Source organism: Clostridium sp. CAG:265 (genome assembly GCF_000436575.1).
Taxonomy (GTDB): Bacteria; Bacillota; Clostridia; order Clostridiales; family Clostridiaceae; genus Clostridium; species Clostridium lentum.
The window spans coordinates 1-81244 of sequence record NZ_FR886578.1; the positions used below are offsets into that span (position 1 = coordinate 1).

74 protein-coding genes, 1 pseudogene and 1 riboswitch are annotated in these 81244 nt (G+C 28.8%); of the genes and pseudogenes, 51 read left to right on the plus strand and 24 right to left on the minus strand.

Annotated elements, in window-relative coordinates; translation table 11 throughout:
• Positions 1-84: 84 nt before the first annotated feature.
• A complete protein-coding gene (locus Q5O29_RS00430) occupies positions 85-885 on the minus strand; it encodes a YgcG family protein (RefSeq protein WP_022211055.1) in 801 nt (266 codons plus the stop codon).
• Between the two features lie 6 nt (positions 886-891).
• A complete protein-coding gene (locus Q5O29_RS00435; RefSeq protein WP_022211056.1) occupies positions 892-1461 on the minus strand; it encodes a LemA family protein in 570 nt (189 codons plus the stop codon).
• Positions 1462-1547: 86 nt separating this feature from the next.
• Between Q5O29_RS00435 and aat the strand changes: the two genes are divergently transcribed.
• A complete protein-coding gene (gene aat, locus Q5O29_RS00440; protein WP_022167235.1) occupies positions 1548-2201 on the plus strand; it encodes a leucyl/phenylalanyl-tRNA--protein transferase in 654 nt (217 codons plus the stop codon).
• Positions 2202-2237: 36 nt separating this feature from the next.
• On the opposite strand, the gene Q5O29_RS00445 is transcribed toward aat, so the two are convergent.
• Positions 2238-2702, minus strand: coding sequence for a peroxiredoxin (locus Q5O29_RS00445; protein ID WP_022211057.1), 465 nt, complete (start codon positions 2700-2702; stop codon positions 2238-2240).
• Between the two features lie 204 nt (positions 2703-2906).
• Here Q5O29_RS00445 and Q5O29_RS00450 point away from each other — a divergent pair, with 204 nt between their 5' ends.
• Positions 2907-3686 (plus strand): PHP-associated domain-containing protein, encoded by a 780-nt coding sequence (locus tag Q5O29_RS00450; RefSeq protein WP_022211058.1) that lies wholly within the window; start codon positions 2907-2909, stop codon positions 3684-3686.
• A 46-nt stretch (positions 3687-3732) separates the two neighbouring features.
• Here the strand turns inward: Q5O29_RS00450 and Q5O29_RS00455 are convergent, their stop codons facing one another.
• Positions 3733-4455, minus strand: coding sequence for a polysaccharide deacetylase family protein (locus Q5O29_RS00455; RefSeq protein WP_022211059.1), 723 nt, complete (start codon positions 4453-4455; stop codon positions 3733-3735).
• A 326-nt stretch (positions 4456-4781) separates the two neighbouring features.
• Between Q5O29_RS00455 and Q5O29_RS00460 the strand changes: the two genes are divergently transcribed.
• The 5 genes from Q5O29_RS00460 to Q5O29_RS00480 all read left to right on the plus strand — a co-directional run bounded on the left by Q5O29_RS00460 (position 4782) and on the right by Q5O29_RS00480 (position 12700).
• Positions 4782-5795, plus strand: coding sequence for a LacI family DNA-binding transcriptional regulator (locus Q5O29_RS00460; RefSeq protein WP_022211060.1), 1014 nt, complete (start codon positions 4782-4784; stop codon positions 5793-5795).
• A 128-nt stretch (positions 5796-5923) separates the two neighbouring features.
• Complete coding sequence (locus Q5O29_RS00465; protein ID WP_022211061.1) at positions 5924-6898, plus strand: alpha/beta fold hydrolase; 975 nt, start codon at positions 5924-5926, stop codon at positions 6896-6898.
• A gap of 87 nt (positions 6899-6985) precedes the next feature.
• The gene (locus Q5O29_RS00470) at positions 6986-9052 is read left to right on the plus strand and encodes an alpha-galactosidase (protein WP_022211062.1); all 2067 of its coding nucleotides are present in this window, start codon (positions 6986-6988) and stop codon (positions 9050-9052) included.
• A 193-nt stretch (positions 9053-9245) separates the two neighbouring features.
• Positions 9246-10616: a melibiose:sodium transporter MelB gene (melB, locus tag Q5O29_RS00475; RefSeq protein WP_022211063.1), complete on the plus strand. Its 1371-nt coding sequence runs from the start codon at positions 9246-9248 to the stop codon at positions 10614-10616.
• A 131-nt stretch (positions 10617-10747) separates the two neighbouring features.
• Positions 10748-12700 (plus strand): beta-galactosidase, encoded by a 1953-nt coding sequence (locus Q5O29_RS00480; protein WP_022211064.1) that lies wholly within the window; start codon positions 10748-10750, stop codon positions 12698-12700.
• A gap of 54 nt (positions 12701-12754) precedes the next feature.
• Here the strand turns inward: Q5O29_RS00480 and Q5O29_RS00485 are convergent, their stop codons facing one another.
• Positions 12755-13777: a LacI family DNA-binding transcriptional regulator gene (locus Q5O29_RS00485; RefSeq protein ID WP_022211065.1), complete on the minus strand. Its 1023-nt coding sequence runs from the start codon at positions 13775-13777 to the stop codon at positions 12755-12757.
• Between the two features lie 73 nt (positions 13778-13850).
• Positions 13851-15005 carry a galactokinase gene (locus Q5O29_RS00490; RefSeq protein ID WP_370545589.1) on the minus strand — a complete coding sequence of 385 codons (1155 nt, stop codon included), beginning with the start codon at positions 15003-15005 and terminating at the stop codon, positions 13851-13853.
• A gap of 452 nt (positions 15006-15457) precedes the next feature.
• Between Q5O29_RS00490 and Q5O29_RS00495 the strand changes: the two genes are divergently transcribed.
• The 10 genes and pseudogenes from Q5O29_RS00495 (at position 15458) to Q5O29_RS00540 (ending at position 28575) form a co-directional block, all read left to right on the plus strand.
• Positions 15458-16561, plus strand: coding sequence for an ABC transporter ATP-binding protein (locus Q5O29_RS00495; RefSeq protein WP_022211067.1), 1104 nt, complete (start codon positions 15458-15460; stop codon positions 16559-16561).
• A 35-nt stretch (positions 16562-16596) separates the two neighbouring features.
• Positions 16597-17565, plus strand: coding sequence for a CdaR family transcriptional regulator (locus Q5O29_RS00500; protein WP_022211068.1), 969 nt, complete (start codon positions 16597-16599; stop codon positions 17563-17565).
• A 126-nt stretch (positions 17566-17691) separates the two neighbouring features.
• Positions 17692-18117 (plus strand): annotated as a pseudogene (locus Q5O29_RS00505) (LacI family DNA-binding transcriptional regulator); the annotation flags it as partial.
• A 31-nt stretch (positions 18118-18148) separates the two neighbouring features.
• Positions 18149-19648 carry a 4-alpha-glucanotransferase gene (gene malQ / locus Q5O29_RS00510; protein WP_022211070.1) on the plus strand — a complete coding sequence of 500 codons (1500 nt, stop codon included), beginning with the start codon at positions 18149-18151 and terminating at the stop codon, positions 19646-19648.
• Positions 19649-19650: 2 nt separating this feature from the next.
• Positions 19651-22011: a glycogen/starch/alpha-glucan phosphorylase gene (locus Q5O29_RS00515; protein WP_022211071.1), complete on the plus strand. Its 2361-nt coding sequence runs from the start codon at positions 19651-19653 to the stop codon at positions 22009-22011.
• 158 nt (positions 22012-22169) lie between these two features.
• Positions 22170-22946 carry a potassium channel family protein gene (locus tag Q5O29_RS00520; protein ID WP_022211072.1) on the plus strand — a complete coding sequence of 259 codons (777 nt, stop codon included), beginning with the start codon at positions 22170-22172 and terminating at the stop codon, positions 22944-22946.
• A gap of 65 nt (positions 22947-23011) precedes the next feature.
• Entirely contained in the window at positions 23012-23980 is a 969-nt protein-coding gene (locus Q5O29_RS00525) for a D-2-hydroxyacid dehydrogenase (RefSeq protein ID WP_022211073.1), read from the plus strand.
• 119 nt (positions 23981-24099) lie between these two features.
• Positions 24100-25767 (plus strand): 2-isopropylmalate synthase, encoded by a 1668-nt coding sequence (gene leuA, locus Q5O29_RS00530; RefSeq protein WP_022211074.1) that lies wholly within the window; start codon positions 24100-24102, stop codon positions 25765-25767.
• A gap of 129 nt (positions 25768-25896) precedes the next feature.
• A riboswitch (glycine riboswitch) is annotated at positions 25897-25989 on the plus strand.
• A 100-nt stretch (positions 25990-26089) separates the two neighbouring features.
• Positions 26090-27466, plus strand: a complete 1377-nt coding sequence (locus Q5O29_RS00535) for a sodium:alanine symporter family protein (protein WP_022211075.1) — start codon at positions 26090-26092, stop codon at positions 27464-27466.
• A gap of 146 nt (positions 27467-27612) precedes the next feature.
• Positions 27613-28575 carry a glycoside hydrolase family 73 protein gene (locus tag Q5O29_RS00540; protein ID WP_022211076.1) on the plus strand — a complete coding sequence of 321 codons (963 nt, stop codon included), beginning with the start codon at positions 27613-27615 and terminating at the stop codon, positions 28573-28575.
• A gap of 37 nt (positions 28576-28612) precedes the next feature.
• Here Q5O29_RS00540 and Q5O29_RS00545 read toward each other — a convergent pair whose 3' ends face one another.
• From Q5O29_RS00545 to Q5O29_RS00570, 6 genes are read right to left on the minus strand one after another with little or no spacing between them, the layout of a single operon-like run.
• Positions 28613-28882 (minus strand): acylphosphatase, encoded by a 270-nt coding sequence (locus Q5O29_RS00545; protein WP_022211077.1) that lies wholly within the window; start codon positions 28880-28882, stop codon positions 28613-28615.
• A 13-nt stretch (positions 28883-28895) separates the two neighbouring features.
• On the minus strand, positions 28896-29954 hold the full coding sequence (locus Q5O29_RS00550; protein WP_022211078.1) for a PotD/PotF family extracellular solute-binding protein: 1059 nt from the start codon (positions 29952-29954) through the stop codon (positions 28896-28898).
• On the minus strand, positions 29955-30758 hold the full coding sequence (locus Q5O29_RS00555; RefSeq protein ID WP_022211079.1) for an ABC transporter permease: 804 nt from the start codon (positions 30756-30758) through the stop codon (positions 29955-29957).
• Positions 30759-31598 (minus strand): ABC transporter permease, encoded by an 840-nt coding sequence (locus tag Q5O29_RS00560; RefSeq protein WP_022211080.1) that lies wholly within the window; start codon positions 31596-31598, stop codon positions 30759-30761.
• A 1-nt stretch (position 31599) separates the two neighbouring features.
• The gene (potA, locus tag Q5O29_RS00565) at positions 31600-32643 is read right to left on the minus strand and encodes a spermidine/putrescine ABC transporter ATP-binding protein (RefSeq protein ID WP_022211081.1); all 1044 of its coding nucleotides are present in this window, start codon (positions 32641-32643) and stop codon (positions 31600-31602) included.
• A gap of 58 nt (positions 32644-32701) precedes the next feature.
• Complete coding sequence (locus Q5O29_RS00570; protein ID WP_022211082.1) at positions 32702-33241, minus strand: helix-turn-helix domain-containing protein; 540 nt, start codon at positions 33239-33241, stop codon at positions 32702-32704.
• Between the two features lie 409 nt (positions 33242-33650).
• Between Q5O29_RS00570 and pflA the strand changes: the two genes are divergently transcribed.
• A complete protein-coding gene (gene pflA, locus Q5O29_RS00575) occupies positions 33651-34367 on the plus strand; it encodes a pyruvate formate-lyase-activating protein (protein WP_022211083.1) in 717 nt (238 codons plus the stop codon).
• 86 nt (positions 34368-34453) lie between these two features.
• Here pflA and Q5O29_RS00580 read toward each other — a convergent pair whose 3' ends face one another.
• Entirely contained in the window at positions 34454-35086 is a 633-nt protein-coding gene (locus tag Q5O29_RS00580; RefSeq protein ID WP_022211084.1) for a 3'-5' exonuclease, read from the minus strand.
• A gap of 99 nt (positions 35087-35185) precedes the next feature.
• Complete coding sequence (rocF, locus tag Q5O29_RS00585) at positions 35186-36085, minus strand: arginase (protein ID WP_022211085.1); 900 nt, start codon at positions 36083-36085, stop codon at positions 35186-35188.
• 374 nt (positions 36086-36459) lie between these two features.
• On the opposite strand from rocF, the gene Q5O29_RS00590 reads away from it, so the two are divergent.
• The 4 genes from Q5O29_RS00590 (at position 36460) to Q5O29_RS00605 (ending at position 41129) form a co-directional block, all read left to right on the plus strand.
• A complete protein-coding gene (locus Q5O29_RS00590; RefSeq protein ID WP_370545590.1) occupies positions 36460-37758 on the plus strand; it encodes an LCP family protein in 1299 nt (432 codons plus the stop codon).
• A 125-nt stretch (positions 37759-37883) separates the two neighbouring features.
• On the plus strand, positions 37884-38519 hold the full coding sequence (locus Q5O29_RS00595) for a site-2 protease family protein (protein ID WP_022211087.1): 636 nt from the start codon (positions 37884-37886) through the stop codon (positions 38517-38519).
• Positions 38520-38590: 71 nt separating this feature from the next.
• Entirely contained in the window at positions 38591-39967 is a 1377-nt protein-coding gene (locus tag Q5O29_RS00600) for an arginine--tRNA ligase (RefSeq protein ID WP_022211088.1), read from the plus strand.
• A gap of 46 nt (positions 39968-40013) precedes the next feature.
• Positions 40014-41129 (plus strand): AI-2E family transporter, encoded by a 1116-nt coding sequence (locus Q5O29_RS00605; protein ID WP_022211089.1) that lies wholly within the window; start codon positions 40014-40016, stop codon positions 41127-41129.
• Between the two features lie 22 nt (positions 41130-41151).
• Here the strand turns inward: Q5O29_RS00605 and feoB are convergent, their stop codons facing one another.
• Positions 41152-43050: a ferrous iron transport protein B gene (gene feoB, locus Q5O29_RS00610; RefSeq protein WP_022211090.1), complete on the minus strand. Its 1899-nt coding sequence runs from the start codon at positions 43048-43050 to the stop codon at positions 41152-41154.
• Between the two features lie 12 nt (positions 43051-43062).
• Positions 43063-43284 (minus strand): FeoA family protein, encoded by a 222-nt coding sequence (locus Q5O29_RS00615; protein ID WP_022166644.1) that lies wholly within the window; start codon positions 43282-43284, stop codon positions 43063-43065.
• Between the two features lie 206 nt (positions 43285-43490).
• On the opposite strand from Q5O29_RS00615, the gene Q5O29_RS00620 reads away from it, so the two are divergent.
• Complete coding sequence (locus Q5O29_RS00620; RefSeq protein WP_022211091.1) at positions 43491-44186, plus strand: ribonuclease H-like domain-containing protein; 696 nt, start codon at positions 43491-43493, stop codon at positions 44184-44186.
• Positions 44187-44232: 46 nt separating this feature from the next.
• Here Q5O29_RS00620 and Q5O29_RS00625 read toward each other — a convergent pair whose 3' ends face one another.
• Positions 44233-45102, minus strand: a complete 870-nt coding sequence (locus Q5O29_RS00625) for a ComEC/Rec2 family competence protein (RefSeq protein WP_022211092.1) — start codon at positions 45100-45102, stop codon at positions 44233-44235.
• 115 nt (positions 45103-45217) lie between these two features.
• Between Q5O29_RS00625 and Q5O29_RS00630 the strand changes: the two genes are divergently transcribed.
• Together Q5O29_RS00630 and Q5O29_RS00635 are read left to right on the plus strand one after the other, a co-directional pair.
• Complete coding sequence (locus Q5O29_RS00630; RefSeq protein WP_022211093.1) at positions 45218-45934, plus strand: 1-acyl-sn-glycerol-3-phosphate acyltransferase; 717 nt, start codon at positions 45218-45220, stop codon at positions 45932-45934.
• A gap of 363 nt (positions 45935-46297) precedes the next feature.
• Positions 46298-48046: a hypothetical protein gene (locus Q5O29_RS00635; protein WP_022211094.1), complete on the plus strand. Its 1749-nt coding sequence runs from the start codon at positions 46298-46300 to the stop codon at positions 48044-48046.
• A 38-nt stretch (positions 48047-48084) separates the two neighbouring features.
• On the opposite strand, the gene Q5O29_RS12025 is transcribed toward Q5O29_RS00635, so the two are convergent.
• The 3 genes from Q5O29_RS12025 to Q5O29_RS00645 all read right to left on the minus strand — a co-directional run bounded on the left by Q5O29_RS12025 (position 48085) and on the right by Q5O29_RS00645 (position 49570).
• A complete protein-coding gene (locus tag Q5O29_RS12025) occupies positions 48085-48747 on the minus strand; it encodes a putative ABC transporter permease (RefSeq protein ID WP_022211095.1) in 663 nt (220 codons plus the stop codon).
• 91 nt (positions 48748-48838) lie between these two features.
• The gene (locus Q5O29_RS00640) at positions 48839-49039 is read right to left on the minus strand and encodes a DUF378 domain-containing protein (protein WP_022211096.1); all 201 of its coding nucleotides are present in this window, start codon (positions 49037-49039) and stop codon (positions 48839-48841) included.
• A 63-nt stretch (positions 49040-49102) separates the two neighbouring features.
• Complete coding sequence (locus tag Q5O29_RS00645) at positions 49103-49570, minus strand: Lrp/AsnC ligand binding domain-containing protein (protein ID WP_022166651.1); 468 nt, start codon at positions 49568-49570, stop codon at positions 49103-49105.
• Positions 49571-49773: 203 nt separating this feature from the next.
• On the opposite strand from Q5O29_RS00645, the gene Q5O29_RS00650 reads away from it, so the two are divergent.
• Positions 49774-50121 carry a hypothetical protein gene (locus Q5O29_RS00650; protein WP_022211097.1) on the plus strand — a complete coding sequence of 116 codons (348 nt, stop codon included), beginning with the start codon at positions 49774-49776 and terminating at the stop codon, positions 50119-50121.
• A gap of 24 nt (positions 50122-50145) precedes the next feature.
• On the opposite strand, the gene Q5O29_RS00655 is transcribed toward Q5O29_RS00650, so the two are convergent.
• Positions 50146-51189: a CehA/McbA family metallohydrolase gene (locus Q5O29_RS00655; RefSeq protein ID WP_022211098.1), complete on the minus strand. Its 1044-nt coding sequence runs from the start codon at positions 51187-51189 to the stop codon at positions 50146-50148.
• Positions 51190-51310: 121 nt separating this feature from the next.
• Between Q5O29_RS00655 and Q5O29_RS00660 the strand changes: the two genes are divergently transcribed.
• Together Q5O29_RS00660 and Q5O29_RS00665 are read left to right on the plus strand one after the other, a co-directional pair.
• Complete coding sequence (locus tag Q5O29_RS00660) at positions 51311-51811, plus strand: gamma carbonic anhydrase family protein (RefSeq protein WP_022211099.1); 501 nt, start codon at positions 51311-51313, stop codon at positions 51809-51811.
• 13 nt (positions 51812-51824) lie between these two features.
• On the plus strand, positions 51825-52658 hold the full coding sequence (locus tag Q5O29_RS00665; RefSeq protein WP_022211100.1) for a S1 RNA-binding domain-containing protein: 834 nt from the start codon (positions 51825-51827) through the stop codon (positions 52656-52658).
• A 69-nt stretch (positions 52659-52727) separates the two neighbouring features.
• Here the strand turns inward: Q5O29_RS00665 and Q5O29_RS00670 are convergent, their stop codons facing one another.
• Complete coding sequence (locus Q5O29_RS00670; RefSeq protein WP_022211101.1) at positions 52728-53219, minus strand: restriction endonuclease; 492 nt, start codon at positions 53217-53219, stop codon at positions 52728-52730.
• Complete coding sequence (locus Q5O29_RS00675) at positions 53212-53766, minus strand: restriction endonuclease (RefSeq protein WP_022211102.1); 555 nt, start codon at positions 53764-53766, stop codon at positions 53212-53214. Before Q5O29_RS00675 ends, Q5O29_RS00670 begins: the two co-directional genes overlap by 8 nt.
• A 263-nt stretch (positions 53767-54029) precedes the next feature.
• Here Q5O29_RS00675 and Q5O29_RS00680 point away from each other — a divergent pair, with 263 nt between their 5' ends.
• The 6 genes from Q5O29_RS00680 to Q5O29_RS00705 all read left to right on the plus strand — a co-directional run bounded on the left by Q5O29_RS00680 (position 54030) and on the right by Q5O29_RS00705 (position 60111).
• Positions 54030-54416 (plus strand): hypothetical protein, encoded by a 387-nt coding sequence (locus Q5O29_RS00680; protein WP_022211103.1) that lies wholly within the window; start codon positions 54030-54032, stop codon positions 54414-54416.
• A gap of 79 nt (positions 54417-54495) precedes the next feature.
• Entirely contained in the window at positions 54496-54918 is a 423-nt protein-coding gene (locus Q5O29_RS00685) for a YaaR family protein (RefSeq protein WP_022211104.1), read from the plus strand.
• Between the two features lie 21 nt (positions 54919-54939).
• Positions 54940-56655, plus strand: coding sequence for an ABC transporter ATP-binding protein (locus tag Q5O29_RS00690; protein WP_022211105.1), 1716 nt, complete (start codon positions 54940-54942; stop codon positions 56653-56655).
• Between the two features lie 227 nt (positions 56656-56882).
• On the plus strand, positions 56883-57197 hold the full coding sequence (trxA, locus tag Q5O29_RS00695) for a thioredoxin (protein WP_186834816.1): 315 nt from the start codon (positions 56883-56885) through the stop codon (positions 57195-57197).
• Between the two features lie 16 nt (positions 57198-57213).
• Complete coding sequence (locus Q5O29_RS00700) at positions 57214-58074, plus strand: NAD(P)/FAD-dependent oxidoreductase (protein ID WP_022211107.1); 861 nt, start codon at positions 57214-57216, stop codon at positions 58072-58074.
• A gap of 108 nt (positions 58075-58182) precedes the next feature.
• On the plus strand, positions 58183-60111 hold the full coding sequence (locus tag Q5O29_RS00705) for an HIRAN domain-containing protein (protein ID WP_022211108.1): 1929 nt from the start codon (positions 58183-58185) through the stop codon (positions 60109-60111).
• A gap of 47 nt (positions 60112-60158) precedes the next feature.
• On the opposite strand, the gene Q5O29_RS00710 is transcribed toward Q5O29_RS00705, so the two are convergent.
• Complete coding sequence (locus tag Q5O29_RS00710) at positions 60159-62063, minus strand: NAD(+) synthase (RefSeq protein WP_022211109.1); 1905 nt, start codon at positions 62061-62063, stop codon at positions 60159-60161.
• 431 nt (positions 62064-62494) lie between these two features.
• On the opposite strand from Q5O29_RS00710, the gene Q5O29_RS00715 reads away from it, so the two are divergent.
• The 17 genes from Q5O29_RS00715 to Q5O29_RS00795 all read left to right on the plus strand — a co-directional run.
• Positions 62495-62923, plus strand: coding sequence for an NfeD family protein (locus tag Q5O29_RS00715; protein ID WP_022211110.1), 429 nt, complete (start codon positions 62495-62497; stop codon positions 62921-62923).
• 1 nt (position 62924) lies between these two features.
• Complete coding sequence (locus tag Q5O29_RS00720; RefSeq protein WP_022211111.1) at positions 62925-63863, plus strand: SPFH domain-containing protein; 939 nt, start codon at positions 62925-62927, stop codon at positions 63861-63863.
• A gap of 126 nt (positions 63864-63989) precedes the next feature.
• Positions 63990-64241, plus strand: coding sequence for a GNAT family N-acetyltransferase (locus Q5O29_RS00725; RefSeq protein ID WP_022211112.1), 252 nt, complete (start codon positions 63990-63992; stop codon positions 64239-64241).
• Positions 64242-64429: 188 nt separating this feature from the next.
• Positions 64430-64678: a hypothetical protein gene (locus Q5O29_RS00730; protein ID WP_022211113.1), complete on the plus strand. Its 249-nt coding sequence runs from the start codon at positions 64430-64432 to the stop codon at positions 64676-64678.
• Between the two features lie 13 nt (positions 64679-64691).
• On the plus strand, positions 64692-66398 hold the full coding sequence (locus Q5O29_RS00735; RefSeq protein ID WP_302623608.1) for a DNA mismatch repair protein MutS: 1707 nt from the start codon (positions 64692-64694) through the stop codon (positions 66396-66398).
• Between the two features lie 10 nt (positions 66399-66408).
• Complete coding sequence (locus Q5O29_RS00740; RefSeq protein WP_022211115.1) at positions 66409-67008, plus strand: YdcF family protein; 600 nt, start codon at positions 66409-66411, stop codon at positions 67006-67008.
• Between the two features lie 99 nt (positions 67009-67107).
• Complete coding sequence (yaaA, locus tag Q5O29_RS00745) at positions 67108-67857, plus strand: peroxide stress protein YaaA (protein ID WP_022211116.1); 750 nt, start codon at positions 67108-67110, stop codon at positions 67855-67857.
• Positions 67858-67872: 15 nt separating this feature from the next.
• Positions 67873-69492 carry a mutS-like protein gene (locus Q5O29_RS00750; protein ID WP_022211117.1) on the plus strand — a complete coding sequence of 540 codons (1620 nt, stop codon included), beginning with the start codon at positions 67873-67875 and terminating at the stop codon, positions 69490-69492.
• Between the two features lie 305 nt (positions 69493-69797).
• The gene (locus Q5O29_RS00755) at positions 69798-73559 is read left to right on the plus strand and encodes a phosphoribosylformylglycinamidine synthase (protein ID WP_022211118.1); all 3762 of its coding nucleotides are present in this window, start codon (positions 69798-69800) and stop codon (positions 73557-73559) included.
• A gap of 11 nt (positions 73560-73570) precedes the next feature.
• On the plus strand, positions 73571-74050 hold the full coding sequence (gene purE, locus Q5O29_RS00760) for a 5-(carboxyamino)imidazole ribonucleotide mutase (protein ID WP_022211119.1): 480 nt from the start codon (positions 73571-73573) through the stop codon (positions 74048-74050).
• Positions 74050-74754 (plus strand): phosphoribosylaminoimidazolesuccinocarboxamide synthase, encoded by a 705-nt coding sequence (gene purC, locus Q5O29_RS00765; RefSeq protein WP_022211120.1) that lies wholly within the window; start codon positions 74050-74052, stop codon positions 74752-74754. The genes purE and purC overlap by 1 nt, the downstream gene beginning before the upstream one ends.
• 88 nt (positions 74755-74842) lie before the next feature.
• Positions 74843-76261, plus strand: a complete 1419-nt coding sequence (gene purF / locus Q5O29_RS00770; RefSeq protein ID WP_022211121.1) for an amidophosphoribosyltransferase — start codon at positions 74843-74845, stop codon at positions 76259-76261.
• An 18-nt stretch (positions 76262-76279) separates the two neighbouring features.
• Positions 76280-77281, plus strand: a complete 1002-nt coding sequence (gene purM / locus Q5O29_RS00775; RefSeq protein ID WP_022211122.1) for a phosphoribosylformylglycinamidine cyclo-ligase — start codon at positions 76280-76282, stop codon at positions 77279-77281.
• A complete protein-coding gene (purN, locus tag Q5O29_RS00780) occupies positions 77269-77871 on the plus strand; it encodes a phosphoribosylglycinamide formyltransferase (protein WP_022211123.1) in 603 nt (200 codons plus the stop codon). Before purM ends, purN begins: the two co-directional genes overlap by 13 nt.
• 12 nt (positions 77872-77883) lie before the next feature.
• The gene (purH, locus tag Q5O29_RS00785; protein ID WP_022211124.1) at positions 77884-79386 is read left to right on the plus strand and encodes a bifunctional phosphoribosylaminoimidazolecarboxamide formyltransferase/IMP cyclohydrolase; all 1503 of its coding nucleotides are present in this window, start codon (positions 77884-77886) and stop codon (positions 79384-79386) included.
• A gap of 125 nt (positions 79387-79511) precedes the next feature.
• Positions 79512-80762, plus strand: coding sequence for a phosphoribosylamine--glycine ligase (gene purD, locus Q5O29_RS00790; protein WP_022211125.1), 1251 nt, complete (start codon positions 79512-79514; stop codon positions 80760-80762).
• Between the two features lie 171 nt (positions 80763-80933).
• The coding region (locus Q5O29_RS00795) for a transposase (protein WP_302631532.1) at positions 80934-81244 on the plus strand (311 nt) is incomplete at its 3' end.

The window sequence follows — 81244 nt, forward strand, 5'->3', positions numbered from 1 at the left end:
ACGAATTCCCTTTTTTCAAATATTATTTTGATACAGCCCCTTATTTTTTTTTATTTAAAAATTATTTATTATTGGGTAAAAATTTTACCATGAACCTGAAGAACCTCCACCATTGGAAGAGCCACCACCGAATCCGCCGTTTCCACCACTGTTTCCACCACCAAATCCGCCACCACCGCCTCTAGGACCACGATGATGACTAGAGATAATTATCATTTGTAAAAAAGTACGGCATACTCTTCCTCTATTTAAAATGATATCTAAAAAGATAAGTAGTATAATAACTCCAGGAATAACCTTATTGGAAGTATTAGATGAAGAGTTATTATTGTTGTAATCTTTAGAAGAAACATTTATATTTTCTAGGGAAGTTAACGAAACTCCATATTCTTCAGCAATTTTATTAGAAAATTCATAATAACAATTCAAGAGACCGTCATTATAATTTCCATCACGGAAATAAGGCTTTCCATAAGAAGTCATAATTTTGTTGCTAAGTACATCTGGTACAGCACCTTCAAGACCTTTACCTACTTCAACTCTCCAATTTCTATCATCCATAGCTAATAATATTAAAAGACCATTATTTTTTTCAGAGGTACCGATACCCCATGAGCGAAATAATTCATTTGCATATTTCTCTATAGGTACATTATTAGTGGAGTTTATTACTACAATAACACATTGTGCAGTTGTTTTTTCTTCAAGTTCCTTACCAATTGATATAATTTTTTCAGTATAATTTTTTGAAATTGTTCCAGTATAATCATTAATATACTTATTGGTTGTAACTGAAGGGAATTTGGTATTTGCCGCAAAGGTAATAGAATAAATACATACTAATAAAAGAGAAGAAATTAATAATACCTTTTTAAAAAGTTTCATTATATATTAACTTGAAAAATCTACAGAAGGAGCAGTTTGAGCACCTTCGCTAGCTTTATATAATGGCTTTTGTTCAAAATTAAAAATAGAAGCAATTATATTGCTTGGAAACCTTCTCCTCTTAGTATTATATTCAGTAACAGCATCATTATAATCCTGACGGGCTATAGTAATTCGATTTTCTGTGCCTTCAAGTTCAATAGCTAAGTCTTGGAAATTTGAACTTGATTTTAAATCAGGATAGTTTTCTACAACCACAAGAAGTCTTGATAAAGCACTAGTTAACTCATGGTCAGCAGCAGCTTCTTCTTGGATGGTAGAAGCACCTGCTAATTTACTTCTTGCATCAGCGATATTTGTATAAATTTCGCTTTCTAAGTTAGCATATCCCTTTACTGTGCTCACTAGATTTGGAATTAAATCTGATCTTCTTTGAAGTTGAGTATCAATATTAGATTGAGCAGTATCAACTTTTTGCTCTAAAGCTACTAAGTTATTGTAGCCACTAACTACTGGTATAGCTATGATTATTATTACTACCAGTATACCTATAAGTACTTTTGATAAATTTTTCATATTTTTACACCTCTTTATATATTATAACAGATGAAATACGGTATAATACAACATATAATAAAAAATTAAGTAGTGAGGAAAAGAAAATGGCAGTATTTAGATTAAATAATGAAATAGTATTTCCAAATCCTGAATTATCAGAAGAAGATGGATTATTAGCTATAGGCGGTGATTTATCTGTAGAAAGATTAATACTAGCATATTGTAATGGAATATTTCCTTGGTATAATCCAGGAGAGGAAATATTATGGTGGTGCCCTAAACCAAGGTTTATTATTTACCCAAGTAAAATTAAAATATCAAATTCCATGAAGAAAATTTTAAAGAAGAATCAGTTTAAAATAACTTTTGATAATGATTTTGCTGCCGTGATTTCAAATTGCAAGGAGATTAGGGAGTGTCAAGAAGGTACATGGATAACAGACCATATGAAAGAAGCATATATAAAATTACATAACTTAGGATTAGCATCTAGTGTTGAAGTATATGAAGATGAGCAGTTAGTAGGTGGTCTTTATGGAGTTAAAATAGGGAAATGTTTCTTTGGAGAAAGTATGTTTTCAAAGGTAAGCAATGCTTCAAAAGCTGCACTGATATCTTTAGCTAAGAAGCTAGAAGAAGAAGGGTTTTTATTTATAGATTGTCAAATGCATACCAATCATCTTGAGAGTATGGGGGGAGAGTTTGTAGAGTGGAACAAATTCAAAGAGATGCTTAAAGAAGGAACGAAATTTAATTAAGAATGAAAAATTGAGGAGGGAACTCCATTGGAGTTCCTAAAGGTTGCATTTTACATCATCTACGTGGCCGGCAACTTTTACTTTTCTATAAATCTTAGTGATTATTCCTTCTTCGTTAATGATAAAAGTACTACGTTCTACACCAATTCCTGTACGACCACACATAGTTTTTTCTTTAAGGACATCATATAATTTACAAACTTCTTCATTTCTATCTGATAAAAGTACAAAAGGTAAATCATATTTAGCTATAAATTTATTATGTGAAGCTATAGTGTCTCTGCTAACTCCAAGTATTACAGTGTTATTCTTATTGAATTCTTCAGCATTATCTCTAAATGCTTCAGCTTCTCTTGAGCAGCCAGGGGTATTGTCTCTTGGGTAGAAATATAGAACAACTTTTTTTCCAAGATAATCACTTAATTTATGGTTTTTTTCATCTGAACCAGGAAGTGTGAAATCAGGTGCTTTCATTCCTTCTTCTAAAATTATATTTTCCATAAGTACCTCCTATATAATATAAAGTTATATAAGAATTATTATTATATAAAAAAATATATTTGTAAAGTATAAAAGAGATGAAAATACAATAATAATTATTATATTAATATGTAGGCAGAAATCTCATATTAAGCATATACATATAATAAGATGAAAATTAAAGTTTTGTATAGATTAAAAAATAATTAATAAGGAGAAAACAGTATGAACATAGACTTCCATGTTCATGGTTTGCTAAGTAAAAGAAAAGATTTTAATGAAAATTTTTTTTTAAATGAAATAAAATATGCCAAGGAAAATAAGATAGATGGAATAATTTTATGTGAGCATTTTAATGCTATATGCTTCAATGTAATATATAAATATTTAGAAGAAAACTATATATATGAAGGAAATAGATATATGGTTGATGGAGTAGCTATATTCCCAGCATTAGAAGTTAATGTGAAAGGAAAGGGCCACGTTATAATAGCAGGAGATAGAGATGACATAATGGATATTCATAAAATCTTAGAACAATACATGGAAAAAGAAAATTTGATTGAATTTGAAGAATTACTAGATATGTCAGATATTTATAACTGTTTGAAAATTGGAGCTCATCCTTGTAGAAAGGGACACAAGCTTTTTAAGCATTCAGAAGAAAGTTTAAAAAGGTTAGATGCCATTGACTTAAATGCTAAAGATATATTTAGAAAAGGGGAAACAAAAGCTAAAAATGAACTTATTGAGCTATCTAAAAAGCTTTCTGTTAATATAGTTACAGGAAGCGATAGCCATACTCCTTTACAGATAGGGGCTATATTTACCACTTTCAATAAAGAATGTAGTACTATAGAAGAAATAAGAAAAGCTATAAAGTCAGAAGAATATTCTATTAATATAAGCGATTTACTTCCTTTTAAAGTTTATTCATCGAAAGTATTAAAAAGATATTTAATGTCTACTGGTCAATATAATGCTAATATGAATTTTAATTTGTAAATATAAATTTGATATTAAATAGGAGCTAAAAATTTAAGCTCCTATTTTAATTTAAAGTATCAAATTTATAACCTTGCTCTTTAAAATATTCAATTATTTTTGGCAATGCTTCAACAGTTGTTGTTTTTGTCATACAATCATGCATAAGGACGATAGCTGGTGATTTTAAATGTCCATCTTTATCTTTTGAATCTTTAACTACATTGTTATAGATGGTTGTAGCGGGAATATTATTTCCTTTGGCATCTCCAGAATCAACATTCCAATCATAACAATTTATACCTTGTTCATTTAGCTTTAATATGATGTTTTCTGTAAAAGAACTTCCATGAGCATTTCTAACTAAAGTGTTATGAGATCCACCAGGAAATCTAAATATTGTACAATCTTTTCCAGTTATTTCTTTAAGGAAGTTTTGATGTTTATTAAAGTTATTCCAAAAAGCTTCTTCTGATAAATATATATATTTAAATTCGTGATTATGAGTATGGTTGCCAATAGCATTACCTTCATCATAAGCACGTTTTATTAGAGCATTATGGGACTCTATGTAAGGACAAATTACGAAAAAAGTTGCATGTACATCATTTATTTTAAGGATATCTAAAATTTTAGAGGTGTTTTTACTAGGACCATCATCAAAGGTTAAATATACAACTTTTTCTGTGTTAATTTTATCATAAGCATTACTGTATACATAATTAAAGCATGAAATTAATAGTGAAAATAAAGCGAAATATACAAAAATTTTAATAAATAAAGTTTTCAAATTTACACCTTCTTCAGATTTAATAAATGATAATTTAATATTAGTTTGTTTTATAAATTATTAAATATTCACAAAGAAAATATATTATTAATAAAAATATGAAGATGATAATTTTATTGAGAGTATTACTAAAGCACTAAAGGATAAAGAAACATTTTTTATTGTTGCCATTGTACATGTGAAGATGCATACAATAAGATTAAGAAGAGACTAAAAGAAAAATTCATATTATTAAAGTTGGGGGCTGTATAAATAAGAGATGTAAGTAGTGTAATTATTTATAAAATATATTATAATAAAGTAAAAAGGCATTATAGGGGGTAAAAGTGGCAACTTTAAAGGAAATAGCTGATAAGGTAGGAGTTTCTTTAGCTACTGTATCGAGAGTTTTAAATAACGATTCTAAGATTGTAGTTTCTGATGAGACAAGGATACAAATATTGAGAGTAGCAGAAGAATTGAAATATAAGACAGCAAAGCAAAGAAAGAATAAAAGTAAGAATATCTATGTAGTTGGAATTGTTGAAATGTTTGATGTTGCACAACAACTGCAAGATCCATATTATCTTTTTTTAAGAAGTATAGTTGAAAAGCAATGTTTTCAAAAAGGTATAAAAGTAGTAAGTGTATTTAAAAATGGGGGAGCTTATCAATTGTTTGAAGACACTAAGCTAAATGGAATCATTTGCATTGGTAAATTTACAGAAGAGGAAGTAAAAGAAGTATCAGCAATTTCTTCTAATTTAGTCTTCCTTGATTCAAGTCCAAATGATGAAATATATGATGGGGTTAAAACTAATTTTAAATTAGGTGTATTCCAAGCGTTAAATTATTTTACTAAAATGGGTCATGAAAAAATAGGGTTTGTTGGTTCAAAAAAAACACTAAATGATTTAAAGATATTTAGTCTTGATGATAGATTGAAATTTTATAATGAATATATGAAAGAAAAATCGCTATATAATGAGCAGTTTATTATAGATAGTAAAATGACATATGATGGTGGATATCGTTCAATAAGTGAGTATTTAAAAAATAATGATAGTCTTCCAACAGCTTTATTCGCATCAAATGATGCAGTGGCAGTAGGGGTTATAAGGGGACTTAAGGAAGCTGGATATGAAGTTCCAAAAGATATCAGTATAATTGCTTTTAATGATACAATAGTGTCTCAATATACTAATCCACCATTGACATCAGTTTCTGTACATACAGAATACTTAGGAGAGGTAGCTGTAGAACTTATGGTAGAAAAACTTTCTAATGATAGGCGCTACGCTAAAAAGGTTATAGTACCATCGGAGTTTGTGATTCGAGAAAGTGTAAAGAGAATAATATAGCCATATATTGAAAAGGAAGTATGATTATTTAAAAAAAGTTCATACTTCTTTATTTTTCGATATTTACAATGAATAGTAGTATAATATATGATTAGGTTGTACATATAAAATTAAAAAGAGGGATAAAAATGAATGAAATAGCAAATATATTTTGTTCAAATTATGGACAAGATGAAGAAATTATTAGATATGTGGAAAGAAAATTAAATACAAAGAAGGAAAGTGGGTATTTTAAAGGTTGTAATAATATAAATATCTATTATGAAAAATTTATTGTTCAAGATGAAAAGGGAATCATTGTTATAAGCCATGGATTTACTGAATGTTTAGAAAAGTATACTGAACTTATTTATTACTTTACAGAAATGGGATATTCGGTATATGGTCTAGAACATAGAGGTCATGGAAGATCATCTAATTTGAATTTTAAGGAAAAGAGTCAAATTCATATAGATAGCTTTGATTACTATATAGAGGATTTAAAGATTTTTATGGATGAAGTAGTGAAAAAGAAAGGTGAATCTGTATTTTTATTTGCTCATTCTATGGGTGGAGGCATTGGAGCTTTATTTTTAGAAAAATATCAAGAATATTTTGAAAAAGCTGTATTAAGTTCACCGATGATGGAAATAAACACAGGAAATTATAGTGAAAATATGGCTTATTTAATCAGTAAATTCTTTATATATGTTGGAAAAGGTAATAATTATATTTTTGGACAAGGTCCTTTCAATGGAGAGTATAATTTAGAAGAATCAGCTACATCAAACCAATATAGATATTCACGACATTTAAATGCATTACGAGCAAATGAAGTGCTTCAGAGAAATGGAGGATCTTTTAAGTGGATTAATGAAGCAATAAAAGCAACAAGAAAATTAAAAAAAGAAGAAAATATAAAGAAAATTCAAATTCCAATTTTATTATTTCAATCAGGAAAAGATACTTTTGTAAATGATGAAGGACATAATACTTTTCGTAAATATGCTAAAAATTGTAAATTTGTTAGATTTGATAATGGCAAACATGAGTTATATTTTGAAAATGATGATATCTTAGAGCCATATTTAAAGGAAATAGTAAAATTTTATAATGAAATTTAGTAAAAATATTGATTTTTTTACTATGAGTATATTATAATCTAATTAAGAAAACGTTATCTTAGTAAAGGGATTGAAAAAGGAGAAATTATGGGAATTAAGATTAATGAAAATCAAAATATATTTAGCATTGAAACTAAAAATACATCTTATATCTTTGGAGTTGATAATTTAGGACTTATAAGGCATTTATATTGGGGAAATAGAATTGATAATATTAATGACTTCCAAATGCCTGTTTTAAATGAAGTATCAACTAATGATCCAGTTCATGAAATAACTCCAGAAGAGTTTCCAGTGCATGGAGGATTAAGATATAAAGAAACTTGTTTAAAAGTTAATTTTAGTGATAAGACAAGAGAAATAGTATTACGATATGAAGGATATGAAATAAATGGACAAGAACTAATCATAAAATTAAAAGATAATCATTATGATTTTGATGTAAATTTACATTATAGATCACATTATGATTATGATCTTATGGAAAGATGGGTTGAAGTTGTAAATAATACTAAAGATCAAGTATTGGTGGAAAAGATACATAGTGCTCAATTCCATATTCCATATGAAGGATTAAATTTTTCTAATACTTGTGGACATTGGGGAGCTGAACAACAAAGATTCACTCAAAAGATGAGCTTTGGAAAAGTAGTTATTGAAAATAGAAGAGGAATATCAACTCATAATCATAATCCTCATTTTATTTTAGATAAAGATGCCACAGAAAGTACAGGGGAAGTTTATTTTGGAGCTTTAAAGCTAAGCGGAAACTTCAAAGGTGTTGTTGAACAGACGCAATATGGTGAAACTTTAGTTCAAATGGGAATTAATGAATTTGATTTTGAATTATCTCTTGAAGCAGGAAAGAGTTTTATAGCGCCAGCAATTATATGTGGATATACAAGCAGAGGTTTTGAAAGAATGAGCCATAATCTGCATAAGTTTGCTAATGATAATATTTTAAGAAGTGGTTTAAGACCAGTATTATATAATTCATGGGAAGCTACTGAATTTAAAGTTACTTGTAATGAACAAATAAAATTAGCTAAAAAAGCAAAGGAAATAGGAGCAGAATTATTTGTTGTTGATGATGGATGGTTTGGTGAAAGAGATTGTATATATAATGGTCTTGGTGATTGGTATGTAAATGAAGAAAAATTTCCTAATGGTTTAAAACCTTTGATTGATGAAGTTAAGGGGTTAGATATGAAATTTGGTATATGGGTTGAGCCTGAGATGGTAAATCCGTTAGCAAGCTTATATAAAGAGCATCCAGATTGGATATATCACTATGAAACTAGAGTTAGTGATACTTCAAGAGGACAATATGTATTAAATATGACTAAAAAAGAAGTTAAAGAGTTTGTTTACCAAATGCTAGACAATTTGTTATCTTCATATGAAATAGATTATATAAAATGGGATGCTAATAGACCTATATCACAAGCTGGTGTTGAAAAAGATATCTGGTATAAGCATATTGAAGCAATTTATGATATTGTAAAAGAATTAAAGAAGAAGCATCCAGATGTATTATTTGAAGCTTGTGCTTCAGGTGGAGGAAGAACTGATTATGGTATACTAGGTATATTTGATGATTTCTGGACAAGTGACAATACTGATGCATATGATAGATTAAAAATTCAAAATAGTTATTCATATATTTATCCAATAAAGGCCATGAGAGCTTGGGTGACAGATTGCCCAAATTTTTTATCACAAAGAGTAATACCTATGAAATTTAGATACCATAGTGCCATGATGGGTACACTAGGCATTGGCTGTAATATATTAAAGTTAAGTGAAGATGAAATAGAGCTTTCTAAAGAGATGATTAATGAATATAAAAATATTCGTCATATAGTTCAAGAAGGAAGTTTCTATAGGCTAGAAAACACATCTGAAAATGATTATGCCCTATTCCAATACGTAAAAGAGGGAGAGGTATTATTATTTGCATTCTTACCTCAAAGTAAGTTAGGACATAGAGCTGCAAGGGTAAAGCTTAGAGGATTAGATGGTGATAAAATTTATAAATTCCAAATAAATGAAGAAGAAATTGAAAAAAGCGGAAGCTATTTAATGAATCAAGGAATTGATATAAAATTAATTGGAGATTATGATAGCAAGATAATAAAATTTATTTGTAAATAGGCTTAAAATAAGACTGTATAAGATGGTTATACAGTCTATTTTTAACTTTTTAGTAAAATGTATATAAAAAAGATAGTAAAAAATAGTAAAAAACTCTTGCAAATTATTGGTGAAAATGTTATCATAAATCTTGTAACAGATGTAAACAGTTTCAAAGATAAATGTGAAATTGAAAATGAAAGGGATGGGAAATATGAATTTATCTTTTAAAACAAAATATTCATTTGGTGTAGGAGCCTTAGGTAAAGATTTAGTTTATGCTATAGTTTCATCATACTTAATGATTTACTTAACAGACTTAGTTGGAATATCACCGCTATTTGTTGGGAACTTATTTTTAGTAGCTAGAGTATGGGATGCTTTTAATGATCCAATGATGGGGATGATAGTTGATAATACAAGAAGTAAATATGGTAAATTTAGACCATGGATTTTACTTGGAACATTGGTTAATGCAGTAGTATTAATTTTCTTATTTAAAAAGCCAAATTTAACAGGGACAAGCCTTTATGCTTATTTCTCAGTTATGTATATTTTATGGGGAATGACATATACATTAATGGATATACCATACTGGTCAATGCTTCCTTCATTATCTAAGACTAAGGAAGAAAGAGATCAAATGTCAGTTATTCCAAGAATTTTTGCTAGTTCAGCATGGCTTATTATAGGAGCATTTGGTTTAGCAATGGTTAATAAGCTAGGTAGTGGAGACCAAACAATAGGATATGGAAAATTAGCAATTATAATTTCGGTAATATTTGTTATATCATCAATAATTACAGTGGTAAATGTTAAAGATAGTAGCTGCAATATGGCTTCATCAGGACAATCAGCTGAAAAGACAACATTAAAACAAGCGTTTAAAGTAATTAAAGAAAATGATCAATTATTAGTATATATTGGTGTAGTATTAGCTTACAACTTAGTTGCTCAATTAGCAGGTGGTATTGCAATCTATTATTTCAAATATGTTACAGGAAATGAAAATATGTATTCAGTATTTACAGCATTTGCTTCACTTGCTGAAATCAGTGCTTTAATATTATTCCCAATAATATCAAAGAAAATGAGTAAGAGAAATGTATTTAGAATGGCATGTTACTTACCAGCAGTTGGTTTAATAATGTTATTATTAGTAGGAATATTTATGCCAACAAATGCAACATTAATAGCAACTTCAGGAATTATCATGAAGATGGGTACAGGATTTATCTTAGGAGCAACAACAGTTATGCTTGCTGACGTTATTGATTATAACGAAGTTAAATTTGGTACTAGAAATGAAAGTATTATAGCTTCATTCCAAACACTTTTAGTTAAAGGTGCATCAGCAGTTTCTGCATGGTTAATCGGTGTAGGTTTAACAATAGTAGGATATAAAGCAAATGTAGTTCAAACAGCTGGTACAATATTTGGTATGAGAGTTTTAATGATTGGTATACCTTCAGTAATAAGTATTATAGCCTTTATAATTTATAAAAAAGGATATAAGATCGAAGGACAATTCCAAGATGAAATTATCAATAAGTTAGAAGAAAAAAGAAATGCTGAAATGGCATAATATACAAAACCCAGTCTTAGGGCTGGGTTTAAATAATATTTTTTAGTAAAATTTAGTAAAAAATAGTTAAAAACATATATAAATGTGGTAAAATTATTATAAAAAAGAGTTAAGGTAATGGAGGTATAAAAATGTACTTAGGTGTTGATTATTATCCAGAGCACTGGAATGAAAATATGTTAAATGAAGATTTAGATAATATAATAGAATTAGGTAGTAATGTAATAAGAATAGGTGAATTTGCATGGCATATGATGGAGAGAATTGAAGGGGAATATGATTTTTCTTATTTCGATCATGTGATAGCAAAAGCTAAGGAAAAGGGATTGAAAGTTATTTTCGGTACTCCTACAGCTACTATGCCAGCATGGCTTGCAAAAAACTATCCTGATGTGTTATCAGAATTTGAAGATAACACAAAGAGAGCTTTTGGAGGAAGAAGACAGTATTGCTTTAACAGCAGAACATATCATAAGTTTAGTGAAAAAATAATAAGAGCTCTTGCAGAGCACTATAAAAATGAAAAAGGAATTGTTGCATGGCAAATAGATAATGAGTTTGGTCATGAAGGAAGCGATATTTGTTTTTGTGATGAATGTAAGAGAGCTTTTAGAGATTATTTAAAAGAGGCTTATAATAATAATATAAATAGACTTAATGAAATTTGGGGAACAGTATTTTGGTCGCAAGAGTACAATGACTTTGACGAAATACCTCTTCCAGCTAAAACTATAACCACTCATAATCCTTCATTACGTATGGAGTGGGAAAGATTTAGAAGTTTAAGTGTTGAAAGATATGCAAAGATGCAAGTGGATTTATTAAAGGAAGTATTAGGTGAAGATTCTGTAGTAATGCATGATTTTTCAGGTGGATATTTTGATAAGAGCTATGATTTTTCAAAAGTTGCACAGCATTTAGATGTTGTAGCTTACAATAATTATCCAGTATGGGGTGGGCAAAGAGAGCCAATTCCAGCTCATGAAATAGCATGTGGTTTAGATTATATGAGAGGTGCTAAAAAGCAAAATTTCTGGATAACTGAAGCCATAATGGGTGCTCAAGGACACGATGTAATTGGATATCTTCCAAGACCAAATCAAGCAAAAATGTGGTCATATCAAGCAATGGCTCATGGATGTAATTCGCTTATGTATTTTAGATATAGAGGAGCTGTTAAAGGTGCAGAGCAATATTGTTATGGAATATTAGATCAAGATAATATAAAGAGAAGAAAATTCTTTGAAGTTCAAGATTTCTTTAAGGATATTAAAGAAAATGAAGAAGTAGTTAATAGTAAAGTAAAAGCTGAAGTAGCAGTTATTTATGATTATGAATCTATGGCTTCATTTAGAATTCAAAAACAAAGTTTCTTAATGGATTATAAGAATGAAGTATATAGACTTTACAGACCATTCTATAATAAGAATATAAATATTGACGTTATTCCATCTTATACTGATTTTAGTGAATATAAAGTATTATTAATACCAACAATGATAGTATTTAAATCAGAGGTTCAAGAAAGAATTAGAGAATTTGTTAAAAATGGTGGAAAAGTTGTATTTAGCTTTAGAACGGCTATTAAAGATTACTATAATAATCTAACTCTTGGAGAGCTTAATCCAACATATTATAATGAGTTAATTGGTGGTTATGTTGAAGAAATAGAATCTCTTCAAGAAGGACAAGAGGTAGATATAAAAGGTATAGATGAATTTGCAGGCATTTCAGGTAGTGGAGTTGTCTTTAGAGATATGTTAAAAACTACTACTGCGAAACCTCTATTTGTGTATAATGATGAATTTTACAATCATTTAAGCGCTGTAACTGTTAATAATTTTGAAGAAGGTCAAGTTTATTATATAGGAACAGGTCTTGATAACTGTACTATGGATGCCATAGCAGCAAAGATAATTACTGATGCAGCTATTGAATGGATAGATACAGAAGAAGGCGTTGAAGTAGTTAAGAGAGAAGTTAATGGAGAAACTTATTACTTTGTTATGAACCACACTGACAAGGTTAAGAACTTCAATAATATAGAATTAAAAGCTTACGAAAGCAAGATAATGAAAAACTAATAAAAATAACCTGGTAATTCTAAATTACTGGGTTATTTTTATTAGTTTTGAAGATTAATCACCTTGCTGATTAACAGTTTCTCTTATCACAAGTTTGTTATTTAAAATTATTTTTTTGCTGAATTCATTATTATAAGTTATCTTTTCTAATAATAGTTCAGCAGCATTTTCTCCTAAAAGAGACATATTTTGATCTATGGTAGTTAATTTAGGTTCTACTATTTTGCTTAACTCAGTATTATCAAAACCAATTACAGAAATATCTTCTGGAACATTTAAGCCTAGTCTTTTGCAGGCATTTATGGCACCAACGGCCATAAGATCATTACAAGCAAAGATAGCTGTTATTTTTCTATTTTTAGTTAAGAAATTAGTTACAGATACAATTGTATTATCTACGGTTTCACTACCATTTCCCTTACCGATATTAATTACATTAGATGGGTGGTAATGATTTGAATTTGTAAGCATGCTTATATATTTTTTTTCTTTGATATCATAAGAAGCACTATTTTCTCCACGAATGAAAAGAATATTCTTATGGTTATTATTGATGAGATATTTTAAAGCAATCTCAGCACCAATGCTTTCATCATTGGAAACAGAAGATATGTTTTCTACGGAAGCATGCCCGTTTATAAATACAATAGGAACTGTTTTAGCAATTGATTTATAAAAATCTGAATTGATATTTGAAGTGTTAGGATCTAGTACAATTACGCCTGCAACATTTCGTGCAAGGAGGTCATTGATACATCTTACCTCTTCTTCTCTATCATTATTAGAGCAGCAAAGAATTAAAGAATAGCCTTTTGCTTTTAAAGCAGTTTCTATGCTTGTAACAACTTCAGGGAAAAACATATTATTAATACTAGGGAGAACAACTCCTATGGCAGTGGATTTTTGTCTAGTAAGTTCTCTAGCTTGTATATTAGGAATAAAATTAAGTTCTTTTATTACTTTTTGAACTTTTTCTTTTGTTTCAGCTTTTACAGGATAGTTGCCATTTAGCACTCTAGATACTGTGGCAACAGAAACTTCAGCCTTTTTAGCAACATCTTGAATAGTAATCTTCATTTAATCACACCTTGCATAGTAATAAATAGGCTATCCTTTTATGGATAGCCTATTTAAATAATTGTATAATATATTATAATAATTTTCTAGCACCATCAGATATAGTTGCCACATAGAAATCAGGAGCATAACCGATGATTTCAGTATATTTTTTAGTGATAGTATCTATGAAGTTTTGAACATTTTCTTCTTTGACTATACTAACTGTACATCCACCGAATCCAGCACCAGTCATACGAGCACCTATTACTCCAGGCATTTCCCATGCTAAAGATACTAAAGTATCTAATTCCTTACCAGTAACTTCATAATCATCTCTTAAAGAAATATGAGATTCAGACATAAGTTTTCCAAATAATAATAAATTGTTATTTTCTAAAGCCTTAACAGCTTTTAAAGTACGTTGGTTTTCATAAACGGCATGTTTCGCTCTTTTTCTTACTATTGGATCTGTTATTACGTTCTTAACTTCTTCAAATTCTTCTTCAGTAAGTTCTCCTAAAGAATTGATATTTTTAACAGTTTGTATTTGAGCTAATGCAGTTTCGCATTCAGAACGTCTTTCATTATATTTAGAATCAGCAAGTCCACGTTTCTTATTAGTATTACCGATTACTATTTTATATCCTTCCATATTGATTTTACTATATCTATATTCTAAAGTGTTACAGTCTAACAGTATAGCACATCCTTCAGTACCCATACCAATAGCAAATTGATCCATGATACCACAGTTAACGCCAATGAATTTATTTTCAGCTTCTTGGCACATTTTCACCATAGATATCATATCTAAATTAAAGTTGTTTAAATCATTAATGATTACAGCCATTAATACTTCTAATGAAGCTGAAGATGAAAGTCCAGCTCCGTTTGGAATATTTCCGTAGAATAATATATCAAAACCGTGTTCAGTTCTATATCCATGATTTTCAAAAGTTTTTATAACTGCTTTTGGATAGTTTGCCCAATCATGTGCTTTATCATAAACCATATAATCTAGACTAAACTCAATAACTCCTAAATCTTCAAAGTTCATTGAATATAATCTTACTTTTCTATCATTTCTTTTAGATATTATTCCATATGTTCCAAAAGAAAGTGCACAAGGGAAAACATGTCCACCATTATAATCTGTATGTTCACCTATTAAATTAACTCTTCCTGGTGAGAAGAATAAGTGTTGATCCTTTACATTAAATACGTTTATAAAATTGTCTTGTAACATTGATACTATATTCTTATGCATATTAATTACCTCCTAAATATACCATTAATATTATAGTAACCGATTACTATAAAAATGTAAATAGTAAAATTATAAAAAATAATAGAGTTTTAAATATAGGAATATACAGATAGTAACCGATTTCTAATATTCTTTTTGAATTACCATAAATAAATGAAAAATACTTCTTGGATAATTAAAAAATAATAAGTAAAAAAGGATGAATTTTTTTGATGTATATAGTGAGTAGAAACTTTAATACATTGAAAATAAACTTTATGTTATGTTATGATTACAAAGTAAAAGTATATATGTAAGAAATTAACATATTAGATATTATTACAAAAAATAATATGTTAATTTGTAACTATTACATATAGATGAAAACAATTTCAAGAAGTACAATATAAATATATTAAGAGTTTAAAAATGAATTTATGGAGGGAATATATATGGCAAGTTTATCATTAAGACATATTTATAAAATTTATCAAGGCGATGTAACAGCAGTTAAAGATTTCAACTTAGAAATAGAAGATAAAGAATTTATAGTTTTCGTTGGACCATCTGGTTGTGGTAAGTCAACTACATTAAGAATGATTGCAGGGTTAGAAGATATTTCAAAAGGTGAATTATATATAGGGGATACATTAGTAAATGATGTTGAACCAAAAGAAAGAGATATAGCAATGGTTTTCCAAAACTATGCTTTATATCCTCATATGTCTGTATATGACAATATGGCTTTTGCATTAAAATTAAGAAAGATGCCAAAGGATGAAATAGAAAAGAAAGTTACAGAAGCAGCTAAAATTCTTGACATCGAACATTTATTAAAGAGAAAACCAAAGGCTTTATCAGGAGGGCAAAGACAAAGAGTTGCATTAGGAAGAGCCATTGTAAGAAATCCTAAGGTATTCTTAATGGACGAGCCATTATCTAACCTTGATGCAAAACTAAGAGTTCAAATGAGAACTGAAATTAGTAAATTATATAGAAAATTACAAACAACATTTATTTATGTTACACATGACCAAGTAGAAGCTATGACAATGGGTACAAGAATTGTTGTTATGAAAGATGGTGTAATTCAACAAGTTGATACTCCACAAAATATTTATAACTATCCAACAAATTTATTCGTTGCTGGATTTATGGGAAGCCCACAAATGAATTTTATAGATGGTGTTATTGAAAAATCAGGAAATGATTTATTTGCATCATTTAATGGAAATAAGATAAAGTTTCCAGCAGATAAATGTGATGCATTAAAATCTTATATAGGAAAAGAGGTTACTTTTGGTATAAGACCACAAAGCTTAAGTGATGACAAAGAACTTATAGCAAATAATCCACATTCAACTATTGTTGGTGATATTGAAGTTGTAGAACATATGGGAGCAGAAAGTTATGTTTATACTAAATGTGGAAATGCTTCAGTAACAATAAGAATAGAAGGGACTACGAATTTAAAAGTAGGAGAAAAAGCTAAGATATACTTAGATGCTAATAGTTTACATGTATTTGATAAGGATACAACTTTAAGGGTAATCTAAGATAAAGTATATGTAAGTGCTTAAGAGGTGATATTGTGGAATGTATTGAGAACATGGTAAAAAATATTTATGAATGTTGTAATATACCTTTCCGATTATCAATTGAAAGCTTAGGAGTTTATGAAACTTTAGAATATGATGATAGTGATCAGATAGTAAGTAAAAGTATTAAATTTAATGGAACCGAATGCTGCTTGAAAACAAAAGCAGCATTTGGTAGTACATTAAATTTATTGGCATATTCTTTAGAAAATAAGCTAAAAGATATTTTGATTCATAAGGAAAGTATAGTTACATCATTACTAGAAGGAAAAAATATAGAAAAAGATATAATTTCGGCAGTATGGCCTGCTCTTTTAGATAAGTTTTATTTAATAGATATATATATAGAAAGTAAATTATACGATGCTTATCTATATATAAAAGAGTTATATCATGATAGTGATATAGAAGTTATTTTAATTAATGATAAGTTACTTTTGATTGCTGAAGTAAAAGAAATTTATGAGCATATTATAGGAATAAAGGATGCTTTACTTAATAATTTTACCAGTAGATATTATATAAGCTATTGCCAGATTGAAAATTATGAAGCCTTAAAAAAATCTTTTGAAGAGTGTGAATATAAACTTATGTTAGCTAATAAATATAAAGTAAGTGAAAGTGTTATTAATGAAAAAAAATTAATTTTAGAAGGAATTATTGATTCAGTATCAGAAGAAAAGAAGGAGAAGATATATCATATATTTAATGAGGGATTTTCTAAGCTTGACAATGAAATGATACGAACTATAGAAGTGTTTTTTAGGTGTGGACTTAATTTAAGTGATGCAGCTAAGGCGTTATATATTCATAGAAATACACTTATATATAGGCTGGATAAGATAGAAAAATACACTGCTTATGATATACGTAACTTTAATACTGCAGTATTATTTAAGGTTGTTTTTTTTATTTGGAAAGAAAAAAATAATATTATATTTGAAAACAGTTTAAAACGATAATATAATGTAAATATAGAAAAAAATGTAAATAATTTTAGTGGTAATAATTGTACAAGCCATTAAAATTATTTTTTAATGATTTTTTGGAATAGTTACCGATGTATTGTTCCAAAAGAAGGGTTAAAAATGAATATAAGAGATATAGCTAAGTTGACAGGAGTTGGAGTAAGCATAATTTCAAGAGCGCTTAATAATCATCCAGATGTTAAAGAAAGTACAATAGAAAAGGTGTTAGAATTTATTAAGGATAGTAATTATATCCCTAATAACAGTGCTAGAATACTAAAGCAAAATAATACAAAAAAATATTGGTGTTTTAGTAAAAGGGGTTTTTAACCCACTCTTTTCTGAAATGATCAGTATAATAGGTAATAAGATAAAGGAATCTAAATATACAATGATATTCTAGCAAAATGATTATACATTAATATTGATATGTTTATATCATTTGTAAAAGAAAAGAGACTACAAGGGATAATATGTTTATGAGGAAACTTTATAGATGGAACAGAAAATAGTTTTGAAAGTTTAGGAATATCTATAGTAATTACTATAGATTATTTATTCTTAAGGGAGGATAATCATGGATAGAAGTGCAGGAGTTATAATGCATATTTCTTCTCTGCCAGGTAAGTTTGGCATAGGGACATTTGGCAAGGAAGCATATAAATTTGTTGATTTTTTAAGTAGGACAGGATTAAGTTATTGGCAGGTACTTCCTCTTGGGCCTACTGGATATGGAGATTCACCATATCAATCATTTTCAGCCTTTGCAGGCAATCCATATTTTATTGATTTTGACATCTTAAATGAAGAAGGTATTTTAGAAAAGTTAGATTATGAAGATGAAGATTATTACAAAGATAAAGAAAGTATTGATTATGGATTATTATTTAAAACTAAATACAAGGTGCTTAAGAAAGCTTATCTAAATTATAAAGAAAGTGGCAATCTTAGAATTAGCAATGAAATAGCAGCATTTAAAAAAGCAAATAAGAAATGGTTAAAAGATTATTCATTATATATGGCTATAAAAGAATACTTTGGCTTAGTATCATGGCTTAAGTGGGATGATGATATTAAAAGAAGAGATATAGAAACTTTAGAAAAATGTGAGTTACTGCTAAAAGATGAAATTGAATATTGGAGCTTTATACAGTATTTATTTTTTAAGCAATGGCACAAGCTTAAAAGCTATGCCAATATGCAAGGCATTAAGATAATAGGGGATATACCTATATATGTGGCTATAGATAGTGCAGATGTATGGAGTAATCCAAAAGATTACTTAGTAGATGAAGATACATTAGAACCTAAAGCTGTAGCAGGATGTCCAGCAGATGCTTTCTCAAAAACAGGACAATTATGGGGAAATCCTATATATAATTGGAAGGCAATGGAGGAAGATGGATTTACTTGGTGGATAAGAAGAGTTGAAGAAAGTTTAAAGTTATATGATGTTCTGAGAATAGATCATTTTAGAGGCTTTGAAAGCTATTGGAGTGTGCCATATGGAGAAAAAACAGCAGTGAATGGCAAATGGGTCAAAGGACCTGCAATGAAGCTTTTTGAAGCCATAAAGAATAAATTAGGTAAAGTAGATATAATAGCAGAAGATTTAGGATATCTCACTGAGGAAGTTATAGAATTCTTAAAAGAATCAGATTTCCCAGGTATGAAAGTTCTTCAATTTGCTTTTGATGCAAGAGAAGAAAGTGATTATTTACCACATAATTATATGAACAAATGCATAGTGTATACAGGTACTCACGATAATGATACCTTCAGAGGATGGTATGAAAAAACAGGAGCTAAGGAAGATGTTAAATATTGTAAGGAATATTTAGCTATGAATAGCAATGAAGGATATAATTGGGGCTTCATAAGAGGTGCATGGTCTAGTGTTGGAAGTTTAGCCATAGCACCTATGCAAGATTTCTTGAATTTAGGAAATGAAGCAAGAATGAATTTACCATCAACCTTAGGTGAAAATTGGAAATGGAGAGTTAGAGAGAATATATTAAACTGTGATTTAGCAGATAAAATATATAAATATACAAAAATGTATGGAAGGTGTGAATAAAAGTGGTAAGAGAAGAAATAAAAAGAGGAATTGAGAGATATTTAAAGATAAAATACGCAAAAAGAATTGAAGATGCAGAGGATTTTGAAATATTTAATGCTCTTTCTCTTACAATAATGGAAGAAATAATTGATAAATGGAATGATACAAAGGAATTATATGAAAATGGAAAGCAAGCATTTTATCTATCTGCTGAGTATTTAATGGGACGAGCATTAGGTAACAATTTGATATCAACTGGATTATATGAAGATGTTAAAGCAGTTTTAGAAGAGCTTAATATTGATATAAATAAAATAGAAGAAATTGAAGAAGATGCAGGACTTGGTAATGGAGGTCTTGGAAGACTTGCTGCTTGCTTTATGGATTCAGCAGCTACAATGGAAGTACCACTTACAGGTTATGGAATAAGATATAGTAATGGATTATTCTCTCAATATATTGAAAATGGAGTACAAAAGGAAACTGGGGATTTTTGGCTTAAATATGGAGATCCATGGAGCATAAGAAAAGACTGTGAGACTGTTATTATCAATTACAAAGATATGAAGGTTAAAGCAGTACCTTATGATACTCCAATCATTGGTTATGGAAATAAAAATATAAATACATTAAGATTATGGAAATGTGAACCTATAGAAGAGTTTAATTTCACATTATTTAATGCTCAAAAATATGATGAAGCCTTAGAAGATAAAAATAGAGCAGAAGATATCTCAAGAGTGTTATATCCAAATGATTCTAATAAAGAAGGTAAGATGCTTAGACTTAGACAACAATATTTCTTCTCAAGTGCATCATTGCAAGATATAATAAGAAGTTATAAAAAGAAATATGGTAAGGTAACAGAAGATATAGGAGATATGATTGCTGTACAATTAAATGATACTCATCCTACTATTGCAATTCCTGAGCTTATAAGAATATTAACACAGGAAGAAGGAGTTGAATTTGATGCAGCTTTAAGAGTTGCAAATAAAGTATTTGCTTATACTAACCATACAATTTTAGCGGAAGCTTTGGAAAAATGGAATGAAGATTTATTTAAGGAACTATTTCCAGAAGTATTAGATATAATAAAAGAAATTGATAAAAGATTTTTAGAAGAATTAAAAGACAAGGGATATGCTGGAGCAGAAATTCAAGAGTTCAGAATAATTAATAACAATACAGTTAGAATGGCCAACTTAGCTATACATGTTGGACATACAGTAAATGGAGTAGCACAACTTCACACTGATATTTTAAAGAAAACAGAATTAAATAATTGGTATAAATTATATCCAGAAAAATTCCAAAATAAAACTAATGGAATCACTCCAAGAAGATGGTTAAGATTGTGTAATAAAGAATTATCAAAATTAATTACAGAACTATTAGGTAATGAAGATTGGGTGAGAGAGTTATCTTTATTAAAAAATCTTGAAAAATATGCAGATGATGAAAAAGTATTAACAAGGTTTATGGATATAAAACATGCAAAGAAGGAACAATTAGCAAAATATATCAAAGATACTGAAGGGGTAGAAATAGATCCAGATTCAATGTTTGATATTCAAATTAAGAGAATGCATGAATATAAGAGACAACTTCTTAATGCCTTTTATATTCTAGATTTATACTATAGAATTAAAGAAAATCCTCAAATGGATATACCAAAAACAACTTTTATATTTGGAGCTAAGGCTTTCCCAGGATATAGAAGAGCAAAGACAATAGTTAAATTTATTAATGAAATAGCAAGACTTGTTGATGAAGATGAAGAAGTAAGTAAGAAAATCAAAGTTCATTTTGTAGAAAACTATAGAGTTTCATATGCAGAAAAATTATTCCCAGCAGCTGATCTTTCAAAACAAATTTCAACTGCAGGAAAAGAAGCATCAGGAACAGGAAATATGAAGTTTATGCTTAATGGGGCACCTACTTTTGGAACATTAGATGGAGCTAATGTAGAAATAGTAAGAGAAAGTGGAGAAGAAAACAACTTTATCTTTGGATTAAAGGTTGAAGACATTCAAGAAATTCAAGGAAAATATAAATCAAAATCATATTACGAAAGTGATGATTCAATAAGAAGAGTAATGGATACACTGATAGATGGAACTTTAAATGATGGAGGAACAGGAGACTTTGATGATTTATTTGATTCATTAATCAAAGAAGGAGATCAATATTTCTTATTAGCTGATTTTGAAAGTTTTAAAAAGACAGAAGATGAAGTATTTAATGCTTATAAAGATAAAATGGCTTGGGCAAAGAAATGTTTCTTAAATGTATGTAATGCAGGAACATTCTCTAGTGATAGAACAATACTTCAATATGCAGATGAAATATGGGATGTAAAGAGAACAGAAAATAAATAGAAGTAAAAATGTGCTGTAGCTTTTAATACAGCACATTTTTTATGATGAATTATAAGTATAATAAATATTTTTAAAACATAGAAACTATATATAGAATTATAATTATGTAGATTACATATAAATTAATATATTATCTTTTAAAAAGTGAGAAGAGGCATATGAATAAAAAGAGCGTATATGATTATTTTATAGGTTTAGTGGCATTAATGTTAAGCTTAATAATAGTTATAGATATATTTGTAAGTATTCCTAAAGAAGTACGTCTATCATTTTATTATATAGAAAATATTATTAGGCTTATATTCATTGGTGATTATATTGGCAGATTAGTATTAAGTAAGAATAAGAAGGAGTTTTTTAAGGAAAATATAATTGATCTTTTATCAATTATCTCCATAAGAATATATTTGAAATGTTTTAAAGTAGTGAAGATTACTGAAATTATTCCTGCATATATGGTAATTAGACTATGTAAAGTTTTTATGGTTATAGTAAATATCATTAAATTTAAAGTTAAGGTAAGAGATGAAATAAGAAAAAACAAATTCAACTTTTTGCTGGTTATATCAGTGATAATAATTGTTATTGGTGCAGTAATTATTTCTACTATAGAAGGTATAAGTCTTGAAGATGCTCTTTGGTGGAGTTTTGTTACTTTTACTACCGTTGGCTATGGAGATGTACTTTTAAAAACGCAGTTAGGTAGAATTTTTGCTGTTATACTTATGATAATTGGAATTGGGGTTATTGGAGTAATTACTACTACAATAACATTATATATAGTGAATTCCGGAAGAAATAAGAGTTCAGATAATTACAAAAGTCATATTATTGAAGATATTAAAGAAAAGCTAGATAATTATGAAGAGCTTAGTGATGAAGATATAGATACAATTATAAAAGTATTATCATCTTTAAAAAAGCATGAGAAATAATAGATATAGTGATATAATGTTTAAGTATTTATGAAGTATTTAAATTTAATGTAAAGGAGAAGAAAATGAAGAAGAATATTGTTATATTAGATGGAAAAAGCTTAGGCGATGTATCTTATGATAAATTAAAGAAGTATGGGAATTTTACTTATTATGATACAACTTCTTATGAAGAAGTAAGAACAAGGATTAAGGATGCTCATATAGTATTTACTAATAAGGTTGTGCTTGATAAAGGAAATTTATCAGCAGCAGAAAATTTAGAGTTAATTTGTGAAGTTGCTACTGGTTTTAATAATATAGACATAGAATATGCTAAGGAAAGAAACATAGCTGTAACAAATGTTGCAGGTTATTCTACTAGTACTGTAGTTCAACATACCTTTGCCACAGCTTTAGCTTTAATGGATGAAGTATTTTATTATGATAATTTTGTAAAGAGTGGTGAATATTCTAAGTGTGGATTATTTACATGTTTAAATAAACCTTTTAACGAAATAGAAGGAAAGACATGGGGAATAATAGGTTTGGGAAATATAGGAATAAGAGTGGCTAAGATAGCAGAAGTCTTTGGTGCAAAAGTTATTTATTACTCTACATCAGGAAAAAATTCATCTAAGGACTTTGAAAGAGTTTCATTTGAGGAATTATTAAAAGAAAGCGATATAATATCTATTCATGCACCATTAAATGAAAAGACTGATAGATTAATAAATTATGATGCATTATGTCAAATGAAGAAAAGCTCTATTTTAATAAATATGGGTAGAGGACCTATAGTATGTGAAGAAGATCTTGCTAAAGCCTTAAATGAAGGAAAAATAAAAGGTGCTGCTCTAGATGTATTTGAAATTGAGCCAATAAAAGAAGATAGTCCAATATTAAAAGTTGAAGATAAAGAAAAACTTATTTTATCACCTCATATTGCATGGGCAAGTGTAGAAGCTAGAGGAAGATTATTTGATGAGGTAATAAGTAATATAGAAGCTTTCTATAATGGGGAAGAGAGAAATAGAGTAGAAAACCAAAAGTAAAATATTGACAAAAAAGTATTAATTAGATAATATAATAAAAAAGAATACTTAAAAGTAATAATTGAGAGTATTAGAAGGGTGAAGATTTTTTATATAAACATTTTTAAGGGGGCTATTAAATGTTAAATTATAAAAAATACAAAAGATTTGAAACTATAGAATTGAAGGATAGAAAATGGCCAAATAATACAATTAATAAAGCGCCTATATGGTGTAGTGTGGATTTACGAGATGGAAATCAAGCATTAATAAATCCAATGACTGTAGATGAAAAGGTAGAGTTTTTTAAGCTCTTAGTAAAGCTTGGGTTTAAGGAAATTGAAGTAGGGTTTCCTTCTGCATCAAAAATAGAATATGACTTTTTAAGAAGGTTAATTGAAGAGGATATAATTCCAGATGATGTGCTTGTGCAGGTTCTTACTCAGGCTAGGCCACATTTAATAGAAAAGACTTTTGAAGCTTTAAAAGGAGTAAATCAGGCTATAGTTCATATTTATAATTCTACTTCAATACTGCAAAGAGATGTTGTTTTCAATATGAGTAAAAGTGAAGTAAAAGAAATAGCTATAGAGGGAACAAAACTTGTAAAGGAATATGTAAAATCATTTCCAGGGAAAATATATTTAGAGTACTCTCCAGAAAGTTTTACAGGGACAGAAATGGATTATGCTCTTGAAGTATGTAATGCAGTGGTAAAAACTTGGGGAGCAGATAAGAATAATAAGGTCATAATAAACTTGCCATCAACAGTGCAGATGGATACACCAAATATATTTGCAGACCAAATTGAATATATGTGCAGGGGTATAAAATCTAGAGAAAATGTTATTATAAGTGTACATCCACATAATGATAGAGGAACAGGGGTAGCTGATGCTGAAATGGCACTTTTAGCTGGTGCTGATAGAGTTGAAGGAACTTTATTTGGTAATGGTGAAAGGACTGGTAATGTAGATGTACTGACAGTTGCCTATAATATGTTTTCTCATGGAGTAAATCCGGAGCTTAATATTGAAAACATCAATGAAATAATTGAAATATATGAAAGGTGTGTAAAGATTCCAGTGCATGTAAGGCATCCATATGCAGGAAACTTAGTCTTTACAGCATTTTCAGGTTCACATCAAGATGCAATAAATAAGGGAATAAAAAAATATAATGAAAGGCATAAGAACATATGGCAAGTACCGTATTTACCTGTAGATCCAACTGATTTAGGAAGAGAATATGAGCCTTTAGTAAGAATAAATAGCCAATCAGGAAAAGGAGGAGTAGCCTTTATTATGGATCATTGTTTTGGGTATAAGCTTCCAAAATCAATGCAACAAGAGTTTGCAGAAGTAGTTCAGAAAATTTCAGAGTTAAAAGGTGAAGTACAACCGAATGAAATAATGAATGCTTTTACAGAACAATACTTAGATATAAAAGAGCCCATGAAGCTTAATAACCTTAATATTGAAGATATAGTAGAGGTAAATGAAAAGGTAAATACAAAAGTAAAGGCAGAAATAACTTTTAAAAATGAAAAACATATTATTGAGGGAATTGGAAATGGACCTATTGATTCTCTTTTAAATGGATTATCAAAAAGCAAATTGATTAATGTTAAAATATTAGATTATAAAGAACATTCCTTAAGCATGGGTTCAGAAGCGGAAGCAGCTTCCTATGTGTATATGGAGAGACGGGATAGCTTTATAAAAACTTTTGGTGTAGGTGTAGATAGTAATATTACTAAGGCTTCTATTAAGGCTATGATCAGTGCTATAAACAGATTATATAGATAAATATTGAAAAAATTTATCATAAAGTATATAATTAATCTAACAAAATAATATGTTCGGTTGAAGGTAGTGGGAGAGCGATTTAATAATCCACCGAAGAAGTAAATCTTTCAGGTTTGTAGGACCGCTATTGGACGAGCCCTTGGAGAGACTCAAAATTTTTGAGCACCGAAGGAGCAAGACAGAAATGTTGAAACTCTCAGGTAAAAGGACAGGGGATTAAATAAAAATATTATATTTAATTTCTTAAATATTTTAAAAGTTTAAATATAATTATATATAATATTTTTATTAATCTCCTCCTAAAATAATAGGAGGTTTTTTTATGAAATTTTTAGAGATAGTAAAAAATATTTTAAATTTAATGAACAATTTAGTATGGGGACCACCACTATTAATTCTCTTAGTAGGAACAGGAATATATTTTACAGTAAAGTTAGGCTTTTTACAGATAACCAAGCTTCCACTTGCTTTTAAGTATTTATTTTCTAAGGATGAAGACCAAGTTAAAGGAGATGGTGATATATCTAGCTTTGCTGCGCTATGTACAGCTTTATCAGCAACTATAGGAACAGGAAATATTGTAGGGGTTGCAACGGCTGTGGGAACAGGAGGACCAGGAGCAATACTTTGGATGTGGATTGCAGCTTTTGTAGGAATGGCCACAAAATATGCAGAAGGATTTTTAGCTATAAAGTATAGAGAATGTGATGAAAATGGTCAGATGTGTGGAGGCCCTATGTATTATATAGAGAAAGGAACAGGCAATAAACTTTTAGCAAAATTATTTGCTTTCTTTGGATTAGCAGTAGCTCTTTTAGGAATAGGAACATTTGGGCAGGTAAAATCTATATCAGATGCAGTTACTAAAGGTTTTAATATTTCTCCCCAGATTACAGCAACTGTAATTACAGTATTAGTTGCTGCTGTTACATTGGGAGGAATTCAAAGAATATCTAAAGTAGCAGAAAAAATAGTACCATTTATGGCTTCACTTTATATTATAGGAGCCTTACTAATACTTATATGTTATTTTAAGGAGATACCAGAGGCTATTCTGTTGATAGTGAGCAGTGCATTCAATCCCCAGGCTGCACTGGGAGGTGCAGCTGGAATTACTATTAAAACAGTAATTCAAAGAGGTATAGGTAGAGGTATCTTTTCTAATGAAGCAGGTCTTGGAAGTGCACCTATAGCAGCTGCAGCTGCAAAAACAAAATCACCAGTTAAACAAGGACTTATTTCAATGATAGGAACATTTATTGATACTATATTAATATGTACAATGACTGGTCTTGCACTTGTATTGACAGGAGCATTTAATAGTGGACTTGAAGGTGTGGCTATGACAACAGCTGCTTTTGAAACAGCATTTCCTATAGCAGGTATTGGAAAGTTTATTGTAAATATAGGGCTTATATTTTTTGCCTTTACTACAATTATAGGTTGGAATTATTATGGTGAAAAGTGTCTTCAATATCTAGCAGGTATAAAGAGTATAAAATTATATAAGATAGTATTTATATCATTTGTTGCTGTTGGGCCATTTTTATCGTTGGACACGGTTTTTGTGATAGCAGATATAGTTAATGGATTAATGGCTTTACCTAATTTGGTGGGACTTATTGCTCTTAGAAAAGTAGTAATTAGCGAAACTGAAGAATTTTTTTCCAAAGAAGAGTTAAAGATAGAAAAAGTTTAAAAATATAAGTATAAAAGGTATTAACAAATTATGGAGTAGATATGGTATGTTAATACCTTTTATTATTTTTGTTTAATTTTTTTGTAATAGTAATGTAATAAATAATTCAAAGAATATATATATAATTAAAGAGGGAGGTGGAAAGAGTGCAAAATAAGAGTGTTTATAATGGAATTGAAGAATATAAGGTTGAAAAAAATAAAACAACTTCAGTAACGATATTTGTAATATTGTTTATAAGTGTTTTTTTACTTACGTTTTCTATAGTAATAAATATGTTTAATATAGATATTTTAAAGAAGGAAATATTTACAGCAGAACAGATGGAGGATTACATAAATATAGCTGATTCAGTGAGTTATGGAAGAGCTCAAGTTAATTGGCAGGAGGTTATGGCCATTGCCATGGTATTGTATGATGGAAACTCTACTTTAATTCAAGATGATGATTTGACTATGATTGCAGAACGATTCTTAGAAAAGGTAGATGCACTATATAAGATTAAGAATTTTCAAAGTGTATTAGAAGATTTAGGACTTGAAGAAGAACAGATTGTTGAAGCAAATGAGTATTTAGAAAAAATAAAGTACTGCTCACTATATGAAGGATTATATTACGATTATGATAAGATAGAGTTTATTGAATCAATAGAGCAGCAGGCATATATCAATTATAAGAAGTATGGTATATTGCCATCTATAACTATAGGACAGGCTATTTTAGAGTCTGGATGGGGAAAATCACAGTTAGCAATGGAACATAATAATTTATTTGGCATTAAAGCTGATAGTAGATGGAATGGGGATATAGCTACTATGACTACAAATGAAAATTATTCGGATGTAATTGAGGCTAGTTTTAGGAAGTATGATAGCAAAGCAGAATCGATAGAAGATCATGGACTATTTTTATATGAAAATGAAAGATATACCGTTAATGGTGTATTTATTGCAAAAGACTATCGAAGTCAGGCTTTAGCCCTTCAAAGGGCAGGATATAGTACTGCTAAAAATGAAGCTGGAGAGCTTATATATGCTGATAAGCTTATTAATATAATTAAGAATTACAATTTAATGTTATATGATACAAAAGTGGAAAGGGAGGATTGATAATTGAAAAAAGGACTTTTTTTCAGTCCTTTTTTCGTTATCTTATTGAAAACTTTTTTTCGGAAGGATGTAAATCTATTTTCTTCTGGCTTAAGTTATTTACTCTTATGAAGAAATTACCTTTTTTTATGTTATGAATAAATATATTTATTTTTTCTTCAGAGCCTTGAACTTCAATTTCTACCATGCCGTTATTAAGATTATGGGCATAACCAGTTAAATTAAGTTCAGCGGCGTTCATCTGACAGAAATATCTAAATCCAACTCCTTGTACCCTACCCTCACATATTATATAGTATCTTACCATAGTTTAAATTGCCTTAATTTGAAAGTACATCAGTAAATGCTGATTCATATAGTTTTAATGTTTCTGAATTTAAGTTAGTAAATATTGTACATCTTGCTAAAGTTTCTTCAGAAGGGTAAGCAGCAGGATTATTTTTTGTTTCTTCATCTAACATCTCAAAAGCAGCTGTATTTGGTGTTGAGTATTCAATATATTCAACATTTTTTAATGCATTATCAGGATCACATAGGAAGTTTATGAAAGCTTCTGCACCTGATTTATTTGGAGCACCTTTTGGTATTACTAAAGCATCAAACCATTTATTAGAACCTTCTTCTGGGATAGCATATTTTAAATCAGGATTTTCATTCATGATATAAATTGCATCACCAGACCATACTGTAGCTAATGCTTTTTCTCCAGCTATCATGTTATCTTTAACTTCATCAACAACATATACTGGATTAGTTGCATCTCTTTGTGCTATTAAAGCATTTTTAGCAGCTTCAATTTCTGATGCATTAGTTGAGTTGATAGATGAACCAGTTTTAATTAAACCAATAGCCATTGTATCTCTAATTGAATTGAACATATAAACATTATCTTTATATTGTTTATCCCATAGAATATTCCAACTTGTTACAGGTTCAGTAACAACTGAAGGATCATAAATTATACCAATAGTTCCCCACATATATGGTACAGAATATTCATTATTAGGATCGTAAGAAAGGTTCTTATAATCTTCACCAATATATTTATAGTTAGGAATATTTGAAAAATCTATATTTTCTACCATATCTTCTGCAATCATTTTTTCAATCATATAATCAGAAGGAACAACTATATCATATGTTCCAGGATTAGTTTTAACTTTTTGATACATTATTTCATTTGTATCATAAGTATCATAATTTACTTTAATACCTGTTTCTTTTTCGAATTGGTTAATTAATGAAGGATCAATATAATCACCACAGTTAAATACGTTAATAGTTCCATTTTCTCCAGCAGAGCTTCCAGAGCATCCTACAAAAGCAGAAGATGCTAATAATACAGCTGAAACACAAGCAATAGATTTTTTTATTTTCATTTACTTTTCAACACCTTTCGTACTAAAATCTTTTCTATTTACTATTAATAATAGTATAAGCACTATTATAAACATTAATGTAGATAATGCGTTAATTGATGGATTTATTCCTTTTCTAGCCATTGAGTAAATCTCAATAGAAAGGTTAGTAACACCAGGACCTGTGGTGAAGAAGCTTATTACAAAGTCATCAATAGACATTGTAAAGGCCATAAGCATACCAGCAAAAATTCCTGGCTTTATTTGTGGAAGTACTATCTTTCTAAGAGTATACAAAGGAGTTGCACCTAAATCTAAAGCAGCTTCTTCTATGTTAGTTGGCATTTGCTTTAATTTTGGTAGTATTGATAATACAACATAAGGAATATTAAAAGTAATATGAGCTATTAGCATAGTAGTAAAACCAAATTCAATATTTAAATAAGGAGTTACAAATATAAATAAGCTCATAAGTGAAATACCAGTAACAATATCAGGATTTAACACAGGAAGATAATTGATATTAAGCAATGCTTTCTTTTTAAATCCCCTCATTTTATGTATTCCTATAGCAGCAAAAGTTCCAATGATAGTAGCAACAACTGAAGCAATTACGGCAATTATCAATGTTGTTTTAAGGGCAAGAAGAATTCTATCATTTTGCATAAGCTCCTGATACCATCTTAAAGTAAAACCCTTCCATTGCCCCATAGATTTAGAGTCGTTGAAGGAGAAAACCATTAATGTTACTATAGGAGTATATAGAAATATAAAGATTATTAATAGATAAAACCTTTTGATAAAACTAGATATTTTATTTAACATTTATTTTCCTCCTTCCATACTTTCAGTACCTTCAAATTTATTCATTATAGCCATAGAAATCAAAATTATAATCATCATAAAGATAGCTAGTGCTGAACCAAAATTCCAATCTCCCATGGTTGTAAATTGGGTTTCGATTAAGTTTCCTAACAGCATGTACTGTCCACCACCAAGAAGTCTTGAAATAACAAATGTAGAAACAGCAGGCATAAATACCATTGTTATTCCTGTAATAACTCCAGGCATGCTTAATGGAAATATTACTCTAGTAAATATTTGTCTTTTATTTGCACCTAAATCTGCAGCAGCATCAATAAGACTGTTATCCATTTTTATCAGCACTGTATATATAGGCAGTATCATAAAAGGCAAAAAGTTATAAACCATTCCTAAAAGCACAGCTGCATCAGTATAAAGTATATTTATAGTATTTAAGCCAATGGCAGATAAAAAGTTATTTATTACACCGTTTTTTCCTAGTATAGGAAGCCATGCATATGTTCTAAGTAGAAAATTCATCCACATTGGAACAATAAATAACATGATTAATATATTTCTTCTATTAGATTTCATTTTTGAGATTAAATATGCTACAGGGTATCCAAGTATAAGACATAGCACTGTAGATTGAAAAGCTAACACTAGACTTCTTCTAAATACAGAAACATACTGTGAATTTAATACTCTTTTAAAGTTTTCTAAAGTAAAAGAATAGCCAGAAGCTGTTTCTTGTGTGAAGCTGAAGAAAACAATTATAATAAGTGGAATTACAATAAATAATGTGCTCCATACTATATAAGGTGAAGCAGGAAGAGTACTTGAACCATTATTCTTCTTCATTTTACATCATTACCTTTCTCATGATATGAATAGACTCTGGAGAAATATTTAATCCCACCATAGCTCCGATTTCTGCATTTTTTATATTATGTACAATCCACTTATGTTCATTTTCAATTACTTCTATCTCATAATGAACGCCTTTAAATTTAACGGAATTTACTTTACCAGTAATCATTCCTTTTTCAGGTGAGATAATTTCTATATCTTCAGGTCTTATTACAACGTCCACTACTTCATTGGAATTAAATCCTTTATCAACACATGTGAATACATGATTACAGAATTCAACTTTTAAATCTTCAAGCATTATTCCATCAACTATATTACTTTCACCAATAAAATCAGCAACAAAAGCATTGGCAGGTTCGTTATAAATATCTTCTGGAGAGCCCATTTGTTGAATTATTCCCTTATTCATAACAACAATAGTATCTGACATTGTCAGTGCTTCTTCTTGATCATGAGTAACAAAGATAAATGTTATTCCAAGTCTTTGTTGAATTCTTTTAAGCTCACTTTGCATTTCTTTTCTAAGTTTTAAATCTAAAGCACCAAGAGGTTCATCAAGTAGTAGTACCTTAGGTTCATTAACTAAAGCTCTAGCAATAGCAACTCTTTGTTGTTGTCCACCACTTAGAGAATCTATAGATCTTTTCTCAAAACCTTCAAGAGCAACAAGCTTTAGCATTTCACTAACTTTTTTATCTATTTCATTTTTTGATACTTTCTTAATTTTTAATCCAAAAGCTATATTTTCATATACATTCATATGAGGAAATAGGGCATATTTTTGGAATACAGTATTTAATTGTCTCTTATATGGAGGTAAAGCTGAAATGTCTTCATCGTTAAATAAAACTTTACCGATGTCGCTATTTTCGAAGCCTGCTAATATTTTTAGAGTTGTTGTTTTACCACAGCCACTTGGACCTAATAAAGTAAGAAATTCATTTTTCCTTATATTAAGAGATAAGTTATTTAAAACAGTATTATCACCGTATGTTTTAGACACATTTTTTATCTCAATTATATTTTGACTCAATATAAACACCTCTTTCTGTATATTAAAAATTATAATTTATTACTAATATTTATATTAATTAAAATGATGGAGGAGTACTAATCCAAATAACTTTCGCTACAGTTTTTCCATTGTTTGAAATATAGTGGTTGGCCTTAGGTTTAAAATAGAAGCTTTGGCCTTTTTTTATCTTATGCTTAGTATCACCAAGATGTAGCGTTATATTACCAGAAAGTACAAATCCAAATTCTTCTCCTTCATGAGGATCTTCTTCTAGATATTGTCCTCCAGGTTGTAATGTAATCATAATTGGTTCCATCATGTTTTTCTGTGCATTAGGCACAAGCCACATAAGGGAATACTTTAATTCCTCATTTTCTGTTTCAAACATATCTTCATAAGTATATGTAATTTTTTCAGCTCTATCATCGCTAAAAAACTCTTTTAAATTTGTACCAAGTATCTCTAATATATCTATTAAGGTTGCAATAGAAGGAGATGTTAAATCATTTTCAAGCTGTGAAATGAATCCTTTAGATAATTCACATCTATTGGCAAGCTCTTCCTGAGTGAGACCTTTTTCAATACGCATTCTTTTGATTTTATCACCGATTTTCAAACTATTCACCTCCCAGGATAAATTTTAATTTGTAGAACTATTACTAAACTGAGGGTTTAAAATTACTAAACAAACAAAGCATATTATATATATATTAGTAAAAAAAATCAATATTTTTAAGGAAAAAAATGCTTTGAAATGCCAATCCTTTTTATTTTATAACATATATTGTTAAAAATATTAAATAAAGTATTAGAGAAAATAAAAGAACATTTAGTTTTATAAGATTAATAAAAAGATCAACAATTAGAATTTAGTAGCAGAACATTCCATGAATTAATGTAATGTGATATTATATATTTGTGGATTGTAATATCAGATTAATAATAAAGTAATTTATTGTTAGCAGGTTATGGTTTGTTAGCAATATTTATAATTCATATTAGTATGACTTGTGGGAGGATGGCAGATGATTAAAGGAAAAATTCATTCAGTGGAAAGTATGGGGCTAGTAGATGGGCCTGGTATCAGAGTTGTAGTATTTATGCAAGGTTGTACACTAAGGTGTCTTTATTGTCATAACCCAGATACTTGGACTTTAGATGGAAATAAAGATGCGTTAGATTTTACACCTGAAGAATTAGTAAATAAGATATCTAGATTTAGAAGTTACTTCGAGAAATCAGGTGGTGGAGTTACTTTTTCAGGAGGAGATCCATTAAAGCAACCTGAATTCCTTAAGGAAACATTAAAGCTATGTAAGGAAGCAGGAATCCATACTACTTTAGATACTTCAGGAGTAGGATTTGGAGATTATGAAGAAATATTAAAATATACTGATTTAGTTTTATATGATGTGAAGCATTTAACTAGAGAAGGTTATAAGGATATGACTGGAATAGAAATAGATGAAACACAAAAGTTCTTAGAAGCATGTAAGAAGATGGGTACTAAAATGTGGATAAGACAAGTAGTAGTTCCAGGAAAAACTGATAGTGAAGAATACATAAGAGAGCTAGGAAAGTTTATTAAGACACTGGATAATGTTGAAAAGGTTGAATTGCTTCCATATCACTTACTTGGTGTAAATAAGTATGAGACTTTAGGTATTAAGTATAGACTTGAAGGATTAGAAGCGATGGATAAAGAAGCTTGTAAGGCACTTTATAAATTCTTAGAATTATAAAAATAGATTTATTTTTACTATGTTTAAGTATTAATAAAGGATTTAAATATTAGTTAAAGAAATAGCATCCCATTAATATTAGGATGCTATTTCTTTAATTGTTCTGAGAAAAAGCCAGGTTTGATATATTTTTGCTTTATACCTTCTATAACTAATAAATAAGTAGCAGCAGTATCAAATCTTGCATCATGGTAGTTTCCACTTCCTTGGAATAGTTCATTAGCTTTGGTAGCTATTTTATCTTGAGATATGTTTAAGAAATCAATAACTTCTGAAAGTTTAGGATTCTTAATGCCATTCCCTCTTGGAGCAGGAATATTGCAAATGTTTTTATAATATGTCATAGTACAAAATGAGTTTTTAGGTTCCCATGTCTCATCAATCATACCCACTTCATAAAGAGAGTTTAGTTCATGTTTTAAGAATTTAATATCAAATTGAACATTGTGTCCAATAACAAAATCAGCATCAAAGAAGTCTTTCATAAAATCTTGTAGTTGATCTAAAAATTCCATTCCTTCAGAAAGCTCATATAATTTTTCAAGAGAAAATCCGTGAACTTCTTCAGCACCTGGATCCATTTCATCTACAGTAAAAAAGAAGTTTTTGCCAATAGTTCTTTGAGGTTTAGTAGTTGTATCTACTGTAATATAACTTAACTGACATATATGGCCAGGTTTTACGCTTGTGGTTTCAGTATCAAAAAAAAGTAATTTCATTTTTTCCTCCAAATGTATTTAATTATGATTTTATAATATCATAATGTGCTTTAATTAACAAATTACTTATTATTAAAAAAACTCCATAAATATGGAGTTTCAATGAAGTTCTTGAGACATTAAGTTAATAAGCTGTATACAGGTTTCTTTAGTTTTGTTATCTTTATCCAAGGTAGGGTTATATTCAACAAAATCAATACATTTTACATGGCTTGTACCAAATATTCCATGAAGAAGTATTTGGCTTTCTTCAAATGTTAATCCATTATTTACTGGGGTTCCAGTACCAGGAACATAAGAAGGATCTAGGCAGTCAATGTCATAAGAAAGATGTATATTAGTTAAATGGTTGTTATTGATTTTTCTTAGTAATTCTTCAATGGTGGCTTCAGCTCCTTTATTTTTAATATCTTCAATTGTCCACATATTTATTTCTAAATTATTTATTAATTTAATTTCGCCACTATCTAAATCTCTACAGCCTAATAAAAAAATATTTTTTGGATTTACTTTTTTTTTATTAAATAGAATAGATGTTAGAGATTTATATCCAAGGCCTATGGAAGCTGCTAAAGGCATTCCATGAATATTACCACTAGGTGAGGTTTCGTGAGTATTTAAATCGCCATGGGCATCTATCCATATTACAGCCAAATCATCATTAAAGTATTTACTAGTGCCTGCTAAAGAACCTAAAGCAAGTGAATGATCTCCACCTAAGATAAAAGGTATAGTACCATTATTAAGAGCAAGATATACTAGTTCAGCTAAAGAGGTGTTACATTCAATAACTTCATTTAAATATTTCATTTTAGGATTAATCAAAAATTTTTTCTTAGCATCTAGGAAAGGTACGCTTATATCGCCTAAATCAATAACATTATGTTTTTTTGCAAATATATCTATAACATTATTTTCTCTAAGTATTTTTGGTCCTTGCTCAACACCGGGTTTATCACAGCCATAAAAAAGAGGCATACCAATAATGCTTATATTCATAGAAAGACCTCCAATCATAATTACCTTATTAATGATATATTACATTAATAAAGTTAAGTAGATGTAATAATTTATAATAGATTATTAATATTTTGTCCTAAAACAATAAAAAAATGATAGTATATATTAAGGTATAAAGGAATATTATGTTTTAAAAAGTAAAAAATACACAAAATATGATAAATTTAAAAGTGGCAATTTTACAAAATACCATATTATATACAAAGATAATATGAATTTACTTAAAATATATTATATTATTATTGTAATATATTTTAGATTAGTTATATAATATTATAAGAAAAGGAGGCGGAAAAATGAGCAGAAAGAAAAAGAACTGGTCAACGACAAAAAAGGTAGTCTTATCTTTAGTAATGGTTTTAGTTATTTTAATAGGAACTGTATTAGGATTTTATAAGCATATAAAAAATAAAATTTATGTAAAAAAAGAACCATCAATTTCTAACAATGATTCAGAATTCAAAGAAGTTGAAGGAATTACAAATGTTTTATTAATAGGAGTAGATGCAAGAGATTTAGATGAACCTTGTAGATCAGACTCTATGATAATTGCAACATTGGATAATAATAATAAAAAAGTTAAATTAACATCGTTATTTAGAGATACTTTAGTAGATATACCAGGACATGGAGAAGCTAAACTTAATGCAGCATATATGCTTGGTGGGCCAGAGCTTTTAATGAAAACTGTTAAGGAAACATATAATGTAAGTATAGATAAATATATAATAATTAATTTTTGGGGATTTGAAACTATTGTTGATTACATAGGTGGAATAGAGGTTGATGTAAAAGATTATCAATTAGAAGAGCTTAATAAATATATAGGTGAATCAACTGGTGGAAATGATTGTCCTGTTGAAAAGGCTGGTATACAGACTTTAAATGGTAAACAAGCTTTATCGTATGCGAGAATTAGATATAACGTTGGGGATGAATATGAGAGAACTGACCGTCAAAGAGAAGTAATATTTAAAGTGATAGAAAAATTACAAAATACCAAGCCAAGTAAATATTTGGGAATAATGAATACTATGCTTGAATATATCAAGACAAATATTGATCCGTTGGAAGCTTTAAATATGGCATATACAATATATAAGCTCCCAAGTCTTGATGTGGAACAATTACAAATCCCATTAGTTGCTTTATCTGAAACAAGAAACTATAAGGAGTTAGGTTCTGTATTCTTGATGGATAGACTACAAAATGCAAGTATATTATATAACTTTATATATGAAAATAAATATCCAAATGAAGAAGAATTTAATTATGATTCATTAAAAACAGAACTTCAAAAATATGCAAATCAAGAATCAGTTTATAATAAAATGTACGATATAAATCCAAATGATTATATTGAAGCACAAGATGGTGAAGTCAAAAGAGGTAATAATTATATGGAAGCACCGCAAGAACCAAATTATGTACCGAATGAACCAATTTCTGCACCTGAAGAAGAAGCAGGTGATAATAGTGGACAAGTTCCACCAAATGAAGATTCTGGAGAAAATATACCAAGTACACCTGTCCCAGAAGTACCTAAAGAACCATCTGAAGGAACTGGAGATAGTAATTCTGGAACTGAAGAAACTGAAACTCCAAGTGAAGGAGTGCAGCAAGGGATAAATGATAATTTAAATGGAAATTAAATTTAAAAGAACTGCAATGTTGCGGTTCTTTTAAATATGTAAAATTATAAACTTATTATTAAATTTATATTATTTGAAAAAATTATGATATAATAATAAGCAAATTATGCAAAAGAGGTGAAAAGATGAGAAATTTTGATTTATTTAATTTGATTATATCTGTACCAGCAGTATTAATTGCTTTTACAGTACAGGGATATGCTAAAGCTTTTGTAGCTGATAAGTTAGGTGATAAGACACCTAGATTTCAAGGAAGATTGACTTTAAATCCAATAGCCCATATTGACATTGTAGGGTTTATCATGATTTTGTTATTTCGTTTTGGGTGGACAAAGCCTCTAGAAACAAATCCAAGGGCTTACAAAAGAGGATATAAAGATGCAATAAAAGTATCTATTGCTGCACCTATAGGAAATTTAATTGCAGCATTTATTGGAATGTTTATATATGTATTCTTAATAAGATTCATGGGAACGGTGTTAAGTGGTGCAGCTGGAACTGTAATATTAAGCATGGTTTATGCTGTTGTAAGTGTAAATGTAAGTTTATTTGTATTTAATTTACTACCGCTTCCAGGATTGGCTGGATTTGAGATATTTAGAGATTTAGCACCTAAACATTTTTATAAAATGGCAGATAAGATATATGAATATCAATTTTTAATCTTAATGTTTGTAGTTTTTGTGGGATCAAGCATTCTTTACTATCCTGTTAGTTTTATAATTAATTTATTTTATAGTATTGTGAGAATTATACTTTAAAAGAAGTGGCTTTGCCACTTCTTTTGTCTTATAATTAATTTTTAAATATAGATATGTTTAGGGAGAAGTTTATGGATGAGATAAATATTATAGTAGGCATTATTGAAAAAGAATTTGATGTTAATAGAGACATAATAAAAAAATCTATACGAAGAAATACTTCAAAAGAGTATGGAGATTACAGTGTGCTGTGCTATATGTTAAAAAAGAATTTTAAAGAAAGTCCTTTAATTATTGCAAAAAAAATATCATATATTTTAAAGGAAAATGGAATAGAAAGCTTTGAAGTAATAGGGCCTTATGTAAATTTATATATAAAAAAAGATAGGATGTTAGAAAGTTTTTTTTCGCAATTTAAGGTTGAGGATAAAAGTATACATAGCAATGAAAAAATATTGATTATAAATAAAATGAAAAGTTTATCTATAGTAACAGAATTAAATGATCTATATAAATTAATAATAAATAAATTTATTGAAGGGCTATATAGAGAGCAGGGGTATAATTGTGAATTATATAATCCAATCCATAGGGAGAAAAAATTATTTAGTACTAATTATATTTTAGAAAATATTAGAAATAAAGGATTAATAAAGAAATTTAATCATGAAGAAATAGTAGAGCTTAAAGAATTTAATCTTCCACCTTTAATAATTAGAGATAAAGATTATAATTTGACCATAGAAGATTTAGCTTATCCGTTACATAGAGCATATGATAAAAATACTACTAAGATAATAATAATTAGAAATAAATATGAAAATACCAGATACAATCAAATATATTCTATTATGAAAAAGGTAGATTATGAAATAGCAGAAAAGCTAGAAAGTGTATCCTTAGGATTTATTAAATTAAATGAAAATATAAAAAAATATATAAGGAATGAAAATCATATTATAAAATTATTATTAAAGAGGTCTAGAGAAGAAGTGGTTCTTGCTTTGGATAAAAATGAAATAAATATTAAAGAAGTAGATATTGAGAGGATAGTTATTGAAAATTTGATTTTTAAATTTTTTAAAAAAGATATAGGTAGTGATGTTATTTTTGATTACTATGAATCATTTAGCATTAAAGATAATAGCTATTTAAAAATTAAAATTATGGAATGTTATCTTAATGAAAAGTTTAATAATATGCAAGGAAAAGAGTCAGCTATAAATTATGATTATTACCACTTAAAAGATAAATTAGAGTTAATAAATTTAATAGAGGAGTATATACAAGCTATTAAAACTAGTAGAAAGAATTATAGTAGTGCACAAATAATAAAATTAATAGATAGAGTTGCAGAGCAAATATCAATAATACGTGAAGAAAAAATAGATGATGAAAAGATTTATTTATTAATAGCGATTTGTAATGTTACAAAAAAGGCTTTTAAGTTGCTAGGGGTCAGCAATGATATGTTAATAAATAAGATACAAAAGTTAACTGTATCTTAATAAATTTTTTGGTATAATCAAATTATGTAATAAAGGAGTGAAATGATTGTTTTTAAAAGATAATAAATATAAAGATGTAATAATAGCTGCTTTGATAACATTTACATTTTGCATAATTATTTATAAAGCATTTGATATATTAGGTCCAGGAATAACTTATTTTTTTAAGGAGTTTGTATCATTATCAATGCCTTTTGTTTATGGAATTGTAATTGCGTATATTTTAAGTCCTGTTGTTAGGATTTTTGAAAGAAGATTAAAGTTAAGTAATGGAATTTCTATTGCACTAACATATGCAGTATTTTTAGGAATAATATTTGTTTTATGTATTTATGGTATACCATCTTTAATTGATTCCATAAAGGATATAGCTTCTAATGCAGATAGTTATATGGAGTCAGTACGAAGTTTTATTGATAAAATAACAAATAATCCTATGTTAAAGGATTTTGCAAGCACTACTGGAGTTGTAGCAAATTTGGAAACATATATTAGTAAGGTTGGCACAATAGCTGTTAATTTATTAGAAAGCTCATTAAGTGGAATATTTAGTGTATCTTCCCAAATAGTAAAAGTTATTTTAGGATTTATAGTATCCATATATGTTTTAATAGATAAAAATCGTTTAATTGCAGCAAGTAAGAAATTTTTAGAACTTTTTATTAAAAAAGAAAAAACGGAAAAAATTATTGAATTTATGAAAATTTATAATGATATGATAGGAGCCTATATAGGTATAAAGGCTTTAGATTCATTGATAATAGGCATAATGGCATTTATATTACTATCTATCGTTAATTCTGAATATGCTGTACTTTTATCAATTATTGTAGGATGTACTAATATGATTCCTTACTTTGGTCCTTTTGTGGGAGAAATAGTGGGATTTTTAATTAATTTATTTGTTTCACCTATAAAAGCAGTTATAGTGTTTGTGGTGCTATTTTCTTTACAGATGTTTGATGGATGGTATCTAGATCCTAAATTAGTAGGTAATAAAGTTGGTGTAAGACCTTTTTGGATTATATATGCTGTGGTTATTGGTGGAGGATTCTTTGGAGTGGCAGGAATGCTTTTAGGCTCACCTACAGCAGCAGTAATAAATATTTATTATAAAAGAATAGTTGGAAAAAAACTATCTAAGAAAAAAGCAGAAAAATAGAAGGCAGAAATTAATCTGCCTTCTATTTTTCTAATTTAATATTACAACTATCACAAGAACCTTTGCAGTTTTTGCATGAATTATTTTTTGAAGATCTATATAATATAAAGATAGCTGAAATTAATAATAAAGCTGTTATAAATATTTCAATATAAGATTTATTGTAAATAATTAGTGATCCTATATTATATACAGCAAATGATGCTATCCATGCTAATAATACTTGATATATAACAGAAAAAGCACACATTTTATTGCCAAATTCTTTTTTCATAGTTCCAATAACTGAAATACATGGTGTATATAAAAGTACAAAAACCATAAATGAAAATGCTGAAAGTGCCGTAAAGTGTAGCGGAAGCACAGCATATAAATCTCCAGAGAAGATTACTGACATTGACGCTACAACAGATTCTTTAGCTAATAGTCCTGTTAATAATGAAACAGAAGATTGCCAGTTTCCAAAACCAAGAGGTTTGAATATAGGTGCAATAAAGCTACCTATTGAAGCTAATATACTGTCATTTACATCACATAATCCATGGATATTAAAGTTTGATAAAAACCATAATACTATGCTCATAGCAAATATCAGTGTACCTGCTTTAGTTAAAAAGCTTTTAGTTTTTTCTAATAATTGATTAGAAAGATTTTTAAATGATGGTGCTTTATATTCAGGTAATTCTATTAAAAATGGCTCTTCATCATTTTTAAATATAGTCTTATTAAATATAAGACCTATTACAAAGGCCATTATTATACCTAAGAAATATAATGAAGCAACTACTATTCCAATATGTTTTGGGAAAAATACTAAAGCAAAAATACTGTAAACAGGAAGTCTTGCATTACAACTCATTAAAGGAACAAGCAATGCTGTTAACTTTCTATCTTTTTCACTTTCCAATGTTCTTGCATTCATTATAGCTGGTACAGAACAGCCAAATCCCATGATCATAGGAATAAATGCTTTGCCAGATAAACCAATTTTTCTCATAATCTTGTCCATTAAGAAAGCTACTCTAGCCATATATCCACTATCTTCAAGGATTGTTATGCATGTAAAAAGAGAAAGTATTATAGGTAGTAATACTATTATTCCTCCTACACCAGCAATAATACCATCTAGAATTAATGATTGAAACCATGGGTTAAAACTAGAAATAGAATTTGCTACAAAAGGAGTGAAATAATCATCAACTAATACTCCTAATAAATCTGAAAGAGGTTGTCCAATCCAAGAAAATGTTACTTGGAACATCAATGCTAAAATCATAAAGAATATAGGATAAGCAAGCCATGGGTTAAGAAGTAGGCTATCTAGCTTATCATTTCTTTTAGAAGTCTTTGGTTTGATGTTTTTTTGAGACTTTGACAAAATTGTCTCTATGTATTTATAGGTTTCTTTTTCAGATGAAAAACTATTTATTTTATTTGTACATTTTAAAGCCTCTAAATTTTTCAAAGTAGCTTTGATTTCACTAATACCTAAGCCCTTAGAAGCTTGAATTGCTACTATAGTAACATCTAATAGAGAAGATAGTATATTGAAATCAATAAAAATACCTTTCTTTTCAGCTACATCAATCATATTTACTGCTAATACTATTGGTTTATTAAATTGTTTTAACTGAGTTGTAAGGTATAGATTTCTATCTATGTTGGATGCATCTACAATATTTAATATTATATCTACATCTTCATTTAGTAAAAAGTTCTTAGATACAATTTCTTCGTTAGAATAAGTATCCATAGCGTATATACCAGGCAAGTCCACAATTTTGATATCATCAAAAAATCCTTCCTTTTTATCAATGGTTACACCAGACCAATTTCCCACTTTTTGATTAGAACCTGTTAACAAGTTAAATAAAGTGGTCTTACCAACATTAGGATTACCAAGTAATGCAACAGTTTTCATATAATTCACCGCCTATTTAATTAAAAAAATATTCTTTGCATCTTTTTTTCTTATGGCTAAATCAAAGCCACGTATATTTATTACCAAGGGGTCACCAAGAGGAGCAACGCGTTTTAGTTCTACTTCCGTACCTTCTACTAATCCTAAAGCAGAAAGTCTTTTTGCTAACTTTAAGTCTCCTTTAATGCTATGAATTTTACCTTTTTCCCCTAATTTCAAATCACATAAACTCATAAAATCACCTCGAATTGAAAATCATTATCGTCTGATTAGTTATGTCAATATAATATCAAAATCTTTATAAAAGGTCAATGAGGTGTACTTGTTATCTAAAAATTACATATATCTATAACAAAATAATTTTGTATGATATAATATATTCTATAAGTGTAGAATTAGTTTATACAGGCGATAAAATTATGTAGAGAAAGAGTGATATTGTGATTATTCGAGAAAATGTCATTGAAGTTGAAGGCTATGATGGGATTGATATGCTAGAAATTGATGGGGAAAAGTGTAAGCCAGAGGAATTGATATTTTTTGATTTAGAACATTATGTATATAAAAAACCTAAATGTATAGGTGTTTTTGGTGCTTGTATATATAATAATATAGACAAAAAGCTTTATGTTACCCAATATATGATTGAAAATAAAAGTGAAGTAGTAGATATATTAGTTTTAGCAAAGAAGTATTTTATAAAAATGAAGGAAATGAGAAAGAAGTCTATTGTGACCTTTTCTGGAAATAATGATTATACTGTTATTAATTATTTATTCAAGAAATACAATATAAATTTTAATATTGAAGGGGAATTTAAATCTATCGATATTCAAAAGGAATATGAGAAAAATAAAAAGACTTCTATAGGGCTTAAGAACTTAGAAAAGATTTTTGAGATATTTAGAGAAGGCGAAGTAATAAGTGGATCAAATTTAGCTAAAACTTTTCATAAAGTTTTAAAAGATGATGAATATATTGAAAGAATGCCTAAAGAAAAAATTGATACTATCTTGCTATATAATGAGCAAGATGTAGTAAACTTATTTAAAATTCTTACTCTATGGGGAAGATATATGAAAGAAGAATTTTTAAGTGATGATGAGCAAAAAGAAGATGAAGAGGAAAGTCAATAAAAAAAATGAAAGATAGATTCTTTTTAAGAATAAATCTTTCATTTTTTTATTGATAAGATATGGAAAAAGATGAACCATCAGATTTTATAATTATGCTTCCTAAGAGGTCTGTTCTGTAAATTTTTATATGATGATTTTTTAAGAGATTTAATGTTGAATAAGCAGGATGACCATACTTATTCTTAGAGCCCACAGATATAATAGCGACTTTAGGATTTACTGAGTTTAAAAAAACTTCAGAGGTAGAGGAACTTGAACCGTGATGACCAATTTTTAGTATATCAGATTTGAGATTTATTTTATTATCAGTTAAAAATTTTTCATTTTCTAATTCTGCATCACCGGTAAATAAAAATGAAATATTTTTATATGTAAATTTTATTATTGGTGAATAAAGATTTAATTCATCATTTATATTTATATTTGGTAAAGTGTAAAATGTAATAGAGGTTCCTGTTCCTAAATTAATAGAGTTAGAACCTGTAGATATAACGGAAATTTTTAAATTTTTATCGTTTAAAGCAGTAACCATATTTTCAAAGGTTATGGTTGAAGCAGTTGCTTTAGGTGCAAGAAATTTACCAATATGGTATTTGCGTATTAGGGCATCCATGTTTCCTATATGATCCTCGTGAGGGTGAGTGGCTATTACGTAGTCAAGCTTAAAAATATCTAGTTTATCTAGATAGTTCAGCAAATCATTTCTAGCGGTAGATGGTCCGGAATCTATTAGTAAATTATAATCATTAACGTTAATAAGGATACAGTCACCTTGCCCTACATCGATAAAATGAACTGAAAGGTAATTGCTATTTGAATTAGTTTTATTATATAATGAGGTGAATTGCTGAGAACACAGTAAGGTAAGAATTAATATTAAAATGGTAGTAAAAGTTTTAAAGTGCGTCTTCTTCATAATTCACCTCCATGGTTAAGAGTTTTGACATGAATATGAAATAATATTCGCTAAAAAATAAAAAAAAGTTAGACTTATAGTTATATATTACAAAGTAAGGAGAATTAAAAGTAATATGTTTTTTAAAGGAATAATGTACATAATATATATGATTGTAGTAAGAATTAAAGGAATTAAATATTCTTATTTAAAAAGATATAAGGGAGATGAAACAGCAGAAAAGTTTGTAGAAGATATAACCATGAAATGGTCTGATTACACAATTAAAACCATAGGAATAGAAATTGAAGTTGAAGGAAAAGAAAATATTCCTACAGAACATTGTGTATTTATAAGTAATCATACAAGTATATTGGATATTCCAATACTTTTTAGAACTATTGGAAAGCCTTTAGGGTTTATAGCGAAAAAAGAAATGTTAAAGGTACCTGTACTGGGATATTGGTTAGAAAAGGCTCATTGTGTTCCATTAGATAGAAGCAATGCCAGAGAGGCTGTTAAATCTATTAGCGAAGGTGTAAAAAATATAAAAGAAGGGTTTTCTATGGTTATCTTCCCAGAGGGTACTAGAGGTAAAATGGGACAGGTAGGTGAATTTAAAAGAGGGAGTCTTAAATTAGCCACAAGAGCTGAGGCATTAATAGTTCCTGTAACTATTGAAGGAGCTAGCAAAGGGTTTGAAGATGAAAGAAGATTTAAACCTTGTAAAGTGAGGGTTGTATTTGGTAAAGCTATAGATACTTCAATGCTATCTAAAGATGAATTAGTTAATTTAGCTGCAAATATTAGGAGTGAAATAGTTTTGAATATAAAAGATTATGGATCAAATTGAAATATTAACTCAATTTGATCCATTGTTTTATCAAAAATTCTTTTTATTATGCAATAATATTAAATTAAAAATTGCAAAAAAAATAGTTAAATATTTCATTACTATATAATATTTAGTTTTACATCACAAAAATACAAAAATTTAGTGAAAATAATAAGTAAAAAATTAAAATAAATTAAAAAAATACATATAAAATATTAAAAATATAAAAAAATATACGTAAAAAATTAAGTGAAAATAAAAGTGGATTAAAATAGTGAATAAAAATATTTTATTTATTGCAAAATAGTGATATAATGTAGGAGAGAGACAAGTATATTTGTGGTACAAATTGGTGTAAAAGTATAAATGGAGGGGACAAAAATGAAAAAAGAATTTTCTATTAGTAATGATAAAGTTTTATTGAATTTTTCAGCAAAATATTGTACTAATTTTGAGTCTGTTTTAGATAGTGAAGGATTTAGAAGGGTTTTAGATGTATATTTAAAAAAATCAGAAAAAAATGTTACGCTTTCATATAGATTTTTAACTGATTCTTTAGGAAGTAAGGATAGACATTTTATAAAAAGAGAACTACTTAAATTATTTAAATGGCTTACCATAATGGATGCAAATGAAATAATAGAAATTGAAAGTAATTACAGAGCTATATTTGAAGATAATCAAGAGTTTATTAAGGTAATAGAAGATTTATATTTATTTTGGAGAAGATTAGAAAGATATACAATTATTCATACAGATAAAGTAAGACAAGGTATTGCAGCAATGAATTTTACTGAAGCTAACTCTGAATTTGCTAAGCTTATTTTAAGATTATATAGAAGAATAGAAGAAAATATTTTAGGAGTCTCTCCTAAAGTATTTAGACAGATACCAGCAGGAGGTAACTGCAGTCTTATGATTAACTCTCTTTTATGGCCAGTACCTAATTGTTATGAAATATTAGAGGATATAAGTTTTATAGATTCTATATTATTAGAAGCTCCATTCATAACATATCCAAAGAAAAATACAAGAAATGGTATATTTAAAGAAATAAAATATAATCCATTAGAATACGCACATATAACTAAAGAGCATTGGTTCTGTTATCCTGCTAAAGTTGGAGAACTTTTGGCTTATGTGTATTTCCATAGAGATTTTATGGAGCACGGAGTTACTCTTTGTAATCTTTTTGAAATGGCAAAAGTAGAAGAATGTAGAGGTAGAAAACCAGATATGATATATGTCTTTGGGGCAACTGATGAGGATGAAGAATTAAAAACAGTATTTTATGATGACAAAGATAATAATATAATGCTTGGTTATGTAAATTATTCAGATGAAATAGATTATTTTGGTTATATGAAAAAGATGCTATTAACACTGCATAATTTAATAATGATAAAAAGAGGATATCTACCAATACATGGTGCCATGGTAAATATTGAAATGAAGAATGGTAAGCATGCTAATGTTGTAATAATGGGAGATAGTGGTGCAGGTAAATCAGAAAGCTTAGAAGCATTAAGAGCACTTGGTGAAAATCAAATAAGTGGTATGATAACTATCTTTGATGACATGGGTATATTTAAGGAGAAAGATGGCAATATTTATGGTTATGGAACAGAAATAGGTGCTTTTGTAAGATTAGATGATTTAGATCAAGGATATGCATTTAAAGAATTAGATAGAAGTATATTTATGAACCCAGATAAAATTAATGCAAGGCTTGTTATGCCAGTAGCTCCATATAGTGAAATAATAAAAGGATATAAAGTAGACTTATTCCTATATGCTAATAATTATACTGAAGTAAAAGAAAATGAAAAGCATATAGATTACTTTGAAAATGTTGAAGCAGCAATTAAGGTGTTTAAATCCGGTGCAAGAATGGCAAAGGGAACAACCACAGAAAAAGGCTTAGTTGAAAGTTATTTTGCTAATCCATTTGGACCAGTGCAAAAACAAAAGGAAACAGATATATTAATTGATAAATACTTTGAGACATTATATAGTGCTGGTGTTAAAGTTGGGCAAATTAAAACTTGTTTAGGAGTAAGGGGACAAGAAAAAAATGGTCCTAAAGATGCAGCATTAGAACTATTTGATATTATTAAATCTATTAAATAAAACATAAGATATTGGCTTTTTCAGCCAATATCTTATGTTCATATTTTATTAAATGAAATTAATAATTGCAAATAAAGATTGTCTTTTATTAGTTCTTTATAAAAATTATATTGATGTATGTTGAGAGAAACTAAACAACTGGAAAACCAATAAATATTCTGCAAAGGTATTCTTACAAATGTTAATTTATATGAGCTCATAATAAGATCACCAATGAAATAAAATAAAATCAAAAAGCAAATGGAACCTAGTTTATTAGATGGTAGCAAAGATATAAGAAAAGAAAGTGCTGGATTTAATATTTTAATAAGTATAAGGGAGCTAATACCCCAAATCAGAGAAAAGTAGAGACATATATATCCTTTTATATTTAAAGGATAAGAAGTGTAATTCCAGTATCGTGTATGAAAGAAAGTATCTAAAGCCCAACCAGTAATAAGCTCTAGTGCAGAAGTGAGTAAAATTGAAAAAATAAAAAGTGAGCAGAGATTATTTTTAAATTTATGAAGTAGTAAGTAAATTATAAGGAAGCCGAATCCATAAATAGTACAAAAAGGACCAGTTAAGAATCCTCTGTTAACAAAGTGATGATGAATTGAATAGGCATATAAGACTTCACATGTCCAACCTAAGAAAGAATAAAGAGTAAATAAAATAATCATCTTGTAAAGATTTGAATTTATGGATTTATAAATTTTCATTAATTATCAATCCTTTTAAATTTATATCAATCATAAAAAACATAAAAAAGTCCTACATATTGGTAAGACTTTTTCATCATTAGTTCTATAATTAATCAATTACCTTACTTTTTGCAAAGAAAGAAATTGCATATAAGCCACTTATTCCAACAAGGGCATATATAATTCTACTGAACATTGTCATTGAGCCAAATAATGCTGCCACTAAATCGAATCTAAAGAAGCCTATTAAGCCCCAGTTTACTGCACCTATTATTACTAAAAGTAAAGCTATAGTATCTAATACTTTCATAAAAACAACTCCTTTATATTTGTTTATATATATTTTTTACATAAAGAAGTGTTTTTATGTATTCTAAATTGTAATGTTTCTATCGATTGGTTGATTTAGTGAAATAATAGTATCAGTTCTTTGTATACCGTGGATTACATTTATTTTATTTAAAAGAATATCTTGTAAATCAGAGATATTTTTACATATAACCTTAGCAAACACAGTATAATCTCCAGTTGTTAAATGAAGCTCAACAACTTCGTTGATTTTAGACATTTCATTAACAACTTCTGTATAAGAAGAAGTCTTATCAATATAAATTCCTACAAAACAACATACATCATAACCAAGTTTAGGAAGATTTAAAAGAATTCTACTTCCTTTAATTATGTTTAATTCCTCCATTTTTTTCATTCTTACATGAATAGTACCACCACTAACATGACACATTCTGGCAATTTCCAAGTATGGAGTTCTACAGTCTTTGATTAATATATCTAAAATTTGAAGATCTAAGTCATCAAGTTGATAGTTTTGATTTAAACCCATTATAACACCCCTTTTAGTAATTTAATAATATCTTTAGTACATTTTATCAAAATATATATAAAAAATGAAGTGAAAAATAAAATCTTTTAATAGTGAGCTGTATATTTAACAATTTATCAAAAAATGGAATATAAAATTATGTTGAAAATATATTCATTTCCTTATAATATATAAGTATATTGTTATGAAGGGAGTATATAATGATGAATTTTTTAAAATGGATATTATATTTTATATTATTATTTGCTTTGACTTTGGGAGTGTCATTTTTAGGGAGAAAATATGTTTTTTCAAAAGTTAGAATCAATAAATTTATTCCATTAGCAATTGCAATTATATTATTAGTTGTACAAATGTTCTTACCAAGCATAGTTAGTTGGGGAAGTAATATTATTGTTGTAGTTACAATGACTATACTAACAGTTACTTTTTTCATGTGGTTCTTAGAGATACAAGCTACTGGAGGACCTAAGAAAAAAGAAAAAGAAATAGTTATTAGACCTAAGGCTAAGCCTAATAGAGTTAAGCATTTAAATAAAGATGCAAAATAATTATATTTAATATTGGACTGCTGATTAATTTTCAGTAGTCCAATTTTTATTTTTAATTAGTGAATCTTCAATAAATATAGGAGAGCTTAAGGCTATTTTATTGTTTTCTTGCATCACTCTAATTACATACCATGTTTCATTTTTTTCATGAATATGCTCGTAAAAATAGCGGATATAGTTTAAGTTAATATTTTCAATACTCTTTATTATAGTACCTTTATTGGAGATGATTTGTATATGCAGTATTCTATATTTTACATCCTCTACAAAAATACTAAACTTTAATTTATTGGAAGTAATAAATAAGGTATCACCCATGAATGTGTTATTTAAAAGGAAGTGGAATTTTAAAAATTTAGATTCTGTTGAATAGGTACGGTGATTTCTAAATGCATCAATCAAGGAGTTTCTGGATAATTCATTACCTATATAGGCAGTTAGGTATTCTGAATCAGCAAAGTTTATGCGGTGGTTGTCTTGACCATTTATAGCACTGAGCTTCCACCCTCTATCTAGTAAAGCAAAGTAATATTTATCATGCCTAGTGTATTTAGAAGCAGGATTTCCGTTACAAACTTCAATGGAAGTTATAAGCTTATTTAAAATAGCATTATACTGAAGATTAAGTATGTTTTTATGAGGATGATTTATTGATATAAATGAGTTGTTATTATTTAGCATCCATAAGGTTAGTAAGCGGATATCAGATACAGTACCTGTAAAAAAAGAATTTGGATTTATTATATTTAAATCACCATAAACACTTTTACATTCAAAACCTAGAATAGGAATAAAGTTGGAGGAGTTTTTATAAGCTTTAGTAGTAATTATGGTACTTAATTCCCATTTGCTCATAAGGTCATCTTTATATTTTGTTTTAGTAATTAAAAAGGCATTATGGTCAGTTAAGAATAAGAAATCCAATCCGCATTTAATAGCTGCAGTATATATCTCAAGAGGATTTCCTTTTCCAGTTGAATAACTGCAATGGCAATGAGGAATACCATAATAGTATTTAATCTTATTTCGATCAAAAGTGATATTATTTCGATGCCTGCTTTTGCTCAAAAACTTTCCTCACAAAAAGTTATTTATTCTATATATAGTATTCTAGTTATTAAAATAATGACAATAATAACAAAGAGTGATAAAATAAAGTGATAATTTTATCCAAGAGGTGACTGGGAGTATGAAATTGCAGTTTAATGGTGTAGCCCCTAGTATAAATGAAAATGCATATGTATCGGAATCAGTAGATATTATAGGTGATGTTAAAGTTGAAGAAAACGTAAGCATTTGGTTTGGTGCCAGGTTAAGAGCTGATATGAACAAGATAGTAATAGGAGCAAATAGTAATATTCAAGAAAATGCTGTAGTGCATGTTGATATAGAAAGTCCTGTAATTATAGGTGAAAATGTTACTATAGGACATAGTGCTATTATTCATGGGTGCAATATAAGTAATAATGTTTTAGTTGGAATGGGTAGTATAATATTAAATAATGCTAAAATCTCAAAAAATTCAATTGTTGGAGCTGGTGCATTAGTAACTCAAGGTAAAGAGTTTGAAGAAGGGGTACTTATATTAGGTAATCCTGCAAAGGCTGTTAGGAAGTTATCAGAAGAAGAAATTAAAAGCATTAAGAGGTCAGCAGACAATTATGTTGCTTTAAGTAAAAAATATAAGTAATTAGGAGGTCTACATGTTAAGAATAGGCGAGTATAATAAAATGAAAGTTGATAGAGAAAAAGACTTTGGATTTTATTTAAGAGAATTAGATGGAAGAGCTGAAGTACTACTTCCAAAATCATTACTAGAAGGAAATAAAGTAAGTGTTGGTGATGAAGTAGAAGTATTTATATATAGAGATTCAAAGGATAGAGCTTTAGCTACATTTAAAAAGCCTTTAGCAAAGGCTTTTGACGTTGCGTATTTAAAAGTTGTACAACAAAGTGAATTTGGTGCATTCATAGATTTCGGTTTAGATAGGGATATTTTTGTTCCTCTAAAAGAGCAAAGATATAAATTACATACTGGTAAGAAATATTTATTCTATATTTATGTAGATAAGACAGATAGATTAGCAGCAACAACTGAAGTTGAAAATTACATAGAAATTGGTGAAGGATATAAAGTAGGTGACGAAGTTACTGCAATGGTATATTCAAAAACACCAGCTGGAACTTTAAATGTTGCCATAGATGGAAAATATAAGGGGTTAGTATTACCAAATGAATACTATTTCGAAGTTCATCCAGGTCAAGAAATGAAATTAAGAGTTAAAAGAGTATATGAAGATGGCGTAATTGGTTTAACACCTAGAAAGACAAGATTAAATGAAAGAGATGCCCTTCAAGAAAAAATTGTTAAATATATGAAAAAAAATGGAGGGTTTATGACTTTCAATGATAAATCAAGCCCTGAAGATATAAAAATAACTTTTGGAACAAGTAAAAATTACTTTAAAATGGCTTTAGGTGGGTTAATGAAAAAAGGATTAATAGCACAAGATGCAGAGGGATGTAGATTATTATAGTTTATGAAAAAATATAGGTAAATCAGAAAAGCTGATTTACCTATATTTTTATATTAATTATAAATTAAATTATTTAGGGTGATTAATGCTATACTTTAAATCATCACCAGAGATAATTTGAATATAGTAATCATTAGGGATAGAAGAAAGAGAATCTTTAATAGTTTTGCTTATTTTACCTGTAGTCACTACAATTCCTTTATGAATATTATCTAAAACCATGGAGCCTAACAAAGAATCAATATCATCTTTAGTAAGACTTTCAGTACTAGATGATTGCTTACAAAGTACATAAAATGTATTTTGATCTTTAGTGCATACTATATCTTGTGAATGACATTGAGAGTTTGAACAAGTAACAATATTGCTAAAGTTGTTATTATATAAAAAATCACAAGTCCAAATTGCAAATTCATCCTTGGTTAATGAGCACATGTAATTTAAGATATCTGTGGATTCAACGTATTCCTTTTTTAGCTTATAAATGATATAGATATTTTTAATAAGCTTACCGATAAAAGGAGAGATAAGTATCAAAAATATATAAATATAATCAAACATATTTAGCCTCCTTAGAAGTAATTCCATTTAAATTTCTAATAAATCTGCTAAGTTCATAGCCATCTATCAACTTAATTTTAAAAGAAGAATTATTATTGAAGTTATTGACAGCTTCAATATAATCAGTATTAAAAACTGAATTAGTAAATAAAAATCCATTTTTACATTGATGCTTTACCATATTAGCAATAAATATATCAAGCCAAGGTTTATTTGTTAAATCAGATTCTTTATTTCTGTAGGAAATAAGAGAAATATAAATATTATCTTCGTTTAAGTAACAGGTTAAAGATGGGGCTGAAATATCAGAATTCTTAATAACTCTGATATCTTTATATCCTTTTTTGGTAAGATAAGTATTTACCAAGGATAATAAATTACAAGAATCAATATCCATTAAGTCTTTAATAGATAAAAATCCTTTACTTTTTTGCATATCATTAATTTCTTTAATTATTGAATGCTGTTTTAATTGAAGCAAATAATTAATAATTTTTATAATAAAGAATAAAGAAAAAAATATTATTAAATAAATTAAAAATTTCATAAATATATCACCTCTTAGTTTGAAGTATATCCGTAAAAATAATCTATTATACATATAATGGATTATTGAATAACTAATTTTTACAAATTTTGTTTATTCAACAACTTAATATATAAAAGAAAAAGATAAAAAAATATTAAAAGTGATAAAAATAAAAAAATATTTGAATATTTTTGTTAGAAAGTTATAATAGATATAAGACTAAAAAAAATATATATAAATTGATTGACAATTTTTTATCAATTAAAGTAGTGGAGGAAAGTATGGGAAAGGTTGTTAAATCTACTATAGTTATTTACGACGATTTTAAAAATATACTTATTGCAGAAAGGGGAAAAGGAAAGAACACTCCAAAGCAATGGGGGTTATTTGGGAAAGAATTAAAGGGAAAAGAAACAGCAGAAAGAGCTATAATAAAAGCTGTAGATAAAGATATAAAATGTACTATCTTTGATTTAGAGAATTTTAAGGAATATAGTGCTAATGAAAATGGTGATGAAACTATTCAAGTTTATACAGGAACAGTAAGAGAGTATATCACTACACATAAAACAATTAACACTGTAAGATGGATAGGAAAAAAAGATATAGAAAAGTATAATTTTTCTCATGAAGATTTAGAAATTATAAAAGAGTATTTTTCAATATAAATAAAAGCTTAAGATAGCATAGTACATATGTATCTTAAGCATTATTTATATAAAAATAAGTAAACAGAGGGTGAATAATATGGAGATTGGAAGAATTCAAAGAGGAAATGCATTAACTCAAGAAGTAAAAGTATCAGGGAACAAGAAAGATTTTCCCCAAAGTTTTAATCAAGCTAGAGACAGACGTTCGCAAGAACAGCTTAAGCAACTTATTGATGATATAAAAAAGAAAGGTAATAGACTTGTTGTAACAAAGACTTATATAGATGTAATAAATTACAAAAAGATGATTAAGGAGTATCTAGAATCTGTATTGAAATATATGTATGAAACTAAAAAAGATATAAGCTTTTGGCAAACTCAATATTTTATTACAGTAAACACAATAGATGGAAAACTTGAGGAATTAACATCTGCATTTTTAAATGGAGAAATGGAAAATATAAATATTGCAGCAACTGTTGATGAGATACAGGGATTAGTGGTAGATATTTATAGATAAATAAAAGACGGGAGAAAATTAATGTTAAAAAGTTTTATAAAATTTTATAAACCATATAAAAAATTATTCTTTTTAGATTTGTTGGTGGCGACCATAGCATCGGTATGTGAATTAATATATCCAATGCTTACAAGAACATTGATTAATGAAACTATACCTAATAGAAATATAAGAACTATAGGTGTATTTGCAGTAGTTTTAATTATATTATATTTAATCAAAGCAGCATGTGCATATTTTATGCAATATTGGGGGCATGTAGTTGGTGTAAGAATGCAGGCGGACATGAGAAAGGAGCTATTTAATCATTTAGAAAGGCTTCCTAATAAGTATTTTGATAATACCAAAACCGGTGAAATAATGAGTAGAATGATTAATGATTTAATGGAGATTTCTGAACTTGCTCATCATGGTCCGGAAAATATATTTATTTCAGCAATAATGTTTATTGGTTCATTTATAATATTAGCAGGAATAAATATAAAGCTTACTCTTATCATATTTACAGTGCTTCCTGTTATAGTTATTTTTACCTTATATCAAAGAAAAAAGATGAAAAAGGCTTTTATGCAAACGAGAATTGAAACAGCGGAAGTAAATTCAACTTTAGAAAATTCCATAGCAGGAATTAGAACATCTAAGGCTTTTTTAGGACAGAAGTATGAAGAAGAAAAGTTTGAAAAGGGAAATGTTAGGTTTAAGGAAGCAAGAGAAAAAGCGTACAAGGTTATGGCAGAATACTCTTCAGGAGTGAATTTTGGACTAGATCTTTTAGATTATGTAGTTTTAATAATTGGTGGACTATTTACTTATTATGATTTAATAAATCTTGGAGATTTCTTAGCATATGTATTATATATAAAATTATTTAAGCAACCAATAAAAACTATAGTGGACTTTATGGAACAATATCAAAATGGTATGACAGGATTTAAGAGATACCTTACCATTATGGAAGAGGAAGAAGAAAAAGAAGGTAATGAAAACTTAAGAGAGGTTAAAGGGAAAATTACCTTTGACAATATTCATTTTAGCTATGAAGATAATAAGGTGTTAAATGGATTAAGTCTTAATATAGAAGCAGGAAAAATGCTTGCGTTAGTTGGACCTTCTGGTGGTGGGAAAAGTACTTTATGTAATCTTATACCAAGGTTTTATGATGTTGATGGAGGTGATATATTAATAGATAATAAGAGTATTTATGATTTATCACTAGAATCATTAAGAAGCAATATTGGTATTGTACAGCAGGAAGTATTCCTATTTACTGGAACCATTAAGGAAAATATTAAATATGGTAAGCAGGATGCAACTGATGATGAAATAATAGAAGCTGCTAAAAGAGCTAATATTCATAAGTTTATTATTAGCCTTCCAGATGGATATGATACTTTCATAGGAGAAAGAGGAGTCAAGCTTTCTGGAGGACAGAAACAAAGGTTATCCATTGCTAGAGTATTTCTTAAGAATCCTCCAATATTAATTTTAGATGAAGCTACTTCTGCTTTAGATAATGTGACAGAATTCTTAATACAAAAATCTTTAGAAGAATTATGCAAGGGAAGAACTACAATTGTAGTTGCTCATAGGTTATCTACTATTAAAAATGCAAATGAAATAATAGTGCTTACAGATAAGGGTATTGAGGAGAGAGGAAACCATGAAGAACTATTAAGAAAAGACGGAATATATGCAGAATTAAATAAATATGCAGAAAAACATAAGAGTATCAGCTAACTTAAAAAATTAGGATAAAAAGGTTGACATATAATATTTAGATGTATATCTATGTGAAAGATAAGTTTTAAATATAGAGGGTGTTTCACTTTTTTTACGGCATTAAGTTTAAAATAAAATTATATTGCATAGAATAATGATGTATAAATAGTGTATTGACTTATTTATAAAGTAGTTGTAGAATTTAAACAAGGAAATACCCCATGGGGGTACAAGGAGGATTTAAAATGGTAGAACATATAAGTGAAAATGATTTTGTATCTAAGGTAGTAGAATTCGATGGGATTTCAGTAGTAGATTTCTGGGCTGAATGGTGTGGTCCATGTAAGATGATAGGACCTATATTTGAAGAAGTTGCAGGAGAATTAACAAATGCTAAGTTTGTTAAAGCTAATGTAGATGAATGCCCTAATTTAGCTGGTAAATATAGAGTTGCAAGTATTCCAACAATAATGGTATTTAAAGATGGTGCTCCAGTTGATACTTTAGTTGGATTTATGCCTAAAGATCAATTAAAGAATGCAATAGCTAAACATCTTTAAGATATAGAGGTGCTAAGTGGAAAGAGTCGATATTGCTATAATTGGAAGTGGGCCAGCAGGATTATCAGCAGCATTAAATGCAAAGATTAGAAATAAAAGTTTTATTGTATTTGGGAATAATAATTTATCAAATAAGATAACTAAAGCATCAAAGATAAATAATTATTTAGGTTTTTATGGTGTTACAGGAAAAGACCTAGCGGAAAAATTTAAAGAACATGTAGCTTCAATGGATATTAAAATTACTGAAGAAAGAGTTAATAATATTTATGCAATGGGTGAATATTTTGCTCTTATGGTAAATGAAAAAATGTATGAAGCTAAAGCTATTATTTTAGCCACTGGAATGGAAGTTGGTAAGACTTTAGAAGGTGAAGAAAGACTGCTAGGAAAAGGTGTAGGATATTGTGCAACTTGTGATGCACCTTTATATAGAGATAAGGTTGTAACTGTCATAGGATATAATAAAGAAGCTGAAGAAGAAGCAAATTATGTTAGTGAATTAGCTTCTAAAGTAAACTATGTTGCTATGTATAAAGATGAATATGATCTTAAAGATGACATAGAAGTAGTAGTTGATAGACCGTTAGAAATACTAGGAGATACAAAAGTAAATGCTGTTAGATTTAAAGATAAAGAAATTGAAAGCGATGGAGTTTTTGTATTAAGAGATAGTATATCACCTGGACAGCTTGTTCCAGGGCTACTGATGGAAAATGGCCACATTAAAGTTGATAGAACTATGGCTACAAATATACCAGGATGTTTTGCAGCTGGAGATTGTGTTGGAGTACCATACCAATATATAAAATCAGCAGGTGAAGGTAATATTGCTGCTTTAAGTGCAGTTAAATATTTAGATGGATTAGCTAAATAATATATTATTTAAAGATAGGTTATCGTTAAAATTATTTAATGATAACCTATTATTTTTGTGAATATATGTTACAATTATACATATATGGTGTAAAAAGGGGGAAGAGATATGGTTGTAAATAAATTATATAAAAATTTAATGGAACATTGGAATAAATATGGATATAGCGTTTATAAAAATCAGGATTTAAGTGAAGCGGGTAAAAATGATTGTGAAGAATTATATCTAAATGACCCTCTAGAAGCAGAAGTGAAAAATCAGTTAGCTACAGAACTTATTGAGATGTTCTTTGAAAATAATGATAGACAATATGTTGATGATGATATAATAAATTATTTAAATAGTAATCCTTTAGTAAGATATTATTTTGCCTTTGAAGAAAAATTAAATGTTTATATTAAAGAAGGATTAATAAGTAAGAATAATATTTTTTCAGCAGCACAAAATTATTTATTAGATAGTGATGATGTTGAAGGAATAAAATTTGCGTTATCACTGTTGAGATATTGTGCCAATGAAGAGGCAGAAGAAATATTAAAGGCTTTTTCAAATCATAATGAATTTATCTTTTACTGTATAGAAGGACTTAAGGAATATGATAAATGCAATAGCATAATTTTTGAAATAGCAAAAGCATCAAGAGGTTATGGCAAGATAATGGCCATAACTAATTTAGAATATATAAATGAAGAAATAAAGAAATGGGTAATTGAAGCAGAAGCAGATAATGAAATGTTGGAGACTGTCCTTGTGGCAATGACTTATAATAATGATTATTATATTGAATACTTCTTTGGTGATGAATATACAGAAGAAAAGTATAATTTATTGACTAAAAAGCTGAAAGAATTGTACACATTAAAAGGATTTTTTATTGAACACATAACTATAGATATAGTATATGGATACTGGAATTATTATAGAAAGTTTGGTAAGAATTTTAATTCTCTATATGTAATGTGTGAATTATTATCATTATTTTTAAAGGAATATAAAGATGATGTACAGCTGATGGAAGTGATATCAATGTCATCTGATGATAAGATAAAGATAGAGGAAATGAAGAATATTATAATGAGTGACAATAATGATGGTGTTATTAAGAGGGCGCTTTCTGATGAAAGTAGTGATGTGGATGAAATAGTTGATATAGCATTAGCTATAAATGTATGTCTTCAATATGGCGATTTTGAAGAACGATTATGGAAGGATTCGTCACAAGTTAGCATTTACAATTATATTATGACTGAATGTGATAAAGAATCAAAAGAAAAGCTTATTGAGTTTGCAAAAGTATATTTGGATATAGATAGGGTCACAGGAGGAGCGGAACCTTTAGATGAGGAAAATCTAGATTATAGATATATTGTTGATAGCTGTTTATATTTAATTGTGTCATATATGGATGAACTAAAAGATAAATATATTGATATAAACATAAAGGCTTTAAGTGCAAGATATACTCCAACTAGACGAGCAGCACTCAATAATTTAAGGGGCATAAATTATGAATATTTAAACAACTATATTCATATTCTTGAAGGGTGTTATAAAAGAGAAGTAAATAAGGAGCTTAAGCAAAGTATTATAAGATTTTTAGATGGATTTAATAGCAAAAAGAAAAGGCAATATGAAAACATTGGTGATGTAAGGGTATCTCCATATACAAAAGATGCATTTTTAACTATAACCAAGGTGGAAGATATGGATAAATTTGATTTGACCATTGTAGAAAATAAAATAAGATCAGGAGCATTAGTTTATTTAAAGAGGGATAAGGATAATGCTGAAGCTGAAAATGCTATTATGGTGTTAACAGAAAAGGGATATTTACTAGGTTATGTATCAAAAGAAAATAATTATATATTAAAAAATTTAATGGATTGGGGTAAAATCTTATATGGACAGATAAAGAAAGTAGATGAAGATTATAAGTCTATGGAAATAAAGGTATATTTAAGTTATGTTGATGTAATGAGAGAAGTTAAGGATACATTTAATATGGTAACAGATCAATCAATGGGATATTTAAATTAAAAGATATGTAATTAAAAATGACGGATAGCAATCTCCGTCATTTTTAATTATCTAAAGCTTTTAAATGAAGCATCTGAAGGCATTCTCCAGTCTCCTCTTGGGCTAAGAGAGATAGAACCAACCTTTGGACCATCTGGAAGGGCACTTCTCTTAAATTGTTGAGTAAAGAATCTGTAAATAAACTTATCTAGCCATTTGGCAATTTCTTCTGGAGAGTAATCATCCTTAAAGGCCACTTCTGCTAAGAATTGAATTCTTTCTTTTGAAGAACCATGTTTAATAAAATGATATAGGAAGAAATCATGTAATTCATAAGGTCCTACTATATCTTCAGTCTTTTGAACAATGTCTCCATCCTTTCCTTTTGGAAGAAGTTCAGGGCTCACAGGAGTATCTAATATATCTAAAAGAGTTTCTTTAACTTCTTCAGTAGATTCCTTTTCTGCCACATATTTTACAAGATATCTTACTAAAGTCTTAGGAATTGACGGATTTACTGAATACATGCTCATATGATCTCCATTATAAGTACACCATCCAAGGGCAAGTTCAGATAAATCACCAGTACCTATTAATAATCCGCCTTCCTTGTTGGCAAGATCCATAAGTATTTGAGTTCTTTCTCTAGCTTGAACATTTTCATAAGTAACATCATGAATATCTTTATCATGACCAATGTCTTCAAAATGTTGCAGAGCAGCTTTTACTATATTAATTTCTCTTAAATCACAGTTTAATTCTCTGCAAAGAGTTAAGGCATTGTTATAAGTTCTATCTGTAGTACCAAAGCCTGGCATTGTAATGGTAATTATGTTTTCATGGTTTATTCCAAGCATATCAAATGTTTTCACTATTACAAGAAGAGCTAAAGTTGAATCAAGACCTCCTGAAATACCAATGACAGCTTTCTTTAAATTAGTGTGTTCAAGACGTTTTGCTAAAGCTGAACATTGTATATTGAATATTTCCTTACATCTTTCATCTCTTGCAAGAGGATTTGAAGGAACAAAAGGATGTTTATCCACATATCTGTCAAAGTTAGTAATCTTAGTGTTTTTAAAGGAAAAATCTATAGTTTTTATATTAAAAGGTAAAAGCTTGTTCATATCTCTAAAGCTTAGATTTTTTAGCCTTTCAGAATTTAATTTAAATAAATCAATAGATGTTGTAATAACTTCATTATTTCTTTGGAATCTTTCATTTTCTTTTATTATTGAGCCGTTTTCAGCAACTATTAAATGACCACTAAATAGTAAATCAGTAGTAGATTCATGAACTCCAGATGATGAGTATACATAAGCTCCAAGGCATCTAGCACTTTGATTTTCAATAAGTGATAATCTATAATCTTTTTTACTTACCAGTTCATTAGAAGCTGAAGGGTTACCAATAATATTAGCACCAGCTATTGAAAGGTATGAACTAGGTGGAATTGTTACCCATAAATCCTCGCAAACTTCCACACCAAATCTTGCTTCGCCAGCTGTAAATATTAAGTTTGTTCCAAAAGGAATATTATCTTGGAAAGGTAATGATGTGGTTTCATCAATTACGTTAACACCTTCAGTAAACCATCTTTTTTCATAAAATTCACTATAGTTAGGTATATATGATTTTGGAACAATCCCCAATATTTTACCGTTAAATATCATATAAGCACAGTTATATAATATATTATTATGTAAATGAGGTGCTCCTATGGTTATAAGCATATCTTTGTAAAGAGAGTGTTCAACTATATTTTTGATACCGTTTATAGAGGCATTTAATAAAGCAGAGTTTAAAAATAAGTCACCACATGTATAAGAAGTTACAGCAAGTTCAGGGAATACTAAGTACTTAACTTCTTTATCATAAGCTTCATCAATACATAAATTTATATTTTCTACATTAAAATCAACATCTGCAACTTTGGTTACAGGACATGCAGACCCTACTTTTATAAAATTCATAATATCATCTCCGTTATTTTAAATTTTAAATAAATTAAGTGATTCAATTTCTCCATAAGAGTCTGTCTCTTATCTTTAGTATTATATTATATAACTAATAAAATACATAAGCGGAGGTTTGTTTCATATATAATGATAAAAGGAAAACCTTAGAAAATCAATGATTTATATTGTGTAATGTGGTTAAAATATAAGATAAAATGCCAAAGTAAGGAATATAAATAAAAAGTATATAGGAATATTAAAAGAGTTAATAAAAAACTTATTTAATAATAAAAAATATCTTGATAAGTGTTAAATAGTATGATAATATAAGAATATACCAGTTAATGGTAAAGATAATATACTATTTTATACCAATATGATATATAATTTAATATAACAAAAGATAAATATAAGAATGGATTAATGGTTGAAAGGGGGAATAATTAGTGTTTGAAATAATAATTTGGTTATTAATTGCATTTTTAGTTGTAGTAATAGATATAGTAACTAGCAGCTTTATATTTATGTGGTTTTCCATTGGGGCAATTGTAGCAATAATTTTATCATTACTAGGACTAGCAATAAAAATACAAATACTTGCATTTTTGATTATAGGAATTGCTATGGTGTGTGTAGGATACCCATGGGTAAAGAAAAAATTTAAAGTTGAAAAGAATCATATACCATTGATGGAACAAACTTATATTGGAAAAATAATGATAGCAGAAAAAGATATTGATGAAAAAAGTGAGATAAAGGTAAGCGGTATATATTGGACAGTTATCAATAAAGGATCTAAGATCAATAAAGGTGATAAATTTGTAATTACAGGTATTGAAGGGAATAAATTAACTGTAAAATTAAAGGAGGATTAATATGGGATTAATAGTTTTAGTAATAGTACTTGCGATAGTATTGTTTGTAGTATTATCATCAGTAAAAGTAGTAAACACAGGATATTTGTATGTGGTAGAAAGATTAGGGCAGTTCAGTAGGATACTTGAACCAGGTTGGCATTTCATCATTCCAGGTATTGATTTTGTTAGAAAGAAAGTTTCAACTAAACAACAAATTTTAGATGTACCACCACAATCAGTAATTACTAAGGATAATGTTAAGATTTCAGTTGATAATGTTATTTTCTATAAAATGCTTAATGCAAAGGATGCAGTTTATAATATTGAAGACTATAAATCAGGTATTGTTTATTCAGCAACAACTAATATAAGAAATATATTAGGTAACATGACACTAGATGAAATATTAAGTGGAAGAGATTTGATTAATCAAAACTTATTAAGCATAATTGACGAGGTTACAGATGCTTACGGTATTAAGATACTATCAGTGGAAATTAAAAACATAATTCCACCAGAAGAAATACAAGAAGCTATGGAAAAACAAATGAAAGCTGAAAGAGATAAGAGAGCTATGATCCTTCAAGCAGAAGGGTTAAGACAATCTCAAATTGAAAAAGCAGAAGGTGAAAAACAAGCTAAAATATTAGCTGCAGAAGCTGAAAAACAAGCTAATATTAGAAGAGCAGAAGGTTTAAGAGAATCTCAATTACTTGAAGCTGAAGGTAAAGCTAAGGCTATTGAACAAATTGCCAAAGCAGAAGCTGAAGCAATTATGAAAGTTAACCAAGCTATTATTAACTCTGGTACTGATGAAAGAGTTATAGCACTTAAACAAGTTGAAGCTCTTAAAGAAATGGCTAATAATCCAGCTAATAAGCTTATATTACCAAATGAGACTTTATCATCATTAGGTAGTATTGCTGCCATTGGGGAAATGCTTAAAAAAGATAAATAATAAATTATGTTAATTAAGGAACTCTTGTGAGTTCCTTTTTTAGTTACATTATCATTGAAAAGGTATTGAAATATAGATATAATAACAATTAATTGAAAATATGTAATATTTTATAAGGTGATAAAAATGGATATCAGAAAGATTAAAATGGAAGATGCAAATAGTTATTTAGAAATGCTTTTAAATTCAGAACTTGATAAATGGGCTAGAGAAAATAATCTAACAAGGCTTGAACTTACTGTTGTTTCTTCTAATATAGTAGCTAAACATCTTTATGAAAAGAATGGATTTAAAATAGAAGGCACTAGAAAAAATGCAATGATTATAGATGATAAATATGTAGATGAATACTATATGGCCAAGCTATATAAAGATTAATGTTATTTCATAAAAAGCTTATCTTCAGTTTTAGCAGTTTTAATTTATTATATTCTACTGTATAATTATGTATAAAATGTAAAAGTAAAGAGGGGTGGGGATTTAAATGTTAGATAGAATTGTAATGTATTTAGTGCAAGCTAGGTACTATTTAGAAAGTTCCCTTGCTATAGGTTGAAGAAGATAAGATGAAAGATGAATATATCTTACAAGTGCGGAATATGTGTAAGATATTATATCCTCTTAATATTAATATAGATTATTTTCCAACCAATTTTATTGTGAAAGATGAAGTGCTTTGGTATATAGATTATGAGTGCAATGAATATATGGAGCAGTGGAATTTTGAAAACTGGGGAATAGAATACTGGTCTAAAACTAAAGACTTTAGGGAATATGCTCTAAAAGATAAAAAGGAAAAAAATAATATGGAATAAAGGGGAGGAATAAGTGGAGATAGGAATGTGGACAAAGCTTGCAATTATCGCAATGCTTATAGTGTTATTTATTTGTACAGTGTATTTTAGCAGTAGTAAAAGAAAAGAAAAATTGTTTTTAAAATATAATAAGAGTTTTGGTAAAGAACCGCAAAACTATAATAAAGAAGCTAATATAGAGTTTTTAAAAGATTTTTACAAAGCCAGGAAAGAAAATGAAAATGAAAATGAAGAAGAGGTAATTGATGAAATTACCTGGAATGATTTGGATATGAATAATGTATTTCAAAGGATAAATTATACTAATACTACCCTAGGTGAAGCATATTTATATAAAAGTATTAAGGAAATAAAGTATAGTAAAGAAAAATGGGATGAATTAGAAGGGCTTATTAAGGTGTTTTCAGAAAATGAAGACTTAAGAAATGAAATTAGATACAATCTTTCTACCATTGGAAAACTAAATGATCCAAAAGTATTTAATTTTATATATAGACCACAATTTAATAAGGTGCAAGGATATTTTAAATATCCTATTTTAGCAGGAGGATTTATTGCTTCGCTGCTGTTATGTATTATAAATTCTAAAATAGGAATTGGATTATCCATATTTTTCTTTTGTGCCAATATACTATTTTATCAAAGTGGTAAAACTGTCTTAGAAGATAGCTTTAAGATTATGAATTATTTAATAAATAATGTTATTGTTTGTCAGAAGTTATGTAAAATAAATCATAAGGAATTTAGAAAATATAAAAAGAAATTTAGAAAGATATTAGCTAATTGTAGAGAGTTAAATAAGATAAAGAGATATAGCTATTCATTAGTAAGAAAAAATAGTTCAGCATTGCTAGATGCTGATTTAGTTTTAGAGTATTTAAAGATGTTTTTTATGGTAGATATAATAGCATATCATAATATGGCCTCCATATTAGAAAAGAATAAAAAAGAATTCCAAGAAATATATGATTTAATAGCAATGATAGATTTTGCCTTATCTGTAGCTTATTATAGGGCAAGCCTTCAAGAATTCTGTCAGCCTATATTTTTAGAGAAAGATTATATAGAGTTGGAAAACCTTTATCATCCTCTTATTGATGAGCCAGTGAAAAATTCCATTTTCATAAAGGACAACATAATATTTACTGGGTCAAATGCTTCAGGAAAATCTACTTTTATTAAAGCTATAGCTTTAAATTGTATTTTGGCACAAGGATTGAATACAGCTTTATGTTCTAGCTATAAATGTAAGTTTTCTAAGGTTGTGACATCAATGGCCATTAAGGATGATATCTTAGAAGGAGATAGTTACTTTATTGCAGAAATAAAAAGTTTAAAGAGACTATTAAATTCATTAAATGGTGAAATACGTGTTTTAGCTTTTATAGATGAAATCTTAAAGGGGACAAATACCGTTGAAAGAATAGCTGCCTCTGCATCTATCTTAGATTATGGCAAAGAATCAAAGGCTAAGATTTTAGTGGCTACCCATGATATGGAACTTACAGAGATGCTAGGAGAAAAATATGATAATTATCATTTTAGAGAAACAGTGACAGATAAAGAAGTGTTATTTGATTATAAGCTTCATAAGGGGCCTTCTAAAACAAGAAATGCCATTAAATTGTTAAAGGCAATGGATTTTGATAAAGAGGTTGTAAATACAGCCAATGAAATCTATAGTGATTTTATAATTAATAAGAAATGGGACAGGCTATAAAGGGTAGAAAATGATTTATTTAAAGGATATTAGTGAATTTATTTTTTTATGTAATGAACCAAAAAAAGCAGATATTATTTTTTTGCCAGGAGGATCATATCCAGAGATTGCAGAAGAGGGTGCAAGGCTTTGGAAAGAAGGATATGCACCATATGTATTGCCCTCTGGAAGGTATAGCAAGCTTCTAGGGAGTTTTTCTGGCGTAGCTTCCAAGAATCATATATATAATAAAGAATATGAAACAGAATGGGAATTCCTTAAAGATGTATTAATTAAAAACGGCGTCAAGGAAGAGGCAATATTAAAAGAAGATAAAGCAACTTTTACATATGAAAATGCTTTATATTCAAAAATGGTTACCGATAAATTAGATATGGAAATAAAAACTGCAATTATCTGTTGCAAAAGCTTTCATGCAAGACGTTGTCTTATGTACTATGAAACTGTATATGAGAACACTAATTTTATTATTTGCCCTTCAGAAGTTAAAGGGATTAATAAGGAAAATTGGTTTAGTAGTGAAGAAGGTATAATTACTGTTTTGGGAGAGCTTGAAAGGTGTGGAAATCAGTTTAAAGATATATTTAAAGATAAGTATATAAGAAAATAGAGTGGAAAAAACACTCTATTTTACTTTGTTAAACTTTATTTTTAAAAGGTAAATAATATGTTATACTAAATAATAATTAATATTAGGAGTTGAAAAAGTATGAACATAATTATTTCACCAGCAAAAAAGATGAATGTAAATAATGATGATTTAGTTAATGAATATAAACCAGTATTTATGGATAAAACAAATATCCTTTATGATAAATTGAAATCTCTTTCTTATGATGAATTAAAGAAGCTGCTTGTATGTAATGATGATATAGCAGAATTAAATTATGATAGGTATAAATATATGAATTTAGATAAAAATCTATCGCCAGCAATTTTGACATATGAAGGAATTCAATATAAATATATGTCGCCAGATTCTTTTTCTGAAGAAGAATTTAACTATATAAAATCTCATTTAAAGATTTTATCAGGATTTTATGGTGTGCTTAATCCTTTTGATGGAGTAGTACCTTATAGATTAGAAATGCAAGCAAAACTTAAGGTAGATGATAAGAAAAATCTTTATGAATTTTGGGGGGATAGCCTGTACAATGAATTAAGAAAAGAAAGTAATGTGATCTTGAATTTAGCATCAAAGGAATATAGTAAATGTATAGAGAAATATTTAAGTGAAGATGATGTTTTTATAACTTGTGTCTTTGGGGAACTTAATGAAGATGGAAAAATAAAAGTTAAAGCTACAGAGGCTAAAATGGCTAGAGGACTAATGGTAAGATATATGGCTTCTAATAATATTACAGAGATAGATGATATTAAGAAATTCGTTGACTTATCATTTAAGTATTCAGCAGAATATTCTACTGATAAAGAATTTGTTTTTTTAAAACAAATATAAGCTGAGGAGGGTAATATGGGATATTTAATGATTTTAATTATAGTTATTTTTGCAGTATATTATGTAGTAAATGACAAAAAAGGAAAATTAGAAGTTTTTAAAAGATATCATGGAGAGGAAAAGAGGATAGTTACAGCTATAGATGACATAAGATGCTTTTTTGATATGAGAGAGGAAGATGAATATACATTAGATGATCAGACTTGGTATGATTTGAATATGGATGAAGTATTTAGAAAAATAGATAGAAGTTACTCCAGTGTGGGAGAAGCAATTTTGTATAGTATGCTAAGAAATCCTCTTATTAATAAAGAAGAAATAGTTGAAAGAGGAAAGAATATAGAAGCTATAAAAAATGATATAGACTTAAGAGCTAAACTAAAGTTAATTTTCTTTAACTTGGGATATGATAAGAAGAATAGGTTTATTGAAATGATTGAAAGCGAAAGAAAACCTAATAAGAGTAAGTATATAATATACAATATCTTAGGGAAAGTAATGCCCATAACATTTTTACTACTGTCCATATTTCTACAAAGACCAGAATTTTTAGCTGCCTTGGCTTTAAATATGTGGATTAATCTTTTTATTGCAGAAAAGGAACGTAAAAATGTTTCCACTGGAGGCCTTATTTATTTAAATAGGATGCTAGATGCAGCAGAAAAGATAGGTAAACTTAAAGGTGAGAGTATAGTAAATAATGAAGAAATAAAAAAGGTTATGAAAGGGCTTCAGGGAGTTGTAAGTAAGATAAGCATAATACATATTTTTACCATGTATGGAGGGTTTCTTGAAATATTTTCAGTACCATTTTTAACTGTTGAAAGTGCTTACTATGGAGTAATTAATGAATTAAATGATAAAAAGGAAAGTATCTTAAAGCTATACGAACTTTTAGGAGAAATAGAAGCATATATATCTATATGTGGATTCATAGAGGCTAAGGAAGAATATATAACAAAGCCTGTGTTTAAAAATCAGGTTAATATAAATATAGTAAATGGAATACATCCATTACTAGAAGAACCTGTTGCCAATACAATACATTTAAATAAAAAGGGAATGGTGCTTACAGGAAGCAATATGTCTGGTAAATCAACATTCTTAAGGATGGTGGGAGTAAATATTATTCTTGCGCAAGTTTTTGATTTGGTACTAGCAGAAAAATATGAAGGCTCAATATTTAATATAGTTACTTCAATAAGTCCTAAGGATGATGTTAATGCTGGAAAAAGCTATTATATGGCAGAAGTTGAGGGGATTCTTAGAATTATTGAAGCACTTAAAAAAGAAGTACCTGTATTTTGCATGATAGATGAAATATTTAGAGGGACAAATCCTATTGAAAGAGTTGCATCATCGGCTGCAATTTTAGAATATATAAACAGATATAATGCCATAACATTTGTGGCTACTCATGATAGAGAGCTAACGGATATGTTAAATGATAAATATGAATTTAGGTATTTTGCTGAAAATGTTGATAAGAAAAATGGAATGACTTTTGATTATAAGATAAAAAATGGAATATCTAAAACTAGAAATGCCATTAAGGTGTTAGAATATGTAGGATATCCTAAGGAAATAACTGAATATTCTAAAGAATATGCTAAAGAGCTTGATAAAATAATCTGATTTATGTATCTTTAAGAATATAAAGCGTCCAAACTGTACAAAATAATAAGGAGCCGGAGCAGGGTTACGTATTTTTTTGCTGCATGCATAAGCATGTGGCTTTTTTTATATATAAATATATATATTTATATATGAAACTGCCGATAATATTCGTAAAATGTATAAATTAAATTCCTTAATTGGTATAAAAAGAGAAAAATGCATTGACAAAGTAAAAATTCATTGTTAGTATAATAATATAAACGAAAAATAATTACATAAAATAAATTAATATTCGTATTCTCAAAACTGAATGGAGGCATGAAATGATAGGGTGTAAAAGTATATTTGTTGAAAAGAAAAATAGATTTAATGTTGAAGGTAAGAGCCTTTTAGAAGATTTTAAGACAAATCTTAGAGTAGAAAGTTTAGAAAATGTAAGAGTAGTAAATAAATATATTTTAGGAAAGGTCAATGAAGAAGAGTATAAAAAATCATTATATTCAGTTTTTTCAGAGAAAACTGTAGATAATCTTTATGAAGAGAAGATACCTATGGACAATGAAGAAATAGCTTTTGCTGTTGAATATTTACCAGGTCAATACGACCAAAGAGCTGATTCAGCATCAGAATGTTATGCATTATTGACTGCAGGAAAGAGAATAGAAGTGAAAACTGCTAAAGTAATTATTTTAAAGGGAAATTTAAGTGAAGAAGAAGTTCAAAAAATTAAGCATTACTATATTAACCCAGTTGATTCAAGAGAAGTAGATATATATAGTAAAGAGCTTTTAAGTGAGCTTGAAGATCCAAAAGATGTGGAAATAGTAAATGGATTCATACAAAAAAATGACGAAGAAATTGCTTTTTACCATAAAGAATTAGGATTAGCTATGAGTGTTAATGACCTTCTTATGATAAGAGATTATTTCAAGAATGAGGAGAGAAATCCAAGTATCACTGAAATAAAAGTAATTGATACTTATTGGTCAGACCATTGTAGACATACAACATTTTCAACAGCTATAGAAAATGTAGAAATAGAAGAAGGAAAGCTAAATAATCCTCTTATTAAATCTTATAATGCATATTTAAAGTCAAGAGATTTTGTTTATGGCAAGGAAACTACTAGAGATGAAAATCTTATGGATATAGCAGTAATTGTTATGAAGGAAATGCGTAAAAAAGGTTTATTAGAAGATTTAGATGTTTCAGAAGAAATAAATGCTTGTTCTATAAATGTAAACATAGAAACTGATAATGGTAATGAAGAGTACCTTGTAATGTTTAAAAATGAAACTCACAATCACCCAACAGAAATTGAACCTTTTGGTGGTGCAGCAACTTGTCTTGGAGGAGCTATTAGAGATCCATTATCAGGTAGAACATATGTATATCAAGCTATGAGAGTAACAGGAGCAGCTGATCCAACAGTAGAAATTGATGAAACTTTAAATGGAAAGCTTCCACAAAGAACTATCGTTTTAGGGGCAGCTCATGGATATAGCTCATATGGTAATCAAATTGGACTTGCAACAGGACAAGTATCAGAAATATATCATCCAAATTATGTAGCTAAAAGAATGGAAGTAGGAGCTGTTATAGCAGCAGCACCAAAAGAAAATGTTGTAAGAGAAGAACCAAAAGCTTCAGATTTAGTAATCCTTTTAGGAGGAAGAACAGGAAGAGATGGTATAGGTGGAGCAACAGGTTCATCAAAAGAACATACTGAAGAGTCAATAAATACATGTGGAGCAGAAGTTCAAAAAGGTAATCCACCAACAGAAAGAAAAATTCAAAGATTATTTAGAAATGAAAAAGTAGCTAAGATGATCAAGAGATGTAATGACTTTGGTGCTGGTGGAGTTTCAGTTGCAATAGGTGAATTAACAAGAGGATTAGATATAAACTTAGATATGGTTCCTAAGAAGTATGAAGGTTTAGATGGAACTGAGATAGCAATATCTGAATCACAAGAAAGAATGGCAGTAGTAGTAAATAAGGAAGATGCTAAAGAATTTATCAGTCTTTCAGCAGAAGAAAACTTAGAAGCTATTGTTGTGGCAGAAGTAACAGATACTGAACGTCTAAGAATGTTCTGGAGAGGTGAAAAGATAGTAGATTTAAAAAGAGAATTCTTAGATACAAATGGAGCTAGACAAACTACTGATGTAAAAGTAGAACTACCAAAAGAATATCCATTAGCTATAGGTGAAGAAGTTAATGTTAAGGAAAGATGGATGAAAACTCTTACAGAACTTAACGTGGCTTCACAAAAGGGGTTAGTTGAAAGATTTGACTCTACCATTGGATCAGGAACAGTAATGATGCCTTTTGGTGGAAAGTATGCATTAACTCCAGCAGAAGGTATGGTAGCAAAAATACCAGTTTTAAATGGTGAAAGTAAAGATGCTACACTAATGAGTTATGGATTTAATCCTGAACTTGGTATGTGGAGTCCATATCATATGGCTTATTATGCAGTAATAGAATCTGTAACAAAAATAGCTGCTATGGGTGGAGATTATAGAAAAATAAGATTAACATTCCAAGAATACTTTGAGAGATTAGGTAATAATCCATCAAGATGGGGTAAACCATTTGCTGCATTACTAGGTGCATATCAAGCTCAAAGTGATTTAGGACTTCCAGCTATAGGTGGAAAAGATTCAATGTCAGGAAGCTTTGGTCAATTAGATGTACCACCAACACTTGTATCTTTTGCAGTAGCTGTGGAAAAGGCAAGTAAGATAGTTTCTAATGAACTTAAGAAAGTTGGAAGTAAATTAGTATTACTAATGGCTGAGAAAAATGATGATTATACATTAAATGTTGAAACATTTAAAAACAACTTAGAAGCATTATATAAATTAACTTCTAATAAAAAAGTGTTATCAGCTTCAACAGTTAGATTTGGTGGAATAGCAGAAACACTTTCTAAAATATCATTTGGTAATAAGATTGGTATTAAATTCAATAGTTTAAGCAAGGAAGAGTTATTTGGCTTAAATTATGGAAGTGTAATAGTAGAGGTAGCAACTGATGAAGACTTAAATAAAGCCTTTGAGGGATGTAGCTATAAAGTAATTGGTGAAACTATAGAAAAGCCTGTAATTATATCAGAAGAATATGATTTCACTTTCAATATAGATGATTTAATAAATGTATATGAAAAGAAATTATCTACAGTGTTTAAAATTAAAACTGAAAAGTCACAAGAATCAGTTCTAGAAATTAAGGTTGAAGAAAAGAAAATAATATTACAAAGTAGTCCAAGCATCAAGACTGCTAAACCAAGAGTAATTATACCAGTATTTCCAGGAACAAACTGTGAATATGACTGCAATAGAGCATTTACTAAGGCAGGAGCTAAAACTACAGAATTAGTGTTTAAGAATTACTCTAAGAGTGCATTACTTGAATCAATTGAAGCACTGGAAAAACAAATAAGAGAAAGTCAAATAATAATGATTCCAGGAGGATTCTCAGCAGGAGATGAACCAGATGGATCAGGAAAGTTTATTGCTACAATCTTTAGAAATGAAAGAATTAAAGATGCAGTAAATGATTTACTAAAAAATAGAGATGGATTAGTATTAGGTATCTGTAACGGATTCCAAGCATTAATTAAATTAGGTTTAGTACCATATGGTGAAATAGTTGATATAGAAGAGAATATGGCAACATTAACTTACAATAATATCAATAGACATATGAGCTCAATAATAAGAACTAAGATTACATCTAACAAATCACCTTGGTTTAGTGAAGTAAATGTAGGGGATATTCACAATGTAGCAATATCTCATGGGGAAGGTAGATTTATTGCAAATGAAGAGCTATTAAGACAATTAATTGCTAATGATCAAATAGCTACTCAATATGTGGATTTAGAAGGACATGTATCACTGGACATGCCATTTAATCCAAATGGTTCAGTTTTAGGAGTAGAAGGAATAACAAGTCCTGATGGAAGAGTTTTAGGGAAGATGGGACACTCTGAAAGAATTGGAGAAGACCTATATGTAAATGTTCCTGGAAACTTCGATCAAAAGATCTTTGAATCAGGTGTTAAATACTTTAGATAGGAGCGTTTTTTATGAGAGTTGCAATATTTTTTGGATCAAAATCTGATACGGAAATAATGAAGGGAGCTGCTAACTGTTTAAAGGAATTTGGTATTTCATATAAAGCATATGTTTTATCAGCTCATAGAGTTCCTGAAAAGTTAGAAGAAACTTTAAGAGATATAGAAGCTGAAGGCTGTGAAGTAATAATTGCTGGTGCAGGCCTTGCAGCACACCTTCCAGGTGTAATTGCTTCACAAACAGTAATTCCTGTCATAGGAGTTCCTTGTAAAGGAGCAATAGAAGGTCTTGATGCATTATTTTCAATAGTGCAAATGCCAAAATCAATTCCAGTGGCAACTGTAGGTATCAATAATGCTTACAATGCAGGAATGTTGGCTGTACAAATGTTATCAATTGGTGATAAAGAGCTTAAAGCTAAATTAATTAAATATAGAAAAGATATGAAAGAAAAATTTATTGCTGAAAATGGTGAAGGAGTGGATCTATAATGGAAAAATTAGAAATGATGTACGAAGGTAAAGCAAAGAAAATATATGCTACAGATAAAGCTGATGAAGTAATTGTATATTACAAAGATGATGCAACTGCTTTCAATGGAGAAAAGAAAGGTCAAATAGAAGATAAAGGTGTAATGAATAATGCTATAACAGCTACATTATTTGAAATTTTAGCACAAAATGGAGTACCAACTCACTTTATTGAAAAGTTAAATGATAGAGAACAATTATGTAAGAAGGTAGAAATAGTACCTCTAGAAGTAATAGTTAGAAACGTGGCAGCTGGTTCAATGGCTAAGAGATTAGGATTAGAAGAAGGAACAGAGCTTAAGACTACAGTATTTGAATTATCATATAAAGATGATTCTCTAGGAGATCCATTAATAAATGACTATCATGCAGTAGCCATAGGAGCAACTACTTTTGAAGAGTTAAATAAGATATATGAATTAACAGCAAAAGTTAATGATATTTTAAAGGGATTATTTTTAAAAGCTAACATTAATCTTATAGACTTTAAATTAGAATTTGGAAGATATAATGGTGAAATAGTTTTGGCAGATGAAATTTCACCAGATACTTGCAGATTTTGGGATGCGACAACTGGAGAAAAGCTTGATAAAGATAGATTTAGAAGAGACTTAGGAAATGTTAAAGATGCCTATGTTGAAATATTAAGCAGACTTCAAAAATAATTTATAATGAAAAATTAAAAATTGAGGATGAAATTTTCTCCTTAATTTTTAATTCTACATTTTACATTAAGTTTCGGGGGTATTAAGAATGAGTCTTAAGGTAGACAATATTATAATGGATCCAAGTAATGATAAGTTTAAGGATGAATGCGGTGTATTTGGTGTTTATTCAAATAAGGAAATGGATGTTGCTTCAATGACTTATTATGGATTATATGCACTTCAACATAGAGGGCAGGAAAGTGCTGGTATAGCAGTTGCCAATGGAGCTGAAATAAATATGCATAAAGGAATGGGGCTTATTACAGAAGCCTTTTCACAAGAAAGTCTTGCAATATTAAAAGGGAATATAGCTATTGGGCATGTTAGATATTCCACATCTGGTGATACAAGGATAGAAAATGCGCAGCCACTTTTAAGTCAAAGCAAATTAGGATCTATTGCAATGGCTCATAATGGAACGCTTGTTAATGCAGATGTTATAAGAGAGTTATTGGAAGAGGCTGGACATGTGTTCCATACATCAATAGATTCAGAAGTTATAGCAAACCTTATAGCTAGAGGAGCTAAGAAAGGTGTTGAAAAAGCAATTTTAGATGCTATTCAGGCAGTAAGAGGTTCTTTTGCCATGGTTATCTTAACAGAAAATAAGCTTATAGGTGTTAGAGATCCACATGGAATAAGACCTTTATGTTTAGGAAAGATTGATGAAGGATATATCTTATCATCAGAAAGTTGTGCCCTTGATGCTGTTGGTGCAGAACTAGTTAGAGATATAGAACCAGGTGAGATAATTGTCATAGATGAAAAAGGTATTAATTCATACAGATATTCAGAAAATACGCAATGTCAAACTTGTGCATTTGAATATATATACTTTGCTAGACCAGATTCGATAATTGATGGACTTGATGTACATGAATCAAGAATAAGAGCTGGGGAGCAATTGTTTAAAGAACATAACATTGAAGCAGATGTGGTAGTAGCAGTACCAGATTCAGGAATACCAGCAGCTATAGGATATTCTAAAGCTTCAGGAATACCATATGATACAGGTTTTGTAAAAAATAGATATGTAGGTAGAACTTTTATTACTCCTTCTCAAGAAATAAGAGAAAGAGCTGTAGCAGTAAAATTAAATCCATTAAAAGCTAATGTAAAAAATAGAAGAGTAATTTTAATAGATGATTCAATTGTACGAGGAACAACCTCTAAGCATTTAGTTGAATCTTTAAGAAGAGTAGGAGCAAAAGAAGTACATTTCTTAGTGGCATCGCCTGTGGTTAAATATCCATGTTACTTTGGAATAGATACTCCATACAGAAAAGAGCTTATAGGAGCAAATCATTCATTAGAAGAAATCAGAGAAGCAATTGGTTGTGATTCTATTGGATACTTATCAATGAAGGGTATGTATAATTGTTTTAAGGAAGATCAAGGTTATTGTGTAGGATGTTTCAATGGAGTATATCCTGTGGCAACTCCTATAGAAGAAAAAGGTGCATAAGAAAGGTAGGATTTAATAATGATAACATATAAAGAAGCTGGAGTTAATATAGAAGAAGGTTATAGATCAGTAAAGCTAATAAAAGAATATGCCAGTAGAACAATGAGTGAATATGTGTTAAATGGTCTTGGAAGTTTTGCTGGAATGGTGGAATTACCAGAAGGATATAAAAAACCAGTTTTAGTGTCAGGTACAGATGGAGTTGGTACCAAGTTAGAATTAGCTTTCAAAACAAAGAAATATGACACTGTAGGTATTGACTGTGTTGCTATGTGTGTTAATGATATCTTATGTCATGGTGCAAAACCACTATTTTTCTTAGATTATATAGCTTGCGGAAAACTAGAAGCAGAAGTGGCTGCTGATTTAGTCAAAGGAGTATCAGATGGATGTGTAGAGTCAGGTTGTGCTCTAATTGGTGGAGAAACTGCTGAAATGCCAGGGTTCTATAAAGAAGGAGAATATGATATTGCAGGTTTTGCTGTAGGTATTGTAGATAAGGATAAAATCATCAATGGAAAAGACATTAAGCCAGGTGACAAGCTTATAGGTATAGCTTCATCAGGAGTACATTCTAATGGATTTTCTTTAGTAAGAAAACTATATACTGATTTAAATGAAGAGTTTAATGGTGAAGAGGTATGGAAGACGCTTATTACACCAACTAAATTATATGTAAAGCCAGTATTAAGCTTAATTGAAAAGTTTAATATTAAAGGGATGAGCCATATAACAGGTGGTGGATTTATAGAAAATGTTCCAAGAATGTTTAATGGAGCAGAGCTTACAGCTGAAATAAGAAAAGACAGCTATCCATTGCCAGCAATCTTTGAAGATATGATTAGCAGAGGCGTTGCTAGAGATCATATGTATAATACATTTAACATGGGTATAGGATTTGTTTTATGTGTAAATGAAGCTGATGTACAAGCTATTTTAAATGAATTAGAAGCTATGGGCGAAAAGGCATACGAAATTGGCGTTGTTACAGCTGGAGGTGAAGGAGTTTGCTTAAAATAGCAGTACTTGTATCTGGTGGAGGTTCTAACCTCCAGTCAATTTTAGATTATGAAAACAAAAACTATCAAGTGGAAATGGTTATTGGCAGTAAGGAAGGTATTTATGGCTTGGAAAGAGCAAAAAATGCAGGTGTTGAAACTTTTGTTGTATCTAAAAAAGAATATGGCAGTGAAGTTTCAAATAAAATACTAGAGCTGACTAAAGGTAAAGTAGACTTAATAGTTTTAGCAGGATATCTTTCAATTTTGGATGGGGAAATACTGAGAGAATTTAAAAATAGAATAATCAACATCCATCCATCATTAATTCCAAGCTTTTGCGGTGATAAGATGTATGGAATGCATGTTCATAATGCAGTAAAGAAATCAGGGGTAAGATACACAGGATGTACAGTGCATTTTGTTAATGAAGAAGTAGATGGTGGAGCAATCATCTTACAAGAAACAGTACCGGTGTATTTTGAAGATACTGCAGAAGATATACAAAAAAGAGTATTAGTACAAGAGCATAAATTGTTACCAAAGGCAATAGAGCTTATTGGTGATAAGAAAATTCAAATAATAGACGGAATAGTAAAGATAGATAAATAGGAGGCTTTTTATATGATTAAGAGAGCGTTAATTAGTGTGTTCAATAAGGAAGGTATATTAGATTTTTCTAAATTCTTATCAGAAAATGGTGTTGAAATAATTTCAACAGGAGGAACTTACAAGCACTTAAAGGATAATGGGTTAAAGGTTACTGAAGTTAATGAAGTAACAAATTTCCCAGAAATGTTAGATGGAAGAGTTAAAACATTACATCCTATTATTCATGCTGGTATTCTTGCAATAAGAGATAATGAAGAGCATATGGAAACTATCAAGGAAAGAAATATAGATACTATTGATATGGTAATAGTTAATTTATATCCATTCTTTGAAAAGGTTAGAGAGAACTTATCTTTTGAAGAAAAAGTTGAATTCATTGATATTGGTGGACCAACAATGCTAAGAGCAGCAGCTAAAAACTTTCAAGACGTTGTAGTTATTTCAGATGTAGCTGACTATGAAGCTGTTATGAATGAAATAAAGGAAACTGGTGATGTAAGTTATGCTTTAAGAAAGAAATTAGCAGGAAAAGTATTTAACCTTATGAGTGCATATGATGCAGCTATTTCTAACTTCCTATTAGGAGATGAAGAATATCCAGAATACCTTTCAGTATCATATAAGAAGAAACAATCTTTAAGATATGGAGAAAATCCACATCAAAACGCAGCATATTACACATCAACTGAATTTGATGGAGCTATGGAAGACTTTGAAGTTTTAAATGGTAAAGAGTTATCTTATAACAATATTAAAGATTTAGATATTGCTTGGAAAGTAGCTAATGAATTTGAAGAAATAGCTTGTTGTGCATTAAAACATAATACTCCTTGTGGTGTAGCTATTGGAGAGTCTGTTTTAGAAGTTTATAAAAAAGCTCATGATGTAGATCCAGATTCAATCTTTGGAGGAATTGTAGCAATTAATAGAACTATTGATAAGGCAACTGCAGAAGAGATGTCTAAGATATTCTTAGAAGTTATTGCAGCTCCAGGGTATGATGAAGATGCTTTAGAAGTATTAAGAGCTAAGAAGAATTTAAGAGTAATTAAATGTAATACTAAACCATGTGCTAAAAAATATATGGTAACAGTTGATGGTGGTATTTTAGTACAAGAAGAAGACACTAAGCTTTTAGATGAAATGAAAGTTGTAACTGAAAAAGCTCCAACTGATGAAGAAATGAGAGATATGATCTTTGGTATGAAGGTTGTTAAATACGTTAAATCTAATGCCATAGTAACAGTGAAGGACGGAGTTGCTGTTGGTATTGGTGGTGGACAAGTTAATAGAATTTGGCCAACACAAGATGCACTTAGAAGAGGTGAAGGGGCAACTATATTAGCTTCAGATGCATTCTTCCCATTTAATGATATTGTTGATGAATGTGCTAAGTATGGTATAAAGGCAATAATTCAACCAGGTGGATCAATAAGAGATCAATTATCAATAGATGCCTGCAATAAACATGGAATTGCTATGGTATTTACAGGAGTAAGACACTTTAAACACTAAAAAAATTAAAAATTAAAAATGAAAAATTAAAAGTTAATCCATCATATTGATATAATGTAAGTTAATTTTTCATTTTTAATTCTACATTCAATTATTTATAATGTTCGAATGATGGAGGATTTATAATGAAAGTTTTATTAGTTGGTTCTGGTGGTAGAGAGCATGCATTGGCTTGGAAGATGGCTAAAAGCAATAAGGTTTCTAAGATATTTGTAGCTCCTGGTAATGGTGGAACTGCCATAGAAAATAAATGTGAAAATATAAATATAACAGATATAGATGAATTAGTTGTTTTTGCTAAGAACAATGATATAGCATTAACTGTTGTTGGACCAGAAGACCCATTAACTAAAGGGATTACAGATAAATTTAAGGAAGCTGGCCTAAAATGTTTTGGGCCAGATAAAAATGGTGCACAGCTGGAAGGTAGCAAAAGCTTTTCTAAAGACTTTATGAAAAAGTATGGAGTTAAAACTGCCGAGTATGGTACTTTTACTGACTGTAATGAAGCAAAAGCATATTTAGAAAGCTGTGAATACCCAATAGTTATCAAAGCTGATGGTTTAGCAGCTGGTAAAGGTGTTGTTATAGCAGAAACTAAGGAGATGGCTTTAAATACCATCGATGATTTTATGGTATCTGATATATTTAAAGGTGCTGGACAAAAGGTTGTTATAGAAGAGTTCTTGGAAGGTGTAGAAGCATCAATACTTTCAATTTGTGATGGTAAAACTATAATACCTTTTATTTCAGCTAAAGACCATAAGCAAATTTTTGATGGTAACAATGGTCCAAACACTGGAGGTATGGGAGTTGTGGCTCCAAACCCATACGTTACAGAAGAGGTAATGAAGGATTTTGAAGAAAATATCATGACAAAGACTTTAAATGGTATTAAGGAAGAAGGCTTTGATTTTAAAGGAATAATTTTCTTTGGTCTAATGATTACTAAAAAGGGAACTTACCTTTTAGAGTATAATGTAAGAATGGGAGATCCTGAAACACAATCAGTTTTATCTTTAATGGAAAGTGATTTGGTGGAGATTATTGAAGCTGCACTAGAACAAAGGTTAAATGAAGTGGAAGTTAAATGGATGGATGGAGCTTGTGTTAATGTGGTTTTAGCATCAGGTGGCTATCCAGGAAGTTTTGAAAAAAGCTTTGAAATTACCATTGATGAATCTATAAAAGATAAAGTATTTTTAGCAGGAGCACAGCTACAAGATGAAATTTTAAGAACTAGCGGTGGTAGGGTATTATCTGTTGTTGGTTTAGGAACTACAGTAGAAGAAGCAAGAAAAGATGCATATGAAAAAGTGGAGTTAGTTAACTTCCAAGGGAAATACTATAGAAAAGATATTGGCATAGCAAAATAAAAGTATTTTTTACCCTATAATAGTAATTTTATAAATATGGTCAATAATGAGAAAAAGCGGATTAGTAATAATCCGCTTCAGACTGTTGACAAAGTGTCAGCAGTCTTTATTTTTATCCAAATATGTAATATAATTTAAAATATATAAATTTGTTACATAGAGGTTTTATCAATGATAAACGAAAGAAAAGAAGCACAAAGTGAAATAGAAGTAGTAATGTTAGAAGAATTAGTCCCACAAGACCATTTATTAAGGAAAATTGATAAATATATAGATTTTTCATTCATTAGGGATTTAACTAGGGATTTGTATTGTCATACAAATGGTCGACCAGCTGTTGATCCAGTAGTATTATTTAAAATGTTATTTATAGGATATCTTTATGGCATACGCTCCGAAAGGCAGTTAGTTAAAGATATAGAAGTAAATTTAGCATATAGATGGTTTTTAGGATATTCAATTACCGAAAAAATTCCAGATTC

What these genes read in the sequence shown, in the direction of transcription:
- purF (WP_022211121.1), top strand. Translation starts at nt 74,843, where the DNA reads ATGAGTCTTAAGGTAGACAATATTATAATGGATCCAAGTAATGATAAG.
- Q5O29_RS00525 (WP_022211073.1), top strand. Translation starts at nt 23,012, where the DNA reads ATGAAGAAGAATATTGTTATATTAGATGGAAAAAGCTTAGGCGATGTA.
- purC (WP_022211120.1), top strand. Translation starts at nt 74,050, where the DNA reads ATGGAAAAATTAGAAATGATGTACGAAGGTAAAGCAAAGAAAATATAT.
- feoB (WP_022211090.1), bottom strand. Translation starts at nt 43,050, where the DNA reads ATGAAAACTGTTGCATTACTTGGTAATCCTAATGTTGGTAAGACCACT.
- rocF (WP_022211085.1), bottom strand. Translation starts at nt 36,085, where the DNA reads ATGAATATAAGCATTATTGGTATGCCTCTTTTTTATGGCTGTGATAAA.
- Q5O29_RS00670 (WP_022211101.1), bottom strand. Translation starts at nt 53,219, where the DNA reads ATGTTTGATTATATTTATATATTTTTGATACTTATCTCTCCTTTTATC.
- Q5O29_RS00590 (WP_370545590.1), top strand. Translation starts at nt 36,460, where the DNA reads ATGGTTTTAGTTATTTTAATAGGAACTGTATTAGGATTTTATAAGCAT.
- Q5O29_RS00490 (WP_370545589.1), bottom strand. Translation starts at nt 15,005, where the DNA reads ATGTTACAAGACAATTTTATAAACGTATTTAATGTAAAGGATCAACAC.
- Q5O29_RS00740 (WP_022211115.1), top strand. Translation starts at nt 66,409, where the DNA reads ATGATTTATTTAAAGGATATTAGTGAATTTATTTTTTTATGTAATGAA.
- Q5O29_RS00430 (WP_022211055.1), bottom strand. Translation starts at nt 885, where the DNA reads ATGAAACTTTTTAAAAAGGTATTATTAATTTCTTCTCTTTTATTAGTA.
- Q5O29_RS00600 (WP_022211088.1), top strand. Translation starts at nt 38,591, where the DNA reads ATGGATGAGATAAATATTATAGTAGGCATTATTGAAAAAGAATTTGAT.
- Q5O29_RS00545 (WP_022211077.1), bottom strand. Translation starts at nt 28,882, where the DNA reads ATGGTAAGATACTATATAATATGTGAGGGTAGGGTACAAGGAGTTGGA.
- yaaA (WP_022211116.1), top strand. Translation starts at nt 67,108, where the DNA reads ATGAACATAATTATTTCACCAGCAAAAAAGATGAATGTAAATAATGAT.
- Q5O29_RS00520 (WP_022211072.1), top strand. Translation starts at nt 22,170, where the DNA reads ATGAATAAAAAGAGCGTATATGATTATTTTATAGGTTTAGTGGCATTA.
- Q5O29_RS00535 (WP_022211075.1), top strand. Translation starts at nt 26,090, where the DNA reads ATGAAATTTTTAGAGATAGTAAAAAATATTTTAAATTTAATGAACAAT.
- purH (WP_022211124.1), top strand. Translation starts at nt 77,884, where the DNA reads ATGATTAAGAGAGCGTTAATTAGTGTGTTCAATAAGGAAGGTATATTA.
- Q5O29_RS12025 (WP_022211095.1), bottom strand. Translation starts at nt 48,747, where the DNA reads ATGAAAATTTATAAATCCATAAATTCAAATCTTTACAAGATGATTATT.
- Q5O29_RS00485 (WP_022211065.1), bottom strand. Translation starts at nt 13,777, where the DNA reads ATGAAGATTACTATTCAAGATGTTGCTAAAAAGGCTGAAGTTTCTGTT.
- Q5O29_RS00635 (WP_022211094.1), top strand. Translation starts at nt 46,298, where the DNA reads ATGAAAAAAGAATTTTCTATTAGTAATGATAAAGTTTTATTGAATTTT.
- melB (WP_022211063.1), top strand. Translation starts at nt 9,246, where the DNA reads ATGAATTTATCTTTTAAAACAAAATATTCATTTGGTGTAGGAGCCTTA.
- Q5O29_RS00675 (WP_022211102.1), bottom strand. Translation starts at nt 53,766, where the DNA reads ATGAAATTTTTAATTTATTTAATAATATTTTTTTCTTTATTCTTTATT.
- Q5O29_RS00595 (WP_022211087.1), top strand. Translation starts at nt 37,884, where the DNA reads ATGAGAAATTTTGATTTATTTAATTTGATTATATCTGTACCAGCAGTA.
- Q5O29_RS00435 (WP_022211056.1), bottom strand. Translation starts at nt 1,461, where the DNA reads ATGAAAAATTTATCAAAAGTACTTATAGGTATACTGGTAGTAATAATA.
- Q5O29_RS00690 (WP_022211105.1), top strand. Translation starts at nt 54,940, where the DNA reads ATGTTAAAAAGTTTTATAAAATTTTATAAACCATATAAAAAATTATTC.
- pflA (WP_022211083.1), top strand. Translation starts at nt 33,651, where the DNA reads ATGATTAAAGGAAAAATTCATTCAGTGGAAAGTATGGGGCTAGTAGAT.
- Q5O29_RS00495 (WP_022211067.1), top strand. Translation starts at nt 15,458, where the DNA reads ATGGCAAGTTTATCATTAAGACATATTTATAAAATTTATCAAGGCGAT.
- purE (WP_022211119.1), top strand. Translation starts at nt 73,571, where the DNA reads ATGAGAGTTGCAATATTTTTTGGATCAAAATCTGATACGGAAATAATG.
- Q5O29_RS00720 (WP_022211111.1), top strand. Translation starts at nt 62,925, where the DNA reads ATGGGATTAATAGTTTTAGTAATAGTACTTGCGATAGTATTGTTTGTA.
- Q5O29_RS00645 (WP_022166651.1), bottom strand. Translation starts at nt 49,570, where the DNA reads ATGGGTTTAAATCAAAACTATCAACTTGATGACTTAGATCTTCAAATT.
- Q5O29_RS00555 (WP_022211079.1), bottom strand. Translation starts at nt 30,758, where the DNA reads ATGTTAAATAAAATATCTAGTTTTATCAAAAGGTTTTATCTATTAATA.
- Q5O29_RS00480 (WP_022211064.1), top strand. Translation starts at nt 10,748, where the DNA reads ATGTACTTAGGTGTTGATTATTATCCAGAGCACTGGAATGAAAATATG.
- Q5O29_RS00640 (WP_022211096.1), bottom strand. Translation starts at nt 49,039, where the DNA reads ATGAAAGTATTAGATACTATAGCTTTACTTTTAGTAATAATAGGTGCA.
- Q5O29_RS00680 (WP_022211103.1), top strand. Translation starts at nt 54,030, where the DNA reads ATGGGAAAGGTTGTTAAATCTACTATAGTTATTTACGACGATTTTAAA.
- trxA (WP_186834816.1), top strand. Translation starts at nt 56,883, where the DNA reads ATGGTAGAACATATAAGTGAAAATGATTTTGTATCTAAGGTAGTAGAA.
- Q5O29_RS00685 (WP_022211104.1), top strand. Translation starts at nt 54,496, where the DNA reads ATGGAGATTGGAAGAATTCAAAGAGGAAATGCATTAACTCAAGAAGTA.
- Q5O29_RS00625 (WP_022211092.1), bottom strand. Translation starts at nt 45,102, where the DNA reads ATGAAGAAGACGCACTTTAAAACTTTTACTACCATTTTAATATTAATT.
- Q5O29_RS00665 (WP_022211100.1), top strand. Translation starts at nt 51,825, where the DNA reads ATGTTAAGAATAGGCGAGTATAATAAAATGAAAGTTGATAGAGAAAAA.
- Q5O29_RS00630 (WP_022211093.1), top strand. Translation starts at nt 45,218, where the DNA reads ATGTTTTTTAAAGGAATAATGTACATAATATATATGATTGTAGTAAGA.
- Q5O29_RS00750 (WP_022211117.1), top strand. Translation starts at nt 67,873, where the DNA reads ATGGGATATTTAATGATTTTAATTATAGTTATTTTTGCAGTATATTAT.
- purD (WP_022211125.1), top strand. Translation starts at nt 79,512, where the DNA reads ATGAAAGTTTTATTAGTTGGTTCTGGTGGTAGAGAGCATGCATTGGCT.
- Q5O29_RS00550 (WP_022211078.1), bottom strand. Translation starts at nt 29,954, where the DNA reads ATGAAAATAAAAAAATCTATTGCTTGTGTTTCAGCTGTATTATTAGCA.
- Q5O29_RS00710 (WP_022211109.1), bottom strand. Translation starts at nt 62,063, where the DNA reads ATGAATTTTATAAAAGTAGGGTCTGCATGTCCTGTAACCAAAGTTGCA.
- malQ (WP_022211070.1), top strand. Translation starts at nt 18,149, where the DNA reads ATGGATAGAAGTGCAGGAGTTATAATGCATATTTCTTCTCTGCCAGGT.
- purM (WP_022211122.1), top strand. Translation starts at nt 76,280, where the DNA reads ATGATAACATATAAAGAAGCTGGAGTTAATATAGAAGAAGGTTATAGA.
- aat (WP_022167235.1), top strand. Translation starts at nt 1,548, where the DNA reads ATGGCAGTATTTAGATTAAATAATGAAATAGTATTTCCAAATCCTGAA.
- Q5O29_RS00725 (WP_022211112.1), top strand. Translation starts at nt 63,990, where the DNA reads ATGGATATCAGAAAGATTAAAATGGAAGATGCAAATAGTTATTTAGAA.
- Q5O29_RS00445 (WP_022211057.1), bottom strand. Translation starts at nt 2,702, where the DNA reads ATGGAAAATATAATTTTAGAAGAAGGAATGAAAGCACCTGATTTCACA.
- Q5O29_RS00615 (WP_022166644.1), bottom strand. Translation starts at nt 43,284, where the DNA reads ATGAGTTTATGTGATTTGAAATTAGGGGAAAAAGGTAAAATTCATAGC.
- Q5O29_RS00705 (WP_022211108.1), top strand. Translation starts at nt 58,183, where the DNA reads ATGGTTGTAAATAAATTATATAAAAATTTAATGGAACATTGGAATAAA.
- leuA (WP_022211074.1), top strand. Translation starts at nt 24,100, where the DNA reads ATGTTAAATTATAAAAAATACAAAAGATTTGAAACTATAGAATTGAAG.
- Q5O29_RS00730 (WP_022211113.1), top strand. Translation starts at nt 64,430, where the DNA reads ATGAAAGATGAATATATCTTACAAGTGCGGAATATGTGTAAGATATTA.
- Q5O29_RS00450 (WP_022211058.1), top strand. Translation starts at nt 2,907, where the DNA reads ATGAACATAGACTTCCATGTTCATGGTTTGCTAAGTAAAAGAAAAGAT.
- Q5O29_RS00465 (WP_022211061.1), top strand. Translation starts at nt 5,924, where the DNA reads ATGAATGAAATAGCAAATATATTTTGTTCAAATTATGGACAAGATGAA.
- Q5O29_RS00660 (WP_022211099.1), top strand. Translation starts at nt 51,311, where the DNA reads ATGAAATTGCAGTTTAATGGTGTAGCCCCTAGTATAAATGAAAATGCA.
- Q5O29_RS00755 (WP_022211118.1), top strand. Translation starts at nt 69,798, where the DNA reads ATGATAGGGTGTAAAAGTATATTTGTTGAAAAGAAAAATAGATTTAAT.
- Q5O29_RS00560 (WP_022211080.1), bottom strand. Translation starts at nt 31,598, where the DNA reads ATGAAGAAGAATAATGGTTCAAGTACTCTTCCTGCTTCACCTTATATA.
- Q5O29_RS00650 (WP_022211097.1), top strand. Translation starts at nt 49,774, where the DNA reads ATGAATTTTTTAAAATGGATATTATATTTTATATTATTATTTGCTTTG.
- Q5O29_RS00580 (WP_022211084.1), bottom strand. Translation starts at nt 35,086, where the DNA reads ATGAAATTACTTTTTTTTGATACTGAAACCACAAGCGTAAAACCTGGC.
- Q5O29_RS00470 (WP_022211062.1), top strand. Translation starts at nt 6,986, where the DNA reads ATGGGAATTAAGATTAATGAAAATCAAAATATATTTAGCATTGAAACT.